The organism is Pseudomonas sp. UBA1879, from assembly GCF_002338065.1.
In the GTDB taxonomy this organism is placed as follows: Bacteria; Pseudomonadota; Gammaproteobacteria; order Pseudomonadales; family Pseudomonadaceae; genus Aquipseudomonas.
On record NZ_DDHJ01000015.1, the window covers coordinates 229,538 to 342,119 of the forward strand.

105 protein-coding genes, 4 tRNA genes and 2 pseudogenes (2 of these 111 cut by a window edge) are annotated in these 112,582 nt (G+C 61.0%); 56 read left to right on the top strand and 55 right to left on the bottom strand.

Annotated elements, in window-relative coordinates; genetic code table 11:
* The 3 genes from B3N48_RS16130 to B3N48_RS16145 form a co-directional block, all read right to left on the bottom strand.
* Nucleotides 1-1,044 carry the 5' portion of an MFS transporter gene (locus B3N48_RS16130; RefSeq protein ID WP_296185386.1) on the bottom strand. 171 nt of this gene lie to the left of the window's left edge, so 1,044 of the gene's 1,215 nt are visible here — the first part of the coding sequence; the start codon lies at nucleotides 1,042-1,044; its stop codon lies off the left edge, out of view.
* A 469-nt stretch (nucleotides 1,045-1,513) separates the two neighbouring features.
* The gene (locus B3N48_RS16135; protein ID WP_296185388.1) at nucleotides 1,514-3,100 is read right to left on the bottom strand and encodes an ABC-F family ATPase; all 1,587 of its coding nucleotides are present in this window, start codon (nucleotides 3,098-3,100) and stop codon (nucleotides 1,514-1,516) included.
* 293 nt (nucleotides 3,101-3,393) lie between these two features.
* Entirely contained in the window at nucleotides 3,394-4,131 is a 738-nt protein-coding gene (locus B3N48_RS16145) for an SOS response-associated peptidase (RefSeq protein WP_296185390.1), read from the bottom strand.
* A gap of 97 nt (nucleotides 4,132-4,228) precedes the next feature.
* On the opposite strand from B3N48_RS16145, the gene B3N48_RS16150 reads away from it, so the two are divergent.
* The 5 genes from B3N48_RS16150 to B3N48_RS16170 all read left to right on the top strand — a co-directional run bounded on the left by B3N48_RS16150 (nucleotide 4,229) and on the right by B3N48_RS16170 (nucleotide 7,313).
* Nucleotides 4,229-4,660, top strand: a complete 432-nt coding sequence (locus tag B3N48_RS16150; RefSeq protein WP_296185391.1) for a LexA family protein — start codon at nucleotides 4,229-4,231, stop codon at nucleotides 4,658-4,660.
* A complete protein-coding gene (gene umuC / locus B3N48_RS16155) occupies nucleotides 4,647-5,933 on the top strand; it encodes a translesion error-prone DNA polymerase V subunit UmuC (RefSeq protein ID WP_296185392.1) in 1,287 nt (428 codons plus the stop codon). Before B3N48_RS16150 ends, umuC begins: the two co-directional genes overlap by 14 nt.
* 54 nt (nucleotides 5,934-5,987) lie before the next feature.
* Nucleotides 5,988-6,239, top strand: coding sequence for a hypothetical protein (locus tag B3N48_RS16160; RefSeq protein WP_296185393.1), 252 nt, complete (start codon nucleotides 5,988-5,990; stop codon nucleotides 6,237-6,239).
* Between the two features lie 119 nt (nucleotides 6,240-6,358).
* Nucleotides 6,359-7,075 carry a tRNA (adenine(22)-N(1))-methyltransferase gene (locus B3N48_RS16165; RefSeq protein ID WP_296185397.1) on the top strand — a complete coding sequence of 239 codons (717 nt, stop codon included), beginning with the start codon at nucleotides 6,359-6,361 and terminating at the stop codon, nucleotides 7,073-7,075.
* A 162-nt stretch (nucleotides 7,076-7,237) separates the two neighbouring features.
* Nucleotides 7,238-7,313 (top strand) — tRNA-Asn (locus tag B3N48_RS16170).
* A gap of 172 nt (nucleotides 7,314-7,485) precedes the next feature.
* On the opposite strand, the gene B3N48_RS16175 is transcribed toward B3N48_RS16170, so the two are convergent.
* Entirely contained in the window at nucleotides 7,486-7,854 is a 369-nt protein-coding gene (locus B3N48_RS16175) for an NUDIX hydrolase (RefSeq protein ID WP_296185400.1), read from the bottom strand.
* Nucleotides 7,855-8,370: 516 nt separating this feature from the next.
* Between B3N48_RS16175 and B3N48_RS16180 the strand changes: the two genes are divergently transcribed.
* The 8 genes from B3N48_RS16180 (at nucleotide 8,371) to B3N48_RS16215 (ending at nucleotide 15,029) form a co-directional block, all read left to right on the top strand.
* Nucleotides 8,371-9,219: a transporter substrate-binding domain-containing protein gene (locus tag B3N48_RS16180; RefSeq protein WP_296185401.1), complete on the top strand. Its 849-nt coding sequence runs from the start codon at nucleotides 8,371-8,373 to the stop codon at nucleotides 9,217-9,219.
* A gap of 64 nt (nucleotides 9,220-9,283) precedes the next feature.
* The gene (locus B3N48_RS16185) at nucleotides 9,284-9,946 is read left to right on the top strand and encodes an amino acid ABC transporter permease (protein WP_296185403.1); all 663 of its coding nucleotides are present in this window, start codon (nucleotides 9,284-9,286) and stop codon (nucleotides 9,944-9,946) included.
* A gap of 9 nt (nucleotides 9,947-9,955) precedes the next feature.
* Entirely contained in the window at nucleotides 9,956-10,618 is a 663-nt protein-coding gene (locus tag B3N48_RS16190; protein WP_296185405.1) for an amino acid ABC transporter permease, read from the top strand.
* A complete protein-coding gene (locus B3N48_RS16195) occupies nucleotides 10,615-11,406 on the top strand; it encodes an amino acid ABC transporter ATP-binding protein (protein WP_296185407.1) in 792 nt (263 codons plus the stop codon). Before B3N48_RS16190 ends, B3N48_RS16195 begins: the two co-directional genes overlap by 4 nt.
* A gap of 24 nt (nucleotides 11,407-11,430) precedes the next feature.
* Nucleotides 11,431-11,820 (top strand): RidA family protein, encoded by a 390-nt coding sequence (locus tag B3N48_RS16200; protein ID WP_296185408.1) that lies wholly within the window; start codon nucleotides 11,431-11,433, stop codon nucleotides 11,818-11,820.
* Between the two features lie 242 nt (nucleotides 11,821-12,062).
* Nucleotides 12,063-12,827: an IclR family transcriptional regulator gene (locus B3N48_RS16205; protein ID WP_296185409.1), complete on the top strand. Its 765-nt coding sequence runs from the start codon at nucleotides 12,063-12,065 to the stop codon at nucleotides 12,825-12,827.
* A 42-nt stretch (nucleotides 12,828-12,869) separates the two neighbouring features.
* Nucleotides 12,870-14,075, top strand: coding sequence for an amino acid deaminase (locus tag B3N48_RS16210; protein ID WP_296185411.1), 1,206 nt, complete (start codon nucleotides 12,870-12,872; stop codon nucleotides 14,073-14,075).
* Nucleotides 14,076-14,087: 12 nt separating this feature from the next.
* The gene (locus tag B3N48_RS16215; protein WP_296185414.1) at nucleotides 14,088-15,029 is read left to right on the top strand and encodes a sugar kinase; all 942 of its coding nucleotides are present in this window, start codon (nucleotides 14,088-14,090) and stop codon (nucleotides 15,027-15,029) included.
* Between the two features lie 129 nt (nucleotides 15,030-15,158).
* On the opposite strand, the gene B3N48_RS16220 is transcribed toward B3N48_RS16215, so the two are convergent.
* Nucleotides 15,159-15,434, bottom strand: coding sequence for a peptidylprolyl isomerase (locus tag B3N48_RS16220; RefSeq protein WP_081568400.1), 276 nt, complete (start codon nucleotides 15,432-15,434; stop codon nucleotides 15,159-15,161).
* Between the two features lie 183 nt (nucleotides 15,435-15,617).
* Between B3N48_RS16220 and B3N48_RS16225 the strand changes: the two genes are divergently transcribed.
* The gene (locus tag B3N48_RS16225) at nucleotides 15,618-16,790 is read left to right on the top strand and encodes a PilT/PilU family type 4a pilus ATPase (RefSeq protein ID WP_296185419.1); all 1,173 of its coding nucleotides are present in this window, start codon (nucleotides 15,618-15,620) and stop codon (nucleotides 16,788-16,790) included.
* Between the two features lie 113 nt (nucleotides 16,791-16,903).
* Here B3N48_RS16225 and B3N48_RS16230 read toward each other — a convergent pair whose 3' ends face one another.
* The 9 genes from B3N48_RS16230 to B3N48_RS16270 form a co-directional block, all read right to left on the bottom strand.
* Nucleotides 16,904-17,674, bottom strand: a complete 771-nt coding sequence (locus B3N48_RS16230) for a 3-hydroxybutyrate dehydrogenase (RefSeq protein WP_296185420.1) — start codon at nucleotides 17,672-17,674, stop codon at nucleotides 16,904-16,906.
* A gap of 10 nt (nucleotides 17,675-17,684) precedes the next feature.
* The gene (locus tag B3N48_RS16235; protein WP_296185421.1) at nucleotides 17,685-19,076 is read right to left on the bottom strand and encodes a GntP family permease; all 1,392 of its coding nucleotides are present in this window, start codon (nucleotides 19,074-19,076) and stop codon (nucleotides 17,685-17,687) included.
* A 230-nt stretch (nucleotides 19,077-19,306) separates the two neighbouring features.
* The gene (locus B3N48_RS16240) at nucleotides 19,307-20,725 is read right to left on the bottom strand and encodes a sigma-54 interaction domain-containing protein (protein WP_296185423.1); all 1,419 of its coding nucleotides are present in this window, start codon (nucleotides 20,723-20,725) and stop codon (nucleotides 19,307-19,309) included.
* A gap of 56 nt (nucleotides 20,726-20,781) precedes the next feature.
* Complete coding sequence (locus tag B3N48_RS16245; protein WP_296185425.1) at nucleotides 20,782-22,365, bottom strand: ABC transporter ATP-binding protein; 1,584 nt, start codon at nucleotides 22,363-22,365, stop codon at nucleotides 20,782-20,784.
* A 1-nt stretch (nucleotide 22,366) separates the two neighbouring features.
* Nucleotides 22,367-23,389, bottom strand: coding sequence for an ABC transporter permease (locus B3N48_RS16250; protein WP_296185427.1), 1,023 nt, complete (start codon nucleotides 23,387-23,389; stop codon nucleotides 22,367-22,369).
* Nucleotides 23,389-24,453, bottom strand: coding sequence for a microcin C ABC transporter permease YejB (locus B3N48_RS16255; protein ID WP_296185428.1), 1,065 nt, complete (start codon nucleotides 24,451-24,453; stop codon nucleotides 23,389-23,391). The genes B3N48_RS16250 and B3N48_RS16255 overlap by 1 nt, the downstream gene beginning before the upstream one ends.
* The gene (locus tag B3N48_RS16260) at nucleotides 24,453-26,321 is read right to left on the bottom strand and encodes an extracellular solute-binding protein (protein WP_296185429.1); all 1,869 of its coding nucleotides are present in this window, start codon (nucleotides 26,319-26,321) and stop codon (nucleotides 24,453-24,455) included. Before B3N48_RS16260 ends, B3N48_RS16255 begins: the two co-directional genes overlap by 1 nt.
* 326 nt (nucleotides 26,322-26,647) lie before the next feature.
* Nucleotides 26,648-26,929 carry a peptidylprolyl isomerase gene (locus tag B3N48_RS16265; protein ID WP_166594734.1) on the bottom strand — a complete coding sequence of 94 codons (282 nt, stop codon included), beginning with the start codon at nucleotides 26,927-26,929 and terminating at the stop codon, nucleotides 26,648-26,650.
* Nucleotides 26,930-27,033: 104 nt separating this feature from the next.
* On the bottom strand, nucleotides 27,034-27,918 hold the full coding sequence (locus tag B3N48_RS16270; RefSeq protein WP_296185432.1) for a triacylglycerol lipase: 885 nt from the start codon (nucleotides 27,916-27,918) through the stop codon (nucleotides 27,034-27,036).
* Between the two features lie 178 nt (nucleotides 27,919-28,096).
* Between B3N48_RS16270 and B3N48_RS16275 the strand changes: the two genes are divergently transcribed.
* The gene (locus B3N48_RS16275) at nucleotides 28,097-28,225 is read left to right on the top strand and encodes a hypothetical protein (protein WP_296185433.1); all 129 of its coding nucleotides are present in this window, start codon (nucleotides 28,097-28,099) and stop codon (nucleotides 28,223-28,225) included.
* Here the strand turns inward: B3N48_RS16275 and B3N48_RS16280 are convergent.
* The gene (locus B3N48_RS16280; protein WP_296185435.1) at nucleotides 28,216-29,301 is read right to left on the bottom strand and encodes a 3-deoxy-7-phosphoheptulonate synthase; all 1,086 of its coding nucleotides are present in this window, start codon (nucleotides 29,299-29,301) and stop codon (nucleotides 28,216-28,218) included. The genes B3N48_RS16275 and B3N48_RS16280 overlap by 10 nt on opposite strands.
* Before the next feature lie 327 nt (nucleotides 29,302-29,628).
* Nucleotides 29,629-29,772 carry a hypothetical protein gene (locus tag B3N48_RS16285; protein WP_296185436.1) on the bottom strand — a complete coding sequence of 48 codons (144 nt, stop codon included), beginning with the start codon at nucleotides 29,770-29,772 and terminating at the stop codon, nucleotides 29,629-29,631.
* Nucleotides 29,773-29,955: 183 nt separating this feature from the next.
* On the opposite strand from B3N48_RS16285, the gene B3N48_RS16290 reads away from it, so the two are divergent.
* Nucleotides 29,956-30,729, top strand: coding sequence for a carbon-nitrogen hydrolase family protein (locus B3N48_RS16290; RefSeq protein WP_296185437.1), 774 nt, complete (start codon nucleotides 29,956-29,958; stop codon nucleotides 30,727-30,729).
* The gene (locus B3N48_RS16295) at nucleotides 30,730-31,191 is read left to right on the top strand and encodes a GNAT family N-acetyltransferase (RefSeq protein ID WP_296185439.1); all 462 of its coding nucleotides are present in this window, start codon (nucleotides 30,730-30,732) and stop codon (nucleotides 31,189-31,191) included. It abuts the gene before it with no gap.
* An 18-nt stretch (nucleotides 31,192-31,209) separates the two neighbouring features.
* On the opposite strand, the gene B3N48_RS16300 is transcribed toward B3N48_RS16295, so the two are convergent.
* On the bottom strand, nucleotides 31,210-31,476 hold the full coding sequence (locus B3N48_RS16300; protein WP_296185441.1) for a DNA-binding protein: 267 nt from the start codon (nucleotides 31,474-31,476) through the stop codon (nucleotides 31,210-31,212).
* 81 nt (nucleotides 31,477-31,557) lie between these two features.
* On the opposite strand from B3N48_RS16300, the gene B3N48_RS16305 reads away from it, so the two are divergent.
* The 6 genes from B3N48_RS16305 to B3N48_RS16330 all read left to right on the top strand — a co-directional run bounded on the left by B3N48_RS16305 (nucleotide 31,558) and on the right by B3N48_RS16330 (nucleotide 35,432).
* Nucleotides 31,558-31,923, top strand: coding sequence for a helix-turn-helix domain-containing protein (locus B3N48_RS16305; protein WP_296185443.1), 366 nt, complete (start codon nucleotides 31,558-31,560; stop codon nucleotides 31,921-31,923).
* Nucleotides 31,924-32,113: 190 nt separating this feature from the next.
* Nucleotides 32,114-32,758, top strand: a complete 645-nt coding sequence (uvrY, locus tag B3N48_RS16310; protein ID WP_296185444.1) for a response regulator transcription factor GacA — start codon at nucleotides 32,114-32,116, stop codon at nucleotides 32,756-32,758.
* A 1-nt stretch (nucleotide 32,759) separates the two neighbouring features.
* Nucleotides 32,760-34,583, top strand: a complete 1,824-nt coding sequence (gene uvrC, locus B3N48_RS16315; RefSeq protein ID WP_296186167.1) for an excinuclease ABC subunit UvrC — start codon at nucleotides 32,760-32,762, stop codon at nucleotides 34,581-34,583.
* A gap of 32 nt (nucleotides 34,584-34,615) precedes the next feature.
* Nucleotides 34,616-35,176, top strand: a complete 561-nt coding sequence (gene pgsA, locus B3N48_RS16320; RefSeq protein ID WP_296185445.1) for a CDP-diacylglycerol--glycerol-3-phosphate 3-phosphatidyltransferase — start codon at nucleotides 34,616-34,618, stop codon at nucleotides 35,174-35,176.
* Nucleotides 35,177-35,237: 61 nt separating this feature from the next.
* Nucleotides 35,238-35,313 (top strand) — tRNA-Gly (locus B3N48_RS16325).
* A gap of 45 nt (nucleotides 35,314-35,358) precedes the next feature.
* Nucleotides 35,359-35,432 (top strand) — tRNA-Cys (locus tag B3N48_RS16330).
* Here the strand turns inward: B3N48_RS16330 and B3N48_RS16335 are convergent.
* The gene (locus B3N48_RS16335) at nucleotides 35,401-35,550 is read right to left on the bottom strand and encodes a hypothetical protein (protein WP_296185446.1); all 150 of its coding nucleotides are present in this window, start codon (nucleotides 35,548-35,550) and stop codon (nucleotides 35,401-35,403) included. The two genes, B3N48_RS16330 and B3N48_RS16335, sit on opposite strands and share 32 nt — an antisense overlap.
* Nucleotides 35,551-35,808: 258 nt before the next feature.
* Here B3N48_RS16335 and B3N48_RS16340 point away from each other — a divergent pair.
* Nucleotides 35,809-35,895 (top strand) — tRNA-Leu (locus B3N48_RS16340).
* A 176-nt stretch (nucleotides 35,896-36,071) separates the two neighbouring features.
* Here B3N48_RS16340 and B3N48_RS16345 read toward each other — a convergent pair.
* From B3N48_RS16345 to modA, 7 genes are all read right to left on the bottom strand, one after another.
* Nucleotides 36,072-36,389: a hypothetical protein gene (locus tag B3N48_RS16345; RefSeq protein ID WP_296185447.1), complete on the bottom strand. Its 318-nt coding sequence runs from the start codon at nucleotides 36,387-36,389 to the stop codon at nucleotides 36,072-36,074.
* A gap of 158 nt (nucleotides 36,390-36,547) precedes the next feature.
* Nucleotides 36,548-39,241, bottom strand: coding sequence for an excinuclease ABC subunit UvrA (locus B3N48_RS16350; protein WP_296185448.1), 2,694 nt, complete (start codon nucleotides 39,239-39,241; stop codon nucleotides 36,548-36,550).
* Between the two features lie 42 nt (nucleotides 39,242-39,283).
* On the bottom strand, nucleotides 39,284-39,457 hold the full coding sequence (locus B3N48_RS16355; RefSeq protein ID WP_296185449.1) for a hypothetical protein: 174 nt from the start codon (nucleotides 39,455-39,457) through the stop codon (nucleotides 39,284-39,286).
* Nucleotides 39,454-40,512, bottom strand: coding sequence for a DNA topoisomerase IB (locus tag B3N48_RS16360; RefSeq protein WP_296185452.1), 1,059 nt, complete (start codon nucleotides 40,510-40,512; stop codon nucleotides 39,454-39,456). The genes B3N48_RS16355 and B3N48_RS16360 overlap by 4 nt, the downstream gene beginning before the upstream one ends.
* 86 nt (nucleotides 40,513-40,598) lie before the next feature.
* On the bottom strand, nucleotides 40,599-41,687 hold the full coding sequence (gene modC / locus B3N48_RS16365) for a molybdenum ABC transporter ATP-binding protein (protein WP_296185454.1): 1,089 nt from the start codon (nucleotides 41,685-41,687) through the stop codon (nucleotides 40,599-40,601).
* A gap of 6 nt (nucleotides 41,688-41,693) precedes the next feature.
* Nucleotides 41,694-42,374 (bottom strand): molybdate ABC transporter permease subunit, encoded by a 681-nt coding sequence (gene modB / locus B3N48_RS16370; RefSeq protein ID WP_296185455.1) that lies wholly within the window; start codon nucleotides 42,372-42,374, stop codon nucleotides 41,694-41,696.
* Nucleotides 42,375-43,142 (bottom strand): molybdate ABC transporter substrate-binding protein, encoded by a 768-nt coding sequence (gene modA, locus B3N48_RS16375; protein ID WP_296185456.1) that lies wholly within the window; start codon nucleotides 43,140-43,142, stop codon nucleotides 42,375-42,377.
* 143 nt (nucleotides 43,143-43,285) lie between these two features.
* Here modA and B3N48_RS16380 point away from each other — a divergent pair, with 143 nt between their 5' ends.
* Nucleotides 43,286-43,924 carry a TetR/AcrR family transcriptional regulator gene (locus tag B3N48_RS16380; protein WP_296185458.1) on the top strand — a complete coding sequence of 213 codons (639 nt, stop codon included), beginning with the start codon at nucleotides 43,286-43,288 and terminating at the stop codon, nucleotides 43,922-43,924.
* A gap of 46 nt (nucleotides 43,925-43,970) precedes the next feature.
* Nucleotides 43,971-44,954 (top strand): MDR family oxidoreductase, encoded by a 984-nt coding sequence (locus B3N48_RS16385; protein WP_296185460.1) that lies wholly within the window; start codon nucleotides 43,971-43,973, stop codon nucleotides 44,952-44,954.
* Here the strand turns inward: B3N48_RS16385 and B3N48_RS16390 are convergent.
* The 6 genes from B3N48_RS16390 to B3N48_RS16415 form a co-directional block, all read right to left on the bottom strand.
* On the bottom strand, nucleotides 44,951-45,418 hold the full coding sequence (locus B3N48_RS16390; protein ID WP_296185461.1) for an RES family NAD+ phosphorylase: 468 nt from the start codon (nucleotides 45,416-45,418) through the stop codon (nucleotides 44,951-44,953). The genes B3N48_RS16385 and B3N48_RS16390 overlap by 4 nt on opposite strands.
* Nucleotides 45,418-45,867: a type II toxin-antitoxin system Xre/ParS family antitoxin gene (parS, locus tag B3N48_RS16395; RefSeq protein WP_296185463.1), complete on the bottom strand. Its 450-nt coding sequence runs from the start codon at nucleotides 45,865-45,867 to the stop codon at nucleotides 45,418-45,420. The genes B3N48_RS16390 and parS overlap by 1 nt, the downstream gene beginning before the upstream one ends.
* Nucleotides 45,868-45,914: 47 nt before the next feature.
* The gene (gene ada, locus B3N48_RS16400) at nucleotides 45,915-47,024 is read right to left on the bottom strand and encodes a bifunctional DNA-binding transcriptional regulator/O6-methylguanine-DNA methyltransferase Ada (protein WP_296185464.1); all 1,110 of its coding nucleotides are present in this window, start codon (nucleotides 47,022-47,024) and stop codon (nucleotides 45,915-45,917) included.
* Nucleotides 47,025-47,106: 82 nt separating this feature from the next.
* Nucleotides 47,107-47,973: a copper homeostasis membrane protein CopD gene (gene copD / locus B3N48_RS16405; protein WP_296185465.1), complete on the bottom strand. Its 867-nt coding sequence runs from the start codon at nucleotides 47,971-47,973 to the stop codon at nucleotides 47,107-47,109.
* A gap of 4 nt (nucleotides 47,974-47,977) precedes the next feature.
* Nucleotides 47,978-48,364 (bottom strand): copper homeostasis periplasmic binding protein CopC, encoded by a 387-nt coding sequence (gene copC / locus B3N48_RS16410; RefSeq protein ID WP_296185467.1) that lies wholly within the window; start codon nucleotides 48,362-48,364, stop codon nucleotides 47,978-47,980.
* Nucleotides 48,365-48,553: 189 nt separating this feature from the next.
* Complete coding sequence (locus B3N48_RS16415) at nucleotides 48,554-50,191, bottom strand: methyl-accepting chemotaxis protein (protein ID WP_296185468.1); 1,638 nt, start codon at nucleotides 50,189-50,191, stop codon at nucleotides 48,554-48,556.
* Between the two features lie 757 nt (nucleotides 50,192-50,948).
* On the opposite strand from B3N48_RS16415, the gene B3N48_RS16420 reads away from it, so the two are divergent.
* Nucleotides 50,949-52,277 carry an OprD family porin gene (locus B3N48_RS16420; protein WP_296185471.1) on the top strand — a complete coding sequence of 443 codons (1,329 nt, stop codon included), beginning with the start codon at nucleotides 50,949-50,951 and terminating at the stop codon, nucleotides 52,275-52,277.
* Between the two features lie 280 nt (nucleotides 52,278-52,557).
* Here the strand turns inward: B3N48_RS16420 and B3N48_RS16425 are convergent, their stop codons facing one another.
* From B3N48_RS16425 to gcl, 3 genes are all read right to left on the bottom strand, one after another.
* On the bottom strand, nucleotides 52,558-53,460 hold the full coding sequence (locus tag B3N48_RS16425; RefSeq protein WP_296185473.1) for a 2-hydroxy-3-oxopropionate reductase: 903 nt from the start codon (nucleotides 53,458-53,460) through the stop codon (nucleotides 52,558-52,560).
* Between the two features lie 188 nt (nucleotides 53,461-53,648).
* Nucleotides 53,649-54,431 (bottom strand): hydroxypyruvate isomerase, encoded by a 783-nt coding sequence (gene hyi, locus B3N48_RS16430; protein ID WP_296185475.1) that lies wholly within the window; start codon nucleotides 54,429-54,431, stop codon nucleotides 53,649-53,651.
* A 51-nt stretch (nucleotides 54,432-54,482) separates the two neighbouring features.
* Nucleotides 54,483-56,258 (bottom strand): glyoxylate carboligase, encoded by a 1,776-nt coding sequence (gcl, locus tag B3N48_RS16435; protein WP_296185477.1) that lies wholly within the window; start codon nucleotides 56,256-56,258, stop codon nucleotides 54,483-54,485.
* A 108-nt stretch (nucleotides 56,259-56,366) separates the two neighbouring features.
* Here gcl and B3N48_RS16440 point away from each other — a divergent pair, with 108 nt between their 5' ends.
* Together B3N48_RS16440 and B3N48_RS16445 are read left to right on the top strand one after the other, a co-directional pair.
* Entirely contained in the window at nucleotides 56,367-57,278 is a 912-nt protein-coding gene (locus B3N48_RS16440; RefSeq protein WP_296185479.1) for a LysR family transcriptional regulator, read from the top strand.
* A gap of 82 nt (nucleotides 57,279-57,360) precedes the next feature.
* On the top strand, nucleotides 57,361-58,422 hold the full coding sequence (locus tag B3N48_RS16445) for a hypothetical protein (RefSeq protein ID WP_296185480.1): 1,062 nt from the start codon (nucleotides 57,361-57,363) through the stop codon (nucleotides 58,420-58,422).
* 43 nt (nucleotides 58,423-58,465) lie between these two features.
* Here B3N48_RS16445 and B3N48_RS16450 read toward each other — a convergent pair whose 3' ends face one another.
* The gene (locus B3N48_RS16450; RefSeq protein ID WP_296185481.1) at nucleotides 58,466-59,233 is read right to left on the bottom strand and encodes a 2-keto-4-pentenoate hydratase; all 768 of its coding nucleotides are present in this window, start codon (nucleotides 59,231-59,233) and stop codon (nucleotides 58,466-58,468) included.
* A 116-nt stretch (nucleotides 59,234-59,349) separates the two neighbouring features.
* Nucleotides 59,350-59,622: a DUF2790 domain-containing protein gene (locus B3N48_RS16455; protein ID WP_296185482.1), complete on the bottom strand. Its 273-nt coding sequence runs from the start codon at nucleotides 59,620-59,622 to the stop codon at nucleotides 59,350-59,352.
* A gap of 273 nt (nucleotides 59,623-59,895) precedes the next feature.
* Between B3N48_RS16455 and B3N48_RS16460 the strand changes: the two genes are divergently transcribed.
* The 4 genes from B3N48_RS16460 to B3N48_RS16475 all read left to right on the top strand — a co-directional run bounded on the left by B3N48_RS16460 (nucleotide 59,896) and on the right by B3N48_RS16475 (nucleotide 65,503).
* Nucleotides 59,896-60,672, top strand: coding sequence for an alpha/beta fold hydrolase (locus B3N48_RS16460; RefSeq protein WP_296185483.1), 777 nt, complete (start codon nucleotides 59,896-59,898; stop codon nucleotides 60,670-60,672).
* A 477-nt stretch (nucleotides 60,673-61,149) separates the two neighbouring features.
* Entirely contained in the window at nucleotides 61,150-62,364 is a 1,215-nt protein-coding gene (locus B3N48_RS16465) for an MFS transporter (protein WP_296185485.1), read from the top strand.
* Nucleotides 62,365-62,489: 125 nt separating this feature from the next.
* Entirely contained in the window at nucleotides 62,490-63,827 is a 1,338-nt protein-coding gene (locus tag B3N48_RS16470) for a sensor histidine kinase (protein ID WP_296185488.1), read from the top strand.
* A gap of 140 nt (nucleotides 63,828-63,967) precedes the next feature.
* Nucleotides 63,968-65,503: an ArnT family glycosyltransferase gene (locus B3N48_RS16475; RefSeq protein WP_296186170.1), complete on the top strand. Its 1,536-nt coding sequence runs from the start codon at nucleotides 63,968-63,970 to the stop codon at nucleotides 65,501-65,503.
* 34 nt (nucleotides 65,504-65,537) lie between these two features.
* Here B3N48_RS16475 and B3N48_RS16480 read toward each other — a convergent pair.
* The 9 genes and pseudogenes from B3N48_RS16480 to B3N48_RS16520 form a co-directional block, all read right to left on the bottom strand.
* Nucleotides 65,538-65,637 (bottom strand): annotated as a pseudogene (locus B3N48_RS16480) (hypothetical protein); the annotation flags it as partial.
* 234 nt (nucleotides 65,638-65,871) lie between these two features.
* Nucleotides 65,872-66,282 (bottom strand): RidA family protein, encoded by a 411-nt coding sequence (locus B3N48_RS16485; RefSeq protein WP_296185490.1) that lies wholly within the window; start codon nucleotides 66,280-66,282, stop codon nucleotides 65,872-65,874.
* 63 nt (nucleotides 66,283-66,345) lie between these two features.
* Nucleotides 66,346-67,311: an agmatinase gene (locus B3N48_RS16490; RefSeq protein WP_296185492.1), complete on the bottom strand. Its 966-nt coding sequence runs from the start codon at nucleotides 67,309-67,311 to the stop codon at nucleotides 66,346-66,348.
* Between the two features lie 71 nt (nucleotides 67,312-67,382).
* Nucleotides 67,383-68,150, bottom strand: coding sequence for an amino acid ABC transporter ATP-binding protein (locus tag B3N48_RS16495; protein ID WP_296185494.1), 768 nt, complete (start codon nucleotides 68,148-68,150; stop codon nucleotides 67,383-67,385).
* Nucleotides 68,147-68,806 (bottom strand): amino acid ABC transporter permease, encoded by a 660-nt coding sequence (locus tag B3N48_RS16500; protein ID WP_296185496.1) that lies wholly within the window; start codon nucleotides 68,804-68,806, stop codon nucleotides 68,147-68,149. The genes B3N48_RS16495 and B3N48_RS16500 overlap by 4 nt, the downstream gene beginning before the upstream one ends.
* An 8-nt stretch (nucleotides 68,807-68,814) precedes the next feature.
* Nucleotides 68,815-69,471, bottom strand: a complete 657-nt coding sequence (locus tag B3N48_RS16505) for an amino acid ABC transporter permease (RefSeq protein WP_296185497.1) — start codon at nucleotides 69,469-69,471, stop codon at nucleotides 68,815-68,817.
* The gene (locus tag B3N48_RS16510) at nucleotides 69,468-70,856 is read right to left on the bottom strand and encodes an MmgE/PrpD family protein (RefSeq protein WP_296185499.1); all 1,389 of its coding nucleotides are present in this window, start codon (nucleotides 70,854-70,856) and stop codon (nucleotides 69,468-69,470) included. The genes B3N48_RS16505 and B3N48_RS16510 overlap by 4 nt, the downstream gene beginning before the upstream one ends.
* Nucleotides 70,857-70,858: 2 nt before the next feature.
* Entirely contained in the window at nucleotides 70,859-71,659 is an 801-nt protein-coding gene (locus B3N48_RS16515; RefSeq protein WP_296185501.1) for a transporter substrate-binding domain-containing protein, read from the bottom strand.
* Between the two features lie 63 nt (nucleotides 71,660-71,722).
* The gene (locus B3N48_RS16520) at nucleotides 71,723-72,598 is read right to left on the bottom strand and encodes a MurR/RpiR family transcriptional regulator (RefSeq protein ID WP_296185503.1); all 876 of its coding nucleotides are present in this window, start codon (nucleotides 72,596-72,598) and stop codon (nucleotides 71,723-71,725) included.
* Between the two features lie 382 nt (nucleotides 72,599-72,980).
* Here B3N48_RS16520 and B3N48_RS16525 point away from each other — a divergent pair, with 382 nt between their 5' ends.
* From B3N48_RS16525 to B3N48_RS16545, 5 genes are all read left to right on the top strand, one after another.
* Nucleotides 72,981-74,231 (top strand): 2-aminoadipate transaminase, encoded by a 1,251-nt coding sequence (locus tag B3N48_RS16525; protein WP_296185504.1) that lies wholly within the window; start codon nucleotides 72,981-72,983, stop codon nucleotides 74,229-74,231.
* Between the two features lie 508 nt (nucleotides 74,232-74,739).
* The gene (locus B3N48_RS16530; RefSeq protein WP_296185507.1) at nucleotides 74,740-74,916 is read left to right on the top strand and encodes a hypothetical protein; all 177 of its coding nucleotides are present in this window, start codon (nucleotides 74,740-74,742) and stop codon (nucleotides 74,914-74,916) included.
* 139 nt (nucleotides 74,917-75,055) lie between these two features.
* Nucleotides 75,056-76,477 carry an ATPase domain-containing protein gene (locus tag B3N48_RS16535; RefSeq protein ID WP_296185510.1) on the top strand — a complete coding sequence of 474 codons (1,422 nt, stop codon included), beginning with the start codon at nucleotides 75,056-75,058 and terminating at the stop codon, nucleotides 76,475-76,477.
* A gap of 57 nt (nucleotides 76,478-76,534) precedes the next feature.
* Nucleotides 76,535-76,903, top strand: coding sequence for a response regulator (locus B3N48_RS16540; RefSeq protein WP_296185511.1), 369 nt, complete (start codon nucleotides 76,535-76,537; stop codon nucleotides 76,901-76,903).
* A gap of 38 nt (nucleotides 76,904-76,941) precedes the next feature.
* The gene (locus tag B3N48_RS16545; protein WP_296185514.1) at nucleotides 76,942-77,232 is read left to right on the top strand and encodes a hypothetical protein; all 291 of its coding nucleotides are present in this window, start codon (nucleotides 76,942-76,944) and stop codon (nucleotides 77,230-77,232) included.
* 22 nt (nucleotides 77,233-77,254) lie between these two features.
* Here the strand turns inward: B3N48_RS16545 and B3N48_RS16550 are convergent, their stop codons facing one another.
* Complete coding sequence (locus tag B3N48_RS16550) at nucleotides 77,255-77,827, bottom strand: LuxR C-terminal-related transcriptional regulator (RefSeq protein WP_296185516.1); 573 nt, start codon at nucleotides 77,825-77,827, stop codon at nucleotides 77,255-77,257.
* A gap of 147 nt (nucleotides 77,828-77,974) precedes the next feature.
* Here B3N48_RS16550 and B3N48_RS16555 point away from each other — a divergent pair, with 147 nt between their 5' ends.
* The 5 genes and pseudogenes from B3N48_RS16555 to B3N48_RS16575 all read left to right on the top strand — a co-directional run bounded on the left by B3N48_RS16555 (nucleotide 77,975) and on the right by B3N48_RS16575 (nucleotide 82,683).
* The gene (locus tag B3N48_RS16555) at nucleotides 77,975-79,150 is read left to right on the top strand and encodes an acetyl-CoA acetyltransferase (RefSeq protein ID WP_296185517.1); all 1,176 of its coding nucleotides are present in this window, start codon (nucleotides 77,975-77,977) and stop codon (nucleotides 79,148-79,150) included.
* A 2-nt stretch (nucleotides 79,151-79,152) separates the two neighbouring features.
* Nucleotides 79,153-80,688 carry a class I adenylate-forming enzyme family protein gene (locus tag B3N48_RS16560; RefSeq protein ID WP_296185518.1) on the top strand — a complete coding sequence of 512 codons (1,536 nt, stop codon included), beginning with the start codon at nucleotides 79,153-79,155 and terminating at the stop codon, nucleotides 80,686-80,688.
* Between the two features lie 59 nt (nucleotides 80,689-80,747).
* Entirely contained in the window at nucleotides 80,748-82,121 is a 1,374-nt protein-coding gene (locus B3N48_RS16565; RefSeq protein WP_296185520.1) for an MFS transporter, read from the top strand.
* Nucleotides 82,122-82,250: 129 nt separating this feature from the next.
* A pseudogene (locus tag B3N48_RS16570) lies at nucleotides 82,251-82,412 on the top strand (RND transporter); the annotation flags it as partial.
* 109 nt (nucleotides 82,413-82,521) lie between these two features.
* On the top strand, nucleotides 82,522-82,683 hold the full coding sequence (locus B3N48_RS16575) for a hypothetical protein (RefSeq protein WP_296186190.1): 162 nt from the start codon (nucleotides 82,522-82,524) through the stop codon (nucleotides 82,681-82,683).
* Nucleotides 82,684-82,747: 64 nt separating this feature from the next.
* On the opposite strand, the gene B3N48_RS16580 is transcribed toward B3N48_RS16575, so the two are convergent.
* Complete coding sequence (locus B3N48_RS16580) at nucleotides 82,748-83,629, bottom strand: NmrA family NAD(P)-binding protein (protein WP_296185521.1); 882 nt, start codon at nucleotides 83,627-83,629, stop codon at nucleotides 82,748-82,750.
* Between the two features lie 131 nt (nucleotides 83,630-83,760).
* Between B3N48_RS16580 and B3N48_RS16585 the strand changes: the two genes are divergently transcribed.
* On the top strand, nucleotides 83,761-84,366 hold the full coding sequence (locus B3N48_RS16585) for a TetR/AcrR family transcriptional regulator (protein WP_296185522.1): 606 nt from the start codon (nucleotides 83,761-83,763) through the stop codon (nucleotides 84,364-84,366).
* Nucleotides 84,367-84,384: 18 nt separating this feature from the next.
* On the opposite strand, the gene B3N48_RS16590 is transcribed toward B3N48_RS16585, so the two are convergent.
* On the bottom strand, nucleotides 84,385-84,624 hold the full coding sequence (locus B3N48_RS16590; protein ID WP_296185526.1) for a hypothetical protein: 240 nt from the start codon (nucleotides 84,622-84,624) through the stop codon (nucleotides 84,385-84,387).
* Between the two features lie 263 nt (nucleotides 84,625-84,887).
* Nucleotides 84,888-85,664 (bottom strand): FadR/GntR family transcriptional regulator, encoded by a 777-nt coding sequence (locus B3N48_RS16595; RefSeq protein ID WP_296185528.1) that lies wholly within the window; start codon nucleotides 85,662-85,664, stop codon nucleotides 84,888-84,890.
* Between the two features lie 162 nt (nucleotides 85,665-85,826).
* On the opposite strand from B3N48_RS16595, the gene B3N48_RS16600 reads away from it, so the two are divergent.
* The 3 genes from B3N48_RS16600 (at nucleotide 85,827) to B3N48_RS16610 (ending at nucleotide 88,835) form a co-directional block, all read left to right on the top strand.
* The gene (locus B3N48_RS16600) at nucleotides 85,827-87,140 is read left to right on the top strand and encodes an MFS transporter (protein ID WP_296185529.1); all 1,314 of its coding nucleotides are present in this window, start codon (nucleotides 85,827-85,829) and stop codon (nucleotides 87,138-87,140) included.
* A gap of 16 nt (nucleotides 87,141-87,156) precedes the next feature.
* Entirely contained in the window at nucleotides 87,157-88,137 is a 981-nt protein-coding gene (denD, locus tag B3N48_RS16605; RefSeq protein ID WP_296185530.1) for a D-erythronate dehydrogenase, read from the top strand.
* A 149-nt stretch (nucleotides 88,138-88,286) separates the two neighbouring features.
* Nucleotides 88,287-88,835, top strand: coding sequence for a cupin domain-containing protein (locus tag B3N48_RS16610; RefSeq protein ID WP_296185531.1), 549 nt, complete (start codon nucleotides 88,287-88,289; stop codon nucleotides 88,833-88,835).
* A 714-nt stretch (nucleotides 88,836-89,549) separates the two neighbouring features.
* Here B3N48_RS16610 and B3N48_RS16615 read toward each other — a convergent pair.
* The 3 genes from B3N48_RS16615 to B3N48_RS16625 form a co-directional block, all read right to left on the bottom strand.
* Nucleotides 89,550-90,449 carry a hydroxymethylglutaryl-CoA lyase gene (locus B3N48_RS16615; protein ID WP_296185532.1) on the bottom strand — a complete coding sequence of 300 codons (900 nt, stop codon included), beginning with the start codon at nucleotides 90,447-90,449 and terminating at the stop codon, nucleotides 89,550-89,552.
* Between the two features lie 46 nt (nucleotides 90,450-90,495).
* The gene (locus B3N48_RS16620; RefSeq protein WP_296185533.1) at nucleotides 90,496-90,882 is read right to left on the bottom strand and encodes a MerR family transcriptional regulator; all 387 of its coding nucleotides are present in this window, start codon (nucleotides 90,880-90,882) and stop codon (nucleotides 90,496-90,498) included.
* 342 nt (nucleotides 90,883-91,224) lie between these two features.
* Nucleotides 91,225-92,172, bottom strand: a complete 948-nt coding sequence (locus tag B3N48_RS16625) for a LysR family transcriptional regulator (RefSeq protein ID WP_296185535.1) — start codon at nucleotides 92,170-92,172, stop codon at nucleotides 91,225-91,227.
* Nucleotides 92,173-92,341: 169 nt separating this feature from the next.
* Between B3N48_RS16625 and B3N48_RS16630 the strand changes: the two genes are divergently transcribed.
* Entirely contained in the window at nucleotides 92,342-93,574 is a 1,233-nt protein-coding gene (locus tag B3N48_RS16630; RefSeq protein WP_296185536.1) for an acyl-CoA dehydrogenase, read from the top strand.
* 260 nt (nucleotides 93,575-93,834) lie between these two features.
* Here the strand turns inward: B3N48_RS16630 and B3N48_RS16635 are convergent, their stop codons facing one another.
* Both B3N48_RS16635 and xthA read right to left on the bottom strand, forming a co-directional pair.
* Entirely contained in the window at nucleotides 93,835-95,190 is a 1,356-nt protein-coding gene (locus tag B3N48_RS16635; protein ID WP_296185537.1) for a phosphate ABC transporter substrate-binding/OmpA family protein, read from the bottom strand.
* A 152-nt stretch (nucleotides 95,191-95,342) separates the two neighbouring features.
* Nucleotides 95,343-96,155, bottom strand: coding sequence for an exodeoxyribonuclease III (xthA, locus tag B3N48_RS16640; RefSeq protein ID WP_296185539.1), 813 nt, complete (start codon nucleotides 96,153-96,155; stop codon nucleotides 95,343-95,345).
* Between the two features lie 230 nt (nucleotides 96,156-96,385).
* On the opposite strand from xthA, the gene B3N48_RS16645 reads away from it, so the two are divergent.
* The 3 genes from B3N48_RS16645 (at nucleotide 96,386) to B3N48_RS16655 (ending at nucleotide 102,523) form a co-directional block, all read left to right on the top strand.
* Entirely contained in the window at nucleotides 96,386-97,036 is a 651-nt protein-coding gene (locus B3N48_RS16645) for a GNAT family N-acetyltransferase (protein ID WP_296185540.1), read from the top strand.
* A gap of 67 nt (nucleotides 97,037-97,103) precedes the next feature.
* Nucleotides 97,104-98,834: an autotransporter assembly complex protein TamA gene (locus B3N48_RS16650; protein ID WP_296185542.1), complete on the top strand. Its 1,731-nt coding sequence runs from the start codon at nucleotides 97,104-97,106 to the stop codon at nucleotides 98,832-98,834.
* An 11-nt stretch (nucleotides 98,835-98,845) separates the two neighbouring features.
* A complete protein-coding gene (locus tag B3N48_RS16655; RefSeq protein ID WP_296185544.1) occupies nucleotides 98,846-102,523 on the top strand; it encodes a translocation/assembly module TamB domain-containing protein in 3,678 nt (1,225 codons plus the stop codon).
* A gap of 116 nt (nucleotides 102,524-102,639) precedes the next feature.
* Here the strand turns inward: B3N48_RS16655 and B3N48_RS16660 are convergent, their stop codons facing one another.
* A complete protein-coding gene (locus tag B3N48_RS16660) occupies nucleotides 102,640-103,635 on the bottom strand; it encodes an aldo/keto reductase (RefSeq protein ID WP_296185545.1) in 996 nt (331 codons plus the stop codon).
* Nucleotides 103,636-103,765: 130 nt separating this feature from the next.
* Here B3N48_RS16660 and B3N48_RS16665 point away from each other — a divergent pair, with 130 nt between their 5' ends.
* The 5 genes from B3N48_RS16665 to B3N48_RS16685 form a co-directional block, all read left to right on the top strand.
* The gene (locus B3N48_RS16665) at nucleotides 103,766-104,683 is read left to right on the top strand and encodes a LysR family transcriptional regulator (protein ID WP_296185548.1); all 918 of its coding nucleotides are present in this window, start codon (nucleotides 103,766-103,768) and stop codon (nucleotides 104,681-104,683) included.
* 113 nt (nucleotides 104,684-104,796) lie between these two features.
* Complete coding sequence (gene tpx / locus B3N48_RS16670; RefSeq protein WP_296185550.1) at nucleotides 104,797-105,297, top strand: thiol peroxidase; 501 nt, start codon at nucleotides 104,797-104,799, stop codon at nucleotides 105,295-105,297.
* Between the two features lie 181 nt (nucleotides 105,298-105,478).
* Nucleotides 105,479-106,819: an MdtA/MuxA family multidrug efflux RND transporter periplasmic adaptor subunit gene (locus B3N48_RS16675; RefSeq protein WP_296185552.1), complete on the top strand. Its 1,341-nt coding sequence runs from the start codon at nucleotides 105,479-105,481 to the stop codon at nucleotides 106,817-106,819.
* Nucleotides 106,816-109,911: an MdtB/MuxB family multidrug efflux RND transporter permease subunit gene (locus tag B3N48_RS16680; protein WP_296185553.1), complete on the top strand. Its 3,096-nt coding sequence runs from the start codon at nucleotides 106,816-106,818 to the stop codon at nucleotides 109,909-109,911. The genes B3N48_RS16675 and B3N48_RS16680 overlap by 4 nt, the downstream gene beginning before the upstream one ends.
* Nucleotides 109,912-110,092: 181 nt before the next feature.
* Nucleotides 110,093-112,582: the 5' portion of an efflux RND transporter permease subunit gene (locus B3N48_RS16685; protein WP_296185555.1), read on the top strand. It continues 618 nt past the right edge of the window; only the first 2,490 of its 3,108 coding nucleotides appear in the window; it begins with the start codon at nucleotides 110,093-110,095; its stop codon lies beyond the right edge, outside the window.

Here is a 112,582-nt window from a genome sequence, read left to right on the forward strand (position 1 = left end):
AGCGCCCAATCCGGCGCCCCGGCTGCTGTTAGGCACCTGTTTGATGGCCTCGACCCCAATGGCCGGGTACACCAGCGACAGTCCGAATCCTGTCAGCCCCGCGCCGATCAAGGCCACCTCGGTATTGGGCGAGAGCCACAGCAACACCAGGCCCAGGGTTTCCACCGACATGCAGACGATGGCCGAGCGAAAACCACCGAAGCGGGTGATGGCATTGATGAAAAACAGTCGCGCCACGATGAAGCAGACACCGAATACTGTCAGGCACCAGGCTGCGCCTTCCCAGCCGCGGCTTACGTAATACAGGGTGATGAACGTTGTCAGCGTGCCGTAGCCGATGGAGGAGAGGGTCAGGCCAAGCCCGTACGGTGCGACCCGACCGAACACCGACCAAAACGCCATACGCTCGCCGCGCACCACCGGCACTGGCGGTTTATTGCGAATCAGCAGCAGCGCACCGGCCGCCAACACTGCCAGCACCAGGCCCAGACTGATGAAACCCAGCGCATTGACCATCACCACACCCAGCGGCGCACCAATGGCAATCGCGCCGTAGGAAGCAATGCCGTTCCAGGAAATCGAGCGCGCCATGTGTTCCGGCCCGACCTGGCCAATGCACCAACTGATCGTGCCGACCCCGATCAGTCCTTGCGACACCCCAAGGATCACCCGGGCAATCACCAGCATGACCAGACTTGCCTCCGCCAGGCTTTCCAGTAACACCGCCAGCACCGTCAGCACGCCGCTCGCCACGATCCCCGCCAGGCCATACACGATGGCGCGTTTGGTCCCGATGGTGTCGCAGATCCTGCCCGCCACGGGTCGACTGAACAATGTCGCCAGGTACTGCGAGCCAATCACCAGACCCGCCACCACGGCGCTGAAACCCAGTTGGTTGTGGACATACCCGGGCATGACCGCAATCGGCAGCCCGATGCACAAAAACGCAATGAAGGTGTAGAGGACGATGGAGACGATTTGCAGCGTGATCGCCATTGAGTTCGTGTGCTGAGGCGAGGTATCGGGCGGCAGGGCGGCGGACATGGGGGCTCTTCGCAGGCGCGGTGGGAGTGCGCCATCATCGCCCGGGGGCAACGGAAATGAAAGCAGGCTAACGATTTAATCACGACGCCTGCAGCGGCATCCGAATCCGGCCCGGATTGACACCTCGCGCAACCGACCCACCCCGCAAAACCTGTAGGAGCCGCCGGGAACGACGGCAGCGAAGCGGTGTATCAGGCCACTCATCTGCAACTGACCCACCGCCATCGCTGCCGTCATGCCTCCGGCAGCGCCTACCGATTTTGCGCTGGCCGCAGCTTGTTGGGTCGACGCATGTCCAGCGATTCAGGGCCGATCAACGATCCCGAACCTCAACACATAACCCGTAGGAGCCGCCGGAGGAACGACGGCCGCGAAGAGGCCCTGACTCACACACCGCACAAACCGACACACCCCGCGCCCATAAAAAAGCCCCGTCACCAGGACAGGGCTTTCATTGGCGCATCATGAATCAGAACACCACGCCCTGGCTGCGCAGGTAGTCGTCGTAGGTGCCGCTGAAGTCGGTCACGCCATTCGCGCTCAACTCGATGATGCGGGTGGCCAGCGACGACACGAACTCACGGTCGTGGCTGACAAAGATCAACGTGCCCGGATAGTTCTCCAGCGCCAGGTTGAGCGCTTCGATGGATTCCATGTCCAGGTGGTTGGTCGGTTCGTCCATCACCAGCACGTTCGGCTTTTGCAGGATCAGCTTGCCGAACAGCATGCGGCCTTGCTCGCCCCCGGAAATGACCTTGACCGACTTGAGAATCTCGTCGTTCGAGAACAGCATCCGGCCCAAAGTACCGCGGATGATCTGCTCGCCCTGGGTCCACTGGCCCATCCAGTCGAACAGGCTGACGTCGTCTTCAAAATCATGGGCGTGATCCTGGGCGTAGTAGCCCAGTTCCGCACTTTCGGTCCACTTCACCGAGCCCGAATCCGGGGTCAGTTCACCCATCAGCGTGCGCAGCAGGGTGGTCTTGCCGATACCGTTCGGGCCGATGATCGCCACGCGCTCGCCGGCTTCGACGGTGAAGCTGAAGTTCTTGAACAACGTCTTGCCGTCGAAACCTTTGGACATCTGCTCGATGGTCACGGCCTGGCGGTGCAACTTTTTAGTCTGCTCGAAACGAATGAACGGGCTGACGCGGCTAGACGGCTTGACCTCGGCCAACTGGATCTTGTCGATCTGCTTGGCGCGGGACGTGGCCTGCTTGGCTTTCGAGGCATTGGCCGAGAAGCGGCTGACGAACGTCTGCAATTCGGCGATCTGGGCTTTCTTCTTGGCGTTGTCCGACAGCAATTGCTCGCGGGACTGCGTCGCCGCAGTCATGTACTCGTCGTAGTTGCCGGGGAACAGACGCAGTTCGCCGTAATCCAGGTCGGCCATGTGGGTGCAGACGCTGTTCAGGAAGTGACGGTCGTGGGAAATGATGATCATGGTGCTGTTACGCGCCGTCAGAATCGTTTCCAGCCAGCGAATGGTGTTGATGTCCAGGTGGTTGGTCGGTTCGTCGAGCAACAGCACTTCCGGATCGGAAAACAGGGCCTGCGCCAGCAGCACGCGGAGTTTCCAGCCCGGAGCGACTTCGGTCATCGGCCCGAAATGCTGCTCCAGCGGAATGCCCAGACCCAGCAACAGCTCGCCGGCACGGGATTCGGCGGTGTAACCGTCCATCTCGGCGAATTCGGTTTCCAGCTCGGCCACGGCCATGCCGTCGTCTTCGCTCATTTCCGGCAGCGAGTAGATGCGGTCGCGCTCGGCCTTGACCTTCCACAGCTCCTCATGGCCCATGATCACAGTGTCGATGACTGTGAATTCTTCGTAGGCGAACTGATCCTGACGCAATTTACCCAAGCGTACGTTCGGCTCGAGCATCACCTGACCGCCCGACGGCTCCAGATCGCCGCCGAGGATCTTCATGAAGGTGGATTTGCCACAGCCGTTGGCGCCAATGAGGCCATAGCGATTGCCGTTGTTGAATTTGACCGAAACGTTCTCGAACAGCGGCTTGGCGCCGAACTGCATCGTGATGTTAGCTGTGGAAATCAAAGCGTTTACCTATCAATAACTTGGCTGTTGCTGGAATTCTCTGATACCGATTTGAGACCGATTCCGAGTTTTTCCAGTTCGCTCCAGTCGGAGCTTGAGTTGATCCATCGGGCATACGTCGAACAGCAGCATCTGCGCATGTAGGCTGAGCTGCTGAGGCATAAAAGCGGGGGTTCAAACTGGAATTGGCGCGCATTGTCGCACAAGTCGGGCGACAGTTGTATGGCGGTCTGGCCCGAGGCTGCGGCGTGTTGGCTCAGTGGCCGGTGACAACCAGCGCCGGGTGCGCACCCTCATCCGTAGTCTTCGTCGTTCGCAAACAGATCGCGAGGCGGGGCAGGCATTTTTTCAAGCGGCCTGATCAGTTGCGGGCCCTGGGCGTCGGCGCGTCCGACGTCCTTGCCCACAGCGTCCCATGTCAGATCGTCGGTGGAGCGGCAGCCTTCTCGGGCGAGCTGTTCGGCGCGTGCGTTCGAGGTCGTCGGGTCGAGCCATTCTCGGGCGTGGGCGGGCGTCAGCACGACGGGGCGTCGGTCATGCAGGGCGAGCATGCCCGTGTCGCTGGCGGTGGTCATGATCACGAAGCCATCGCGCTCGTCGGCCGGACCTTCATGGACGTCCGCCAGACCGGCGAAGAATAAAGGCGCCGAATCTCTCAGGCGAATGAAAAAGGGCTTTTTGACTGTGGGGTTGTGCGCATCCTTCACCCATTCGAACCAGCCGTTGGCCGGCGCCAGCACGCGACGTTTCGGCCACAGGCTGTTGAAGAACGTGCCGTCCATTACCGTTTCGACCCGGGCGTTGAACGGATCGGGCCGCTTGCCTTTGGCCCATGCGGGCGACCAGCCCCAGCGCACCTTGTCCACTTTCAACCCCGCATCGGTGGCGCGAATGATTTCCACGCGGGTGGTCGGCGCCACGTTGTAGCGCTCGATGGGCCACAGGTCGTAGCCGTTGATCACCAGCTGGGTCGGCGCCAGTTCTTTAAGGTAGTGATCCATCGACTCATAAATCGAATACCGCCCGCACATGTGTCACCCGTCGAAATGTGTTGTCGTGAGATTGACCAAAAGCCCGGTCACGGCGTTAACTGTATATGCATACAGTTATTCAAACAAGGCACACATCATGAGTCTTACCGTTCTGGGTCCGTTGAAGGCTGGCGGCGAACGCTTGCCCTATTTTTCCTCCCACGCCGCTGCCGGGTTCCCGTCTCCGGCCGCCGATCACATCGAAAAGCACCTCTCGCTGGACGAGCTGTTCGACATCCGCGCACCCCACGTTTACCTGGTCAGAATCGAAGGCGACAGCATGCAGGGTGCCGGCATCTTCTGTGGCGATCTGGTCATCGTCGACCGAAGCCTTTACGCCGAGCACGGTGACATCGTGGTCGCGTCGCTCAACACGGAGGCGGTGTGCAAACGGCTGCACATGCGCGGGGCGGACGTCATGTTGAAATCCGAAAACCCGGCCTACGCGCCGCGCCGTGTGCTGGAAAGCGACGACCTGATGATCTGGGGTGTCGTCAAGCACAGCATCCGTGCCCATGGCAAAGCGTGAGCCGGTCTTCGCGCTGATCGACTGCAACAGCTTTTACGCGAGCTGCGAGCGGGTGTTCCGCACCGATTTGGCGAAAACCCCGATCGTGGTGCTGTCGAACAACGACGGCTGTGTGATTGCCCGCAGCTACGACGCCAAACCGTTTGTGCAGATGGCCGCGCCCTATTTCAAGATCAAGGATGAGCTGCGGCGCCATGGCGTGGTGGCGTTCAGCAGCAATTACGCGCTGTACGGCGACATGAGCGAGCGGGTCATGACCATCATCGAGTCGCGGGTGCCGTCGCTCGAGGTGTACAGCATTGACGAGGCATTTGCCGATTTGACGGGCATCCCCGGCGATCTGACCGGTTTCGGCCGTGACATTCGCGAAACGATTCTCAAGCACACCAGCCTGCCGGTTGGCGTGGGCATCGCGCGGACCAAGACCCTGGCCAAGCTGGCCAATCATATTGCCAAGCAACTGCCTGACGAAGATCAGGGTGTTTTCAACATGTGCGATCCCGCCGTGCGCGACGAGGTGCTGCGCAGCAGCGATGTCAGTGACGTGTGGGGTATTGGCAAGCGGATGAAAACGCATTTGAACGCCATGGGCATCGAAACCGCCATGGACCTAGCGCGCGCCGATCGCTGGATGCTGCGGCAGAAATTCAGCGTGGTGATCGAAAAGACCTCGCGAGAGCTCGCCGGAACCCCGTGCCTGACCCTCGAAGAAGCGCAAGCACCCCGGCACGAAATCTGTTGCAGCCGCATGTTCGGTGATCGGGTAATGGACATTGAGTCGCTGCAGCAGGCCGTGGCCACCTACACGCAGCGCGCCGCGGAAAAGCTCCGTGCGCAACACTCGCTGTGCAAGAAAATCAGGGTCAGCATCCGCACGGGCATGTTCAACCCGGATGAAGCGCGGTACGCCAACGCCGCTCTGGTGGAGCTGCCGTACCCCACCAACGACGTGCGATTGATGAGCAAGGCGGCGACTGAAGCAGTCAATCGCCTGTTCCGCCCCGGCTATCGGTACAGCAAGGCCGAGGTGTTGCTGATGGACCTGCGCCAACCCGGCGAATTTACCGATGATCTGTTTGCATCCGCGCAACCGGCGACAGCGACCAAGGTAATGGAGGTGCTGGACGCGATAAACGGCAAATGGGGCAGGGGAACGCTTAGATGCGCCAGCGTCCCGTATGAGCCCGGTTGGGCGATGCGGCGGGAGTTGATGAGTCGGAGCTACACGACCAAGCTCGACGAATTGTGGGTAGTGGGCAAAAAGCTGAACTAAAAGCTGACCTGCCAGTCAGGATATTCGCTGACTTTTCTCTAATAAGGACTGACCATGCACACCTATGACGTCGAATACGCCTTCAACGGCGAAGCCCGGGCCCATTGCTTTGAACTTAAACAACCGAGTTTGCCGGTGCACGAAGCGGCCATGCATCTGCTGCAGCTGCATTTCGGCGATGCAGAGAACAGCTTGATCATGCCCAATGGCGACGCAACGCCGGATGAGATCATTGAGCAGGCCGCGCGGGTCGGGCTGAACGAAATTCGTGTGGTAGACAGCAGCGTGGAGGGCGACGCCCATTGAGGGATGCCGCGCCTGCGCGGCTGTGCTGAGCATCTGCGTTTGAAATGCGCCGTTGCACCCGACACAATCGCGCCCCGATCCGGCACCTGCGCCGGATGTAGAGACGGAGCGCGTGAACGTTGAACGAGCAATCCTTGTCCAGGCGCCTTGCGCGCGTCGCCGCCCACGTACCATTGGGCGCCAGGCTGGCCGATATCGGTTCGGATCACGCGTACCTGCCCGTGGCGTTGATGCGTCGTGGTCTGATCGACGCGGCCGTGGCCGGTGAAGTGGCCTTGACGCCGTTTCAGGCCGCAACGCGAACGGTGCGCGAGAACGGCTTCGCCCAACGGATCATCGTGCGTCGGGCCAATGGCCTGGACGCGATCGAAGCCGAAGACCGGATTACCGCGATCAGCCTGTGCGGCATGGGCGGGGAAACGATTCGGGATATCCTCGACAACGGCAAGGCACGTTTGGACGATGACGCACGGCTGATCTTGCAACCCAATGGCGGCGAACAGCCGCTGCGGCGGTGGCTGATGGAAAACGGCTACCGGATCGTGGTCGAGGAGGTGCTGCGGGAAAACCGTTTCGATTACGAAATCATCGTCGCCGACCGCAGCGGCCCGGTGACGTACGGCGAGGAAGAGCTGTTCTTCGGCCCGTTGCAGATGCACATCCGCAGTGCTGCTTTTTTGCTCAAGTGGCAGCGTCTGCTGCGCCTGAAACAGCGCACGCTGCAGGGCTTTGACCGCGCGCGGCAGGTCGTGCCTGAAGAGAAGGTGCAAACGATGGAGCGCCAGGTGGCATGGATCGAGGCGCTGCTGGCGGATTCGCTCGACGCGAGTAGGTGAGGAGATTGTCACTTGCCAGCCGTTCATTGGCTGGCGCAGGAAAGACGTCGCTTCCTTCGCCATTGGCGCGTGGAAGGGGAGGCTCAAGTCCGGTTCGGCGGACAGAAGATTTTTTATCCTGTTGCTTGACTTCTCTTTTTCAATCAGTAAGATAGCTCGCATTCCGCGATAGCTCAGTTGGTAGAGCAAGTGACTGTTAATCACTGGGTCCCTGGTTCGAGTCCAGGTCGTGGAGCCAGACGAAACACCGAAAAGGCCAGCGCATAGCTGGCCTTTTTTTGTCCAATGAAAAATCAGGGTATTGGCTTGCCGTCAGTTGACGACGGCAGAGATCTTTTCTCGGGCCGGTCAGGTGGGCATCGCTTCTATCTAAGGAAAGCGGTTACAGGGATGTACTCGACAGCTGGCGACTAGGAAATCGCGTCAACCAGAAACGCTTTGACGATCGACTTCACCGAAGGGTTGACCTTGAGCGAGTTGAGCTCTTTGGCGGTGAACCACTTGCAGTCGGCAATTTCGTTTTTTGGGGTCGGTGTCGCCATGAAGGTGACGGACACCTCAAACACGTGGTGCAGCACGCTCCCGCCCTCAAAGCGTGTGATGTACGACAAATCCTGCAGAATCAAACCCGTCTCTTCGCGCAATTCGCGCGCCGCCGCTTGAGCCGGAGACTCATTGGCCTCGACCTTGCCACCCGGCAGCGTCCAGCGCGCCTTGGGCTTGCGCACATACAAGATCTGGTCGTCTCGACGGCAAATGACTGTGGCTCGTTCTTTCATTGGATATTCCTCCACCGTACAACCGTTGTGATGCGCACCGTATTGGCCAGGTCACAAGGTTGTCATAAAAGCTTCATACAAGACTTCGAAGCACGTACGGTGCCAATGTTCCCGCTGATTTGAATCTGGGTGGCAAGCGGTCCGTTTTTGATAGCTTCAGCGTAGCGAACTGCATCCTTCGAGGGGCTGCAATCCGATGGCGAGTTGATAGACCTTCGTCCTTTCAGTCCGTGCGCTCTTGGTTGCGACCTCACTCATCCTGCACACGCCCAATTGCGGCGCGCCACGCACAACGGTGGGGCCGCGAAACACAGGCGCGTGGTGATTGGTAGCGCACGTGAGCGCCGTAAATCGTTCCCCTTTTTATGCGACCGCGTCTACGCCATTGAAATCTCAAGGGTTTGCCTTAATGGGATTTCACGCGCGATCTGTGGCACACTTCCTGCTGTCCATTCCGTTGTTACATACTCGTTTCCGTTATAACGGAATTAACATTTTCTCGGCGGAGTTCATCACATGCATCGCGGACCTTCTTTTCTGAAAGCTTGTGCATTCGTCCTGGCAACGACAGCCACACTGGCGGCCACTGCCCACGCAGCCGACAGCAAGCTCGACAGCGTGCTGCAGCGCGGCCATCTGGTCGTGGGGACGGGCAGCACCAACGCGCCGTGGCACTTCCAGGGCGCCGACGGCAAGTTGCAGGGTTTTGATATCGACATCTCGCGCATTGTCGCCAAAGGCCTGTTCAATGACCCGAGCAAAGTCGAGTTCGTGGTGCAGTCGTCCGATCCACGAATTCCCAACCTGTTGACCGACAAAGTCGACATGAGCTGCCAGTTCATCACCGTCACCGCCAGTCGAGCGCAGCAGGTGGCGTTCACGCTGCCGTATTACCGTGAAGGCGTGGCGCTGCTGCTACCGGCTAACAGTAAGTACAAAGAAATTGACGATCTGAAAGCCGCTGGCGATGGCGTGACCGTTGCGGTGTTGCAGAACGTTTACGCCGAAGAGCTGGTGCATCAGGCGCTGCCGAAGGCCAAGGTCGATCAGTACGACAGCGTTGACTTGATGTACCAGGCCATCAACTCCGGGCGTGCCGACACCGCTGCCACCGACCAGTCTTCGGTCAAATACCTGATGGTGCAGAACCCTGGCCGCTACCGTTCGCCAGCCTTCGCCTGGAGTCCGCAGACCTACGCCTGCGCCGTCAAACGCGGCGATCAGGACTGGCTGAACTTCGTCAATACCGCGCTGCATGAAGCCATGACCGGCGTGGAATTCCCGGCCTACGCGGAATCCTTCAAGAAATGGTTCGGCGTTGAGTTGCCGAGCCCGGCGATCGGTTTTCCGGTTGAGTACAAGTAACGCGACCCGTAATTGACGGGGCAGGGAAGGCCGTTGTGTCTTCCCGTCCCAGGTACTCCTGACCATGAATTATCAGTTGAATTTTGCGGCAGTCTGGCGGGATTTTCCCAGTCTGCTGGCGGGACTGGGGCTTGGCCTCGAGCTGGCGCTGATTTCCATTGCCATTGGTTGCGTCATCGGCCTGATGGCGGCGTTTGCGATGTTGTCGAAATACCGCGCGCTGCGGGGGGTGTCGTCGGTGTACGTCACAGTGATCCGCAACACGCCGATTCTGGTGCTGATCCTGCTGATCTACTTCGCCTTGCCAAGTCTGGGTATCCGCCTGGACAAGGTTCCTTCGTTCATCGTCACCCTGTCGCTGTATGCCGGGGCGTATCTGACCGAAGTGTTCCGCGCGGGCCTGTTGAGCATTCACAAGGGTCAGCGTGAAGCGGGACTGGCGATCGGTCTCGGCGAATGGCAGGTGCGTGCTTACATCCTGGTGCCGGTGATGCTGCGCAACGTGCTGCCTGCACTGTCGAACAACTTCATTTCGCTGTTCAAGGACACCTCGCTGGCGGCCGCCATCGCTGTGCCGGAACTGACTTATTACGCGCGCAAGATCAACGTCGAGAGCTACCGGGTGATCGAAACCTGGCTGGTGACCACAGCGTTGTACGTGGCTGCCTGTTACCTCATCGCCATGCTCTTGCGCTACCTCGAACAGCGCTTGGCGATTCGCCGCTAGGAGGCCGACATGTACGAACAACCGACCTGGCTGCATGAACTGTGGACGGCTCGCGAGGCGCTGTGGAACGGCTTTCTGACCAGCGTGCAATGCGCGGGCCTGGCGATCATCTGCGGCACCGTGATCGGCGTGTTTGCCGGTCTGATCCTGACCTACGGCAAGTGGTGGGCGCGCCTGCCATTTCGCGCCTACGTCGACCTGATTCGCGGCACGCCAGTCTTCGTCCTGGTGCTGGCCTGCTTTTATATGGCACCGGCGCTGGGCTGGCAGATTTCGGCGTTCAATGCGGGCGCATTGGGGTTGACGCTGTTCTGCGGCTCCCACGTCGCGGAAATCGTGCGCGGGGCGTTACAGGCCATTCCCCGGGGGCAACTGGAAGCCGGTAAGGCGATCGGCCTGACGTTCAGCCAGTCGCTGAGCTACGTGCTGCTGCCTCAGGCCCTGCGCCAGATCCTGCCGACCTGGGTCAATTCGTCCACCGAAATCGTCAAGGCGTCGACCCTGCTGTCGGTGATTGGCGTGGCTGAACTGCTGCTCAGCACGCAACAGGTGATCGCGCGTAATTTCATGACCCTTGAGTTTTACCTGTTCGCCGGATTCCTTTTCTTCGTCATCAACTACGCCATCGAACTCCTCGGGCGGCAAATCGAAAAACGGGTGGCCTTGCCATGACACAGACTCAAACCGCGAGCGCCGCACCGGCGTTGTTGAGCATCGAAGGGCTGCACAAATCCTATGGCCCTGTGGAAGTGCTCAAGGGCGTCGACCTGCACATGAACAAGGGCAACGTGGTGACCCTGATCGGCTCCAGTGGCTCGGGCAAGACCACGCTGCTGCGTTGCGTCAACCTGCTGGAGGAATTTCAGGGAGGGCACATTCGCCTGGAAGGGCAAGACATCGGCTACAGCGAGGTGAACGGCAAACGCGTGCGCCACCCCGAAAAAGTCATCGCCCGGCACCGCGCCATGACTGGCATGGCGTTCCAGCAATTCAATCTGTTCCCGCACCTGACCGCGCTGCAAAACGTCACCTTGGGTTTGCTGAAAGTGAAAAAGCTGCCCAAGGATCAGGCCGTTGCATTGGCTGAAAAATGGCTGGAGCGGGTCGGCCTGCTGGAGCGCCGCAATCACTATCCAGGCCAGCTGTCCGGCGGTCAGCAGCAGCGGGTGGCCATCGCCCGCGCCATCGCTATGAACCCAAGCCTGATGCTGTTCGACGAAGTGACTTCAGCGCTGGACCCGGAGCTGGTCGGCGAAGTGCTCAGCGTGATCAAGGGCCTGGCGGAAGAGGGCATGACCATGCTGCTGGTGACCCACGAGATGCGCTTCGCTTACGAAGTGTCGGACCAGATCGTGTTCATGAATCAGGGCCGCATCGAGGAACAAGGCCCACCCAAAACCCTGTTCGAGCAGCCGAAATCGGCGCGCCTGACAGAATTCCTCAAGAACATCCGGTTTTAAACGCTCGATCAAAGGAGATATTTCATGAGCATTACACGTTACGGCGCCGGCAGCACGGCAGGTGGCGGTCAGCCACGTCCTTTTGCCCGCGCTGTAGAGGCCGATGGCTGGCTGCACGTGTCCGGCCAGGTGCCCGCCGAGAATGGCGAAATCATCAATGGCGGCATCGTCGAGCAGACCCACAAGACGATGCAGAACTTGGTGGCGATTCTGGAAGAAGCCGGTTACGGCCTGGAAGATGTGGTGCGCGTCGGCGTGTGGCTGGAAGACCCGCGGGATTTCTGGAGCTTCAACAAAGTGTTCGGCGAGTACTTCAAACCCGAACACGCCCCGGCCCGCGCCTGCGTCCAGGCCAGCATGATGGTCGATTGCAAGGTCGAAATCGACTGCATTGCATACAAGAAGAAGGCCTGAGCTGACGCATAACCCCCTGTAGGAGCGTGGCTTGTCCCGCGAACGGCGACGAAGTCGTCGTAAAAACGGTATATGCGGTCTGTCTGAGCCACCGCGTCCGCCGATTTTACTACTGCTGCGCAGCAGCTCGCGGGACAAGCCGCGCTCCTACAGGGGATCGCGCTGGATTCCGAAGCCATGCCGGCCTCGGTACACTGCCTGCCTTCTTTAAAGAGACCCCCAGCTCAATGGAAAGCACGACCATGACCGAAGACACCATCAAGCGCCGGGCCCGGGGTCTGGACCGGGCGTTCGATATTCTCGATTTCCTCAAGGAAACGGGCACGCCCCTGCGCCCGAATGAAATTGCCAGCGGCATCGGCAGCCCGAAATCGACGGTCTACGAACTGGTGGCGTCCCTGCTGGAGCGGCGCATTCTGGAAAACGTGGGCAAGGACGGCCATGTCTATCTGGGGCGCCAGCTGTATTTTCTCGGGCAGGCACACTTGCGGCACTTCGACTTCACCCGTGAGGCCGAAATCAGCCTGGGCGAGATCGTCGAGCAGACCCGCGAAACCGCGCAGATGTGCCTGCTCAACGGCCGCAAATACACCGTCGCCCTGATGAAAGAAGGCGCCCGGCACTTCCGCATTTCCTCGGACATCGGCGAGGACGCACCGATCCCGTGGACCGCCTCCGGGCGCCTGCTGCTGGGGCACCTGAGCGATCAGGCGATCATCGACCTGATCGACCCCGAGGATTTCATCCTGCCGGACGGCACGCGGCTGCCGCTGGACACCTTCCTCGCCGAGATCCGCAAGGCCCATGCAGAGGGCTTCTTTTCGTTCAACAGCATCGCCGACACCTTCACCCATTGCTTCGCCGCACCGGTCAGGGACAAGCAGGGGCTGTGCATCGCCACCCTGTGCATCGTCGCGCCCCGGGCCGACGCCACCGCGCATTACAACGACTACCGACGGGTGTTGATCGACAGCGCAAACAGCCTGGCTCGCCGGGTCAATGAGTGAAGCGTAGTCACCGCACACCTATAAGCATTTCGGAGAACAGACATGAGCACTGCCACAGTGGAAAAGGGCGCCGCCAAACCGGGCGAGCAACTGGTACGTGACGTCAGCCTGCCTGCGCTGGTCATCCACGACAACGCCCTGGAACACAACCTGCGCTGGATGCAGAAATTCGTCACGGACAGCGGCGCCGAGCTCGCGCCTCACGGCAAAACCAGCATGGTGCCTGCGCTGTTCCAGCGTCAGTTGCAGCACGGCGCCTGGGGCATGACCCTGGCGACCGCCACTCAGACCCGTGCCGCTTACGCCCATGGCGTGCGCCGCGTGCTGATGGCCAACCAACTGGTGGGCGCGCCAAACATGGCAATCATTGCCGACATGCTCAGTGACTCGATGTTCGACTTCCATTGCATGGTCGATCACCCCGACAACGTCCGGGCCTTGGGCGAATTCTTCGCCGCGAAGGGCCTGCACCTCAACGTGATGATCGAATACGGCGTGGTCGGCGGCCGCTGCGGGTGTCGCAGCGAAGCCGAGGTCATGGCCCTGGCCGAGGCTATCGCTGCGCAGCCGGCCCTCAAACTGACCGGTATCGAAGGTTACGAAGGGGTGATTCACGGCGAGCAGGCCGTTGCCGGTATTCGCGCGTTCGCGGCGTCACTGGTGCGCCTGACCGTGGACTTGCAGGACAAAGGTGCCTTTGCGCTGGATCGTCCGATCGTTACCGCGTCTGGCTCGGCCTGGTACGACCTGATCGCCGAAGAGTTCGACAAGCAGCAGGTGCGCGACCGCTTCCTCGCCGTGTTGCGCCCCGGCAGCTACGTGGTGCATGACCACGGCATCTATAAAGAAGCGCAATGCTGCGTACTCGACCGCCGCCACGATCTGAGCGAAGGCCTGCAGCCGGCCATGGAAGTCTGGGCCCACGTGCAGTCGATGCCGGAACCGGGCTTTGCCGTGATCGCACTGGGCAAGCGTGACGTGGCGTTCGACGCCGGCATGCCGAACCCGATCAAGCGTTACAAAGCGGGTGTCGTGCCCGCACAAGGCGATGACGTCAGTGCGTGCAAGGTGACCGCCGTGATGGACCAGCATGCGTTCATGACGGTCGCGCCCGGCGTCGACCTGAAGATCGGCGACATCATCTCCTTCGGCACCTCGCACCCTTGCCTGACCTTCGACAAGTGGCGAACGGGCTGTCTGGTGGGTGACGATCTGAGTGTCATCGAAACCTTCGAAACCTTTTTCTGACGGGAGCCTGTGATGAGCGAACTGGTCAGTCACAGTCACCCTCGTGTCGCCCTGATCGGCGAATGCATGATCGAGTTGCAGCAGCACGCCGACGGCGCCCTCAAGCAAAGTTTCGGCGGCGACACGCTGAACACGGCGGTCTATCTGTCACGGCTGTTGGGGGCGTCTGCGCAAGTGGATTACGTCACGGCGCTGGGCGACGACAGCTTCAGCGACGCCATGTGCAACATCTGGGCAGACGAGGGCATCGGTCTGAGCCGAGTGCAGCGTTTGCCGGGGCGGCTGCCGGGGCTGTATTGCATCCAGACCGATGCCAACGGCGAGCGGCGTTTCCTCTACTGGCGCAACGAGGCGGCCGTGCGCGAATGCTTTACCACCCCCTCGGCTGACCCGATTCTGGCGGCGTTGCCGGACTACGACGTGCTGTATCTGAGCGGTATAACGCTGGCGGTGCTTGGGGAAGTGGGGCGCGCACGCTTGCTGTCGAGCCTGGGCGACGCCCGTGATCGCGGCGCGCGGGTGGTGTTCGACAACAATTATCGGCCGCGGCTGTGGCGCAGCGTCGATAAGGCGCAGCAAGCCTATCGGGCGGTCATGCACGAAGTGGACGTGGCGCTGCTCACTGAAGATGACGAGCAGGCGCTGTTCGGCTACAGCGACAGCGAGCAGATCATGGACGCCTATCGCGGGCTGGGCGTGGCCGAAGTGGTGCTCAAGCGTGGCGCGCAAAGCTGTCTGGTGCGCGCAGGCGAGGGACGGTATGACGTGCCGGCACACCCGGTGCGCAAGGTTGTCGACACCACGGCAGCGGGGGATTCGTTCAGCGCCGCGTACCTCGCCAAACGCCTGCGCGGCGGCAGCCCGGAAGAAGCAGCCGATGCTGGGCATCGCTTGGCCGGGCTGGTGATTCAGCACCCGGGGGCGGTCATCCCGCGGAGCGTGATGCCGGTCTGAATCACGTACTGGACTCCCAGTAGGAGCGCGCTTGCCCGCGGTAGCGTTTGACCAGACATATCTGCGGTATTTGCCATGGTGCAATCGCGAGCACGCTCACTCCTGCAGATTCATGGCGTGAACGTAATTTCAATCCCGATAAAACACCTGCACCAGGTGATAGCCGAATTTGCTCTTCACCGGCCCGTGCACGGTACGCAGGGGTTTTTTGAAGATGATCTGGTCGATGGCGCCGACCATCTGACCGGGCCGAACTTCGCCCAGATCACCCCCGCGCTTGCCGGAGGGGCAGGTGGAATATTTCTTGGCCAGCACATCGAAGGCTTCACCCTTGGCAATGCGCTGCTTGAGCTGTTCGGCCTCTTCGGCGGTTTTGACCAGAATATGCCGGGCTTGCGCCTTCATGCTGAATGAACCCCTCGATAAAAAGCCGCGCATTATGCCTTTGTCATGTGAATTCAGGTAATTTCCTTCACCTTGGTCGGACGAACGCGACGCTGTGACGAACGTTGCCATGGGTCGAGGGTCGCAGCTACAGGCAGGGCGCGGCCCATCCGTCTTCTTAAACCTTTATGTGCGGTGCGATTTATGGATTTTCCGGCGTTGTTGAAGGTGTTGGCCACCCAGGATGGATCGGATCTGTACCTGTCTACCGGGGCGCCGCCCTGTGCGAAATTCAATGGCGTCCTCAAGCCCTTGGGCACTGAAGCCTTCAAGCCTGGTGACGTCGCGCTGATTGCCGACGGGATCATGGACGTCGAACAGCGCCAGGATTTCGAGCGTGAACTGGAAATGAACCTGGCGTTCTCTCTGTCCGGGGTGGGTCGGTTCCGGATCAACATCTTCAAGCAGCGCAACGAAGTGTCCATCGTGGCGCGCAACATCAAGCTCGACATCCCGAAGTTCGAAGACTTGCACTTGCCGCCGATCCTGCTCGACGTGGTCATGGAAAAGCACGGGCTGGTGTTGTTCGTCGGGGCCACCGGCTCGGGCAAGTCCACCTCGCTGGCGGCGCTGATCGATCACCGCAACCGCCACGCCAGCGGGCACATCATCACCATCGAAGATCCGGTGGAATTCATCCACAAACACAAGCGCTCGATCATCAACCAGCGGGAAGTCGGGGTTGATACCCGCAGCTTTCATGCCGCGTTGAAGAACACCTTGCGCCAGGCGCCGGATGTGATTCTGATCGGCGAGATTCGCGACCGGGAAACCATGGAACACGCCCTGGCCTTCGCCGACACCGGGCACCTGGCGATTTCCACATTGCACGCCAACAACGCCAACCAGGCGCTAGACCGCATCATCAATTTCTTCCCGGAAGAACGCCGCCCGCAGTTGCTGCATGACTTGGGCAACAACCTCAAGGCCTTTGTCTCGCAGCGACTGGTCAAGACCACGGACGGTAAACGCCGTGCGGCGGTGGAGGTGATGCTTGGGACGTCGACCATTCGCGACCTGATCCACCGCAACGAGCTGACCGAGCTCAAAGGCATCATGGAGAAATCGGTGAACCTGGGCATGCAGACGTTCGACAACGCGCTGTATGACCTGGCCGTGGAAGGCGTGATCAGCGAAGACGAAGCGTTGAAGAATGCGGACTCGACCAACAACGTACGCCTGCGCCTGAAACTGCACGCCGAGGGTGACGCCAACACGATCTCCACGCCGCCACCCCCTCCGCAGCCAGCCGCGCAGGTGAGCGTGAAAGATTGGGGATTGGTGGATGAGCGGGATGAGCCGGGCTCATTGGGATGATGATTACCTTGTAGGAGTGAGCTTGCTCGCGATTGCGTTCGAACCGCCACAGCTGTATCAACTGGCACGACGCGATCGCGAGCAAGCTCACTCCTACAGGACTTGCGGAACCTTCAGCGCGCCAACCAGCCGCCATCGATATTCCACGCCGCGCCACGCACCTGCGCACCCGCTTCGCTGCACAGAAACAGCGTCAACTCGCCCAATTGTGAGGGCGTGACGAACTCCAGGGACGGCTGCTTTTCCGCCAACAGGTCGTGCTTGGCCTGTTCGATGTCACCGGTTTCGGCGCCACGATCGTCGATCTGCTTCTGCACCAAGGGGGTCAACACCCAGCCAGGACAGAGGGCATTGCACGTCACATTCGTGGTCGCGGTTTCCAGGCCCACCACTTTTGTCAGCCCGATCACACCGTGCTTGGCGGCGACGTACGCGGCTTTGCCAGTCGAACCCACCAAACCGTGCACCGAGGCGATGTTGACGATCCGCCCCCAGCCTTTGGCGCGCATGCCCGGCAGGCACAGACGTGTACTGTGGAACACCGATGACAGGTTAATTGCGATGATCTTGTCCCAGCTCTCGACCGGGAAATTTTCCACCGCATCGACGTGCTGAATCCCGGCGTTGTTCACCAGAATGTCCACGCCGCCAAACTGACGCTCGGCGTAGGCAATCATGTCGGTGATCTGCCCCACGTCGCTGACGTCCGCCGGATGATGGCCGACCTTGCCGCCGAACTGTTTGACCTGCTCGATTACGGCCGAGGCGTCACCGAAGCCGTTCAGCACCAGATTGGCGCCCGCTTTCGCCAGGGTCAGGGCGATGCCGAGGCCGATGCCGCTGGTGGAGCCGGTGACCAATGCGGTTTTGCCTTGCAGACTCATGTTGGATTCCTCATACGATGCCGGTTGCATAGAACGTCGCGATGACCACGAACACCGCGAGGGTCTTGATGATCGTGATGCTGAAAATGTCTTTGTACGCTTCGCGGTGGGTCAGGCCGGTGACTGCCAGTAACGTGATCACGGCGCCGTTGTGGGGCAGGGTGTCCATGCCGCCGCTGGCCATTGCCGCGACCCGATGCAGCACTTCCAGGGGAATGTTGGCGGCATGAGCGGCAGCGATGAAGCTGTCAGACATCGCTGCCAGCGCAATGCTCATCCCGCCCGATGCCGACCCGGTGATGCCCGCCAACAGGGTAACGGTGATCGCCTCGTTGACCAGCGGATTGGGAATCGACTTGAGCCCGTCCGCCAACACCAGAAACCCCGGCAGGGAAGCGATCACCGCACCGAAGCCATATTCCGAAGCGGTGTTCATCGCCGCCAACAACGCACCGCTGACCGCGCCCTTGGTGCCTTCCGCGAGTTTCACTTTCACGGTTTTGAACGCAAACAGCAACACGAATACGATGCCCACCAGCAGCGCGGCTTCCACCGCCCAAATGGCGGTGATCTTGGCGATGTCGGTCTGCACCGGCGTCGCCATGCCTGGCAGCGCGAGGGTGTGGGTCTTGCCGTACCACTGTGGAATCCACTGGGTGAACAGCAGGTTCATGATCCCGACCAACAACAGCGGCGCCAGGGCGATCCAGGGGTTAGGCAATTGGATGTCAGCCGGCGTTTCCGGCTCGTTGCGCAGTTCGGTGCCATAGCCTTCACCCGCCCGTTGCGCCTTGTTGCGCTGGCGCTGCAAGAACAGCATGCCCGCGCAAAACACGAACACCGTGCCGATCAGCCCCAGCCATGGCGCCGCCCAGGCGGTGGTGTTGAAGAATGTCGAGGGGATGATGTTCTGAATCTGCGGGGTGCCGGGCAGGGCGTCCATGGTGAACGAGAATGCCCCCAAGGCAATGGTGGCCGGGATCAGGCGTTTCGGGATGTTGCTCTGGCGGAACATCTCGGCGGCGAACGGGTACACCGCGAACACCACCACGAACAGCGAAACGCCGCCGTAAGTCAGCAGCGCGCAGACCAGCACGATCACCAGCATCGCTTGTCGCGTCCCCAGCAGCCTGATGGCCGCCGCGACGATGGAGCGGGAAAAGCCGGACAGCTCGATCAACTTGCCGAACACGGCGCCGAGTAGAAACACCGGAAAGTAAAGTTTGACGAACCCCACCATCTTGTCCATGAACACCCCGGTAAATGCGGGCGCCACGGCGGACGGATCGGTCAGCAAGACGGCACCGAGGGCGGCGATAGGGGCAAAAAGAATGACGCTGTAGCCACGGTATGCAGCGAGCATTAACAGCGCGAGGGCTGCCAAGGCGATGATCACACTCATCGAGTGTCTCCTGTTGTTTTTGTTATCGATGCGGTCGAGCCGCTCGACAGGAGACTTAGCGACAATCGTGCCATGTGTCTAACTGAATGATTTATATGGATTAATTTCTGAACGGCAGAATGCAGAGGTTGCGACGTCTCTTTTTGGAGACTTTCTCGACCAAGGTTTCCGACACGGCACTGTGCAAACCCTGAACCTGGATGCGTCTCTGTTTCGGGACCTGAGTCTCGTTATTGAGACTCTGCAATCCCTAGCGCCGCCATCTTCTTGTACAGGGTTGAACGCCCCAGCCCCAACTCTCGCGCCGCCAGAATCACATTCCCTCGGCACTGCGCCAATTTGGCCTGGATCAGTTCCCGGTCGAAGCGTAGCCGCGCGTCATTGTAGGTTTCATTGACGGCCGGTTCCGCTCGTCGTTGTGAACTAGCGCCCGAATAGGGCACCAGTGTCCCGATCGCCACCCGGATATCCTTTGCCGTCAGCTGTGCGTCGTCGCTGAGCAGCGCCGCCCGTTCCAGCACGTTGCGCAATTCGCGGATATTCCCTGGCCAGGCGTGTTGACCCAGCATCGCCATCGCCCCCGGTTCCAGCTCATGCTGGCTGTGCAGCGACTCCAGAATCGCTTCGCTCAGCGCAGGCAGGTCATCCAGACGCTCGCGCAGCGGCGGAACCGCGATCGGCAGCACGCTCAGGCGGTAATACAGGTCGGCACGGAACGCTCCACGCTTGATCGCCGCCTCAAGGTCGATGGAGGTGGCCGCTATCAAGCGGATGTCACTTTTGATCAGCTCGTTGGAGCCGACGGGTTCGTACTCCTTCTCCTGTAATACGCGCAGCAGTTTGCTCTGCAACGGCAGGGGCATGTCACCGATCTCGTCGAGGAACAGCGTACCGCCCTCGGCCAGGTGCAGTTTGCCCTGTCGCCCGCGCCGGTCCGCGCCGGTGAAAGCCCCCGGCGCCGTGCCGAAGAATTCCGCTTCCAGTAACGCTTCAGGAATGGCGGCGCTGTTGACGCTGACAAAAGGCTTGTGGGCGCGGGGTGAGGTGTTGTGAATGGCATGGGCCAGCAGTTCTTTGCCGGTGCCGGTTTCGCCCATCAGCAAGACCGGAGACTCGGTACTCGCGCTGCGTCGCGCGCGGCGTTTGACTTCCAGGCTGGCCGGGCTGGTGCCGATGAACTGGGCAAAGCTGTACTTGGCCTGTCGCGCGCGCAACAGCGAACGGGTCGAAGCCAGTTCCTGCTGCATGCTCTGGTAACGTTTGAGCAGCGGGGAAAGGGCCTGCAGCTCATCGAACAGGGCGAAGCCGATGGCGCCGATCACGCCCCCTGCATCGTCGTGGATCGGCAGGCGCATCACCACCAGCGGGTCTTTGGCGGTGTCCATCATGTCCAGCAGAATCGGCTGGCCGTTGCTTGCCACCTGACGCAGCAAACTGCCCGGAATCACCTTCTCGCACGGCTGGCCCACGGCCCGGCTGGCATCTTCCAGGCCGAAGCGACGAGCATAGCGTTCATTGATCCAGACAATCCGCGCGTCCTTATCGACAATCACAGTCCCTTCACTGGACTGCTCGATGATTTCAAACAACGAGCGGATCGCCAGACGCCGAACGCGTCGGTAATCCTTGAGGGATTCGCTGTCTTTCATGCGTTGTTCCGTCGTATCCGTTCCCGGCATCTGGCCGCTCAGACTGCTGGTGCGCATCAGTTGTAACCCGGATGCGCCGCCGCCAGCAGCTCCCGGGTGTAAGGGTGTTGCGGTGCGTCGAAGACGTCGTGGCTGGCGCCACGCTCGACCACCTGGCCGTCCTTGACCACGATCAGGTCATGGGCCAGGGCCCTGACCACCGCCAGGTCGTGACTGATGAACAGGTAGGTCAATCCGTGTTTCTCCTGGAGCTGGCGCAACAACGCCACCACCTGTTTCTGCACGGTACGGTCCAGCGCCGACGTCGGTTCATCGAGCAAAATCAAGGCAGGTTTGAGCACAAGGGCACGGGCGATGGCGATACGTTGCCGTTGCCCGCCGGAAAACTCGTGGGGGTAGCGATGTCGGCTCAGCGGATCGATGCCGACTTCCTCCAACGCGCGAATCACTTCGGCATCGCAGCGCACCTTGTCCAGTTCGCTGTGCACTTCCAGCCCCTCGCTGATGATCTGCGCCACCGACATGCGTGGGCTAAGGCTGCCGTAAGGGTCCTGAAACACCACTTGCATCTGCTTGCGCCACGGCCGCATCTGCTTCTGATTCAGACCGTCCAGCGCGTGACCCTTGAAGCGGATACTGCCACGGGATTCCAGCAAGCGCAGAATGGCCTGACCAAGTGTCGATTTCCCTGAACCGGATTCACCAACGATCCCCAGCGTCTTGCCGCGCTCGATGCTCAAGCTGATGTCATCGACCGCTTTGAGGTATTCGTGATGACGGTTGAATATCCCGCTACCCAGCGAGAACCAGACCCGCAGGTTCTCGACCTCAAGAACTTTTTCGCGGGTGTCGCGGGGCAGGGGTTCGCCCGCAGGCTCGGCGTCCAGTAACAGTCGGCTGTAAGGGTGTTGCGGGTGCTTGAACAAGGTATGGCAATTGGATTGCTCGACGATCTCGCCGGCGCGCATCACGCACACCTTCTGGGCAATGCTGTGCACCAGATTCAAGTCGTGGCTGATCAATAGCAGCGACATGTTGAGACGCTGCTGCAGTTGCTTGAGCAGCAGCAGAATCTTGCGCTGCACCGTGACGTCAAGGGCCGTTGTGGGTTCGTCGGCAATCAACAGTTCCGGCTCACACGCCAGGGCCATGGCGATCATCACCCGCTGGCGTTGTCCCCCCGACAATTCGTGGGGGTAGGCTTTCAGGCGTTTTTTCGGGTGCTGAATGCCCACCAGTTCCAGCAATTCGAGAATCCGCGCCTGCGCCGCCTTGCCACTCAGGCCTTTGTGCAGCAACAGCGTTTCGCCAATTTGCCTCGACACTGTATGCAGCGGGTTTAGCGAGGTCATCGGCTCCTGAAAGATCATGGCAATCTGATTGCCGCGGATTTGCCGCAGGGTCTTGCCGTCGGCGCCCAGCAGCTCTTGCCCGCGATAGCGGATGCTGCCCGTGCTGACCGTGCCCGCCTGCGGCAACAGTTGCAGGATCGAGTGCGCCGTCACCGATTTGCCCGAACCGGATTCGCCGACCAAGGCCAGGCATTCCCCGGCCGGGATGTCGAGACTCAGGTGCTTGACCACGGTGGTGCCGCCGAACGACACCGACAAGTCGCGGATTTCAATCAGATGTTCAGACACGTCAGGACCTCGGGTCGAAGGCGTCACGCAACGCCTCGCCAATGAACACCAGCAACGAGAGAATAAGTGCCAGCGTAAAAAAAGCCGTGAAGCCAAGCCACGGGGCTTGCAGGTTTTGCTTGCCCTGACCGATCAGCTCACCCAGCGAAGCGCTGCCCGCGGGCATGCCAAACCCCAGGAAATCCAGGGCCGTGAGGGTCGAAATCGCTCCCGTCAGAATGAATGGCAGGTAACTCAGGGTCGCGTTCATCGCGTTGGGCAAGATGTGGCGCAGGATCACTTTGCGGTCATCCAGTCCCAAGGCACGGGCCGCTTTGACGTACTCCAGATTGCGCCCGCGGAGGAATTCGGCGCGCACCACGTCCACCAGCGCCAGCCAGGAAAACAACGCCATGATGCCCAGCAGCCACCAGAAGTTCGGCTCAACGAAACCCGAGAGAATGATCAGCAGGTACAACACCGGCAGCCCCGACCACACTTCCAGCAAACGCTGCCCGATCAGGTCCACCCAGCCGCCGTAATAGCCTTGGAGTGCACCGGCGGCGATGCCGATCAGCGCGCTGATGACGGTCAAGACCAGGGCAAACAGAATCGACACCCGCGCGCCGAAGATTACCCGAGCCAGCACGTCCCGCGCCTGATCGTCCGTGCCCAGCCAATTGGTGGCCGAGGGCGGGCTGGGCGCCGGTTTGTTCAGGTCGTAGTTGGGCGTGTCGTCGCTGAAGGGAATGGGCGGAAACAGCATCCAGCCATCACCCTTGCTGATGAGCTGGCGCACGTAGTCGCTGCGGTAGTCCGGCTGGAAGGGCAGTTGACCGCCGAACTCTTGCTCGGTGTAGCGTTTGAAGGCAGGGAAGTACAACGCGTGTTGATAACTGAGCACCAAGGGTTTGTCGTTGGCGATCAATTCACCGCACAAACTGAGGACGAACAGTCCACAAAACAGCCACAGGGACCACCAGCCGCGGCGGTTGTTACGAAAACGCTCGAAACGTCGACGAGCCACCGGAGACAGTCTGCGCATCAGGCGTTCCTCGCACTGAAGTCGATTCGCGGGTCCACCAGGGTGTAGCAGATATCCCCGACCAATTTGATCAGCAGCCCGAACAGGGTAAAGATGAACAGCGAACCAAAGACCACCGGGTAATCCCGCGACACGGCCGCCTCGTAACTCATGCGCCCGAGGCCGTCGAGTGAGAAAATCACCTCGATCATCAGCGAACCGGCGAAGAACACGCTGATGAACGCCTGGGGAATACCAGCCACCACCAGCAACATGGCGTTGCGAAACACATGCCCGTACAGCACGCGGCGCTCGCTCAGCCCTTTGGCGCGAGCCGTCACCACGTATTGACGAGTGACCTCGTTGAGAAACGAGTTCTTGGTGAGAATAGTCAGCGTCGCAAAGCCGCCGATCACCAGCGATGCGACAGGTAGCACCAAGTGCCAGAAATAGTCGGCGATTTTGCCTAGCGTGGTCATCTGATCGAAGTTTTCCGAGACCAGGCCGCGAATCGGGAACCAGTTCAGGTAGGTGCCTCCGGCAAACAGCACCACCAACAGCATGGCGAACAGAAACGCAGGCATCGCGTAGCCGACGATGATCGCCGTGCTGCTCCAGATGTCGAAATGGCTGCCGTGTTTGACCGCTTTGCGAATGCCCAACGGGATCGACACTAGGTAGGTGATCAGCGTGGCCCACAGGCCGAGTGAGATGGAGACTGGCATTTTTTGCAGGATCAGGTCGGTGACCTTGGCGCCGCGAAAGAAACTGTTACCGAAGTCCAGGCGCGCATAGTTCGACAACATCAGCCACAAACGCTCATGCAGCGGCTTGTCGAAGCCGTACTGGTGTTCGATTTCCTTGATCAGCTTGGGGTCCAGACCGCGACTCGCCCGTGACTGGCCGACGTTCATGGTTTCGGTATGCCCCGCGCCGATGGTGCCGCCCGCGACGCCCTGCAGCTTGGCGATGGCTTGTTCCACCGGGCCGCCGGGCGCGGCCTGCACGATAAAGAAATTCACCAGCAAGATGCACAGCAGTGTCGGCAGGATCAACAGCAGACGCCGGGTCAGATAGCCGAGCATTACTTCACCTCCGAAGGAATGGCCGAGGCGCCCCGTTGCCGGGCGAATTGCTCATTGTTCAGGGCCTGCGGGCTGATTTCCCACCAGGTCTCGATAGCCTCGCTGTTACTCGCCTGCACCTTGGGAATGCCAAAACGGTTCCACCACACGGTGGAGGAGCCCGGCGGATAATAGTTGGGTATCCAGTAAAAGCCCCATTGCAGCACACGGTCCAGCGCATGGGCGTAGTCGATCATCGCCGGTTTGGTGTCTGCTTTGGCCAGGCCGTTGATCAACGTGTCCACGGCTGGATCGCGCAACACCATGTAGTTGCTGGAGCCGGCATCCCGGGCGACGCTGGAGCCAAAGTTGTTGTAGAGCTCCAGGCCAGGAGAGGTCGAGACGCCATAACCGGTCACGATCATGTCGTAGTCGCGCGCCATGACCCGGTTCAGGTACTGCGCGGAATCGATGCGGCGAATCTCGAAGTCGACGCCAATCTGCGCCAGATTGCGCTTGTACGGCAGAAGGATTTTCTCGAAACCGCTTTGGCCGTTGAGGAAGGTGAAGCTCAGCGGCTCACCGGCGGCGTTGACGAGTTTGTCGCCCTTGGGCATCCAGCCCGCTTCTTCGAGCAAGCCAAGGGCTTGCAATTGTTTGTCGCGAATGAACCCGCTGCCATCGGTCTTAGGGGTCTGAAACACCGTGGTGAACACTTCCGGCGGTACCTGACCGCGCAACGGTTCGAGAATCTTCAGCTCCGACTCGGTCGGTAACTGGGTCGCGGCCAGGTCACTGTTGGAGAAATAGCTGTTCTGACGAACGTAGACATTGCGCATCATCTGCTTATTGGTCCATTCGAAATCCCACAGCATCGCCAGCGCCTGGCGAACGCGGCGATCCTGGAATTTCGGCCGGTCCAGATTGAACACGAAGCCCTGAGAACTCTGCACGGCGCCCCTGGCAAGGTGCGCACGCTGAAGGCGCCCTTCGGTCAAGGCAGGACTGTCATAAAGGATGGAGTAGCCCGTGGCGGAGTATTCCCGGTTGTAGTCGTAACCGCCGCCGCGCAAGACCTGCCGGGCGACGTCAATGTCGCCGAAATACTCGACGCTGAAGTGATCGAAGTTGTACATGCCTCGGTTCACCGGTAAATCCTTGGCCCACCAGTCCGGATTGCGCTCGAAGACAATGCTGCGACCCGGATCGACTTTGCCGATGCGATAGGGGCCACTGCCAACCGGCGCCTCGAACCCGCCGCCGTTGCTGAAGTCCCTGTCTTTCCAGTAATGCTCGGGAAACACCGGCAGTGAGGCCAGGTCCAGCGGCAGCGTGCGACTTTCGTTGCTTTTGAAGTCAAAGCGAATCTGGCTGGGCGATTCCACTTCCACGTCTTTTACGTCAGCGAACTCAGTGCGGTAGGACAAGCTGCCCTGGGTCATCAGCAGGTTGTAGGTGAAGCGCACGTCATCGGCCGTGATGGCCGTGCCGTCGGAAAAGCGCGCTTTCGGATCAAGGAAAAAGCGCAGCGACATACCATCCGCCGCTCGCTCCATTTTTTCCGCGATCAGGCCGTAGACCGTGTAGGGCTCGTCCAGCGACCTGACAGCCAGTGGCGAGTAGAGCAAACCATTGACCTGAGACACGCCGGTGCCTTTGTCCAGGTACGGCATGATGTGGTCGTATTGACCGATTTCCTGCGCGGACCGGCGCATGCTGCCGCCTTTTGGGGCATCCGGGTTTACATAGTCGAAATGCTGGAAATCGGCAGGGTAACGGGGGGCTTCACCGTAAACCGTCAGGGCGTATTGAGGTGCGGCGGACAGGGACTGAAAACCTGAGACAAGGACCATGGATGCAACGATCAGCGATGAAAAAACAAAACGCATTACACGAATCCTGACTGACATTGATGGGCAACGTCAGGGTTGAAGGTCATGGACGGGAACGTCTTCTCTGTCCTTTGGTATTTATTCGTTACCTCCGGTGGCAAGGTACCGCAACGCTGTGATCTTTGTAACCGCACGATTCCTGTGGTTGATGACCTTTTTACAATGCGGCGTAGCGGCGTAAGCGCTCAAGTGCCCGCTGGGCAGCGAATCGGACAAAACAAAGCAATTTCTTTGCCGGACCCGGCCCCTCAGGTCAGTGAAGGGTGTGTCATGAAAACGGCCCGCTTTTAAGGGCGGGCCGTTTGAGCACACAACGGTCAAGATCAGTCCTGACGGCTGGTGACTTCCAGCAAGTGGTAACCGAACTGGGTTTTCACAGGGCCTTGTACGACGTTGACGGGCGCGCTGAACACCACGGTGTCGAATTCTTTGACCATCTGGCCTGGACCGAAAGACCCCAAATCACCGCCTTGGCGGCTGGAAGGGCAGCTGGAGTTGGCTTTTGCGACTTCGGCAAAGTCAGCGCCGTTTTCGATTTCCGCCTTGAGTTCGTTGCATTTAGCTTCGCTGGAAACAAGGATGTGGCGGGCTGTGGCTTTAGCCATTTACAAGTACTCCTGTCAAAAAAAGAAAGAGCCTACCGGATTAAGGAACGCTTTTCCCGAGAAAGTTCCGACTCGCGGACTGAGCGGCTGAGTCGGCGCGGGAACTACAAGCCTTTGCAAAACAACAAGCGCGCATGATCGACATACAGCTGTATTGGATCGATATCCCGACGCACCCAGCCTGCCGCCTGATTGATCGTGTCTACGTGATCGAGCGGGTAGTCGGACCGAATGACCTTACCCAAGTGCGAACTGAAACGTCCGACCAGGCCGTCGTTTTCCATGGCTTCCCGCTCGAACAGCAAGGCCTGACTGCGCAGTGCCAAGTGTAGTGGGTCAAACGCGTTTTGACCTTCGTCCAGTAGCGACCCTTGAATGCAGCCGCTCCACGAATAATAGTGAACGCCGTTCACGCGTTCCGCGCCTTCACCGCCCCAATCGTTCGGCAGCCCTTGGGGGTACAGTTCATTGAACCGCGCCACGCCCTCGGTGGTCAGGGCGTCCAGCGCCCGAATCGGGTCTTGCGGTAATTCCGGATTGCCACTGAGCAGCGAGAGAAAGTGGCTGAACCCTGCCACCAGTCGCGCCGCCTGCTTTTCTGGCATGGCACCGGCCGTGAAGGCGCGGCGGATTCGGTCTGCGACCTCGGAGCCGTGATTCGGGCCGCTCACTGAGGTCACCGAAGCTACGCGGTCGGGACGGATCGCGGCCACGTAACGGGCCGTGAGTGCGCCCTGACTGTGTCCGATCAGGTTGGCCTTTAGATAACCCGTACGTTTCATGAAGCGTTCAATCTGATCAAGAAGCTGTTCGCCCCGGGTTTCGTTGTCATGCACCCCGGACAGCACGGGGACATGGACCCGGCAACCCGCACGCTCCAACGCTGGAACGATGCCGTGAAACATGTCAAAAGAGCCGATGCGGTCAAAGCCGAACAGCCCGTGGACCAGCAGAATGGGGTATTTCGTCGTGACGCCTGTGTCGTTCATGGGGTGCGCTCCCTCGCTTGGTGGATGGCCAGCGAGGTTAGCGAGTCAAATGAGGCTGTGAACGATGCCAGTTGCGGGATTCAGCGCGGGTTCGGCGCGGCGGAAAATCCTGCATGAGCGAAGAGGCGCGTATAGCAAGGGCGTGCCGCGTAGGCGGGACACTTCGAGGACAGGTCCGATGGGTTTCACCTGCACGTCCTACGAGATCCATCAAGAGATCGACAGCGGCGTGCTGTCCGCGATGACACGTCAGTGGGAAACCGGCCTCAGCATTTGGGTCGGCTTCCCACATCCGGTTTATCTGTAGCGCAGTTGATTCACGGCGCTGCGCACCAGCGCCTCGGTGCCGTCCCAGCCCAGGCACCCGTCCGTGACCGATACACCGTAGCGCAGGGAGTCGCTCAGCGGCTGACACCCTTCGAACAGATGGCTCTCAAGCATCATGCCGATGAGGCTGCGGTCGCCGGCCAGGCGCTGTTGCAACACATCATTGAAAACATGGGGCTGGCGCAGCGGGTCTTTACCACTGTTAGCGTGGCTGCAATCGACCAAGATCCGCGCAGCGATACGGTTTTTGTCGAGACTGGCGTTGACGGTGGCCACGCTTGCCTGATCGAAGTTAGGCCCTGCATGGCCGCCGCGCAGCACGATATGCGTGTCCGGGTTGCCTTGGGTTTCGATGATCGCAGGATGCCCCTGGCGATCGATGCCGAAGTGGCGATGCGCATGGGCGGCCGACCGAATCGCGTCGCAGGCTACAGCGATGCCGCCGTCGGTGCCGTTCTTGAAGCCCACCGGCATCTCAAGGCCACTGGCCATTTCCCGATGAATCTGAGATTCCGTGGTGCGCGCGCCGATCGCCACCCAGCTCAGCAGGTCGTCGAAATACCCTGCCGCCATCGGTTGCAGCAACTCGGTCGCAATCGGCAGGCCGAGGCCGATCATCTCGCGCATCAGTTGACGGGACAGTGTCAGGCCCGCCGCCATGTCATCGCTGCCATCCAGATGCGGATCGTAGGCGAGGCCTTTCCAGCCTACGGTGGTACGGGGTTTTTCCACGTACGCGCGCATCACCAGCAGCATCTGGTCGCTGACGTCGGTGGCCAGGTTGGCGAGGCGCTCAGCGTATTCCAGTGCGGATTTCGGATCGTGAATCGAGCAGGGACCGACCACCACCAGCAATCGGCTGTCTTCGCCATTGAGGATGGCGCGGACCGATTGACGATGGGCAGCGACTTGGCCAATGAGTGCAGCGCTGAGCGGCAACTGATTTTTCAGCGCGAGAGGGCTGGGCAGGCGTTGTGGGGCAGGGTGGCTGTCGATCAAGGTCAGAGGACTGGACGGCAGGTCGGACAGGTGGGTAGCAGCGACGGACGAATTCATGGGTTCAGGCTTCCTGGTCGGCGGGCATCTTCCCGCGCGAACCTACTGGGGTGTTCGACAAAGGGCCGTACTGGCCGGAGGTGTTGCTGTGCCACCTGTCAGTGACCGATCGGAGGCGGCAGGCTGTCCCGAACGGAGGCTGCTAAATCGCCAGGCGAAGTCGATGTCGTTGCAGTAATAAGTGCTGTAGCTCATGTCGTTTTCCTCGATTCGAAGCGTTAGTCGGTTTTCACAGGCCTGAAAAAACGAAACCCCCGGTCGGGAAGCCGACCGGGGGTAGAGTTATCTCTGGTGGGCGTCCCGTGATTCGTGGGCGCCGTGTGGGTATCAGGCGCGCCAGTGGCTAAACCAATACCCATAAAAATAAGCAGCCGGAGAGGCGATCGTCTGTGCATCCCACACGGCCATGCTCGCCACCAGACGCGAAGCGTCGGCAGTGGACTGAAGCGATGTCGTGATGGATGGCAACATGATGTGTCTCCGTGGAATGCCGCCGAGCTTACTTCAGCCTTGCGCGACTATTCAATTGGAAATTTCAATCCCGGCGATTTCACACGGCGTTTGACGACGGTCGTTATCGAGTGCATGCAGCGCATCACGTAGAATGCCGCGGCGACTTTCTCGCTGGAGAGGGGATACTCATGAGGAACGGCGATGCACAGTAACGAATCGCTTGGCAGCGTCGTGCTGGCCGCGGCTCAGTCGCACTCGGTGGCAGGCGATATCGCCGCGAATATGGCGCGACATCTCGCGTTCATGGCGCAAGCGGCCGAGAAGGGCGTGGATGTTTTAATGTTTCCTGAGCTGTCGCTGACCGGCTACGAACCTGCCTTGGCACGAAGACTGGCGCTCACAGTGCAAGATCCGTGTTTGAATCCGCTACGCGATAAGGCCCGCGAACTGGGGATCACCACCATTGTGGGGGCACCGATTCGTTCGACGATCAATGACGACGTGTTGATCGGCGCACTGATTTTTCACAGCAGTGGGCAGATAACGGTGTATGAGAAGGAGCACTTGCACAGCGGTGAGGAAGCCGTATTCGGCGCGGGAACGGGCGGTGCCCCGATCGATCTTGGCCATGAACGCTTGGGTTTGGCGATTTGTGCCGACTTCGCGCAGACCATTCACCCCCGTAAGGCCGCAGATGCCGGCGCGACGGTGTACGCCGCCAGCGTGCTCATTTCTGAAAGTGGCTACGCCCATGATGCGGATCTGCTCAGCGGTCACGCGCGAAGGCACCGAGTGGCGGTGATGATCGCCAATCATGCAGGCATGACAGGGGGCTGGATGTCGGGTGGCCGTAGCGCGCTCTGGGATGAAGACGGCGAACGAGTCGCCGAACTGCCCGATGCGGAAGAAGGCTTGCTGATTGCGCAACGTGCCGGCAAAGGCTGGATAGCGCATGCGCAGAAGGTTTCGCTGTAGATGCCGATTGTCGCGCGCCTTGCAAGTAAGCAGCTTGAGCTGCGAGTCGCCACTGACGAGCATCTTACCTTCGCCCGTGAACTGACGCGCAGCAACATGCAGAGCTATTACAGACAGTACGACCTGACGTGGCAGCCGGCAGCGTTCGACGCGGAATGGCAGGTGCGCGACAGCTACGTGGTGGAACAGGCCGGTAAGACGATTGGGTTCCTTGGGCTGACCCGGGGAAGCGACTACCTTTATTTACGTGACATCCAGCTGATCGAAGCCTATCGGAGTGACGGCGTAGGTGAATGGGTCATCACGTGGGTCGAAAAACAGGCAAGGGAGCGAGGCTGTCGCAGTGTTCGCCTGAAGGTATTCAAGCGTAATCCGGCAATGGGGCTGTATCTCCGACTCGGTTACCGGCATGTCGGCGAAGAGCCGGCCCTGTTCTGGATGGAGCGCGTGCTGACGCTCTGACAGTGCGTTGGAGGTCGATCAAGCCTCGGGGTCTGAAGGCAGCACAATCTGGGTGGCACCTTCCGAACTCGTGGGCGGGTTGGCGGAGGCCGGAATCACGCCAACTTTCATGCCCAGTAGTACGGCAACTTTATGGGATTCTCCGCGTCGGCCTTTTTTTCGCCCGGACAACACCTGATACGTCGTGGCCGGGTCGACGCTGTTTTCCCTGGCAAACTCTTGAACGGATTTCCCTTGTTCTTCAAGCCAGGCCTTGGCTTGTGCTGCGGTGCGTATCCCGGGCATAGTTCAAAACCGTTCAAGTTTGTACAAATTATCTGGATTCTACCATTCGTAAGGATGGGGTCAACAAGGTTACGCATTCAAATGAGTGGAATTGGTGCCCGGCTTAGGGAAGAACGCGAGCGCTTGGGGCTGTCGCAGCGAGCGTTCGGTGAAATTGGTGGCGTCGAGCCCAATGCGCAAGGAAAGTACGAAAACGGTGACCGCACGCCGAAAGCCGATTATCTGGCAGCAGTGGCCGCCAAAGGTGTTGATGTGTTGTATGTGCTGACCGGATCGCACACCCCTGCGCCTATTGAAAACCTCAGTCAGGTCGAGGAGTGGGTGTTGGGCAGCTACAGGACGCTGATCAAGGAAGACCAGGACGCCATCCTGCGCATGACCACCGCGCTGGCTGAGTACAAGACCGGCTATGCCGTTGAAAAGAGATCCGCTTCGCAGGAAGATTGACTCCTCTTCGCACGCGTGAATGTGCGTTCCAAGATTTTTATGCCAGTTCCAGCGCCGATGATGATAGCGTGTCGGTCTATTTATCGGATCCTCGTCATGACCGGTCGAGCGCTGCTCACCCTAGGTCCCGGGCTTTCTTTTTTGTTAAAGTGGCGAACCTTCGCCATGAATCGTTTTGTGAGGTGTCTGCTTGATTAGGGTGCTGGTTGTCGATGACCATGATCTGGTTCGGACAGGTATCACACGCATGCTCGCCGACATCGACGGTCTGCAAGTGGTCGGCCAGGCTGACTCCGGCGAAGAGTCGTTGAAAAAGGCCCGGGAACTCAAGCCCGACGTGGTGCTGATGGACGTCAAGATGCCGGGCATCGGCGGTCTGGAAGCCACGCGTAAACTGTTGCGCAGTCACCCTGACATCAAGGTCGTCGCGGTGACGGTCTGTGAAGAAGATCCGTTTCCAACCCGTCTGTTGCAAGCGGGTGCGGCGGGTTATATGACCAAAGGCGCGGGGCTGACCGAAATGGTCCAGGCGATCCGTCTGGTGTTCGCCGGGCAGCGCTACATCAGCCCGCAGATTGCTCAGCAATTGGCGCTGAAGTCGTTCCAACCACAGACCAGCCAGTCGCCATTCGATCTGCTGTCCGAACGGGAAATCCAGATCGCGTTGATGATCGTCGGATGTCAGAAGGTGCAGACCATTTCCGACAAGCTCTGTCTGTCGCCCAAAACCGTCAATACCTACCGTTATCGCATCTTCGAGAAGCTTTCGATTGGCAGCGACGTCGAACTGGCTTTGCTGGCCGTTCGCCACGGCATGGTCGATGCCAGCGCCTGAAATGACTCAATCGTTCGATCCAAGCGCGTTTCTTGCCACCTGCAGTGGCCGTCCCGGTGTCTATCGCATGTTCGATATCGACGGGCGGCTGCTCTATGTGGGCAAAGCCAAAAACCTGAAAAAGCGCCTCGCCAGCTATTTCCGCAAAACCGGCCATGCGCCGAAAACCAGCGCGCTGGTAGGGCGTATCGCTCAAGTCGAAACCACTATCACCGCCAATGAAACCGAGGCCCTGCTGCTCGAGCAGACGCTCATCAAGGAATCGCGGCCGCCCTACAATATTCTGCTGCGGGACGATAAGTCCTATCCCTACGTGCACCTGTCCGACGGTGAGTTTCCGCGGTTGAGCATTCATCGCGGGGCAAAAAAGGCGAAAGGCCGATACTTCGGGCCTTATCCGAGCGCCGGGGCGATTCGTGAAAGCCTCAGCATTCTGCAAAAGACCTTTCATGTGCGTCAGTGCGAAGACAGCTTTTACAAAAACCGCACTCGTCCGTGCCTGCAATACCAGATCAAGCGCTGCAAGGCCCCGTGCGTGAATTTAGTCGAGCCCGAGGTGTACGCCGAAGACGTTCGCCACTCGGTGATGTTCCTGGAAGGGCGCAGCAATGCGTTGACTGATGAGCTGAACATGCTGATGGAAAAGGCGGCGATGTCGCTCAATTTCGAGCAGGCTGCCGAGTTGCGCGACCAGATCGGCCTGCTGCGCCGGGTTCAGGACCAGCAGAGCATGGAAGGCGGCAGTGGCGACGTCGATGTCGTGGCCGCTTTCGTCAACCCCGGCGGCGCTTGCGTGCATTTGATCAGCGTGCGGTCCGGTCGTGTGCTGGGCAGCAAGAATTTCTTTCCGCAAGTCGGGATCGAGGAGGAGGTTGGGGAGGTCATGTCGGCCTTCCTGGCCCAGTATTTCCTCGGCGGTGGTGAACGCGAATTGCCGAGTGAAGTGATCGTGAACGTTGTCAACGAAGATTTTCCGGCGTTGATCGAAGCCATTGACGCCTCTCGCGGCAAGGAAATCACGATCAGCCACCGGGTGCGCGGCACGCGGGCGCGCTGGCAGCAGTTGGCCGTGACCAACGCCGAGCAAGCCTTGGCGGCAAGATTGGCGAATCGCCAGCACGTGGCCGCACGCTTCGAGGCGCTGGCGCACGTGCTCAAACTGGACGAACCGCCGCAACGGCTCGAGTGCTACGACATCAGCCATTCCAGCGGCGAAGCGACTGTCGCGTCGTGTGTGGTGTTCGGCCCTGAAGGTCCGATCAAATCCGATTACCGTCGTTACAACATTGAAGGCGTGACCGCCGGTGACGACTATGCCGCCATGCACCAGGCGTTGACCCGCCGCTTCAGCAAGATCAACGACGGTGCCGGTAAGCTTCCGGATATTCTTCTGGTGGACGGCGGGAAAGGCCAGCTGAACATGGCCCGCGATGTGCTCAATGAGCTCGCCGTGCCGGATCTCATCCTGCTGGGTGTCGCGAAAGGCACGACCCGCAAGGCCGGTTTCGAAACCCTGTACCTGAATGATGTCGCCCACGAGTTCACGCTGAAGGGCGATTCGCCTGCATTGCACCTGATCCAGCAGATCCGTGATGAGGCTCACCGCTTCGCAATCACTGGCCACCGCGCGCGCCGTGGCAAGACCCGGCGCACTTCAACCCTTGAAGGTGTCGCGGGCGTGGGGCCAACGCGGCGTCGTGACTTGCTCAAGCACTTCGGGGGGCTGCAGGAATTGTCCCGCGCCAGCATCGAAGAAATCGCCAAGGCACCCGGAATCAGCAAAAAGCTCGCAGAGTCGATTTATGCCAGCCTGCACAGCGAGTAGAATGCCCGCTCACCTCGTAGCCAGTTGTGCCGATGAATATCCCTAATCTGATCACCGTATTACGTGTCCTGCTGATTCCGATCTTCATTCTGTTGTTCTATCTGCCTTATCACTGGAGCTATATGGCTGCCAGTTCGGTTTTTGCCCTGGCGGCGGCCACTGATTGGCTGGACGGCTACCTTGCCCGACGTCTGGAGCAGAGCACGCCGTTCGGCGCGTTTCTCGACCCCGTGGCCGACAAGCTGATGGTGGCCGTGGCGCTGGTGTTGCTGGTGCAGGCTCACGCGAATTTCTGGCTCACGCTGCCCGCCGCCGTGATCATCGGTCGCGAAATCGTGATTTCGGCGTTGCGCGAATGGATGGCTGAACTCGGCGCGCGAGCTCAAGTGGCGGTGTCCAACCTCGGCAAATGGAAAACGGCGGCCCAGATGCTGGCGCTGGTGATCCTGTTGGCGAATCCGCCCGCCTTCACGTTTTGGGTGGTGTTGGGTTATGTCCTGCTCATGGTCGCGGCGGGGCTGACGTTATGGTCGATGGTGCAGTACCTGAGAGCGGCCTGGCCGCATCTGCGCACCACCACAGAGCAAAAATAAGTATTTTTAAATCAAGGGGTTGACGGGGTCATTTGAATCTATAGAATGGCGCCCACACAAAGCGGGAATAGCTCAGTTGGTAGAGCACGACCTTGCCAAGGTCGGGGTCGCGAGTTCGAGTCTCGTTTCCCGCTCCAGTTTGTACGCGTTCAGGGTCAGTTATTGAGGCGTTGGACGTTTGGGGCCGAGTAGCAAAATGGTTATGCCGCGGATTGCAAATCCGCTTACGCCGGTTCGATTCCGACCTCGGCCTCCACATTTAAAACCCGTGAGATTAATGTCTTGCGGGTTTTTTTGTGGCCGTCGATAAAGTGGCCCATCCTGTTCGACTGCACCAATTCCGCTTCCTGTTGTGATTCTGCCTGGTCGTCCATTTCGCCGACCTGCGACGATCCCCAACGGTCGCTGGCGGCCTTGGTGCATTGCCAGCGCCGATGTCAGGGCAAACCTGGCATTGCTTATCCGCTAGCGTAGGTGACTGATTCGTCAAGCATTTTCTTCGGCCCCTACGTTACATTTTCAGCTCGATATCTCATGTCTGGCGCTTGCTTCGGAGGGTGGGGATGTATATATTCCCAGCTCTTGTCGTCCAGCCCGCTTCAAGGCGGCTGCCAGACGAGCGTTGAAATACTGCCCTGATGGTGAAATTGGTAGACACACCGGACTTAAAATCCGTCGTCCGAAAGGATGTGCCGGTTCGACTCCGGCTCGGGGCACCAAACACATCGCGAGTGGCGATCCTGCTGCATCCAGGATCGCGCAGAGCGTCAACAAAACCGGCCAGTGGCCGGTTTTTTTGCGTCTGGGTATTTCACCGCTCCCGCTTTATGGCATCGGTCAGCGCTAACGCGTGCTGGCAGTCAATCCGATCAAGCAGGCACACTTTCGCCCGAGATCAATCTTTGATCACCTTGAGCAGTTGCTCGCTCGCGTGTGCGGCCACCGCGCCGGCTTGCATGTCTGACCAATCCGCGAAGTCGGTATTGGCGGCAACGAATGCGTCCCATTGCTTGTCTGCGACTGATTCGAAATCTTCGATGGTGTTGATGTCGTAGCCGGCTGACTCACACAAGCTAATAAAGTCCGGGCTGTTTGAATGTTTGGAAATGAAGGCGGGATTCAGCATATCGAGCAATAGCGAGCGTTTCGTCTCCGCGAGACGTTTCGCGGCTTCGGTCAAGCTTTCTAAGTGAACGGCTTCCTTTGTATCCATGATGAACTCCTACTCAGTCGCAAAGGTGCCGCTGCTGCGGCGTTTGATGGCGTCGTCGCAGTTGTGATCCAGGGCGGGTTTGGTTGGTTCACGATTTGCCGACAAGCTGCCGCTTGCGATTAGCAGCGGGCAGCATGGGGTGCATGCCAGGCGTTTCGTTACTGCGCGGTATTGGCCGAGGGTTCCAATACTCTCCGCAAAAACGGCGCCGTACGGCTGGCCTTTGTTTTGGCGACAGTCTCGGGCGTTCCGCTGGCCACGATGTTGCCGCCTCGGTCACCGGCACCGGGCCCGATGTCGATGACCCAGTCGCTTTGCGCCACGACGCGCATTTCGTGTTCGACGACGATGACCGTGTGGCCGTTGTCGACGAGGGCGTTGAGTTGCACGAGCAGGCGGTCGACGTCGCTGGGGTGCAGGCCAGTGGTGGGTTCATCCAGCACGTAGAGGGTGGCGCCGCGGGCGTTGCGTTGCAGTTCAGTGGCCAATTTGATGCGCTGCGCTTCGCCGCCCGACAGTTCGGTGGCCGGTTGGCCCAGTCGCAGGTAGCCGAGGCCGATATCCCTTAGCACGACCAGCGAGCGCAGCACGGTGGGCTGCTCCGCGAACACCTCAACCGCTTGGTCGACAGTCATTTGCAGCACTTCAGCGATATTGAGGTGTTGCCACGTGATGGCCAGCGTTTGTGGGTTGTAGCGGGCGCCGTGGCAGGTCGGGCAGGGCGCATACACACTGGGCATGAACAGCAATTCGACGCTGACAAAGCCTTCGCCCTCACACACCTCGCATCGGCCTTTGGCAACGTTGAAGGAAAACTGCCCTGCATCGTAGCCCGCTTTTTTTGCCTCGTCGGTGGCTGCGAAGAGTTTTCGCACGCTGTCGAACAGGCCGGTGTAGGTCGCCAGGTTAGAACGTGGGGTGCGGCCAATGGGTTTCTGGTCCACTTGCACCAGACGTTTGATCGCCTCTAGCCCGCCCGCGATGCGCCCGCCGGTGACCTGTGGGGCGTCGTCTTCCAGGCTCGGTTCTTCCTGATCATTGGCAATCGCGGCCGGGCGCCCGAGTTCAGCGCTGACCAATTCCAGCAGGGCTTGACTGACCAGGCTCGATTTGCCAGAGCCGGACACCCCGGTCACCGCTGTGAAGCATCCCAACGGAAATTCTGCCGTCAGGTCGTCAAGATTGTTGCGGGTGATGCCTTCGAGCCGTAACCAATCTTTAGGCTCGCGTCGTTCGGCGCGCAGGTCGTTGTGCTCGGCGAACAGGTGCAGGCGCGTCTGCGACGCTTCAATCTGTGCCAGTCCTTCCGGTGGTCCGCTATACAGGATGTGTCCGCCGTGTTCACCTGCCGCCGGACCCACGTCGATCAGCCAGTCCGCGCGACGCATGGTCTCCAAATCATGCTCGACCACGAATAACGAGTTGCCGGAGGCTTTGAGCTGTTGCAGTGCAGCGAACAGCGCTTCGCTGTCTGCCGGATGCAGCCCCGCAGAAGGCTCGTCCAGTACGTAAATCACGCCGAACAGTTGCGAACCCAGTTGGGTCGCCAGACGCAGGCGTTGCAGCTCGCCTGACGACAGCGTCGGCGTGCTGCGGTCCAGTGCAAGGTAGCCGAGGCCGAGGTCAGTGAGCGTCGTCACCCGTGCCAGCAGGTCCTGGGCGATGCGCTGAGCGGCCAGGCGTTTTTCGATGGATAGATTCGGTGTCGCTCGCACATCGGGGGCCGCGTCGTGCGCTAAGCCGCCTGATTTCAGCCGCTTTTCCCTCGCCTTGCCGATTGCCTGGCGGTCAAGCGCAGTGTCCTCGGCAACCGCGCCGAAGGTGCCTTCTGCCACCGGTTTCAACACTTCGGCAAGACGCAGCAGCGGCATTTGCGACAGCTCGCCGATGTCCAGCCCGGCAAACGTCACCGACAGGGCTTCACGCTTGAGGCGTTTGCCATCGCAGAGCGGGCAAGGGCTGCCGCGCATGAACTGTGACACGCGCTTCTTCATTAACGCGCTTTGCGAATGGGTGAAGGTGTGCAGCACGTAACGCCGGGCGCCGATGAAGGTGCCCTGGTAGCTGGGTTCGAGCTTGCGTTTGAGTGCGACGCGGGTCTGTTCCGGGGTCAGGCCGGCGTAGACCGGCGCCGTGGGTTGCTCCTCGGTGAACAGAATCCAGTCACGCTGTTTTTTCGGCAGTTCGCGCCACGGAATATCCACGTCGTACCCCAGGGTGACGAGGATGTCGCGCTGATTTTGTCCCTGCCAGGCGGGTGGCCAGGACGCAATGGCGCGCTGCCGGATGGTCAGGGAGTCGTCCGGCACCATCAGTTCCTCCGGCACCTCGTAGACCCGACCCAAGCCGTGGCATTCGGGGCAGGCGCCCTGCGGCAGGTTGGGGGAAAAGTCTTCGGCGTACAGCATGGGCTGGCCTGGCGGGTAGTTGCCTGCTCGCGAATAGAGCATGCGAATCAGGCTCGACAGGGTGGTGACGCTGCCGACCGACGAGCGCGTGCTGGGCGTACCACGTTGCTGTTGCAGCGCCACGGCAGGCGGCAAGCCCTCGATTGAGTCGACGTTGGGGACGCCGACTTGGTCAATCAGGCGGCGGGCATATGGTGCCACCGACTCGAAGTACCGTCGTTGCGCCTCGGCATACAGCGTGGAAAAGGCCAGCGACGACTTGCCCGACCCTGAGACCCCGGTGAATACCACCAGTGCGTCCCGGGGAATGTCCACATCAACGTCTTTGAGGTTGTGTTCACGGGCGCCGCGCACCCTCACGAAACCGGCCTGATCCGGGGCGACCGTGAAGGAAGCGGCGGCGGGGGGAGTGGTGTCTTCGGGCGGGCGGGACGCTGTGGTCATGGGAGGGCCTTGATGTGAATCGAATCGGGCGAGGCGCCCAGCTTACCGGGCATCGGGGACTTTAGGGGTATGGCCGGCGTTGTCGTGTTCGCCGCCGGTCAAGGGTTCCTCCTCGCGTGTCTCTTGGGTGCGATCGCGATCATCGGCGACGTCGGCAGGTTTAGCGTCCGGGTCGTTGATCTTTTCACCTGGGGTGCGGGTTGAAGAGGTGGTCATGCGGTTTCTCCTGTTGCTTCACGCAGGGCTTCGGCAGCCTGCAAGCCCTGCAGGAAACCGGCCAGTGCCGCTTCCTCCAGTCGTAGTCCCTTGCGCTGTCGCGAGCGGGGCAGTTTGGCCAATTCGCCGACCAGGAATGCTTCCAGCACTGCCGGGTGGATGTAGCATTTGCGGCAGACAGCCGGGGTGTTGCCAAGCAGCCGGGAGACTTCCTTGACCATCGCCACGATGTGTTTTTTCGCGTCGGCTTCGGGTTCCCAGTCCAGCTTGCGCAAGGTCGTCAGGGCCATCGCGCTGCCAGCCCAGGTCCGATAATCCTTGGCCGTGAAATCGGCCCCGGTCAGCGTGTGCAGGTACTGATTGATGTCCGAAGAGGTGACAGTGTGGCGGTGGCCGTCGGCGTCCAGGTACTGAAAGAGGTTTTGCCCCGGCAGTTCCATGCAGCGTTTGATGATGTTCGCCAAGCGCTTGTCCGTGACGCTGATTTCATGCTCGACGCCACTCTTGCCGCGGAACTGAAACAGGATCTTGCTGCCGTGAACGTCGACATGTTTGTTGCGCAGGGTCGTCAGGCCGTAGGACTTGTTGTCCCGGGCATACTGGCTGTTACCGATGCGGATCAGCGTTTGATCGAGCAACGACACCACCGCAGCCATCACTTTTTCGCGACCCATGCCAGGGGCTGCCAGTTGGGCTTCCAATTGCTTGCGCACTTTGGGCAACGCCATGCCGAAGGCGATCATGCGGGAATATTTGTTTTCATCGCGGATCTCCCGCCAGCGGGGATGATAGCGGTACTGCTTGCGACCGCGGGCATCTCGGCCGGTGGCCTGCAGATGGCCTCGGGGGTCGGCGCAGATCCACACGTCGGTATAGGCGGGCGGGATGACCAGCGCGTTGATGCGCTTGATCTCGGCTTCGTCGCGAATCCGCTGGCCGTCGGTATCGAAATAGGCGAATTTGCCGCGCAGCACTTTGCGCGTGAACCCCGGTTGGCTGTCGTCCACGTAATGGAGGTCTTTTGGCAGGTCTTCTGGGGTGAGAACGTCGGACATAAAGGGCAATCCTGAGTGCTGGTCTTTGCATTGACCGTTGCACCGCGCAGACGTGCCGATTTTTTGAGTGGCATTGCGCAGTCACCTCAGGCGAGGAGTGCCACCGATTTGATCTGTGCCCATACCGACTGACCCGGATGCAGCTGCAGCTGATCCCGCGAATAGCGAGTGATGCGCGCCAGCAGCGGCGTGCCCGCAGCATCCAGACGGACCAGCACATGGGCGGCATTGTCCGCCGGCACTTCGCTGACGACCGTGACCGGCAGGCGGTTGAGGATACTGGTCCGATCATCGGCCCGCAGCGTCAGGCTCACGTCCCGGGCTTGTACCTTGAGGCGTAGGGGTTTGCTCATTTCCAGTGCGGAATGGGCGACGCGGATCGTGAGGTCACTTCGTGGGAGGCGCACAGTGACCAGGTGGTAAGCGGCATCGTAGGCAACGGGAGCCCCTTCGATGACGACACCGGCGTCATCGCCCATCGCCAGCGGCAGGTCGAGTCGCGCCAGGGTTTCTGCGATCGGCCCACTGGCCAGTGCCTGACCGCCGCTGAGCAACACCAGATGGTCCGCGAGTCGCGCCACTTCATCCTGGGCGTGGCTCACGTAGAGCATCGGGATATGAAGTTCGTCGTGCAGGCGTTCCAGATAGGGCAGGATCTCGGCCTTGCGCTGTGAATCCAGTGCCGCCAGCGGCTCATCGAGCAGCAACAGGCGAGGGCTGGTCAACAAGGCGCGGGCGATGCCGACCCGTTGGCGTTCGCCGCCAGACAAGTTGTCGGGTTGGCGGGTCAGCAGGTGGTCGATGCCGAGCAGGGTGCTGGCCTGTTGCAGATTCACATGGCGCTCCCTGACGGGAATGCGCTTGAGGCCGAATTCCAGGTTGCCCTTTACGGTCAAGTGCGGGAACAGGCTCGCTTCTTGAAACACATAGCCCAGCGAACGTTTGTGTGGCGGGACGAAAACCCCGTGGGCGCTGTCCTGCCACACGTCGCCGTTGACCGAGATGAAAGCGGCCGACGCCTTCTCGAGCCCCGCAATGCAGCGCAGGCAGGTGGTCTTGCCCGAACCGGAATGGCCATACAGGGCTGTGACACCACGCCCCGGCAGGGACAGATCGATGTTCAGGTTGAAGTCGGGAAAGTCCACGCTCAGGCGGACGTCGAGGGTCGATGTCATGGCGGATCAGCTCCAGGCCGCTTTGGTCGTGCCGCGTGAATAGAGCGCCAACAGAACCAGGAATGAGAACACCAGCATGAACCCGGCCAGCCAATGGGCCTGCACGTACTCCATGGATTCGACATGGTTGTAGATCTGGGTCGACACCACACGGGTTTTTTCAGGGATGTTGCCACCGATCATCAGCACCACGCCGAACTCGCCGACGGTGTGCGCAAAGCCGAGAATCGCGCCGGTGACGAAGCCCGGTCGCGCCAGCGGCAGGACCACCGAGAAGAACGTATCCCGTGGACTTGCACGCAGGGTGGCGGCCACCTCAAGCGGGCGCGGGCCAATCGCCACGAAGGCATTCTGCAGCGGCTGGACCACGAACGGCATCGAATACAGCACAGACCCGATGACCAGGCCAGTGAAGCTGAAGGTCAGCGTCCCCAGGCCGAGACGTTCTGTGATCTGCCCCAGCGCGCCGTTCGGCCCCAGAAACAGCAGCAGGTAGAAGCCGATGACCGTGGGCGGCAACACCAATGGCAACGCCACTACCGCGCCCACCGGCCCTTTGAGCCAGGATCGAGTGCGGGCCAGCCACCACGCGATGGGGGTGCCAACGATGAGCAGGATGACGGTCGTCAGTGACGCCAGTTTCAGCGTCAGCCAAATCGCCGCCAGGTCGGCACTGTCTAGCGGCATTTACAGCTGATACCCGTAGGATTTGATCACGGCAGCGGCCTTCGGACCTTTGAGGTAGTCCATCAGCGCCTTGGCGGCCGCGTTATCTTTGCCTTTGTTGAGAATGACCGCGTCTTGCTTGATCGGCTCGTGCAGGTTGGCCGGGACGATCCACGCTGAGCCGCTGGTCAATTTGCCGTCTTTGTACACCTGCGACAGGGCGACGAAACCCAATTCGGCATTGCCAGTCTGCACGAACTGATACGCCTGGGCGATGCTCTGGCCTTCGACGATTTTTGCCTGGGTGGCTTCGGTCAGGTGTTGCTTTTCCAGCACCTGAGTCGCGGCCAGACCGTAAGGTGCGGCTTTCGGATTGGCGATGGACAGATGCTGATAGTGATTGTTTTTCAGCACCTCGCCCTTGTCATCGACATAGCCCTCTTTTGCCGACCACAGCGCCAAAGTGCCGACGGCATAGGTGAAGCGTGAGCCGTTGACGGTTTCACCCTCGCTTTCCAACTTGGCCGGAGTGGTGTCATCGGCAGCGAGGAAGACCTCGAACGGCGCGCCGTTCTTGATCTGCGTGTAAAACTGGCCGGTGGCGCCGAATGACGCCACCAGCGTATGGCCGGTGTCTTTTTCGAAATCCTTGGCAATGGCCTGAATCGGGGCAGTGAAGTTGGCCGCGACGGCGACCTGCACTTCGTCGGCGAATACGCTGCTCGCGGACAGGGCAGCGAAGGCAATGGCGAGGAGTTTCACCGTGACGCGGGGAGACGTTGTGCGCATGTAGCAGCTCCGAGTGGACAGTCAGGAAGAGGGGTCAATCGTTATGCAGCGAAATATATAGCGATGATGCGCGTCTAGGAAGCAGGAGGACGACCGGACCCCAAGCGTTGACGTTTTAGACGATCGGTCTAATATACCCAGCCATGACCGACATGATCACAAAACCCAGACGTCCCGGACGTCCACCCAAGGTGGCGCGCGCCGATGATTTCGACACCCGAGAGGCACTGATTCGCTGCGGCGTGGAAGTGCTGACGGAGCAAGGCTTCATGGCCACTGGCATCGATGGCATCCTCAAGCGCGTAGGCGTACCGAAAGGGTCGTTCTATCACTACTTCAGCAGCAAGGAGGCGTTTGGCCTTGCCGTATTGGAGAGCTACGCCGGGTATTTCGCCAGGCGGCTCGACCGCTGGCTGCTGGATGCGTCACTGTCGCCCCTCGAACGGCTGGCGGGTTTCGTCCAGCACTCAAAGGCGAGTATGGCCCGCCACCATTACCGACGCGGGTGTCTGGTGGGCAACATGGGCCAGGAAGTCAGCGTGCTGCCCGAAGGCTTTCGCGAGGTGTTGGAAACGGTCTTTGTGGATTGGCAACGACGGTTAAGTGCCTGTTTCGAGGCGGCCAAACAGGCGGGTGAGCTGCCCGCCCAGGCCGATTGCGACCAGCTGGCGGCCTATTTCTGGATTGGCTGGGAAGGCGCCGTATTGCGCGCACGGCTGGTTCAGAGCGACACACCCCTGAATATATTCATTGCCGGATTTCTTCGTGGTCTGCCGCGATGATTCTCCGGCTTAATTTCTAGACGACCGGTCTATATCGGAGGCAAGCATGTTCGATGGCATTTTGATCGACAAAGATGACAGCGGATACCACGTCAGATTGGCTTCGCTGGATGCGGCACAGTTGCCCGCAGGCGATGTCACGGTGCGGGTTTCCCACAGCACGCTGAATTACAAAGACGCGTTGGCCATCACCGGCAAAGGGCCGATCGTGCGCAAGTTTCCAATGGTGCCGGGTGTCGATCTGGCGGGCATCGTGGAGCACAGCAGCGACCCGGATTTCAAGCCGGGTGATGCCGTGGTGCTCAACGGCTGGGGCGTCGGCGAAGGACATTGGGGTGGGCTGGCGCAATTGGCGCGTGTCGAAGGCAAGTGGCTGATCCCGCTGAACGAGGCTTTCAGCGCCGCGCAGGCCATGGCCATCGGCACAGCGGGGTACACGGCGATGCTGGCGGTGATGGCGCTGGAGAAGAACGGCGTCACCCCCGACAAAGGCGACGTGCTGGTGACCGGCGCCAACGGCGGCGTCGGCAGCTTTTCGATAGCGCTGCTGGCCAAGCTCGGTTACCGCGTCGTGGCGTCCACCGGGCGCGCCGCCGAAGCCGATTATCTGAAGCAGTTGGGCGCCTCGGAGATCATTGATCGCGCCACCTTGTCCGAACCCGGCCGACCGTTGGCCAAGGAGCGTTGGGCGGGGGCCATCGATTCGGTGGGTAGTCATACCCTGGCCAACGTCTGTGCCGGCATGCGCTATTGGGGCACCGTCGCCGCGTGCGGTCTCGCGCAGGGCATGGATTTTCAGGCCTCGGTGGCGCCGTTCATCTTGCGAGGTGTGACATTGGCGGGTATCGACAGCGTGATGCGCCCGCGCCAGGACCGCATCGACGCCTGGGCCAGGCTGGCGACTGATCTGGCGCCGACGGCGTTGGCACTGATCAGCCATGAGATCGGCTTGAGTGAGGTGATCGACACTGCCCATCGGCTGATGGATGGGCAGGTGCGGGGCCGCGTGGTAGTTGATACTCGGCGCTAGGCGGCGCGCCGGGTGCCCGGTTTTCCGTAGATGAAGTCGGTGATCTGCAACACCTTGATCTGGGCGCAGGCCGGGTGCCTCGGGTTGATGAGAACCAGCCGGGTCTCGTCCATGGCGGCGGACGGCAAAATCAGCCCCAGTTGATCGTTGCGTTCGAGCCACTCGCCGCCGAAGTCCATGCTGGGCCGGTCCGCCGGGAAGGTGTCCCAGCCCAGTGGCAGTCGATCAAGGGCGGGCTCTTCATACAGTTCGGGGTTCGGCGGCAGTTCGAGGTGCATGATCTTGAACTGCAACTGAGGTACGTGCCCGGCGAGGATCACCGGGTCCAGGGCGCAACCGCAAGGGCTCAGCCCCAGGTACAGCGCAGGTGTGTCAGGCGGGTTCCAGCGACCGCCGTACAGTGCAGCGCCCGCGCCGGAGAGGTCGGTGATAGTGTCGGCCTTGCCGATTCGCCAGGCCTGCATCAAACCACCCCGCCATGTTGCAACGCCGCCAATGTGCGACGGACCTGGCCGGCGCCGATTTCGGTTTCGCACAGGGCCAGAGGCGTCTGGTCGTTGAGGGCGCGATTGGGGGTCATCATCCAGCGCCGCGCGGTGTCCTGATCTTCGAACACTTCGGCGGCCCGCATGGCCAGCGAAGCGACCCGGTCCAACCGCTCCGAACCCACCAGATCCAGAGGTCGCCGTTGCCGCTGCCGACGCTCCAGCGTTGAGATCGACGCGTTGAGCAAGGCTTCCAGCTGGCTGTTGCTCAGTTGAAACGCGTTGCGCACGGCCTTGACCCACCCCGGTGGAAAACCGGTGCGGATATAAGCCAGTCGTTCGGCTTCGTTGCGGGTGTTGAGCTGATCGGCGATCAGCCAGAAAGCGGGCGAAGCCGCGTGAGTCGACGCTTGAAAAATGGCAGGCACGTCCATGCTCCTTGATCAGATGTCCGGGGCAGGACGTTACGCCCCTGTCAGCGTTTCTCAAGCGCCAAGCTGTTACACGGGTTTGCCTTTGCTTCGAGGTCAAGTAGCTGGCGTTTGCGCTCTGCGCCCCAGCGATACCCCGAGAGTGCGCCATCACTGCGTACCACTCGATGACACGGAATGGCCACCGCCAGCGGGTTAGCCCCGCAGGCCTGCGCGACGGCGCGAAAGGCGCGGGGCGCGCCGATGCGCTGGGCGATATCGGCGTAGCTGGCGGTGGTGCCGGGTGGAATCTGTCTCAGCGCGTGCCAGACCCGCTGTTGAAACCCGGTTCCTTGCAAATCCAGCGGCAGGTCCAGTCCCAGCCCCGGCGCCTCGACGAAGCCCACGACCTGCGCTACCAGCCCCTCGAAATGGCTGTCGCCGCCGATCAGCGTGGCATTGTGAAACTGATCCTGCAGGTCGCGAACCAGCTGGTCGGGATCGTCCCCCAGCAAGATCGCGCACACGCCGCGCTGGCTTTGCGCGACGAGAATCGAACCGAGAACACATTCGCCCACGGCGAAATGGATGTCGGCGTTGATGCCGCCCTTGCGGTAGTCCGAAGGGGTCATGCCGAGCAGGGTTTCACTGGCCTCATAAAAGCGGCTGTTGGAGTTGAACCCGGCGTCATACATCGCTTGCGTGATGGTCTCAGTGGCGCTCAGCCGATGGCGTACCCGCTCGGCGCGGTGAGCGCTGGCCCAGGCTTTAGGGGTGACGCCCGTTACGGCCTTGAACACGCGGTGAAAATGCCACGGGCTCATACCCGATGAGGCGGCCAAGTCATTGAGGCCAGGCGGCTGTTCGGCCTCGGCTATCTGACGGCAGGCCTTGGCGACAATCTCGGCGTGTTGCTCGGCCAGGCGGGTCTGATCAGAGGCGGCTCGTTTGCTGGGGCGATAGCCTGCCGTTTCTGCCTGAGCGGCGCTGTCAAAGAAGACCACGTTTTCCGGTCGGGGCAGACGCGAGAGGCTGCTAGGTCGGCAGTAAATGCCCGTGGTGCGCACGGCGTAGACGAAGTGCGCATCGGCAGATGGGTCGCGGGCCACCACGGCCGCCCAGCGGGGATCGTTTTCGATAGGGTGTGCAGACCGCTGCGACTTACCCTGGCCCATGATCGGTGACCTCTGAAATGACTGTTGAGCCCAAGACTACCGCCCGCAAGGAGATTGGGCTTCCCGAGTCTTGCGGTCAAATTCAGCCTGGCATGGGCGGCAAGGTGCCCAGCAACGACACCGCGGCCAGGGCCGCGCCGCCAAACAGGCATTCGAGCACAACACTCGATCGCAGTGCCAGCACCGGCAATACGCGGGCGCGGGCGAGACAGCGGTTCAGCAACGCCAGCGCCAGCATGCACAGCACCAGCGCCACTTTTACCCCCAGTACGGCACCGAATCCGGAAAATGCAGGCTCGGGCCACAGTCCGCCACTCAATGCGCGCACGTTGACCCAACCCGTCACGATGATCAACGCCACCATTGCATAACCGAGTCCGCTGAAACGCAGCAGCACGGCGCGCACGTCGATCAAAGAGGGGGAGTTCAGCAGTACGGCCAGCATCAGCAAACCGCCGAGCCAAGTGGCAACGCCGATCAGATGCAGCATCTGATTGAGGATCAACAGCTGGCCGCGCAGGCCGTCGAACATTGCTCCATGCCCCACGGGCGCCAGTGTCAGCAGCAGTAAGCCTTGGATCAACAGGTGGCCGCGTGCAGACGCGTCCTTGCTCGACGCCAGGATCAACGCCAGCAGATTAAGCCCGAGATGAGCGACCCAGACGTGGCCATAAAAGGTGTTGCCCAGTACCAGCCCGAGGGTGGAAAGGTCGAACCCGGCGCGCCAGTCATCGGCCATGCTGGCTGCGGTCAGCATCAGCCAGCACAGCGCGCTGACCAGGGCCACAGCGGTCAGCCGTTGCAGGTAGCGGTCGAGTCGCCCGCGTTTCTGGCTCGCTTCGAAAGCGCGCAGGCTTCGGGCAAACAGCACGCGAAACAGCCCCGCACCCACAAGCAGCAGCACCGCACCGAAGTGCACGAATCGGCACAGGATCAACCCTTCTTGCATGACGTTATGGGGTCACCTGAAAGCGATAGACGCCTTCGCTTTTGTGCGTGTCGACGGACACCGCGTGCCACTCGACTTTGTAGTGGCCGGGCGCCAGGGGCACGGCCGGGATCACGATCAGGACCTTCTTGTCGGACGGGTCGGTGGCAACGCTTTGCGTCTGTATGATCTCGGTGCTGTCCCCCGGACCATCGAGACTGAGCATGACTTTGGTGAATTTTTCCTCGACGCCTTCGGAGAAATTCAGGCGCAGTTCCTTGGGCGTCGTCACTTGACTGTCAGCGGCGGGGAGTTGGCTTTCCAGGTGGGCGTGGGCAAAGGCCGGGGAGGCGGTCAGCGAGGCGAGCAGCGGAAGGCAAGCAAGGGCAAGTTTCAGGCGATGGGCAGGCATCGAGTCACCTTTCAAATGTGCGGCAGTGTGGCAGCAACGTTCATGTCGGGAACCAACGGTCGTCGATTCCAATAAATGCGTGCGCTACTAGACCAGAAAGCGCTGCCCGACTCCAGTCAATAACCCTCGTCCAGCGAATTGGGCGAGGGGCGCCGGAGCCTCCAAGCCTTGCCCGGCGCGCTGCACCGATCAGACTTTGAAAAAGCTCACGCGCTCGGTGAGCTGGTCCGCCAATTGCGACAGTTCGCGGCTCGACAATGCCACCTGACTGGAGCCGACCGCAGCCTCCCGCGCCGAATCGTGAATGCGATTGATGTTGTGACTGACGTCTTCAGCAACCGCACCTTGCTGGGCGGCGGCACTGGCGATTTGCGCGTTCATGTCATTCAGCGCGCCGACCTCGTGGCGTATTTTTACCAATGCGGTCTGGGCTTCCTGTGTCTGCTCGACCGTGCGCTGGGCCATTTCCCGGCTTTCGCGCATCAGCCCAGCGGTGACGCCTGCACCGACTTGCAACTGGCCGACCATATTGCGGATTTCCTGGGTGGATTCCTGGGTCCGGGTGGCCAGCGAACGAACTTCGTCGGCGACGACTGCGAAGCCGCGGCCCGCTTCACCCGCGCGGGCGGCTTCAATGGCAGCGTTCAACGCCAGCAGATTGGTGCGTTCGGCGATGGAGTTGATCACTGCGACGATGGTCTCGATGGACTGACTGTCTTCAGAGACTTTTCCGACGGAGTCAGCCGCGCTCTCCAGCTTGTGCGCCAAATCGTGCATGGCCTTGGCGGTGCCTTCGACCATGAGTTTGCCGTGCTCGACTTCCTGATCCGCCGTTTCGGTGGCATTGGCGGCCTTGGCGGCATACCCGGCGACTTCCTTGACCGTCCCCGCCATTTGATTAATGGCCGTGGCCATGTGTTCCGTCTCGCTGGCCTGCAGGCGCATCTGTTCGCTGTTGCTGTCGGAGGTGGACCGCAGTTGCGAAGAGGAGCCCATCAGGTCCATGGCCGCGGCGCGGACCTGATGGATGGTGGCCGACAGGTGGGCGCTGGTCACTTTCAAGGCGCCCATCACGCTGTCGGGATACGGCGTCTCGATGGCGTGGGTCAATTCGCCCGAGGCCAGACGGCGAATGGCCGCTGCCACTTCGTGAGGCTCGGCGCCGAGGGTCGACTTGATGCTGCGGATGATCAGCAGCGACGCGATGATGCCCAGGGCGACGGCAATCGCGGTGGCAATCAACATCAGGATCGCGAAATTCGCGGCCGTGACGCGGACCGTGCCAATGTGGCCAGCGATCGAGGCTTCCTCCAGATCGATCAGCGCGTTGATGCGGTTCAGCCATTCCTTGTAGGCCCCCGACACATCGGCCATCAGCGCAGTCTGCGCTTGATCGATCTCACCTTGCTGGCGCAGCCGCAGCACCTTGTCGGTCGCGCTCAGGGCAACCCGTTCGGCTGCTTTGATGCTGGCCAGCAACTCTTGCTCGCGCGGCGTAGCGCCTTTGTTCTGGTAGATCTGGTCCATTGGGCTGGCCGACGCCTGATACAGCGCGTTCAGGCGGTCGATGTCACGCAGGTGACTGGCCAAGCCTTGGTCGTCGCGGACGAGTACGGCGTCACGCACGGCAATGGCGCGATCGTGCACGCTGCCGCGGAAGTTGATTGCATAACGCTGTTTGATAGTGGCGTCTTCGCTGACGTCAGTGAGTGTCGTTTCGATGATGCCTACCCGATGCACGCCGATCAGCGTGATGAGGATCATTAAGGCCAGCACCAGTCCAAAGTCGAGGCCAAGGCGTTTGCCAATCGTAAGTTGTTTAAACATGTGCGTGCTGGCCCTGAATTACGTTGATGTTATATGGCTACTACTGGCGGACCTTATACGCCATCGGCCAGCGTTTTGCAGTAGCTTTTTGCTATCACATAAATAGAAAGTGTGCTGTGTGGCATGTCAGGGCAGCAAGTGATCGAGGGTCGATCATAATGGGGAGCGAAGTTGGGCAGGAGGGTGGAAAACAGGGTGCAATCCGACTGTTTGGCGTATGAAGAAGTTCAACGAATGTCCGAGTTAATTCCACTCAAGATTAACCGGATGAATAGGCCATGACGAATATGCAATAAAAAAAGCCACCGCACGGGCGTGGGGTGGCTAAAAAGTCTTACCAAAGGAATGATGAAGTGGAGCAAGATTCGATAACTTGATGCTGCGGATTCACCGAGTCGTTGATTCATGTGCTTCATCGCCGACAAAGGTAACACCGCCTTCCAAGATCGGACTATTACTAAGATCGATAGTGATTATCACGACCTATTCATGAACCGTCTGGCGGAAAAGTGCTAAAAGTTTTTCCGCTCTGGGAGCACACTTGGCACATGATGAGGCCAGCTGTACCTCATCATTACAATAAAGAGCTGGGCCTTACGCCTGGGCATTTGCCGCGCGTATCATTTGCGGAACTGATGTAGTTTAGCCATCTGCCGTAGCCTACATTCCACCGTTTCATCTTTCGCCTGGCCTCAGGGGAATGCCCTGTCTGTCAGGGTCTGCGGAACGTTGGGCCTTATTGAGACAGGGGATAATAATGACATTTGTGAAACGGAACCTCGTGACACTCGCAGTTTCACTCGGTGTGAGCCAACTGGCGTGCGCAGGTGTCGTCAGTGACCAGTCCGACGCCAAGGGTTTTGTGGAAGACAGCAGCCTGACGGTTCATCTCAAGAACTATTACTTCAATCGTGATGGCAAGAACGGCGGCGGCGACCGCAAAGACTGGACTCAGGGCGTCATCGGCAACTTCAGCTCCGGGTTCACCCAGGGCACCGTGGGTTTCGGCGTAGACGCTTACGGGGAATGGGGCATCAAGCTGGACGGCGGTGCAGGCACGGCCGGCACCGGTAACCTGCCCGTGGACCGTCATGGCGACCCGGAAGATGAATACGGCACCGCAGGCGGCGCCATCAAAATGCGTATTTCCAAAACCGAATTGCGGTATGGCGACTTGATGCCGACCGCGCCGGTATTTGCCGCAGGGGGCTCGCGCCTGTTCAGCCAGACCGCCACCGGCTTCAACCTGTTGAGCAGCGATATCGCCGGTCTCGAACTGGACGGCGGTCACTTCACCGGCGGCAACGGTCCGGTCACCACCAACCACGACCATGATATTTATGCGTCTTATGCGGGTGTCACGGCATCGAGCATTGACTATGCCGGCGGCAAGTACACCTTCAACGACAACCTGACCGCGAGCCTGTACGGCTCGAATCTCAAGGATGTCTGGGATCAGTACTACGGCAACCTCAATTACACCCAGGGCATTACCGACAATCAGTCGGTCAACTTCGACTTCAATATCTACCGCACCAATGACGCCGGGTCTGCCAAAGCAGGCGATATCAGCAACACCACCTGGTCGCTGGCGGCAGCTTATTCCTTTCTTACGGCGCATACGCTGACGCTGGCGTATCAGAAAGTCCACGGTGATACCCCCTTCGACTATGTGGCCTTTGGTATTAACGGTCCTGGCGATACGGCGGATTCGATCTTCGTCGCCAACTCCGTTCAATATTCGGACTTCAACGGCCCGGGTGAAAAATCCTGGCAGGCCCGTTATGACCTGAATATGGCCAGCTATGGCGTGCCGGGGCTTAGTTTCATGGCGCGCTATATCACCGGCGACGATATCGACGGTTCGCACATGCCCGCGAACAGCACGTACGTGAACTATGGATATGGTGAGGACGGCAAGCACCACGAGATCAACGTCGAGGCTAAATACGTGGTTCAGTCCGGGCCTGCGAAAGACCTGTCGTTGCGTCTGCGTGAAGCGATTCACCGCGCCAACGCCGATCAGGCCGAGGGCGATGTCAACGAATTGCGTCTGATCGCGGATTATCCGATCAACGTGTTCTGACCGCGGTTTTGTTTGCATGAAAAAAGCCAGGCGAACCTGTGAAGGTGGCCTGGCTTTTTTATGGGGCTCGTGACAACGGCGAAGGGTGTGCCGTGCCACAAAACATCGAAGCATCGTCAACCTGTGGGAGACGCCGGGGGTACGACGGCAGCGATAGCGGTCTGATAGATAACTCATCATTGACTGACCCACCGCTTCGCTGCCGTCCTGACCTCCGGCGTCTCCCACGGGTTCGGTGGTTTATCGGCATGGGGTGGCCGACCGACCTATCGGCGTCTGATCAATCCGGCGTTTGATCCCCGCGAATCGAGAAGTTGGACATGTGCTCCAGCCCTTTGATCAGCCCCGAGTGATCCCAACCGCTGCCGCCCAGTGCCGCACAGGTGCTGAAGACCTGTTGGGCGTTGGCGGTGTTCGGTAGGTTAAGGCCCAGTTCGCGGGCGCCTTCCAACGCGAGGTTCAGGTCCTTCTGGTGCAGAGCGATGCGGAAGCCTGGGTTGAAGGTGCCTTTGATCATGCGCTCGCCGTGCACTTCGAGAATCTTCGACGACGCGAAGCCGCCCATCAGCGCTTCACGCACTTTGGCCGGGTCGGCCCCGTTTTTCGAGGCGAACAGCAAGGCCTCGGCCACGGCCTGTATGTTGAGGGCGACGATGATCTGGTTGGCCACTTTCGCCGTCTGGCCATCGCCATTGCCACCAACGAGGGTGATGTTCTTGCCCATGGTCTGGAACAGGGGCAGGGCGCGGTCGAAGGTGTCCTGATGACCACCGACCATGATGCTCAGGGTCGCGGCCTTGGCGCCCACCTCTCCGCCAGACACGGGGGCATCGAGGTATTGCGCACCGGTGGCGTTGATTTTTTCGGCGAAGGCCTTGGTTGCGGAAGGGGAGATCGAGCTCATGTCGATGACCACTTTGCCGGCACCGGTGCCTTCACTCAGGCCGTTTTCGCCGAACAGCACGTCGTTGACTTGCGGGGTGTCCGGCAGCATGACAATGATGAACTCCGCTTCCTGCGCCACCTCCCGGGGATTGTTCAACACCGTCGCGCCGCCCTCGACCAGCGAGGCGGGTGGGGCGACGAAGTGGTTGGACAGGATGAGTCGATGACCTGCCTTCTGCAGGTTTTCTGCCATGGGCAGGCCCATGATGCCGGTGCCGATGAAGCCGATGTTCGCCATGATGTGTTCCTCTTTTTTGTCTTGTGAGGCGGGCGCCGATCTGGCATCCGCCTCGAGATGCTGTTGAAGCTGTTGATGCTGGCCGCAGGCCGTAGGAGCGCGCTTGCCCGCGATGACAATCACCCTGTGAAGCGTGTGTTCGATGACACACCGCAATCGCGGGCAAGCGCGCTCCTACAGGGTTTGCCTTAAATCAGGTTGTGAGTCTTCAACCAGCCCAATCCGGCGTCTGTGGTGGTCAACGGCTTGTACTCACAGCCGATCCAGCCGCGGTACCCCAGCCTGTCCAGATGCGCGAACAGGAAGCCGTAGTTGATTTCCCCCGTACCGGGTTCGTGCCGGCCCGGGTTGTCGGCCAGTTGCACGTGGCGGATCACCGGCAGGTTCTTTTCAAGGGTTCGGGCCAGATCGCCCTCCATGATCTGCATGTGATAGATGTCGTACTGCAACGACAGATTGCGGCTGCCGACCTTCTCGCGGATTGCGAGAGCCTGTGCCGTGGTGTTGAGATAGAAGTCCGGAATGTCGAGGGTGTTGATCATTTCCATGACCAGGTCGATGCCCTGAGCCTGCAGCTTGTCAGCGGCGTATTTGAGGTTGTCGACGAAGGTTTTCTCGATCAGTGCGTCGTCAAAACCCTGGGGTTTGATCCCCGCCAGGCAGTTGACCTGGGTATTGCCCAACACCTTGGCGTAGGCGATGGCCAGGTCGACCCCGGCGTAGAATTCTTCCACCCGATCCGGGTGGCAGGCAATTCCGCGTTCACCCTTGGCCCAGTCGCCAGCGGGCAGGTTGAACAGCACTTGGGTCAGGCCGTTGGCGTCCAGTTCGGCTTTGATTTGCGCCGAGCTGTAGTCGTACGGGAACAGGTATTCCACCCCGCTGAACCCGGCGCTGGCTGCGGCTTCGAAGCGTTGCAGAAAGTCCAGTTCGGTGAACAGCATGGACAGGTTGGCGCAGAGACGTGGCATGGTTCGCTCCAGTGTTTCTGGTTATTCGGTGGCGTCGATCAGTGCCGCTATTTAGTCGAGCAAACTGATCGCGGTGGGGGCGTCGGCACGGGTCTCGGCCAGCGACTCGAATTCGTTGATCGCGTTGATTTCCGTGCCCATGGCGATGTTGGTCACGCGTTCGAGGATGATCTCGACGACGACCGGCACGCTGTACTGCTGCATCAGACTCGACGCTTCGGCGAACGCGGCCTGGAGGTGCGCCGGATCGCTGACCCGAATCGCCTTGCAGCCCAGCCCTTCAGCCACCGCAACATGGTCCACGCCGTAGCCTTCCAGCTCGGGGGCGTTGATGTTGTCGAACGCCAGTTGCACGCAGTAATCGATGTCGAAGTTGCGCTGCGCCTGACGAATCAGCCCCAGGTACGAGTTGTTCACCACGACGTGGATGTACGGCAGCTTGAACTGCGCGCCCACGGCCAGCTCTTCGATCATGAACTGGAAGTCGTAGTCGCCCGACAGCGCGACAATCTTGCGGCTCGGATCGGCCTTGGCCACGCCCAGCGCTGCCGGAATGGTCCAGCCCAGCGGGCCTGCCTGACCGCAGTTGATCCAGTGACGCGGCTTGTACACGTGCAGGAACTGCGCGCCGGCGATCTGCGACAGGCCGATGGTGCTGATGTAGCAGGTGTCCTTGCCGAAGTACTGGTTCATCTCCTGGTACACGCGCTGCGGCTTGACCGGTACGTTGTCGTAGTGGGTCTTGCGCTGCATCGTGCGCTTGCGTTCCTGACAGCTGGCCAGCCACTGGCTGCGATCTTTCAGCTTGCCAGCGGTGTGCCACTCGCGAGCGACTTCGAGGAACATCGCCAGGGCGGCGCCTGCGTCGGACACGATGCCCAGGTCCGGCGTCAGCACGCGACCAATCTGCGTCGGCTCGATGTCAACGTGGATGAATGTGCGACCCTCGCTGTACACCGACACCGTGCCGGTATGGCGGTTGGCCCAGCGGTTACCGATCCCCAGCACCATGTCCGATTCCAGCATCGTCGCGTTGCCGTACCGATGGGAGGTCTGCAGACCGACCATGCCGGCCATCTGCGGGTGATCGTCCGGAATCGCGCCCCAGCCCATCAGGGTCGGGATGACCGGGATCCCCGTCAGTTCAGCGAACTCCACCAGTGCCTCGGAGGCATCAGCGTTGATGATGCCGCCACCGGCAACGAGCAGCGGACGCTCGGACGCGTTGAGCATCGTCAGGGCTTTTTCGATTTGCTTGCGGCTGGCTTGAGGTTTAACCACCGGCAGAGGCTCGTAGGCGTCGATGTCGAATTCGATTTCCGCCATCTGCACGTCGAACGGCAGGTCGATCAGCACCGGACCGGGGCGTCCGCTGCGCATCAGTTGAAACGCTTTCTGGAACACGTAAGGCACTTGGCCCGGCTCCATGACCGTGGTCGCCCATTTGGCGACCGGCGAGGCAATGCTGGCGATGTCGACCGCTTGGAAATCTTCCTTGTGCATGCGCGCGCGGGGCGCCTGCCCAGTGATGCAGAGGATCGGAATCGAATCGGCGGACGCTGAGTACAGGCCGGTGATCATGTCGGTGCCGGCAGGGCCGGAGGTCCCGATGCACACGCCGATATTGCCCGCGATGGCCCGGGTGTAACCCTCGGCCATGTGCGAGGCGCCTTCGACGTGCCGCGCCAGCACATGATCGATGGCGCCCAGTTTCTTGAATGCGGCGTACAGCGGGTTGATGGCAGCGCCGGGGATACCGAACGCGGTATCGACCCCTTCGCGGCGCATCACCAGAACGGCCGCTTCGATGGCTCTCATGAGGGGCATTTGTTAGTCTCCTGAACTCGATAGTTTTTGTATGTGCTCAGCCTGATTTGAATTGAAGCGTTTGTGAATGACTGCTTTTGGCAGTTCTGTCGGTATCAGGAGTATCGAATGGACCGTTACACAGAGTTGCGTAGCTACGTACTGATCGCCACCCGAGGCAGCTTCGCGGCAGCGGCGTTAGTCGAGGGTGTGACGCCGGTGATCATGGGCCGACGCTTGAGTGCGCTGGAGGATCGGCTGGGAGTGAAGCTGATTCATCGCTCGACCCGTGGCCTGACCCTGACCGATGCTGGCGAGTCGTATCTGGAGAACGCCAAGACCGTGTTGCAGTCGTTCGACGAGCTGGATGCCAGCATCAGCGAGAACGAAAGCAGCGTGCGCGGGCATTTGGTGGTCTCGGCCCCCGCAGGGTTTGGGCGTCAACACGTGGCCCCGCACGCGCCGGAGTTTCAGGCGCGGTTTCCGGATTTGCAGCTGTCGTTCAACCTCACCGACAACGTGGTCGATCTGGTGCGCGAGGGGTACGACATGAGCATCCGCATCGGTGAAGTGCTGGACCCGAACTACGTGGCGATCCGGCTGTACGCCAACAAGCGCGTGGTCTGCGGCTCCCCGGCGTACTTCGCCGCGCATGGGTTTCCGCACTCCCTCGAAGACCTGGCCGCACACAACTGCCTGACGTTCAACCTGCAAGGGGGGCAGCACCGGGGTTGGACCTTTCAGCGCGACGGCAAGCCGGTGGCGATCAAAGTCACCGGCAACCTGTATTGCAACGATGGCGAGCTGCTATATGACTGGGCCAAGCGCGGGCTGGGCCTGTGCTGGCGCTCGACGTGGGAGATTCAGAACGAGGTGGAGAGCGGCGCGCTGATCACGGTACTCGACGATTTCGCATTGCCCAGTTACGACATCCAGGGGGTATACCCGCAGCAGCATTACCTGCCCGCGAAAGTGCGGTTTTTTATCGGGTTCTTGAAAGAGGTGTATAACCGGCCGGGGTATTGGACGAACGGCGGATAGATCCGGGTGGGCAGGGGGAACCGATCCCCGCGCGGGCGCCACTCAGGCGGTAATCAGTCCGCAGGGGAGGTGTCAGATGTCGATGAAAATACTGGGTCCCGCCCAACCAGGGTTTGGCCTGGACAACAGCGATTTTGCCCACCAGGACGCGTTTAAAGGCAGCGCAGGTGGCGGTCAGCAGAACGGATCGATCAGCTTTGGCGGCGCGGCCGGGGCAGGGGGGCAAGTCAATTTCGGGGGCCAACCGGCTGCCTTGAGTGACAGCCGAGTGGCCGGCGCTCAAGCACCTGCGGATGGCAACGACAGCCTGAGCAATCAGGTCCGAGATTTGGTGCAGCAGATCCTCCAGCTGATTGCGCAGATGATGCAGAACAACCAGAACGCGCCGGGCGCCGGAGGCAACCAAGGCTCACCGGGCTCGGCGCAGAAACCGGCGGCGAACGCTGCCGTGCAACCCTCACCTGCAGAACAGCCCGCATCGCCCGTAGAGCAAGCAGTGGCCGCACCGCAGACAGCGTCGCCTGCCGCAAAAAATGCTGAGACCGATTCGCCTACGAGCGCCGCGAGCAGCACGGCCGCGACAGGAGATGGCCCGGTGGCGGGCAGTGGTCCCCGGTCGTTCAACATCACCAATACCCAGGACCATCCGATCAAGATCGGACAGTTCGATCAGCACGACAAACTGACCGCCGAATTGACGTTGCAGCCAAGCCAGAAAGGCACGATGAAGTTCGAGAACGACACCACCGGGCTGTTGAAGCAGGCAGATGCGGATGGACAGTACAAACCCGATGCCAGCCGCCTGGAGTTCTACAACGGCTTCATTAACACCAGTGACATCGACGGGCGGAACGCAGCGATTCATGCCACCGATGGCAAGGGCTTCGAAATTGGCGATACCCGAAGCGTTGCGGACAAAGCCTCGGCGGATATCGTGTCGGCCGATTCGGCGGGCAACAAAACGGTCGCGGGCTACTACGATGGTTCGACGGACGCCATGCGCAAAGGCGGAGAATTTCTGACCCAAACGCTGGGGACGGGCATGACGTACATGCACCCCAACGATGACACCTTGGGCCAGGGCAACAACCCGATGCGCCACACCGACGCGATGTCGCTAGACGTTACTTTCGGCAAGGCGTGAAGCGCTTGATAACGTCGCTGGGTTGAAATGGGGGGCGAAAGGGTCAGATCAATTCCACCGTGATCGGCGGCAAGCCACGAACTTCACCGACCGCCACGCCGGGCCCCTTGGTCAGGAACATGCCGGTGTAGGAGCCGGTGGTGATGACCAGGTCGGGGGTCACCTGCTCACCCATCTGAGTAAGGTGATTGACCAACCACGGCAGCAAACGGCGCGGGTCGCCTGCCGGGTTGGCACCGTCGCCGGGAACGATGTCTTCGTCACCGAAGGTGAAACTGACTGCAGGTTCGACGAAGGGAAAGTTGGGGTCATACGGCACGAAATCGCCCAGGATCAGTGCGCCATGGTTGAGCAGGTCGGCCAGCGCCAGCAGCGGATCGATCTTCGGCCAGGCGCTGAAGCGGCTCGACACCACTTCGATCGTGGTGCCCATCGAACCGATGCTTGCCAGCACGTCTTCGTCGGAATAGGCCTCAGCGCGCGGGGAGAATTCTCGGTTCAGGCGAAAAGCGATTTCAAGTTCGAGGATCGGTTGCGGGTATTCGATGATTTCCAGCTGACTGCCGCTGGCGAAGAGCCCATCGTCAGGCAGCAGCGAGCCGTTGATCGGACCGCCCTGAGTGGCCTTTGATCCCACTTTCCAACCGCCCACCGTGGTGTCGCGCAATCGCAGGATCTCCCGCTGCACGGCGTACGCACTGGGCGCATCGGCAGGGACGCTGCCAGCGGGAATCTCGGTGATCTTCTGACCGTCGCGCATGGCGTTGACAATCAATTGGGCAATGTTCGCTGGGTGAGACGGTTGATTCACGCGGGACTTCCTTCAGTCAATTGAATGGAAAGCGCCCCACGACGGAAACCCGATCGCGGAGCCAGCGCGTCTACTCTAACCCCATTTGTCGACGACGCAGAACCCCGCGTCGACGATCAGCCGTTCTGGCAACCGTCACCCAGACGCATGTACTCCAGTTTATGGCTGACGCCTTTGCTGTCGACGTATTCAATCTGTGCCTTCACCGGACCGCATTGGCTGGCGGCATTGCTGGCGGTGCTGATGCGCACGACTTTGGCGATGTCCAGATCCTGGGTGTAATCGTATTGCCCGTCCTGAACTTCCGCCGTGGCGGCATGGTTGATCGTATCGTCAGCGAAGGTGAACAGGCTGAAGAATGACAGGACGATGAAAAGAAAGGTTTTCATGGCTAGCTCCGGGTTATCGGCGGGGTGCCGGGCTGAGAGAGTGGCTCGGGTATGGCGCCATTTTAGGGAGCTGACGCGCGGCAGCTGAAATGGTGTCTGTTGATACACGGCATCATCGGCGCTGATGGCCATGCCGCTGGAAGGCGGTAAGGGAGTCTTTTGCGAAAAAAGTGTGCGGGCCGTGGAATAAACCGCGGGCGGGTGCGTCTTGCAGGGGTTCACTGACTGAACGCAGCAGCGTTCACACCTTCCCCCGTTCGAGAGGTCTCACCCATGAATATTCGCTCCCTTCGCTCTGCTGTCGCGGTTGCCGCACTTGCCCTGGCCAGCACCGGATTTGCCACCGCTGCCTCAGCGGCGCCTGTGAAAAATATCGTGCTGGTTCACGGCGCGTTCGTGAACGGTGCCGGCTGGAAGCCGGTCTACGACATTCTGGTGAAAGACGGCTACCACGTGTCGGTGGCCGCGCACCCGCTGACATCCTTCGATGATGACGTGACTGCCGTCAAACGCATTCTCGCCATGCAGGATGGCCCGACCATTCTCGTGGGTCACAGCTACGGCGGCGCGATCATTTCCAACGCAGGCGAAGACAACCACGTCGCCGGTCTGGTGTACATCGCCGCTCACGCGCTGGACGTCGGCGAGACCGAAGCGGCCAATGGCAAGCGTTATCCGAACGCGACCAAAGCGGTGAAAAAGACCGACGACGGGTTCCTGTACCTCGACCCGGCGTTCTACCCGGCGGACTTCGCTGCCGACTTGCCCAAGGCCCAGGCTGAATTCGAAGCCAACGCGCAGGCCCTGACGTCCGCTTCGGTGTTTACCACGCCGGCCACCGTCGCCGCCTGGAAGACCAAGCCCAGCTGGTATGCAGTGGCCAAATCCGACCGCATCATCAACCCTGATCTGGAACGTATGTACGCCAAGCGCGCCAACGCCCACACCGTCGAAATTGACGGCGCCAGCCACGCGGTGTACGAATCGCACCCGAAAGAAGTGGCAGCGTTGATCGAACAGGCGGCGCAGCATGCGCAGGATGGCAAGTGAGTTGACGGCGTGCGTCGTCGTCCTGGGGCTGCCTTCGCACTGATGTTCGCTCGAAACCTGTGGTAGACGCTGAAGACACGACGGTGCAACGCGTGATTGGATGAACCGGTGGGTCAGATAACACATCATTAACTGACCCGACGCCATCGCGGCCGTCGTTCCTCCGGCGGCTCCTACAGGGCCTCAGCGTGTCTGAATCGATTTTTTGGCCTTTAAGCCTTTGGCGTTGTGGCAGGCCGATGACCCGGACTCGCCGCGAAACCCGTAGGAGCAGCCGGAGGCACGACGGCCCCGGCCGTCGCACAGCGCCGCTGCTCCTCAAGGTTTGCGCTGTCTTGGGCGCTTGGCACTCTCTACGCGGAGGGTCCAACCCCATCTGCCTATTCCTTATCGGAATCCACCGCATAAAAAACATGAATTTTATTTATGCGGGGCGACCCTCTACCGTGTACGGACATTCCCATGCACGGTGTGACGATGACTGCCCAACCTCCCGCTGCGAGTGTGGAAGAACATTGGAAGCGCAATCTCGCGGTGTGCGTGGCGGGTTCGTTTACCACGATCATCGCCATGACCCTGCTGCTGCCTTTCTTGCCGTTGTACGTCGAACATCTGGGCGTCAGCGACCCGGCCGCCATCGTGCAATGGTCGGGCGTGGCGTTCGGGGCGACGTTCCTTTCGGCTGCGTTCACCGCGCCGTTGTGGGGTCGATTGGGCGATCGCTACGGACGCAAACTGATGCTGATTCGCGCCAGCCTCGGCATGGCGGTCGCGATGTCGCTGATCGGCCTGGCTGAAAACATTTACCAGTTGGTGGGACTGCGGCTACTGGCCGGTTTGCTGGGCGGTTATGCGTCCGGCGCGACGATCCTGGTAGCGACGCAGACCCCCAAGGCGCGGTCGGGTTGGGCGTTGGGCATGCTGTCGTCGGGGATCATGGCCGGCAATCTTACCGGCCCGTTGATCGGCGGCTTTCTGCCGCCACTGATCGGCATCCGCAACACCTTTTTTCTCGCTGGCGGGGCGATCTTCCTGACCTTTCTCGCCACGCTGTTCATCATGAAAGAAGCGCCCAGGCCAACCCGTGCGGCAGGTGAATCCAGGCCGGTGGCGGTGCGCCTATGGGACGTGATCCCGGACAAACGGCCCGTGATCATCCTGTTCGTGGTGGCCGCTCTGGTGATGTTCTCGATCATGTCCATCGAGCCGATCATCACGGTGTACCTGACCCAGTTGCACACTGAAAACGTGACCGTGATGGCCGGTGTCGTGATGTCCGCCACAGCGCTGGCCAGCGTGCTGTCGGCCTCGCGCATCGGCAAGCTGGCGGACCGCATCGGCCATTCCAAAGTGGTAATAGGGTGCCTGGTCGTAGCGGCGGGGCTGTTGATCCCACAGGCCTTCGTGACCCACGAATGGCAACTGGTGGCGTTGCGTTTCTTGATGGGCATCGCCTTGGGCGGGCTGCTGCCCTGTATCACGGCGATCATCCGGCACACGGTTCCAGACCAGGTGGCGGGACGGATGTTGGGCTACTCGACCTCCAGCCAGTACGTCGGGCAAGTGCTCGGGCCTTTGACGGGCGGCTATCTCGGCGGACATTTCGGCATGCCCATCGTGTTCATCGCCACCAGTGTGCTGATGGCCGGGTGCGCGTTGGTGATGTTCGCCATGCGGCCCTCGGCTGACTGACGCCAGGCATCCTGCACAACGAACGTCGCGCCATTGGCGTTTTGACAAAACCATGACATGGCATCCGGATAATCGCTCACGTGGTGAAACGCCGCTGACCCGAGTCTCGCTTTGCACGGAACCCCATGGATATCAAACACAGCCTGAAGCAACGGATTGTGATCGTCTTCGCCTTCATGAGTGCGCTGGTCGCAGGCGTTTTCGCGGTCGGCATCATCGCCACCGTGCATGTCGTGGAAAAGCGCCTCACCGTCATCAACATGAGCGGCAATCTGCACCGTCTGCTGAAGCTGGACAGCGTCGACGACTGGCGTCACCGGCCGGAAAAGGGCGAGCTGTTCTACGCCGATGACGGCGTGGGCGATCTGGCGATGGCCGATGATCTGCGCGAGTTGCCCGCCGGGTTTCAGGAATTCTGGCGGGGCAAGCGGGCGTATTACGCGATGGTCGCCTCGGTGGGCGAACGCCGGTACGTGCTGCTGCGCGACCAGCGATCCTTTGCGAAGCGTGAGCGCATCCTGTTCGGCGTGGTGCTCATCGGGTTCATCCTCAGCGTGCTGCTGGCGGTATTACTCGGACGCTTGTTGGCGTCGCGGGTGATGGCGCCGGTGTCGCGTCTGGCCGGTCAGGTTCGGCATCGCGACCAGTTGCTTGAACTGGCCCCGGTGCTGGCGGACGGTTACGCGAGGGATGAGGTCGGCACACTGGCGCGTTCGTTCGATGAAACCCTGGGGCGTTTGCGGGCCGCGCTGGGCCGCGAGAAGTTGTTCACCAGCGACGTCAGCCACGAACTGCGCACCCCGCTGATGGTGTTGGCGACTTCCTGCGAGCTGCTGCTGGAGTACCCGCGACTGGACGAACGCTCGCGCACCCAGGTGCAACGCATCAGTAAGGCAACGGCGGGCATGAATCAGCTGGTCGAAACCTTCCTCCTGCTGGCCCGCACCGAAGGCAATAACCCCCCGCAAGGCCAGCGCAGCACACTGTCGCAGATGGCGGACGAGCTGCTCGAAACCTGGCGCGCCCCCATCGAAGACAAGGGCCTGAGCTTTCGCTATGAACCCGGTGAGCACGCAACGGAGCAGTACAACGAGCCGCTGCTGCGTGCGGTCATGGGCAACCTGCTGCGCAACGCCTGGCATTACACCGACACCGGTTTCATTCGGTTGACCCTGAACCGCTGCAGTTTTTCGGTCGAGGACAGCGGCATCGGCATCCCGCTCGAGAAACAGCAGGCCATGTTCCAGCCGTTCGTGAGGGGCGACGAACAGCGCGGGGAGGGGCTTGGGTTGGGCCTGTCGCTGGTCCAGCGTATTTGTGCCAGTCAGCACTGGACCGTGACCCTGACCAGCCGCGCGCATGGGGGATGTTGTTTTCGCGTCGATCTTCAACCGGCGCAATCGGGCCATAGCTGCCTGCCCGATCTGCCAGTCGTTGATCGGGCGAGCAGCCGGGAAGGGTGATCGCGGCTACGCTTGGGTCAGTTGTCGATTCGCCGCCAGAGGAGTCAGCATTGACCGCCATCGCTTCCGAGTTTTTATCCGGTGTTACCCCGGCCCGGGCCAGACGCCAGGCCTGGTGGGCGGGGGGACTGGCGTTTCTGATGTTCGTCGCCGCCAACGGGCACCTGAGCATCATCGGATTCGATTCGCGCTTCGTGCTGTTCGCTCAGGAAATGCTGCGCCACGGCCCAGGCTTTTTCCCCACCATCTACGGCGAGCCCTACCCGGATTATTCAGCGTTCACCCCTTGGCTGATCTACCTCTGTTCGCTGCCATTCGGCCAGGTCACCAGCTTCAGCGCCTGGCTGCCGACGAGCATTGCCTCGGCGGTGACGGTGGGCTTGATGTACCGGCTGCTGTCACCGTACTCGCGACGCTGGGCGTGGCTCAGCATCGCGCTGCTGCTGTTGAGCAATACCTTCATCACCGAAACCCGCGCTGTGTCACCGGACCAGATGCTCGCCACCGTTTCTTTTGCGGTGTTCTACCTCGCCTACGCAGCCGATCATTTCGCATCGGCCCGGCGCCTGGGGGCGGTATTCGCGCTGCTGGTACTAGGGTTCGCGATTTGCGGGCCGATCGGTTTGCTGGTGCCCGCGGCCATCCTGTGCAGCTATTACCTGTTGAACCGGCAATGGCGTCGACTGTGGACCGTAGGGCTGGCGTCGCTGCTGCTGTTGGCGGGCTGTGTGCTGATACTGTTGCTGCTGGCTCGAATCAGCGGTGGCCAGGCGTTGATGGCAGAGGTGGTGCGCACGCAGTTCACTTCGCGGCTGGACGGCGCTGATGGTCGCAGCTCGGTGTTGTGGTATTTCTCCAGCGCGCTGGGCAATTACGCGTTGGCGTATCCACTGGCGTTGGCGGTGCTGGCAAACGTGGCGGTGGTGGCGCGAAAGCCGCGAAGCGAGGCGCTGACGTTGATGTCCCTGTGCGCATTTGCCGGGTTGACGGTCATGCTCGGGATGTCGGTCTTCGAGGTCAAAAAGGCCCGCTACGTGCTGCCGATGCTGCCCATGGCCGCGATCGTTGCGGCGTACCCGTTTCAGGTGCGCACAGGCCGTAGCTTCGGATGGCTGCGGGGCGTGATCCTGGCCCTGTGTTGCTTCATTCCCGGTGTGCTGATGGCCGGTTTGCTGGCTGTGCGCCCGCGTTTCCCCGAGGTCCTGAGTGACATCGGCCCGGTGTTGGCGGTGCTGGGTATCCTGCAGTTGGTCGCCTTGCCATTGCTGATGCGTCCACGCTTGCGGCTGTACGGGCTGCCTGCCTGCGCCGTGTTGGCGGTGTGGATCAGTTACATCGGGGTGTTCGAACCCACCGAACGCACCCTGTACGACACCCGGCATTTCTCCCACGCCGTGCGCGACGCGACCCGTTCGGACAACGCTCCGTTGGTGCTGCATGGCATGGGCAAGGACGCCAAGGCGATCAAGTTCATGGTCAACCTGGACGAAGACCTGCTGCCGCTGTTCACCGAGACGCCGGCACAATTGCTTGCCCTGCAAGGGCCTGCGAACGTCGTCATGAGCAATACGGATTTTCAGGCATTGCAGGGCTCGCGGCTGAGCGATCTGCCGGTGCTGCTCAATGGCCGGTTCGACAAGGAGGATTACATCTTGTTGAGGGTGCCGGGTCCGTAGGCGTGCCCCAGCTCGCGCATCACCGGGAATATGTCCGGATCAATGTCCATGCACACCACGTCGTGACCCACTTCGGCCAACACTGTCGCCTGCACTCGACCCACATAACCGCTATCGAACACGCTGATTTTCATTGGGAGAATTCCTCGCCGTGCGCGCTGTCGGTCGAAGCACAGCCGACAGAGTGCCCGGCGGCTGTTGCGGTCTGTGCCGATTCGGGCTATCGCTCGGCGGCGTCTGGCAGGGAGCGGGGGAAGGTGCGGGCAGGCATGAGCAGCCTTGAGGGGGGCAGTCAGCGACATTGAAGAACGTTCAATGCCGCCGCTGTGATGTCGTGAAGTAGAGGTGCGAGCGGTGGCCGTACAGGCTCAATCGGGAATGACGGCGATCACATCGATTTCCATCAACCACTGCGGCTGCCCCAGCGCAGACACCACCAGCCCCGTGGAGATCGGGAACACCCCCTTCAGCCATTTGCCGACTTCGCGGTAGACCTCTTCTCGGTAGCGCGGGTCGATGAGGTAGATGGTGATTTTGACGACATCTTGCAGCTGACTGCCTGCTTCTTCCAGCAGCTGTTTGACGTTTTTCATGGCCTGTTCGGCCTGCGCACGGGCATCGCCGAGGCCGATGAGGTTGCCGTCGAAATCGGTGCCCAACTGGCCGCGCACGTACACGGTGTTGCCCGCGCGGACGGCCTGGCAGAGGTCATTGTCGAGGGACTGGTTGGGGTAGGTGTCTTTGGTGTTGAACATGCGGATGCGGGTATGGGTGGGCATGGTGGCTTGACCTGAGTGTCGGGAAAGGTCGCCGTCCGTGGCGATGAGTCCTGGGCGTACGGCTTACAGCGGCGGCGCGTCGAAATAATCAGCGCGCACGGCAGCGCCAATCAGGTTGACGATCAGGCGGCCGGCGGTGATGCAACTGATGTGGTTGACGTCGATGGCCGGGGTGATCTCGACGATGTCCATGCCCACCACCTTGCCCTTTTTCACCAGCCCGTGAATCAGCTGCCGAATCTGCACGTAGGTGATGCCGCCCAGCGCCGGGCCTGCGACGCCGGGCATGATCGACGGGTCGAGACCGTCGGCGTCGATGGTCAGATAAAACTGGCCGCCGTCGGGAATCCGATCAAGCACCGATTGCATGCCGTGGTCGTGAACGTCATAGGCGCTGATCAGGTGCGCGCCATAATCCACTGCCGCCTGATAATCCGCCGGGCGACCGCTGCCTTGGGCGCGCAGGCCGATCTGGAAGATCTCGCCGACATGTTCCATTTCCGAGGCACGGCGGATCGGACTGGACAGGCCGTCGCGGACGCCATTGATTTCATCGCGCCAATCCAGGTGCGCGTCGATGTGGATCAGAGTGATCGGACCGCGTCCTTCGTAGGCGCGCAGCACCGGAATCGGGATGCTGTGATCGCCACCGAGAATGATCGGCATCGCCCCGGCGTCGAGGATCTTGCGCACGGCTTGTTCGGATCGCAGGCCGTGGCTGTTGAGGTCGGTGGGGTCGGCGGGGACGTTGCCGCAGTCCACCACCTTCAATGCACGGTTGTCATAGATCGGACCGCCGACGTCGAAGTCGTAGTGGTGCAGGGCGCGGCAGATCCGGTCGCTCATGGCGCGAATGGCATCCGGCGCCTTGCTCTGATCGTTGCTGATGTGCTCGGCGACGTAGGCCTTGCCGAACGGAATGCCGAGAATCGCGACATGCGCGTCGAGCTGGTCGAGGTCAGTGCAGATGGGCGACCACAGGAAGCTCTGATGTTTTTTCGAGGGCGGAACGGTCAGTGGAAAATCCATGGGTGTCTCCTTGGGGGATGCCGGGCAATCGCGCCGGCTAGATGGGGGGCAACAAGCGCCGCGCTCAGCGGTCAAGGCTCCAGAGATAGAAAGCGCCGCAGTTCGACGGTCTGCGGGTTATCGAAGAGGTCGCGGGGCGGTCCGGCTTCATGGACCCGCCCCTGATGCATGAAAATCACCCGGTCGCTGACCCGCCGTGCAAAAGCCATTTCATGGGTGACCATGATCAACGTCATGCCCTCGGCGGCCAGGCCCTCGACCACGTGCAGCACTTCGCCGACCAGTTCCGGATCGAGGGCTGAGGTGATTTCATCGCACAGCAGCACCAGCGGATTCATCGCCAACGAGCGGGCAATCGCCACGCGCTGCTGCTGACCGCCGGAGAGTTGATCAGGGTAATAGTCGAAGCGCTCGCTCAAACCCACCCGTTCGAGCAGCTTGCGCGCCTGGCGCTCGGCGTCTGCACCCGGGGTCTTCTGCACCAGGCGCGGCGCGAGCATCACGTTCTGGCCTGCCGTGAGGTGGGGGAACAGGTTGAAGCCCTGGAAGATCATCCCGACGTTCTGACGCAGCGCGCGCATTGCCGCGCGGTCGTCCGGCTGAATCGGCTGACCGTCAACGGTCACCGCGCCTTCCTGAAAACGTTCCAGGCCATTCAGGCAGCGCAGCAGGGTGCTTTTGCCCGAGCCGCTTTTGCCGATGATGCAGACCACTTCCTTGCGGGCGATTTGCAGGTCCACGCCTTTGAGCACTTCGTTGTCACCGAAGCGTTTGCGCAGGCCGCGAATGTCCACCAGAGCGAAGGCCGCCCCGGCGTCGGTGTGAGGAGACGCAGTCATGAAAGAGGTCCTTGTCGGCGAAGTTGGTGTTCGAGTCGGCGGCTGTACAGCGACAGCGGAAAACACAGAGCGAAATACAGCAGCGCCACCGAGCCGTAGACGAGGAACGGCTGGAACGTCGCATTGGTGATGATCTGCCCGGCGCGGGTCATTTCGACGAAGCCGATGACCGAGGTCAGCGCGGTGGCCTTGACCACTTGCACCATGAAACCCACGGTCGGGGCGATCCCGGCGCGCAGGGCCTGGGGCAGGATCACGTGGCGCAATTGCTCGCCAAAGCTGAGGGCCAGGCTGCTGGCCGCTTCCCATTGACCTGCGTCGATCGATTCGACACTGCCGCGCCAGATCTCGCTGAGGTAGGCGCTGGCGTACAGCGTCAGGCAGATCGAGGCGGCCATCAGCGCGGTGGTTTCGAGGCCGAACATCGACAGGCCGAAATACACCAGAAACAGCTGCAACAGCAGCGGGGTGCCTTGAAACAGTTGCACGTAGAGCATGATCAGACGGCGCACCATGCGCGTGCCCGTGAGGCGTAGCACCACCAGCATCCCGCCCACCAGACCGCCGCCGATGAAGGCAATCAGTGACAAGCCGACCGTCCAGCGTGCCGCCAGTAGCAGGTTGCGCGCGATGTCCCATAGCGTGAATTCGTACATGGCTGACCTCAACGACCGAAGATGAAGCGCGGGCCGGCCCAGTTCAGCAGGCGGCGCAATGCGATGGATAGCAGCAGATAGAGCGCTGCGACGACGATGTACGTCTCGAAGTTGCGAAATGAACTGCTGGCGATCTGGTTGGCGGCGTACGACAGCTCTTGCGCCGAAATCTGACTGCACACCGCCGAACCGAGCATGATGATCACCATCTGCCCCACGAGGGCGGGCCAGACCCGCTTCAATGCTGGGGGCAAGATCACCCGGGTGAAGACCTGCCAGCGGTCGAGCGCCAGGCTTTCGGCGGCTTCGATCTGGCCGCTGGGGGTGGCTTCGATGCCCGACCGGGCGATCTCGCTGACGTAGGCGCCGAGGTTGATGACATTGGCCAGGATCGCCGCCGTCAGTGCGGTCATCGTCAACCCCAGTCCCGGCAGGCCGAAAAAGATGAAGAACAACTGGATGATGAACGGCGTGTTGCGGATCAGCTCGACGTAGGCGCCCACCAGCCAGCGGGCCCATAGCGGACCTTTGCTGCGGATCACCCCGCAGGCAATGCCCAGCAGCGTGCCGAACACCGCAGCGATCAGGGTCAGGCCAACCGTCAGGGCCAGGCCGTCGAGCAGCGAAGGCCATTGCGTGAGTACCACAGAAAAATCGAGGGTCATGATTCAGTCGTTTCCACAGTGAACGCGCCGTCGTTGAGCAGGCCCCGCACGTCAGCCAGCTGGTCCAGGCGCGTCAGGTCATCGAACAGGCGTTGAGCGCGGGGAACGGTCCAGACGGCGGTCGCGCAGTGCATGAACTTGCGATGCAGTTGGGGGCCTGAAAGGGGCCGTGACGCCGATCCCACGGGCATCGCGCAAAAACCTTCGACGCAGCGGCCGTCGCGGCCCACGAGCTTGACCCATGCACCTTCGGGCGCAGCGTCGAGCAAGGCGGGGTCCCAGCGCGGGCTGCTCTGCATGTGTACGCGCTTCATCAGCTGTTGCAGGTCAGCCCGTGCCAGCACCGCCGCGTCCAGTGACGCAAGGGTGATGTCGCCGAACAGTGCCGTGCAGGCGAGGGCGAAGGGCATGCTGAACTGAGCCTGCTGGCGCGTGACCGGGGCGTCATGGACCAGGTTCTGGCGCACGATAGGCGGCACGTCGCAGAGGATCGCGTCAATGTCCTCGACCCGGAGTTCGCCCTCGTCAAGCAATGCCCGCAGGGCATCGATCGCGGCATGGGACGACAGGCACACCGGCACCCGTTTGATGTCCACGCCGGGGTCGGTCAGGCGCCAGGAATTGCCCAAGTCGGGCAGGGGATCGAGCAAGCCGCCGTTGAACATCGCTGCCAGGCCCCTCTCATGTTCGATGACGTCGAGCGGACCGCTGCTGCCAGTGCCGGCCAACAGTGCGGCGATGACGCCGGCTTCGCTACTGCGCCCTGCCAGAAGCATTTTGGCGTCGCTGCCGAACCCGGCTTTCATTCCGCCGGTGCCTGTTACCGCAAGTGCGAGTGCCGCGGCGGTCTGTTCTGCGTTCAGCCCCAGTGCGTGGCTGGCGGCCGCGCTCGCACCGACCACGCCGAGCACCCCGGTGGTCCACCAGCCCCGGTCGTAAATCTGCCGGGTCAGCGCCTTGGCCAGCGCGTATTCGCATTCGGCCCCGGCGACAAACGCCGCGAGCAGTTGCGCGCCACTCAGGTCGCGCATCTGTGCCACAGCCAGCGCAGCCGGCAGGATCACCGCCGAACCGTGGACGAAACCGGGGTAGCTGTTGTCATCGAAATCCAGCGCGTGAGCGGCCGTGGCGTTGGCAAACGCCGCTGCCGGGGCCGCCACCGTGTGCGATTGACCGAGCACCGTCGCGTCGCCTGCACCCGCCGTGACTGCAATCACCGCGCGAGCCTGAGCGGCGACCGTGCTGCGACTGCCGCCCAGCGCCACGCCGAGGGTGTCGATCAGGCAACGTTTGGCGGCGTCCTGCACTGCAGGCGGGACGTCCGCCAAGTGCAGGCCCGAACTCCAGCGCGCCAGGGTGACCAGGGAGGGGGTGAAATCGCTCATGGTTATTCCGGCAGGTCGCCCGCCGGGGCGCCGAGCCATTTCTGCGAGATGGCATCCAGCGTGCCGTCCGCCTTGGCCTGACGAATGATCTCGTTGACCTTGTTGCGCAGTTCCGGCTCGTCCTTGTTCATGCCGATGTAGTTGGGTGCGTTGGACAGCACCACCTTGAGCGCAATGTCCATGTTCGGGTTCTTCTGCTTGAGCGCGGCTGCCACGGTGGTACCGATGGCGACCATTTGTGTTTGCCCGGACAGGAACGCCGAGATGCTGCTGTTGTTGTCTTCGAAGCGCTTGGTGATCGCGTCCGGGGCCATGTCGGTCAGCTCTTTGTCCTGCATCGAGCCACGGGTCACGGAAACGGTCTTGCCCGCCATGTCGCCCATGGACTTCACGGGCAGCTCGGCCTTGCCGAACACCGCATCGAAGAACGGTGAGTAGGCGATGCTGTAATCGATGACCTTCTCGCGCTCAGCGGTCTTGCCCAGGGAGGAGATGGTGAAATCCGCCTTGCCGGACTGGATGTAAGCCACACGGTTCGGCGCGGTCACCGGCACCAGTTGCAGCTTCACCCCCAGCTTGTTCGCCATCAGGTTGGCGACGTCGATGTCCAGGCCCTGGGGCACCATGTCCGGGCCGACATAGCCGTAGGGCGGGTAGTCAACGGGCACGGCGACGCGCAGTTCCTTGGCCTTGAGGATGTGCTCCAGCGCGTCCCCCGCCTGGGCGAAGGGCGAGCAGAGCAGGGCGCTGAGCGCGGCGATGACGAGGGTGTTGCTGAAGGGCTTGCACGGTCTGGCTTTCATCAGGACGCTCCGGTAGATGAAGGGGTCGAATCGGATAAAAAACGGCAGAAATCGAAAGCGGGCTTAGCCCAAGTCCCACCACTCGCCGAGGCTGAGCAGCTTTTCTTCGGTGTGGGTGACCGAGGCTTCTACGTCCTGGGTCGAGGCGGCCGACATCAACGCCACCAGCATCTCGCTGACCAACATGGCCGGGACGATGGTGTCGTAGAACGACGGGGTCTGGTTCTTCACGATGATGGTCTCTGCCGCCAGTCGGGCCGTGGGCGAGGTCAGGCTGTCGGTGATGGTGATGATGCGCACGCCCTGTTGGTGCAGGTAATTGGTCAGGGTGATCAGGCGCCGGGAATAACGCGGCAGGCTGCACACCAGCGCCACATCCTTGGGGCTGGTCTGGTGGATGATCGACATGACGCCGCTTTCGCCCGCGCCTTCCACCAGCCGCACGTTTTTCGCGAAATACGAGGCCACGTGGGAAAACTGAAACGCCACGCCGAACGACGAGCGCATGCCGAGGCAGTAGACCTGGCGCGCCCCGGCCAGCAGCGCGACGGCGCGGGAAATCGCCCGCAGGTTGTCGTGGCTGCACATCGACTGAATCTGTTCGATGGCGTTGTTGGCCATGTCCTGAATCACACGCTGTTCGCCGACGCGCTGTTTGAGTTCGACCAGATCGTGGGCGCGAGAACCGTAAGCGCTGTTCTGACCGCGTAACGCGTCGATGAACAGTTCACGCAAGGCGTCGTAGCCGGACAGTCCCATCCGCTTGGCCAGGCGGGTCATGGTCGACGGGGGCACGTTGGCCAGTCGAGCGATGTCTCGCATCGACATCACCGCAATCTCGTGGGGGTTGTCCAGGATGAAACTGGCCGCCGCGCGCTCTTGCCGAGGAAAATCCTCGAACTGTTGTTGAAGCTGGCTGCAGAGCTGTTCGCGGTCCATCGGGTGCGTCACCTGACGAGGAAGTTACAGGTGAAATTGCAACGCCTGTGCCAGAAATTTTCAGAATGATTCAAGTGATTCATTTTTGCGAGAGGGCGCATTCGTCACCCTCGACCCGGGCAGCAACGGGGCGCTTCGATTTCGATTGGGTTGATTCAAAAATCGTTGGGGATGATCCAGCTGCCGCAGGGGCGACCGCTTCCAGCGGCAGTCGGCGGCATGGAAACTCGACGTGTGCCCGTGCATTGCGGTGGTGCGGCGCACCGCGTCAGTGCGGGTTCAGTCCGTGATGGAATGACCCGTTGCTTTTATTTCGCTTGTGAGCGGGCGGGCTTCATCGCTTAGATAGGCGCCATTCCCACAGTCCCCAGGACGTCTGAGCATGGCTTTCCCCTCCGTCAGCAATTCCATTTCCTTCGTTCATCCCCTCTCCTTGACCCATGGCAAAAACGCTGAGGTCTGGGACGTTGACGGCAAGCGCTACATTGATTTCGTGGGCGGCATCGGGGTGCTGAATCTGGGGCATTGCCATCCGCACATCGTTGCGGCGATTTGCGAGCAGGCGCAGCGCATGACCCATTACGCCTTCAACGCCGCGCCCCATGTGCCGTATCAACACTTCATCGAGCGCCTCGCGGCGTTCATTCCGGTGAGCTACCCGGTGAGCGGCATGCTCACCAACAGCGGCGCCGAGGCGGCGGAAAATGCCTTGAAAGTGGTTCGCGCCTTTACCGGTAAAACCGCGGTGGTGGCGTTCGATGGGGCCTTTCATGGTCGCACGCTGGCGACGCTGAACCTCAACGGCAAGGTCGCGCCATATAAGCAGAAGGTGGGCGTACTGCCGGGGCCGGTGTTTCATGTGCCATACCCGAGCGTGGACAACGGGGTGTCGGCAGAAGAGGCATTGAAGGCGCTGGATCGCTTGTTCAGTGTGGAGATCGACATCGACGAAGTGGCGTGTTTCATCATCGAACCGGTGCAGGGCGAGGGTGGCTTTCTGGCGCTTGACCCGCTGTTTGCGAAAGCGCTGCGCAGGATCTGTGACGACAAGGGAATCGTGTTGATCATCGACGAAATTCAATCGGGCTTTGGGCGGACGGGCGAGCGGTTTGCGTTCAGCCGCTTGGGCATTGAGCCGGATGTGTTGCTGCTCGGCAAAAGCATTGCCGGTGGGGTGCCGCTGGGCGCGATGGTCGGGCGTCGGTCACTGATGGACGCGCTGCCCAAGGGTGGCTTGGGCGGGACCTATTCCGGCAACCCGATTGCTTGCGCGGCAGGGCTGGCGACGCTGGACGTGATGACCGACGCTCATCTGTCGGCATGGGGCGAGCAGTATGCTTCGACCGTGCAGCGTCGTTATGAGCGCTGGCAGGCCGAGACAGTCTCACCGTATCTGGGCCGCCTGACCGGGGTGGGGGCCATGCGTGGTATCGAGCTCATCACCCCTGAAGGCCGACCGGCCAGCGCTCAGATGACGCAGCTGCTGGAGATTGCCCGGGAGCGCGGCCTGCTGCTGATGCCGAGTGGTAAATCCCGCCACATCGTGCGATTGCTCGCGCCTTTGACCATCGAGCCTGAGGTGTTGAACGAGGGGCTGGACATCCTCGAAGCGTGCCTGGCGGCGCTCGACTGAGGTCCATTTGCAACGCGGGATGAACCGGGGACCTTGCTGCAGGCGATACACCGCATGCACAGGTTTTACTGCCGCTGCGCGCCAGATCGCTGCCGTCGTGCCTCCGGCGTCTCCTACGGGGGTAGCGTCGAACGAGCTTTGTGCGGGCGACGCAGACAGCGTCGTTCGTGAATGCCGACACACCGCTATCGCTGCCGTCGTGCCTCCGGCGTCTCCTACAGGGTTGTGTCGAACGAGCTTTGTGCGGGCGACGCAGACAGCGTCGTGCCTGAATGCCGGCACGCCGCAATCCTGTAGGCGCTGCCGGAGGAACGACGGCCGCGAAGCGTTGGGTCAGTGGACACTGAGCTGACTGACCCACTGCTTTCACCGCCGTCGCACGATCCGCTGGCTCCCATGGCCCGGCGCAGGCCGAAAGATCACGACCGGAACCCCCTGGCGATATAAAACGCACGTCTCGCATCGCGCGCACTCCAACCCCTGCATTCCCCAAAAAGAGGCAGCGGCCATGGGTTCTCATCTTCCCGAACACGATCCCGTCGATCCAGCCGACGACACCCCCGAATACCCCCTGTCAGCACCGATCAAACCCAATGATCCGGAGCGGCGCAGCGAACAGTCCAGAGCGGAAACCGCCGGTTGCGTGGAGGAGCGAGCGGATGAGAAACGACCGCCTCAGCCATGAGGTCGCGTCATGGGGCGGGCCCCTCGTATTCGCCACGAATGATGATTGCGCTTGGAAACCGGCGCCAAACGCGAAAGAATGCGCCTTTCGTCGTGCGCAGGGTTCGCACCGCGAACGATCATTGGCGGAGGGAGCACATTTGAACCAGCTAAGACGCCTCAAGAGCGGAATTCAGGGGCTGGATGAGTTATTGAAGGGAGGCTTCGTCGCGGGGTCTTCCTACATCATTCAAGGCCGCCCCGGTTCAGGCAAAACCATTCTGGCCAACCAGATCGGCTTCAACCATGCCCGCGACGGCGGTCGCGTGCTGTTCGCAACGCTTCTGGCCGAGCCCCACGAACGGCTGTTCCAGTTTCTGTCCACCCTGAGCTTCTTCGACAAAGACAAGATCGGCGATCAGATCCAGTTCGTCAGCGCTTTCGACACCATGGAGAACGACGGGCTGGATGAAGTAGTCAAGCTGCTGCGTCGGGAGATCGTGCGGCAGAAATCCACTGTGATGATCCTCGACGGCCTGCTCAACGCCCGCTCTCGCGCGGATTCGCCGCTCAACACCAAGCGTTTCATCTCCGAACTGCAGGGTCACGCGGCCTTTGCCGGCTGCACCGTGTTCTTTCTCACCAGCTCGCAACTGGACGATGGCAGCCCTGAACACACCATGGTTGACGGCGTGCTGGAGCTGGGGGAAGAACTGGTGGGCACCAAGTCCATCCGGCGTATCAAGATGCGCAAGACCCGTGGCAGCAGCGCCATTCCCGGCGCCCATGAATGCGAAATCACCGACGACGGCCTGGTGGTGTACCCGCGCCTGGAAAGCACGGTGACCCATTCCGCGATGCGTGACAGTGATCATCTCACGGTCATTTCCAGTGGCATCGCTGGCCTGGACCGGCTGATCGGCGGCGGTGTGATGGCCTCGTCGGTCACATTGCTGATGGGGCCTTCGGGGGCCGGCAAGACCTCGTTAGGACTGAGTTTTCTCGGCCAGTCGACGGTGGAAGCGCCAGGCCTGCATCTCGGGTTCTATGAGTCACCTCAGCGGCTGCGCATGAAAGCCGCGTCCCTGGGCGTCGATTTCCACGCCCTCGAAGCCTCCGGTGCGCTGACGATCCTCTGGAAATCCATCAGTACCGAATTGATCGACAAGCTGGCGCTGGATCTGCTGCGCGTCGTCGAAGAGAAATCCATCAAACGGGTCTTCATCGACAGTCTCGGCGGCATGACCCGAGTGGCCGCGGACAAGTCGCGCATTCTCGACCTCTACACGGCGCTGATGGGCGAATTGCGTGCTCGCAACGTGACGGTGGTCGCCTCGTGGGAAGTCATCAGCCTGCTGGGAGGCGAAATCGACGCCCCTGCGCCCGACCTGTCGTGCATCGTCGACAATTTGCTGGTGCTGCGCTTCGTACAGGAACAGGCTGAACTTAAACGTCAGCTGTCCATTCTTAAAATAAGGGACAACCCCTACGATCCGGCATTACTGGAGGTGCTCTTCAGCGATCAGGGTCTCGACGTCAAAAAGGTTCATTTCCATGCCGCTGGCGAAAACCATCACGCGTAACGGTCGTGACCGCGGCCGCGATCTCGCTTCGGGCTGGTCAAGCGGATCGAGGCCGTCATGACCACGATATTGATCGTCGATGACGAGTACCTGATCGCCGACGTGCTGAGTTTTGCCCTGGAAGACGAAGGCTATCTGACGGTGACCGCAGGCAGCGGTCACCGGGCGTTGGCCATTCTGGAGCGGGAACGTCCGCAGCTGATCATTACCGATTACATGATGCCGGGCATGAATGGCATCGAACTGGCGGAGGCGGTGAGGGCGCACAAAACGTTGCATGAGATTCCGATCATGTTGATGAGCGGCGCTCAGGCGCATCTCGGCATCGCGCGTCGGGACCTGTTCCTTGAGGTGTTCGACAAGCCATTCGACATTCATGCCATGGTCGCGAGAGTCAAATCCCTGCTGACGCCCGATGGAGCTTGAACGACGACAATCGGCCCCCGTCACCACCCGTGGCGCCCATGCTCGAAGACCTGGGGCACCGAGTGCAGATCGCCAGTCACGGCGACGAATCGCCGGCCTTGACTCGCGAACACACTGATTTCGATCTGACGATCGCGGATCACCGCGCGCCGACGCTGTCTGGTGCCGAACTCGCCGAGCATGTTTCCCGCTTGCGCCCGGCCCTGGCGATCATCACGCCCTTGGGCTTCACAGACACCCTGTCGCCGCTGGCCCAGCGTCTACCTCGCTTGCCCAAGCCCTTCAAACAGTCGGAGCTGGCACGCGCCATTGCTTCGATCGGAACCTGAGGGTTTTGCCCCTCCACGCGCATTAGCGCAGCACGATGATTTTCGACACCAGATCGGCGCTGTTTCTGGCTTGCAGTTTCTTCATCAGTCGGGCGCGGTGGACTTCAACGGTGCGGTGGGAGATCGACAGCTTGCGCGCGACTTCCTTGCACGTCAGCCCGTTGACGATGTGCGCAGAGATCTCACGCTCCCGCGGCGTCAAGTTCACGGTGGGGCGAAAGGCCCGGTCCATGCGTTCGAAATGCCAGACCATCAGTTGAAACGGCTCATCAGGCGTGAGGGTGTAGCCGTTGGCGCGCGCCCAAAACACTTCGCCGCTCTGGTGCTGCATGAAGCGCTCGTCGGAATAGGCGCCATTGCGGGCGTTGCGCAACCAACTCAGGCTGCGTTCGCCGATGGCCTGGTAATCGGCCTGTGAAGGATAGAGTTTCAGAATCAGCTGATCGGCCAAATCTTCACGCTGATACCCGAACAGCGCCAGAAAGGCGGCGTTGAAATCCAGCATGCGACGATTGCCGGTGATCACTTGCGGCGCAGGCGAGACTTGAAACGCCAGACGCTCCAGGTCCTGCAGGTGGTCGGACTCATCGTTCATCGCGCGGCCTCGCTGTTTCCTGTCGTCTTCCTGACCAGTATCGGTCCCTGAACTACTCATCCCTATACGTAGTTGTACGAACTGGCGAGGGGGCTTCGTGGTGGGCATTGTAAAGAACGCCTGCTCATTGCGAAGGAGAAAATAACAATGGTCAATGACACCGTATCCATCGTCGCCGCCGGTCACACCCGGTTCGGGCGGCTGGACGACACCCTTGAGGACCTGATCGTGCAGGTCACCCGCCAGGCGCTGGACGATGCCGCGATCGAAGCCTCGGACATCGACGCCGTCTTCCTCGGCCACTTCAACTCCGGTCTGGTCCCGGACGGCTTTCCGGCCTCGTTGGTGCTGCAAGCCGACCCCGCCCTGCGCTTCAAACCCGCCACCCGCTGTGAAAATGCCTGTGCGTCGGGTTCGGCCGCGATTCAGGCCGGGATCAACGCAATCCGCTCCGGTGCCGCTGAACTGGTGTTGGTGGTCGGCGCCGAGAAGATGACCGCCAACACTACCGCCCAAGTGACCCGAGCGTTGGGGGGTGCGGGGTATCAGAACGATCCTGAGGAAGCCGGCCTGAGTTTTCCTCAGCTGTTCGGGATTGCCGCGAACCAGTATCGCGACCGCTACCAGAGCCCGATGGCGGCGATGGCGGCCATTGCCGCCAAGAACCACGCCAACGCCATGGCCAATCCGCTGGCCCAGATGCACAAGGCGATGACGTTCGAACACTGCAACACGGTGTCGGAGAGCAATCCGCTGATCGCTTCGCCCTTGCGCCTGAGTGACTGCTCGCTGATCACCGATGGCGCGGCGGCGATCATCCTCGCTTCGCCGCAACGGGCTCGCGCCTTCCGTCGCGAGGTACTGATCCGTGGCAGCAGCCAGGTCAACGACGTGCTGCCCATCGCGCAGCGCGACATTCTGGCGTTCGAAGGGCCTCAGCGGGCGATCCACGCGGCGTTGCGTCAGGCCGGAGTCACGCTGATCGACCTCAATTTTGCCGAGGTGCATGACTGTTTCACCATCGCCGAGTTGCTGATCTATGAGGCCATGGGGCTGGCGCCGAAAGGTGAGGGTCATCGAGCGCTGGACGACGGCATCGTACAGGCCGGAGGGCGTTTGCCGGTCAATCTGTCCGGCGGCCTGAAAGCCAAGGGGCACCCTGTCGGGGCGACCGGCGTGTCGATGCATGCCATGGCCTTTCATCAACTGACCGGCAATCCCATCGGCCTCGCCGCACCTGATGCCGAATTCGGGCTGCTGTTCAACATGGGCGGCATGGCGGTCGCCAATTACGCCACCGTGCTGCAAGCGCGGAGGGCCTGAGCATGAATATCGCCCATTGGTTGAACGACGCGGCCCGCCGTTGGCCTGAGCGTCCGGCGCTGTTTCACGGCAGCGTACAGGTGGCGGACTACGCCGAATTTGCCCGTCGCGTCCGGGTGCGGGCGGCTTATCTGCGTGCAGCACACGGTGTCGAATCGGGGGATCGCGTGGCGCTGTTCATGAAGAACTGCTGCGAATACCTCGAGCTGTTTTACGCGATCTGGTGGATCGGCGCGGTGGCGGTGCCGATCAACTGCAAGCTGCACGTTGCCGAAGCGGGCTGGATTGCCGAGAACGCCGAGGCTCGGCTGATGCTGACCGACGACGGCAACCAGTTCGTTGCCAACGAATTGCCTGCCCACTGCGCGGAGCTCCCGGTTCAGGCCTCCTTGGCGAGGGTCGACAGTGGGGACGTTGCCCTCGACGTGCCCGTTTCCCGCACCGCCGGTGACCTTGCCTGGTTGTTTTACACCTCGGGCACCACCGGCCGCTCCAAGGGGGTGATGCTGTCCCACGGCAACCTGATGGCGATGTCGCTGTGTTACCCGCTGGATGTGGATCAGGTGTCTGCCGACGATGCCGTGGTGTACGCCGCGCCGATGTCCCATGGCGCGGGGCTGTACAACTTCATTCACGTGCGTTGCGGCGCCCGGCACGTTGTGCCCGCCTCTCGCGGGTTCAAGGCGGCGGAGCTGTTCGATCTGGCGCGGGGCCTGGAGCAGGTGTCGCTGTTCGCGGCGCCGACCATGGTCAAGCGCATGGTGGAAGAGGCGCGTCGTCAGGGCTATTCCGGCGAAGGCCTGAAGAGTGTGATCTACGGTGGTGCGCCCATGTACGTGGCCGATCTGCGGGAGGCGGTGGACGTGTTCGGTCCGCGTCTGATTCAGATCTACGGCCAGGGTGAAAGTCCGATGACCGTCACTGCCCTGGGTCGTGAGGCCATCGCCGACCGCGCCCACCCGCACTGGGAGCGCTGGGCCGCGTCGGTGGGCATGGCGCAGTCCTGCGTCGAGATCAAAATCGTGGACGCCCAGCGGCAGGTCGTTCCCAGCGGGCAAGCCGGAGAAATCGCCGTGCGAGGCGCGACCGTGATGCAAGGCTATTGGCGCAATGAGGCAGCGACTCGCGAAACCCTGGTAGAGGGCTGGTTATTTACAGGCGATATCGGCTACCTGGACCCCGACGGCTGCTTGACCCTGACCGACCGCTCGAAAGACGTGATCATCTCCGGCGGCAGTAACGTGTACCCCCGGGAAGTCGAGGAAGTGCTGGCGACGCACCCCGGCGTGTTCGAGGTGTGCGTGGTGGGGGAAGCGGACGCCGAGTGGGGCGAATCCGTGGTGGCATTCGTCGTGGCGCGCGAAGCCCAGTCGGTCGACCCGCACGGGCTGAATGAGTGGTTCGTGTCGCGCATGGCCTCGTTCAAGAAACCTAAGAAATACGTGTTCTGCGACGAACTGCCGAAGAACAGCTACGGCAAGGTGCTCAAGACCGATTTACGCCTGTGGCTGAAGGAGCGCAGCGCGGCGGCGGTGTGAGCGCGACGTTTGACCCTGATGTTTTTCCTTGAATAACAACAAAAGACAGGAATACAACCATGGCAATTCAACAGCAAAACCCTGGACGGCAGCGGCGTCGCGCCTTTGTCGGCGCCATCTCCGGGCACCTCATCGAATGGTATGACTACGGCGTCTATGGCTTTCTGGCGGTGTACATCGGCGGGGCGTTTTTCGTCTCGGACAATCCGACGACCAGCCTTTTGAGCAGCTTTGCCGCGTTTGCGCTGAGCTTCTTCATCCGGCCACTGGGCGGGCTGTTCTTTGGCCCGCTGGCCGACAAGATCGGTCGCCGCAAAACCCTTATTACGGTGCTGGTGATGATGGCGGGGTCGACCTGCCTGCTCGGGCTGCTGCCGACGTATGCGTCGATAGGGCTGGCGGCGCCGGTGCTGCTGATCCTCATCCGATGCCTGCAAGGCTTTTCGGCCGGCGGCGAAATCGGCACCATCACCAGTTTCATTTCCGAGTATGCGGGGCCGGGACGTCGAGGCTTTTCCACCTGCTGGCTGATGGTCACGGCGGTCTTGGGGCTGCTGCTCGGCGGCGCTGTTGCCAACGGCATGACGTGGGCACTGGGGGCGGAAACCATGCAGGCCTGGGGCTGGCGCGTGCCGTTTCTGATCGCAGGCCCCATGGGCCTGATCTCGATGTACATCCGCCTGAAGCTCGAAGACAGCCCGGAATTCCTCGCCCTGCAAAAAGCCGGGGAGACGTCCAAGGCGCCGCTGCGTGAGGTCTGGCAGTGGAAGCGGGCGATTGCGCTGGTGTTCTTCATCATCACCCTGCACAGCTCGATCTTTTATCTGGTGCTGACCTTCGCCTCGACCTACATGTCGCGCATCCTCAAGTTCGACAGTGGCACCACGTTGTTCTATGTCTTCATCGCCAGCCTGGCCGCGGCGTTCGTCATGCCGCTGGGTGGGGCGTTCACCGACCGTTATGGACGCAAGCCCTTTCTGATGGTGGTCGGGGTGCTGGCGACCCTGGCGATGTACTGGTTCTTCAAGGCGGCCCCGACGGCGACCCCCGGGACGTTTATCTGGCCCTTGATGGCGGTGGCGATTCTGTTCGGTCTCTACGCGTCTTCGACCTACGCCACCATGAGCGAGCTGCTGCCGACGCGGATTCGCTCGACAGGCATCGCGGTGGCGTACAACATTCCGGTCGCGGTGTTCGGCGGCAGTGCGCCGTTGATTTCCACCTGGCTGATTCAGCAGACCGGTGACATCAGCTCGCCGTGGTATTTCTACATCGGTACCGGGGTCGTGTCGCTGATTGCGTTGAGCATGCTGCGGCAGGAGGACTTCGTCGCCTGCAGCCATGCCCTTCAACCGGTGGCGCCGGACCGCATCGCCGCGTCAGTTCCCACAGCGTCGCCTTCTACCAAAGCCAGCCACAGCCCCGCAGCTTGATCCCGCTTGCCTGCGCCGTACCGTTCGAGCGGTGTGCGGCGCAGGCCATTCCCTTCGATACAGGCTGTCTCCCTCGCGGACCTGGCGTCTGCGCAACTGAGCCTGCAGGCACAATTGGCGGACAGCTATGTGCGGCTGCGCGGGCTGGATCAGCAGACCCGCTTGCTGGAGCAGACGACCCAGGCGTTCAGTCGCGCGGTGGATTTGACCCAGGGCCTGCACGAAGGCGGCATCGTCTCCGGCCTCGACGTGGCACGGGCGACCTCGCAATTGTCGTCGGCCAAATCGCAGCTTAGGCAGAACGCTGTGCAACGGGCCGTGCTGGAACATGCCATTGCCGCATTGACCGGGGCCTCAGCCTCGCGGTTCAGACAAACAGGGCGCAATCGGCTACCCGGAAGTGGTCGTCGCGCAAACCGCATCATTACAGGCGCAACGCAGCGTGCTGGATCTGCAGACCCAACAACTGGCCGCCAGCGTCGGGCTGGTCAAAGCGTTGGGGGGAGGATGGAACGTGTCGGAACTGGCGGTCAACGACACGCTTGGTACGCCGCTTCAATGAGCCCTTGCGTAAAAAAGCCCCGCTGAATACGCGGTTCAGCGGGGCTTGCCTGTCACAGCGTCGATCAACGCTGATAAGCGGCCTTGTGCAAATTCACGAACGCCTGAACGGTCATCGGCGCCTGGCCCGTGACTTCCGCAATGATGGTGTCTTCACCTTCGAACACGCCGTGCTGATAGTCCTGCGCCACTTCGATCAGGTGCTGACGAAGGAATGGGCCCAGTCCCGATTCGGTCATTTCTTTATCGTATTGCTCAAGGCTGATGGGGACGTAGGTGATAGGGCGTCCCAGCACTTCACCCACGGCGTCGGCGACGCCTTGCTGACTCAACTCGATCGGGCCGTTGAGGTTGTAGGTCTTGCCAGCATGGGGCTGCGGGTTTTGCAAAAGGGCCGCAATGAAACGCGCCTGATCTTCAGCCGCGATGGGGGCGTGTCGACCGTCGCCGAACGGCAGGCGGATTTCGCCACGCTCAACGATGTGTTTGCGCCAATGCGGGTACAGCAACCACTGAGCGAAATAGGTCGGGCGCAGGTGGGTGGTCGCGAGCCCCGACCAGTCGAACACGCGCTCTGCCGTGTAGTGGTTCAGGGCCGCATTGCTTTTGGCAACCCGGCGTGCGGAGATCTGCGACATGTTGACCACCGAGCTCACGCCGGCTTCTTTCGCCGCCAGTGCGAAACGCGCGCTGGCGTCAATAATGCCGGGATGGATGGGGTAAACGAAATAGGCCGATTCAATGCCTTCGAGGGCTGCACGCAGCGAATTCAGGTCGTCAAAATTGCCAATCGCGACCTCGGCACCCCGTTCACGCAATTCAGCAGCGCGGTGGTCGTCGGTGCGTACCAGGGCCCGGACGGGAATGTGTTGTTCGCGCAGGATTTCGACAGTTCTACGGCCAGTGAAGCCTGTGGCGCCAGTGACGAGCAACGTGGGTTGAGACATGATCGTTCCTTAATGTCTGAAACCGCTTGCGCGGCGAGGTGAGTTATATGAAGCTTGTAATCCAAATTAGATGGTGATCGGAATCTAATGTCAACCGCATTTCTGATCATCGGTCAGAAAAGAGGCGTTCGATGCGCAAGAGCAAAGTGGAAACGGCCGCAACCCGGCAGAAAATCATCGAGGTGAGCCGGACAGAGTTTCGTCGTCACGGCATCGATGGCAGTGGGTTGACGGCGCTGATGGCAGCGGCGGGGATGACGCAGGGTGGGTTTTACAAACACTTTTCGTCGAAGGCGCAACTGGTGGCGGAAGCGACGAAAGCCTCCGTTGACGACCAGCTGGCGAAGTTGGGAGCGTTGGGCGCGTCAGGCGATCCGGGGGAGGCCTTCAACGCCTCAGTCGCCACCTACCTGAGCGTGCAGCACCGGGATGAAGAGAGCGGCTGCCCTTATGCAGCCTTGGGCAGCGAGCTGGCCAGGGCTGAAGAACCGGTGAAGAGTGTGGCCGTTGAAGGGTTCGAGCGCACCCTGGCGTTGCTGACTGAGCAGTTGGAGGCGGCACAACCTGCTGCGCTGATGGGCCCGGCTAGCCGTGATCAGGCCATGCTGAGCTTGTGCGCGATGATGGGGGCGATGACGGTTGCCCGGATGACCGAAGGTGATGCGCTGTCAGAGGAGGTATTGGCGGCGGTCCGTCGTCAATTGATCGTCGAACCACCGTCAAAATCGAGCGATTAGAACTTTTGTCCAGAGTCATCAGTTGCCGTCAGCGACCTTGCGTTCGATTTCGGCAGTCTTGCGTTTCAGTTCTTCCGCCTCTTGCTCTTTGGTGCGGATGGAGGTCGGCGTGATGACTTCGTCTACAGCGCGGGTATCGTCATCGCGGTCTGCGAGATCCCGTTCGACCACATTGACCGGTTGGCCGGAGGCATCGGTGGGCGGCGCGTTGGCGGGACGATTAGCGGCGTCGGGGTGGCTGCGGTGGTCGTTACTCATGTTGGTATCCTCTGGGGGTTTGACTGTTGGAGGATGCACATCGAGACGAGTTCGAGAAATATTGCCGAGCGGCTCTGCAGCGTCAGGCGCCAAATCGCAGGCAGAAAAAAGCCCGCTGGGGAAGACGGGCTTAAAAGGATCAAAAGGAGTAAGTGCAGATTGAACCGTCGGACGTGAACATTTCGTGAAAACGGTTTTATGACTGATTCCTATTTAACAATTGGCGACGAACGGTCATGCCTTGCACGCTGATGCCGTGCCAATCAGAGGTTTATGTGCACCGGATTCTGCCAGAACGCCGGGTCCGCGCTCTTCAGCCGCTCGACCGCGTTGTTGATGTGGGTGAGGGCGGCCTGGCGCGCGGCTTCAGGGGCGCGGGCAGCGATCGCGTTGTAGATTGCGACATGTTCGATGCGCACGGTGCTGGCCATTTCCTGACGGCGCTCTTCGTTGGACCGGGTGATGCGAATCGCTTCCTTGACGAACTGGGCGATGAATTCGTGCAGGGAAGGGTAGAGCGGATTACCCGTGGCGTGGGAAATCGACAAATGAAACGCCAGGTCCTCCTCGACGCCGTCATGGCCCTCGTGTTCAGCGGCGTCGATGGCCTTCAACGCGCGTTCGATGGTCGCCAGTTGCTGCGCTGTGTGGCGTTGGGCGGCGAGGGCCGCGGCTTCGCCTTCGATGCCTCGGCGCAATTCGGTGACGCGTAATACCGCTTCGATGGAACCGGTCACGTCCACGTCAATGGTGAAGGCCTTGATGTGCGCCCCTTCACACACCACCGTGCCGCTGCCTTGACGCACTTCCACCAGCCCCGCCGACTTGAGCCGGGAAATCGCTTCGCGCACCACGGTCCGACTGACGCCATAGCGCTCGCACAGCTCGGGTTCGGTCGGCAAGCGCGTGCCCGGCAATGCTTCGCCACTGGCAATGTGGGCCTTGAGCGCGGCCGTGACCTGATCGGCCAGGGTGCCTTTGGAGGCGTCTTTCAGGCTGGCGGGGACCGAGGGGCGTGAAGAACGATCGGAAGCAGGCATGGAAATCTCATGGTTCAAATGAGCGAACGTTACTGCATTTCTGTCGGCGCGTCCTGTGGCCGAGCGGCGGTTGAATTCGTATGACGTATTATGTTACTTGTTACGTCGCACGGTGTTCTGCCCCAACGATTGCCCACTACAACAACAACGGGATGGGAAGAAATGAGTGAATCCTTGACGCAAGGCGCCATCGGCACGCCCGCCGCCGATGCCTCTGAAGACGCGGCGTATCGCAAAGCGGCATGGCGCATCCTGCCACTGCTGTTGCTGTGTTACCTGGTGGCCTATCTAGACCGGGTCAACGTCGGCTTCGCCAAACTGCAAATGTCCGATGACCTGCATTTCTCTGAAGCGGTGTATGGCCTCGGCGCTGGCATTTTCTTCATCGCCTACTTTCTTGTGGAAATTCCCAGCAACCTCATCCTGCATCGCGTGGGTGCGCGGTTGTGGATCGCCCGAATCATGATCAGTTGGGGCGTGATCTCGTCCTGCATGGCCTTCGTCACCACGCCGATGTCGTTCTACATCATGCGGTTCCTGCTGGGTCTGGCCGAAGCCGGTTTCTACCCGGGGGTCATCCTGTACCTTTCGTACTGGTTCCCGACCCACCGTCGCGGCAAGATGTTCGCGCTGTTCGCCAGCGCGGTGCCGCTGTCAGGGTTGGTCGGCGCGCCGCTGTCCGGCTGGATCATGGCGGTGTTCGATGGTGCCCACGGCTGGGCTGGCTGGAAATGGCTGTTCTTCATCGAGGGCCTGCCGTCGGTGGCGATCGGCATTCTGGTGATCTTCTGCTTGAGCGACCGCATCTCACATGCCGGCTGGTTGACCCAAGAACAGAAAACCCTGCTGCAATCGCGCATCGATGCCGAAAGCCACACCCATGAAGCCCACAGCGTGCGCGATGTGTTCCGCCAGCCGCGCATCTGGCTGCTGACTGCGATCTATTTCTGCATGATCGCGGGCTTTTATACGGTCGGGTTCTGGCTACCGACCCTGGTCCGTCAGGCCGGTGTCACCGACGTGCTGCACATCGGCCTGTTGACCGCGATTCCTTACGGTGCAGCCGTTGCCACCATGCTGCTGGTGTCCCGTCACGCCGACAAAGTCCGCGAGCGTCGCTGGCATCTCGCACTGACGGCCATTGTCGGCGCGATCGGTTTGATCATCTCCGCAACGTGGAGCAGCAGCTTTACGATGTCGATGATAGGTCTGACCTTGGCTGCGATGGGCGCGCTGAGCACGTTGCCGCTGTTCTGGAGCTTGCCGACGGCCTTTCTCGGTGGCACGGCGGCAGCAGCGGGGATTGCGCTGATCAACTCGTGCGGCAACCTCGCCGGATTCGTGTCGCCGTACCTGATCGGCTTCCTCAAGGACATGACCCAAAGCACCACCATCGGCCTCTACGTGATGGCGGGTGCGCTGATCCTCGGGTCGGTGCTGATCTTCCGGATTCCCGCCAAACTCGTTAATCGCTGAGCATCAGGAGTGACCCATGAATATTCTCGTGACCGGCGCAGCTGGTTTTCTCGGCCGCCGCCTGATCGAAGCCCTTTTGCTGCGCGGCGCGTTGACCGACCGACAGGGGGCCACTCAGTCCATTTCGAAGATTGTGGCCTTCGACGTGGTGCCCCTGAACGGCCTGGACGACCCACGGGTCGAGGTGGTCTGCGGTGACATCGCCGACCCGCAGGTACTGGAAACGTTGGTGACCGCCGACGTCGACAGTATTTTCCACCTCGCTGCAGTGGTGTCGAGCCAGGCCGAACAGGACTTCGAGCTGGGCATGCGCATCAACTTCATCGCGACGCAACAGTTGCTGGAGCGGATCCGCAAAATCGGCAGCTGTCCGAAATGGGTGATGACCAGCTCCGTCGCTGTTTTCGGCGGGCAGCTTCCAGCCCAAGTCGAGGACCACCACGTCTGGGCGCCGCAAAGCTCCTACGGCACGCAAAAGGCCATGAATGATTTGCTGCTGGCCGATTACAGCCGCCGGGGTTTCGTCGATGGCCGCAGCTTGCGCATGCCAACCATCGTGGTCCGTCCCGGCAAGCCGAATCTCGCTGCGTCGAGCTTCGCCAGCGGGATCATCCGTGAGCCGCTCAACGGGCAGGAAAGCGTGTGTCCGGTGCCGCTGGACACACGTCTGTGGTTGATGTCGCCGGCGCAGGCCATCGTCAACCTGATTCATGGCCATGAGCTGTCGGCCGCGCAGTTGGCTCAGGGACGGGTGATCAACATGCCGGGGCTGTCGATCACCGTCGAGCAGATGATCGATGCATTGCGGCGCACGGCGGGGGACGAAGTGGCCAATCGGATTCGTCTGGAACCCAACCCTGCCATCGAGCGTATCGTCGGCTCATGGCCGGGATCGTTCACAGCGGCGTATGCGCAGCAATTGGGTTTCACCGCTGACCACGATTTCACCGACGTCATAGGCCAATTCATCGCCGAATACCCGCCGCAGGGGCGCTGAAAGCGTCGCTTTACCCTGTCGTGTGGTCGTCTAGGTCGGGACGCTTAATCGTGTTCTAATCTGCCCCACTCAAACCGGGGAACGGCCCACGCCTGGCCTGTGAAAACAGGCACTTCCCCCGATACCCTCAGAATCGACCAAGGGCTGTCATGGATACGGGGTCACGACTGAAGTTAGTGCGGGAAAGCTACAAAATGTCCCAGCGTGAGCTGGCCAGACGCAGCGGTGTCGCCAACGGCACCATCTCCTTGATTGAATTGAATCGCGTCAGTCCCTCGGTCAGTTCGCTGAAAAAGCTGCTGGAGGGGTTTCCCATGACCCTGGCGGATTTTTTTTCGTTCGACCAACCGCCCCAGGAACAACGCTATGTCTTCCGCGGCGGGGAACAACCGGATCTCGGTCGGGATGGCTTGCGCCTGCTGCTGATCGGCGCGTCGGTGCCCAGCCGCCAGATGCGCATGCTCCGCGAGCAATACGCCCCCGGCGCCGGATCGGGTGACGAGCCCATCGTCCACGCCCAGGGCGAGGAGTGCGGCCTGGTGACACGCGGCACCATCGAACTCACGGTCGATGGGCAGATCAGCACGCTCAATGCCGGCGATGGCTACTATTTTCCGACCACACTGCCACACAGCTTTCGCAACATCGGGCAGGATGAGGCGGAAATCATCAGCGCGAACACGCCAGCAAATTTCTAGAGAGCCAGTGATTCCGGTCGAAGACCTGATGCCTGCCCGATCGGCTTCTGGCCTTAGGCGCTGGCGAGGTGGAACGCCACCCCGGCACTCCCACGCCTTCGGCAGAAGCTTGATCGCGTTGAGCCAGCAATCGTGGGTGGCGCTGATCATTTCCAGACGCGAGACAGCACGAAGGGGAGCCGAGGCTCCCCTTCAAGGTGTTTCAGATGCATGCTCTTTTTTGTTCTTAGGTGGCCTGTTGTTGTTTTTGGCAGCCATACCTCTTTTGGTTTTTGAGCCGACCCCCATCCAGGGTCAAGAGCAAACGTATTTTTTTGAGCGCTGATACAGCTTCGATCTTGCGATTCAATCCGTGCGGTCGCTACCTGAAGGTAGTTTTATTCTTCTCTGCCGGATCAAGAGACTTGAGCCTCACAAAGCAATCCACTCCAAAAAAATCAGTTAGCTGCGTCTCTTCCGTCTTGTTCTTGTTATGTCAGAGCCGATACGTCTTGTTTTTATTGGGTTACTGCGATTTTTTATTTTTGTTGTACCAGAGACATAGCAGAAGCCGTGCCAGGTTTGGTTGATTCCGTGAGAGGCCCGTAAACCGCGGCCTTCAGAAAAACATCAGGAAGTGATCGAACGGGGAGATGACCTCAGGTGTTTCCGTGTTACCCGTTTCCAGCGCTTCAATGCCGAACAGGGTAACACTCTGTGACAAGTTGTCGCACCTCAGGCCGACAAACGTGCCTTCGCCACCCGCGAGCCGTTGGGCCTGCCCAGCACCTCACTGATGCGTTGGCCCGCAGCGATCAGCGCATCCAGATCAATGCCAGTCTCGATGCCCATACCGTCAAGCATGTACACCACATCTTCCGTCGCGACATTGCCCGTGGCGCCCTTGGCGTACGGACATCCGCCAAGGCCCGCCACCGAGCTGTCGAACACCTGAACGCCTTCCAGCAAGCTGGCATAGATATTCACCAGCGCCTGTCCGTAGGTGTCGTGAAAATGGCCCGCCAGCTTGCCGCGCGGAATGTTGGCGGCCACGGTATCGATCAGCGTCCGCGTCGCGCCCGGCGTGCCGGTGCCGATGGTGTCGCCCAGTGACACTTCGTAACACCCCATGCTGAACAGCTCGTTGGCCACCGACGCCACTTGTTTCGGCGCCACCTCGCCTTCGTATGGGCAGCCCAGCACACACGACACGTAACCCCGTACCCGAATGCCATGCAGACGCGCCGCCTCCATGATCGGCAGAAACCGGTCAAGGCTTTCGCTGATCGAGCAGTTGATGTTGCGTTGCGAGAAGGCTTCTGATGCGGCCGCGAACACCGCAACTTCCTTGACCCCTGCCAAGAGCGCGTCCTCGAAACCACGGAAATTGGGGGCGAGGGCGGCATAGGTCACGCCATCCTTACGCTGGATCCCCGCGAACACCTCGGCCGAACCTGCCATTTGCGGCACCCACTTGGGCGAGACGAAACTGCCGACTTCTATGTAGCCAAGCCCGGCGTTGGACAGGTCGTCAACCAGCCGAATCTTGTCGGCGACGTCGATAGGGCGCGCTTCATTTTGCAGCCCATCACGGGGCCCGACTTCGACCAAACGTACACGTTGCGGCAGCGACATGGCAGAAAATTCCTCAGTCTTGGCTTCAGGTTAAGGGGTTATCTCACTATTGATGCGGGGTAGTTTTCAGCGCTTCCTTGCAACGTTCTTCGGCAGTGTCCAGCTCCAGCTGCATCTGCTGAATATCCAACAGCTGCTGGTCCAGCTGTGCACGGCGCTCCGCGATCTTCTTGAGCATCGTGGTGAGCTGCCGTCGGTTATCGCCGCTGGGGTCGTAAAGGCCGATCAGATCCCGACATTCCGCCAGAGAAAAACCGATGCGTTTACCCCGCAGAATCAGCTTCAACTTGACCTTGTCCCGAGCCGAATAAACCCGCTCCAGCCCACGCCGTTCGGGGCTGAGCATGCCTTGTTCTTCGTAGAAGCGGATCGTGCGCGTGGTGATGTCCAGTTCGCGTGCAAGGTCGGAGATGCTGTAGGTCGGGTGATTCATGGCGGGGCTCGAACGAGAATAGCGTCCGGCTAACGTACGGGCAGCTTGACGTAAACGTCAAGCGGTCAAACGCGCTGCATCGGACCTGCTGGAGATTCTAGGTTGGCTGGCAAACCGCATGCGTCCCATCACAGCCCGCAGCAAGGTGGCTCCGGCAAGGTCATGCATCGGTCATCAAATCTGCGACCGACGTCGTACCCTGTAGGAGCCGGCTTGCTGGCGAAGACGGTGGTTCGGCCACTGATGGGCTGTCCGGAATGACCCTTCCGCCAGCAAGCCGTCTCCCACCGTTATAGATCTCTATTTAGCCTGAAAAAAATGTAGTAACTCACTGATGCTCGGTCATTTAACTGCCACTTCAAGTTCTTTCTCAAGTTTGCGCTCCTGAGCAATGACCAATTGGCACAGCTCAATGATCTGCTCGCGCATCCAGCGGTTCGCCGGGTCCTGATCGGTGCTTTCGTGCCAGTAGAGGTGCGTTTCCACGCTGGGCACATCGTTCACGGGCAGGTGCACAAAATGCAGGTCGTTACGCCGAGCGAAGCGTTCGGGTACGGTCATGACCATGTCGGTCTGCTGCAGCACCTGAGACGCCATCAAATAATGCTGCGAGCGCAGGGCAATCTTGCGCTGGATGCCCATTTTCCCCAGTGCCAAGTCAACGTAACCCAGCCCGCTGCGGCGACTGGAGATGTGGATATGGGCCACTGAGAGGTAATCATCCAGTGCGATAGCGCCTTTGTTCGCTAACGGGTGTCCTTTGCGCATAGCACAGACGTAGCTGTCTTCCATCAGCTTGACGTGACGCACCTGAGGGTCAGTGTTCAGCGGCGCGTCTACGGCGAAGTCCAGTCGACCGGCCGCCAGTTCTTTGGTGGTTTCCCGGCGTTTGGACAGAAAGCTTTCGATGGTCACGGCCGGGGCCAGACGGCGCAGGCGTTGAAACAGGGCAGGCAGAATGATCGCTTCGGTCAGGTCCGTCATGCTGATGCGGTAGTTCTTGTTCGCCTGCTGTGGGTTGAAAATCCGGCTCTCTTGCACGGACACCCGCAGCAGCGCTAACGCGTTGCGTACCGGACCGATGATGTTCTGAGCCATCGGCGTCGGCACCATGCCTTGGGCGGTCCGGACGAACAGCGGGTCGTTGAAGGTTTCCCGCAGGCGGGCCAGCGCGTTGGACACAGCAGGTTGAGTGATGCCGACGATCTGGCCGGCGCGGGTCAGGTTGGCCTCGGTGTAGATAGCGTCAAAGACAATAAAGAGGTTGAGATCGACCTTGGTCAAATTCATTGCGACGCGCCTCACGCTGCTTTTGGAGTTGGGACTTTCGTGCAGAAACGCGCCGATCATATATCAGTGATGAATGTTTATACACGCCGAGAATAGGTTAGATAAATGAAGAGCCGTGATCTAGCATCGCATTCATGTCTTGTAACACCTCTTCAGAAGGTAGCTGCCCATGGATTTCGCTTACTCCTCCAAAGTCCAGGAACTGCGCGAGCGCGTCACGGCGTTCATGGACGCCCACGTGTATCCCGCTGAGCCGGTGTTCGAGCGCCAAGTGGCGGAAGGGGATCGCTGGCAGCCCACGGCGATCATGGAGGTGCTGAAAAACAAGGCCAAAGCCGAAGGACTGTGGAACCTGTTCCTGCCTGAATCGGAACTGGGTGCCGGCCTGACCAATCTGGAATACGCGCCACTGGCGGAAATCATGGGCCGTTCGCTGCTGGGCCCCGAGCCGTTCAACTGTTCAGCGCCGGACACCGGCAACATGGAGGTGTTGGTGCGTTACGCCAATGAAGCCCAAAAGCAGCAGTGGCTCGAACCGCTGCTGCGTGGCGAAATCCGCTCGGCATTCGCCATGACCGAACCTGACGTTGCCTCTTCGGACGCCACCAACATGGCCGCCCGTGCGGTCCGCGACGGCGACGAGTGGGTCATCAATGGCCGCAAATGGTGGACCTCCGGCGCCTGCGATCCGCGTTGCAAAATCATGATCTTCATGGGACTGAGCAATCCCGACGGGCCGCGGCACCAGCAGCACTCGATGATTCTGGTGCCCACCGACGCCCCGGGGGTGAAGATCGTCCGCCCGCTGCCGGTGTTCGGCTACGACGACGCCCCCCATGGTCACGCCGAAGTGCTGTTTGAAAACGTGCGTGTGCCGTACGAAAACGTTCTGCTGGGCGAAGGACGCGGCTTCGAAATCGCCCAAGGCCGGCTGGGTCCGGGCCGGATTCACCACTGCATGCGCTCGATCGGTATGGCCGAGCGCGCCCTGGAGCTGATGTGCAAGCGCTCGGTGCAGCGCACGGCGTTCGGGCGTCCGCTGGCCCGGCTGGGTGGCAACATCGACAAGATCGCTGACTCGCGCATGGAAATTGACATGGCGCGGCTGCTGACCCTCAAGGCCGCGTACATGATGGACACCGTCGGCAACAAAGTGGCGAAGAGTGAAATCGCGCAGATCAAGGTCGTGGCGCCAAATGTTGCGTTGCGGGTCATCGACCGCGCGATCCAGATTCACGGCGGAGCAGGGGTGTCCGGTGATTTCCCGCTGGCCTACATGTACGCGATGCAACGCACCTTGCGTCTGGCGGACGGCCCGGATGAGGTGCATCGAGCGGCCATCGGGAAGTTTGAAATCGGCAAATATGTGCCGAAGGACATGATGCGCAGCGAGCATCGTTGATTCGCCGCCGCGCAGGGACAGTGTCATCAAACGGTCCTGAGCTAACGCGCGCCCAGTTGAGGTAGGGAGCTTGCTCACGAAGGCGTCGTGTCGGGCGATTGCGATGGGGCTGAACGGCCCCCGCCGTGAGCAGGCTTGTTCTTACAGGCGCGCCGAGTCGCCGCGAATTATCCGGCCTGGAGCGCAATCCCCGCTGGACGCGAGTTCATTCGCGAATCGGTGGTACCGGCAGCGGCGTTCCAGCCGTCCACAGCGTTCCGCTACTGCACCCATACCTCGACCCTGCGGTTCTTGATGCGACCTTCGTCAGCATCGTTGGCCGCCACGGGCAGTTCATCGCCGAAACCCTGCACATCGCGCAGGATGACGTCGTGCTTCAGCAGCTCCCTGCGCACCGCCATCGCCCGCAATCGGGACAATAACTGCGCCCGTGCCGGGTCGCTTTTCGCATCGCCAAACCCCACCAGTGTCACGCGCTGATTCAGCTTGTCCTGGGTTTTCAGGTAATCCACCACGCGCCTGATGTCTTGACGGGCCTTGGCATCCAGCGTGGCGCTGCCCTGGGTGAAGCGAAAATTCACCGATAGCCGCTCGGCTTCCCGGGTCAGGTTCTGGTATGTCGCTGGCATTTCCGAGGTGGCCCGGACTTTCACAGCCTGTATGGTCTGCGCCACGAAACCGTTCTGCGCCACGACGGACTGGCCCTGAGGGCTCTGAGCGAAGCGCACCAGCGCCTTGGCCCAGCGCTGATTCGAGCCGGGAGGGAGATAAAAGTACAGCCTCCGGGACAGGGGGTAGTCCTCGGTGGCAATCAAGCTGGAGGTGGGCAGCATCGGTCGGGACTCGCCGTCGATGATTGCCACTGCGCGACTGTGACGCACATACGGCAGACCGATAAACCCGATGCCCTGGCGATCCTGGCTGACCTCATCAGACAGCGCTTCGCTGGACTCGAACCGTTTCGCGTTCGGTGCCAGCGACCGGGCCCATTTGCCCAGCACCAGCTCGTTGAAGGTGTCGAACGTGCCGGATTGCTGATCGCGTGCGTAAAGATGAATGGCGCCGCCGGTGCCGCCCAGCGCCTCCCAATCGTGAATTTCCCCGGAAAACACCTTGGCCAGTTGGGTGATGCTCAGCTCGCGGAGGGGATTGGCCGGATGCAGGATCACCGCCACGCCATCGATGGCGATGACCTGTTCGGCGTTGTGATTCCGCAGATCGCCCAAGGCGGCCAAATCGCTGACCTCGGCGTTCTTGATGGCGCGGGAAGAGGCCGCAAGGTCGGCTTGGCCGTTTTTCAAAGCGGCGAAGCCGGTGCTCGATCCATGAGCCGCAACGTCGATGCTCACGCTCTGACCTGACGGCAGCTGCCCGACGATGCGCACTTCATTGCTCTGTGCACCGGGGAGTTGTTGAATCTGCTGGGCGCCCTGTTGGGCCAGCAACCCTGCCACCAACGCCGGGCCTAGCTGCGCCCCAATGGTGTTTGAGCCTTGAATGCGTAGCACAGGCGCCCCGTTTTCCGGCAGAGGCAATTGCGCAGAGCGGGTGGAAAGAGGGGCCAGTGACGTCAGAAAGGTGAGAAAGAGAGGCAGGAAACGTCGGGCGCGCTGCATGTGCGGCATCTTCTTATGGCCAGGAGTGGCCGGAGAATAAGACAGCCGCATTACCGCAATGTGACAAGTGTTTCACGGGGGGCGTGGCTGATGGCCGAGCATCTGACGCTGCTCAGCCGCTCAGCCACAACCCACCGGGAGGGGGTTCGCCATCAGCTCAATTCAAGCCAGATCGGCGCATGATCCGACGGTTTTTCCATCGCACGCAGGTCGTAATCCACGCCTGCTGCCAGGATGCGCGGCTGCAGTCCATGGGACGCGAGAATCAGATCGATGCGCAGCCCGCGCTTGGGCTCGTCCTCGAAACCGCGGCTGCGGTAGTCGAACCAGCTGAACTGATCGACCACTTCCGGATAGAGATGACGGAAGCTGTCCACCAGGCCCCAGTTTTTCAGCTTGGCCATCCACTCGCGTTCTTCTGGCAGGAAGCTGCACTTGCCAGTCTTCAGCCAGCGCTTGGCATTGTCCGGGCCAATGCCGATGTCGCTGTCTTCCGGGGAAATGTTCACGTCGCCCATGACCACCAATGGCTGGTCGTTGCTGAAACGGGTTTCCAGCAAATGCTGCAGGTCGGCATAAAACTTGGTCTTGGCCGGGAATTTGGTCGGATGATCGCGGCTCTCGCCCTGTGGGAAATAGCCGTTCATGACCGTCACCGGCTGGCCATTGCGGTCTGCGAACGTGCCCCAGATGAACCGGCGTTGAGCCTCTTCGTCATCGGTTTCGAAGCCTTTATGGATCAACAGTGGCGGCTGGCGTGAGAGCAGGGCGACACCGTAGTGACCTTTCTGCCCGTGGAAATGCACGTGATACCCCAGCGCTTCGATTTCCGCCTGGGGGAACTGATCATCCGAGACCTTGGTTTCCTGCAGGCCGATGACGTCGGGCTGATGCTTTTCAATCAATGCCGCCAGTTGATGCGGGCGGGCCCGCAGGCCGTTGATGTTGAAAGACACAATTTTCATAGACGGCAGTCCTGGCAAAAATCAAACAGCGATGCTAGCCGACCTGTTCGGCGACGGCCAGCGCCCGCGCAGAATCTCGCGTCTGAAGTGGACTGCTACGCTGTGGGAAAGCCCTGAAGAATTCGCCGGAACTGTCGTCTGCGGCCAAGACTCGAAATCCCGACAGTACGAAGCTGACACCTCGAACCTGGCCACACGCGTCAGGTCGCCATCGAAAGGGACACGATCACATGCCTGAATCTGCGAACGCACAGCCTGACATCCGCCAACTGGACAGCGGCTATTCAAGGGAGTCTCGCTCGCTGCTGTATCAGGCCTATCGCCATGAGCCGAGTTTTGCTTACCTCTTCGAGTCCGGACGCTCCGGTTACGAACAACGCGTGCGCGCAACCATTCGCGAGTTGGTGAAGCAGCATTTTCTGCAGGACATGCCGGCGTTGGGGCTGTTCGTCGACGATCGTTTGGTGGGCGTGGCGCTGATCGCGCCACCCCAACGCCGCCTGGGCATTACCGAAAGCTGGGCGTGGCGGCTGCGCATGGTGATGAGCACCGGTTTGCGCTGCACCCAGCGCTATCTTGAGTATTACCAGGCCGTGTTGGCGTGCTTGCCTTCGGATGCCGTGCATGTGCTGCCGCTGTTCGCCGTCCACCCGGATTTCCAGGGTCAGCACTACGGCGAACAGCTGTTACAAGCCCTGCATGACTGGTGCGCGGTGGATGAACATTCCCAGGGCATCGTCCTCGACACCGGAAACGGCCACTATTTGGAGTTCTATAAAAGACAGGGCTACGAGGAAATCGGCGAAGTTGCTGTAGGACCTGTTCGCGAGCATGTATTTTTTCATCCAAACCCTCAGGTTTCATTGGGTTCCATGGCGTGAAGGCCGACGTTTTCTCCCATTTCGCGGGTTTCAGCAGCACCCGCCGCTCGTGCTAGCATCCGCGCCTATGAAGTGTTCCGTTCGATTCACCAGTGGTTTTCTCCTGATGTTGTCCAGCTGTGCGGCGCTTGCCGACGCCCAGTTGGAGGTTCGAGTCAAACCCGCAAATTCTGAGCTCAAGGCCAATATTGAAGGGTACGTGGGCAGCCTCGGCGAGCGCGACGAGCAGGCCCTCGAGCGTTTCAGCGTGGGCGCCATCGAACAGGCCCGCAAAGCGGCGCAAGCGCTGGGCTACTACCAGGCGCAGATCGATAGCGAGGTCAAACACGCCGACAAGGACCTGCACCTGGTCTTGAACGTGCAGCCCGGTGAGCCGGTGCACCTGCGTAACGTGACGGTACGCATCGAAGGTCCGGCCAGCCAACTCAAGGCGTTCAAGGTGCCCAAGAGCGATGCCTTGAAATCCGGGGCCGTGCTCAACCACGGTCACTACGAAGACGCGAAGAAGCTGATCCAGAATCAAGCCGCGCGTTATGGCTTTTTCAACGGTCGGTTCGTCACCCAGCGGTTATCGGTCGACCCGCGTGCCGGGGTGGCTGATATCGATCTGGTCTACGACAGCGGGCCTCGCTTCATGCTGGGCAAGGTGACGTTCAGCGGCGACGCGCCCTTTGATGAGGACCTCTTGCGACGCATGGTGCCGTTCAAGGAAGACACGCCGTACGACTCCGAACTGATCGCCGACCTCAATCAAGCCATGCAGTCCAGCGGCTATTTCGAAGGCGTGCGCGTGGATGCATCGCCCACCGCCGCCCAATCGCAGATCATTCCGGTCGACGTGCAACTGCAAACCCGTAAACCCCGCACCATGGGCCTCGGTGTTGGCTATTCCACCGACGTCGGCCCACGGGTGAAGGCCAACTGGACCCGGCACTGGGTCAATCCTCAAGGCCACAGCTATGGCATTGAATCGGAACTCTCGGCTCCTCGACAGAACGTCGGGCTGTTCTATGACATTCCCTTGGACCCGCCGCTCACGGACAAACTGCGCTTCGCGGGGGGCTATCAGTACGAAGAGATCGCCGACACCGACAGTTTGAGCAAGTTGCTTACTGTCGGCCCCGAATGGCACAGCAAGTTGCCCAGCGGTTGGGAACGGGTCATCTCGCTCAAATGGCAGCGCGAAGAGTATCGGCTGGGCAATGACGAAGGGTTGAGTACCTTGCTGATGCCGGGCATCAGCTATTCCTACCTGCGCAGCGACAACCGCATCGACCCGCACAATGGCTATCGTCTTCAATTCGAGACCGAGGTGGCGAAAGAGGGGCTCGGGTCGGACGCCAATGTGCTGCACGGCACCGCACTGGTGAAAGGCTTGACCACGGTCGCGCAGAACCACCGCTTTCTCGGCCGTTTACAGGTAGGCGGCACGGCCACCAATGGCTACAAATCGATTCCGCCTTCGCTGCGTTTTTTCGCCGGTGGCGATCAGAGCGTACGCGGCTACGACTATCAGTCCCTGTCGCCGGAAAACGACGAAGGCGACAAGATCGGCGGGCGCTACATGATCGCCGGCAGCGCCGAATACCAGTATTCGATCGCCGAGAAATGGCGCGTGGCGGCATTCGTCGATCAGGGCAATTCCTTCAACTCTCTGGATCTTCCCAGCCTGAAGACCGGGGTCGGCGTCGGCATCCGCTGGGTCTCGCCGGTAGGGCCGCTGCGCCTTGATCTCGCACATGCACTGGATGACGAGGGCGGCATTCGTCTGCACTTCTCGATGGGACCTGAACTGTGACGAAAGCGGTATTGTTCAAACGGATCGCGCTTTACGGCGCGGCGGGTGTATTGGGCATCGTGCTGCTGGTCGGCGTGGCGGTGAGTGTCATTCTCGGCACCGAATCCGGAAGCCGGTGGGCGCTGGGGCAGGTGCCCGGTTTGCAAGTGCAGCAGTTCTCCGGTCGCCTCGGCGGCCACTGGCAGGCGGATTCGCTGGTCTGGCAACAGGGCGAGAGCAAAGTCGAAGTGGATGCACCGATGTTCGCTTGGTCGCCATCGTGCCTGACCCGCATGACCCTGTGCATCGACACCTTGCAAACCGGGGACGTCCGCTTGCATTTCGCCCCGTCCGAAGAGGCGCCGAGCGAAGGCCCTGTCACGTTGCCCGACTTGAAATTGCCCTTGGCGCTCGAATTGGGGCGGGTGCAGATCGGCAGCGTACACCTAGACGGTCTGGAGCAGGTCAGGGACGTGCAACTGGTCGCGCATTGGACAGCGGAGGGCCTGAAGATCGATTCGGTCCATGCCCGGCGTGACGACATCGTCCTCGACTTGAGCGGGTTGCTCACCCCCAGCGCTGACTGGCCATTGACCGCCGAGGGGCAGGTCAAGCTGCCGGACGTCAGCGGGCAGCCGCTTGCTCTGACGTTGAATGTAAGCGGCGATTTGCTCAAGACCCTGAACCTCAACGCCCAGACCCACGGCTACATCGACGCCAAGTTGGTGGGCCAATTGCAGCCGCTGGTGGAACACCTGCCCGCCGAGGTGGCGATTACTAGTGACGCCTTCAAGCCCAGCGCTGACCTGCCTGACACGCTGCAACTCAACGGGCTGACCCTGACGGCGAAAGGTGACCTGGCGCAAGGCTACGCCATTATAGGCAACGCCACCCTCCCGGCGGAACAAGGGCCGGTGTCGCTGGCGTTGCAGGGACGGGTGGATGCCAAAGGCGCAGACATCGCCGCTCTGGATCTGAGCGCCAGCCCCACCCAACGCCTCAAAGCCAGCGGCAAGCTGGACTGGCAGAAGGGGCTGAGCGCCGATGCAAAAATCGACTGGCTGGATTTTCCCTGGCACCGCTTGTACCCGATCATCGACGAGCCGCAGGTCAGCATTCATACCTTTACCGGTGAAGTGTCTTACACCGATGGCAAATACCTCGGCAACTTCGCGGGGGCTTTCAAAGGTCCGGCCGGGCCGTTCAGCCTGACCAGCCCGTTCAGCGGTGATCTGCAACAGATCTTTCTGCCCCAAGTGGCGCTGGTCGCGGGACAAGGCAAAGCCAGTGGGCATGTGAATGTCGGTTTTGCGGAAGGGGTGTCATGGGACACCGCGCTTGACCTTTCGGCGCTGGACCCGTCGTTCTGGGTGGGCGAGCTTCCGGGTTCGCTGGCTGGCCCGTTGCGCAGCAAGGGCGCCTTCAACAACGGACGAGTGGATTTGAATGCCGACCTGGACCTGAAAGGACGCCTGCGCGGCCAACCTGCCGTTCTGCAAGTCAAGGCTGACGGTGCTGGCGACAGGTGGAACGTCAGCGCGCTGGACATTCGCCTGGGTGACAACCGCATTCAGGGCGCGGGCAGCTTCCAGCAGAAGCTGACTGCGCAACTGGATCTGAACCTGCCGCGTCTCGGCCAACTGTGGCCACGCCTGCAAGGCCAGGCCAAGGGACGTGTGGAGATGGCCGGTACGTTACAAGCGCCACAGGGCCAGTTCGGACTGCAAGGGAACCAGATCGCGTATGACACCCATAAGCTGCAAAGCCTGAACCTGAACGCCACACTCGACAGCGCGCAGCGTGCCACTGTCGACCTGAAGACCACGGGCATTCAGACCGGCGACACCTCGTTAGGCACGCTGACCCTGAACGGGCAGGGCGACATCAAGCGTCAGCAACTCAAGCTCGACCTGCAGGGGCCGTTGCTGAAACTGGCGCTGGCCCTCGATGGAACGCTGGACAAAGGCAATTGGCGCGGTCGCCTGGCCAGCGGCGACATCCAGACCGGCGGCCAGGACTGGAGGCTGCAACAACCGGCGAAGCTGGAGCGCCTGGCAGACGGCAGGGTCAATTTCGGCGCCCACTGTTGGCTGTCCGGGCCGGCAAGTCTGTGTGGCGAGGATCAACGCCTCATGCCAGACCCGCGCCTGCGTTATCACCTCAAGCAATTTCCGCTCGAAAGCCTGGCGCAGTGGCTGCCCAAGGATTTTGCCTGGAAGGGCTCGCTCAATGCCGACGTGCAATTGGACGTTCCGGCTTCCGGGCCGAACGGTCAGATCACGATCGACGCTAGCGGCGGCACCTTGCGGGTGAAGGATAAAAACCAGTGGCTGGACTTCCCCTATCAGGCCCTCAAGCTCACCAGCAGCCTGACCCCGAAAAAGGTCGACACTCGCCTCGACTTCCGCGGCGGCAAGCTTGGCGAGTTGCTGGCCAGCCTGAGCATCGACCCGTTGGGCAAGAACAAACCGGTGAGTGGCGACTTCAGTCTGACAGGGCTGGACGTCTCAGTGGCCCGGCCCTTCGTGCCGATGATTGAAAAGCTCAACGGCAAGCTCAATGGCAATGGGCGCATCACCGGCAACCTGCTCGCGCCTCAGGTCAACGGCAACGTGACCTTGAGCGACGGCGAGGTGTCCGGACCGGAACTCCCGGTCAGCCTGGAAAAACTCAACGTGCAGGCGCTGATTGCCGGTGAAAACGTACAGCTCAAAGGTCAGTGGAGCAGCGGGCCGAGCGGGCGGGGCAGCATCGGCGGACACATTGGCTGGGCGGAGGCGCTGGACGTCAATGTCAGCCTGCAAGGTACGCAGCTGCCGATCACGGTCGAGCCCTACGCGAAGCTTGAAGCGGCGCCTGATCTGAACATCACGCTGCAAGGGGAGCGGTTGGCGGTGTCCGGCAAGGTGTTGATCCCCAAAGGGACGATCACGGTGCGTCAATTGCCGCCGTCCACGGTGAAGGTGTCGGACGATACGGTGATCGTCGGCGCGCAGACCAAAGAGGGCAAACCGCCGATGGCCATTGCCATGGACATCAACGTCGAGGTGGGGCAAGAGAAGCTCAGCTTCACCGGTTTCGGGCTCACGGCCAACCTTGCCGGGCATGTCCACATCGGTGACAACCTGGACACCCGCGGCGAACTCAACCTGAACGACGGTCGCTATCGGGCCTACGGCCAGCGCCTGACCATCCGTAAAGCGCGGCTGCTGTTCGCAGGCCCTGTGGACCAGCCGTACCTGGATATCGAAGCGATCCGGCAGACCGACGATGTGATCGCCGGGATTCGCCTGACCGGCAGCGCTGAGCAACCAACGACCACGGTATTTTCGGAACCGGCGATGAGTCAGGAGCAGGCGTTGTCGTATCTGGTCCTCGGGCGGCCTCTGAGCACCAACGGCGAAGACAGCAACATGATGGCCCAGGCAGCGTTGGCGCTAGGGCTGGCAGGCGGGTCGTCCACGGCGGGAAAACTGGCGTCGGGGCTTGGTATCAAGGACTTCGACCTGGACACTTCCGGCAGCGGCGACAAGACCGCCGTCGTGGCCAGTGGCAAGATTACCGACAAGCTGAGCCTGCGATATGGGGTAGGGGTGTTCGAGCCGACGAATACCATCGCCTTGCGGTATCTGCTGAGCAAGAAGGTGTACGTCGAAGCCGCCAGCGGCATTGCCAGCTCATTGGACATCTTTTACAAGCGGGATTTTTGACGCTCAGCGAGCCTGGGAGAGGTGGGCCTGCTCGCGATCGAAGGGTGTCAGACACCCCTGAGGGTGCCTGATACACCGCCAATTGCGAGCAAGCTCACGCCGATAGGCATTCGCGACTAGCCATTCACCAGCTTCATCGCCGCCTCGGGATACCGTCCACCGGCCACGGCCTCAACCGGGAACAGGTCTTTCAGTGCCTGCAACTCGCTGGCAGTGAGCGTCACGTCCAGCGCCGCGGTGTTCTCTTCCAGGTACCTGCGTTGCTTGGTCCCGGGAATCGGGATGACGTCGTTGCCTTGGGCCAGCACCCATGCCAACGCCAGTTGCCCGGCGCTGATGCCTTTAGCTGCGGCCAGTTGCTGAACCTTTTCCACTAGCTGAAGGTTTTTGCTGAAATTCTCACCCTGAAAGCGTGGGCTGTTTCGGCGATAGTCATCGGCAGCGAAGTCATTGGGGCTTTTCAAAGTGCCAGTGAGGAAACCTCGGCCCAGCGGACTGTAGGGCACGAACGCGATGCCGAGCTTGCGGCAAGTCTCCAGCACGCCGTTCTCCTCAGGTTCACGACTCCACAACGAGTACTCGGTTTGCAGGGCTGCAATAGGGTGGACCTTGTGTGCACGTTCCAGCGTACTGGCCGACGCCTCGCTCAGGCCCAGATAACGCACCTTGCCCGCCTTGACCAGCTCGGCCATGGCGCCTACCGATTCTTCGATGGCGATCTTCGGGTCGATCCGGTGCTGGTAGTACAGATCCAGCGTGTCGATCTTGAGGCGCTTCAACGTACCGTCAATGGCATTGCGAATGTATTCCGGACTGCCGTTGACGCCACGGGCTGCGGCATCGCCCGGTGTGCGCACGATGCCGAACTTGCTGGCAATGAACGCTTGATCCCGTTTGCCGCTCAACGCTTTGCCCAGCAACTCTTCGTTGGTGTGGGGGCCATACATGTCGGCGGTGTCGAACAGCGTGACGCCCAATTCCAGCGCGCGGTGGATCGTTGCAATGGCTTCCTGCGTATCGCCGCCGGTGGTGTAGAAGTCAGTCATACCCATGCATCCCAGGCCGACAGCCGACACATGAGGTCCATTCTTGCCAAGTTGACGCGTTTGCATGATGCCGTCCTTTTTGAAGTAGGAGGTTTGAAGACATCACCATCATGCCCATCGACAGATTTGGGATAAACCGGCTAAAAATGCTTTCACTATTGGATTTTTCTAAACAATCCCGATTTCCGGAGCCACGATGGACCGATTCAACGCCATGCGCGCCTTCACCCGGATCGTCGACCTGGGCGGCTTCAGCAAAGCTGCCGACAGCCTGCACCTGCCGCGCGCGTCGGTGACGATCCTGATCAAACAGCTGGAGGCCCATCTGGGCGTACAACTGCTGCTGCGCACCACCCGACATGTCACGCCGACGGCTGACGGGCAGGCGTATTACGAGCGCTGCGTCAGCCTGCTCAGTGACCTGGACGACGCCGAGTCGATCTTTTCCTCTAACGCCAAGGCCCCGGAAGGCGTTTTGCGCGTGGACATGCCGTCAGGGGTGGGGCGGCTGATTCTCATGCCCGCGCTGCCTGCGTTCACCGGCCGTTATCCGGGTCTGGACATGGAAGTGGGCATGACCGATCGCCCCGTCGATCTGATCCGCGACGGCGTCGACTGCGTCATCCGTGGCGGTCAGGCGCTGGACCATTCGCTGGTGGCGCGTCCGCTGGCGCACATGCGGCAAGTGATCTGCGCCAGCCCGGCGTATCTGGACCGGCATGGCATACCGCTGACGCTCGATGATCTGCGCCAGCACAAGGTCATCGAGTATTTTTCGGCCACGTCGAATAAACGCTACGGACTGGAGTTCGTCATCGATGGCAAGGACCAGGCATTCAGCCTGCCAAAGTCGCTGGCGACCAACAGTGCCGACGGTTATCTGGCGGCTTGCGCGGCGGGTTATGGACTGGTCCAGACCCCGTGGTACCACGCCGCCGAAGCGCTGCGGCGAGGTGAAGTGGTGGAAGTGCTGGCTGACCATCCTCAGCCTCGGCTGGCGTTGACCGCGCTCTACCCGGCCCATCGGCAGATGTCGCGACGGGTGCGGGTATTCATCGACTGGATGGTGGAGCTGTGTGCCACACCAGGCCTGTTGGACAAGCCGGGTGTCTGATGCTTCATCCGGCAACAAATTCGCGGATAGCGGTAGGTCGCTCACCGGTTTCGTGGTTAACTTCCGGTCGTGTCGTAAACCGAACCTGCCACCTCAAAATAAGGACTCCGCCCATGGCTCAAGTGACTCGTAGAGGCTCCCCGGTACAGATCAGCGGCGAACTGCCCGCCGTCGGCAGCAAGGCCCCGGCCTTCAAACTGGTCGGTGCCGACCTGTCTGACGTGACCCTGGAAAGCTTCGCCGGCAAGCGCAAAGTGCTGAACATCTTTCCGAGCGTCGACACTCCGACCTGCGCCACGTCCGTGCGCAAGTTCAACGCGCAGGCCAATGACCTGAACAACGCTGTCGTGCTGTGCATCTCCGCCGACCTGCCGTTCGCCCAAGCCCGTTTCTGCGGTGCGGAAGGCCTGGAAAACGTGAAAAACCTGTCGACCATGCGCGGTGCCGAGTTCATGGAGAACTACGGCGTGGCCATCGCAGACGGTCCAATGGTCGGTCTGACCACCCGCGCCGTGGTGGTGCTGGACGAGAACGACACTGTTCTGCACAGCGAACTGGTGCCGGAAATCGGGCAGGAGCCTGACTACGAGGCGGCGCTGGCTGTTCTCAAGTAGTTCAGGGTTGCGGAGTGTCCGGTCTGTTCCGGTAACACTTCGCAAAACAAGGCGGCCTGACTCGATCAGGCCGTTTTTATTTGCAGTTCAGCACGTTACCCCCGTCAGCGTTCGGTAAATTGCCGGTAAAGGCGCTTTGCTTGGCGCGTAACTATGCTTATTGTTCAGCCTCCCGCGCATCTTGGTCTTTTTATTCATGCAATCGTCCGCTCCTCGTCGTTCCCGTCGCTGGCTGATCAGTCTGCTGGTTTTAATCGTGATTGCCGCCGTCTGCTGGCATTTCTGGCCAGGCTCCGCCAGCAAAACCGATGCGAAGGCGCAGAACAGCGCGGCGGCTCAAAAAGGCGCCAGCCGCAGCGGTGGCGCGGGCAAGGCCGCTGGACCACGGCCTGGCTTCGGTGGCTCGACCGTACCTGTACCGGTTCGGGTCGCCCCGGCGAACACCGGCGACTTCCCGATTTATTACAAGGCACTGGGCACCGTGACGGCACTTAACACCATCAACGTGCGCAGCCGGGTAGCGGGCGAGTTGGTGAAGATCAACTTCCAGGAAGGCCAGCAGGTCAAGGCGGGCGACCTGCTGGCGGTCATCGACCCTCGTAGCTATCAGATCGCCTTGCAGCAAGCCGAAGGCACCCTGATGCAAAATCAGGCGCTGCTGAAAAACGCGCAGATAGATGTGCAGCGTTATCGCGATCTCTATAAAGAAGACAGCATCGCCAAGCAGACACTGGATACTGCCGAATCATTGGTGGGCCAGTATCAGGGCACCATCAAGACCAATCAGGCCGCGATTGGCGACGCCAAGCTCAACCTCGATTTCACCCAGATCCGTGCGCCGATTTCCGGTCGCATCGGCCTGCGTCAGCTGGATGTCGGCAATCTGGTGGCGGCCAATGACACCACGGCCCTCGCGGTGATCACCCAGACCAAGCCGATTTCCGTCAACTTTACGCTGCCGGAAAAAGACCTTACCGACGTGATCGGCCACTACCGCACCGGGGAAAAACTGCTGGTCGAAGCATGGGACCGGGGCGATGTGAAATTGCAGGCCAAAGGGTATCTGGCCAGCATCGACAACCAGATCGACATTACTACTGGCACCCTCAAGTTCAAGGCGCGTTTCGATAACGACACCGAAACGCTGTTTCCCAATCAGTTTGTCAACGCACGCCTGCTGGCGACCACCTTGAAAAATGTGGTGCTGGTGCCGTCGGCCGCTGTGCAATTCGGGGTCAACGGCACATTCGTTTACGTGCTGGACGGCGATAAGACGGTCCGCATCCGTGCGCTGAAAACCGGGCCGAGCGATGAAAAAGTCACGGTCATCACTGAAGGGCTGGCGGCGGGGGATCGTGTGGTATTGGAGGGCACCGACCGTTTGAAGGACGGCAGCACGGTGGAAGTGGTCAACGACAGTAAGGACGTGCCGGTGACGCCGGGTGAGAAGCTGCAAGGGCAACCGTCCAAGGAGTCCGGTGAATCGGCCAGCGCCGACACCGCGAAGAAAGGCAACGTATGAACCTGTCACGCCTGTTCATCCTCAGGCCCGTCGCCACGACGCTGAGCATGCTGGCCATCGTGCTGGCGGGGCTGATCGCCTACACCTTGTTGCCGGTGTCGGCGCTGCCACAGGTGGATTACCCGACCATCCGGGTCATGACGTTGTATCCGGGCGCCAGCCCGCAGGTGATGACCAGCGCGGTGACCGCTCCCCTGGAGCGCCAGTTCGGCCAGATGCCGGGCCTGACGCAAATGGCCTCCACCAGCTCAGGCGGCGCGTCGGTGATCACCCTGCGCTTCAGCCTCGACATCAACATGGACGTCGCGGAGCAGGAGGTGCAGGCCGCCATCAACGCCGCCACGAATCTGCTGCCCAATGATTTGCCGGCGCCGCCGACGTACAACAAGGTCAACCCGGCAGACACCCCGGTGCTGACCCTGGCGATCACCTCGAAAACCATGCTGCTGCCCAAGCTCAACGATCTGGTCGACACGCGCATGGCGCAGAAAATCTCGCAGATCAGCGGTGTGGGCATGGTCACCATCGCCGGCGGTCAGCGTCAGGCAGTGCGGATCAAGGTCAATCCGGACGCGCTGGCTGCCAACGGCCTCAACCTCTCGGACGTGCGCACGCTGGTCAGTGCCTCCAACGTCAACACGCCCAAGGGCAACTTCGACGGGCCGACCCGGGTGTCGATGCTCGACGCCAACGATCAGCTCAAATCCCCCGAGGAATATGCCAACCTGATCCTCGCCTACAACAACGGCGGCCCGCTGCGCCTGAAAGACGTGGCGCAGATCGTCGACGGCGCGGAAAACGAACGCCTCGCGGCCTGGGCCAATGAGAATCAGGCGGTATTGCTGAATATCCAGCGTCAGCCGGGGGCCAACGTCATTGAGGTGGTGGACCGGATCAAGGCGCTGCTGCCCAGCATCACCAGCAACCTGCCGGCCGGTCTGGAGGTCGTGGTCCTGACCGACCGCACCCAGACCATTCGCGCCTCGGTGAGCGACGTTCAGCACGAGTTGCTGATTTCCATCGTGCTCGTGGTGCTGGTGACGTTCCTGTTCTTGCGTCGGTTCAGCGCCACGATCATTCCTTCGGTGGCCGTGCCGCTGTCCCTGGTGGGCACCTTCGGCGTGATGTACCTCGCCGGTTTTTCGGTGAACAACCTGACGTTAATGGCCATGACCATCGCCACCGGTTTCGTGGTGGATGACGCGATCGTCATGCTGGAAAACATTTCCCGGCACCTGGAGGAGGGCGAAACCCCGCTGCAAGCTGCGCTCAAGGGGGCCAGGCAGATCGGTTTCACGCTGGTGTCGCTGACGGTCTCGCTGATTGCTGTGCTGATCCCGCTGTTGTTCATGGCCGACGTGGTGGGACGGCTGTTCCGCGAGTTCGCCATTACCCTGGCGGTGGCGATTCTGATCTCCCTGGTGGTCTCGCTGACCCTGACGCCGATGATGTGCGCCCGGCTGCTCAAGCGCGAGCCGAAAGAGGAGGAGCAGGGCCGCTTCTACCGCGCCAGTGGCGTCTGGATCGACTGGCTGATCGAGGCCTATGGGCGCAAATTGCAATGGGTGCTGAAACACCAGCCGATCACGCTGCTGATCGCCATCGCGACACTTGGCGTCACCGTGCTGCTGTACCTGGCGGTGCCCAAGGGCTTCTTTCCGGTACAGGACACCGGGGTGATTCAGGGCATTTCAGAAGCGCCGCAGTCGGTGTCGTTCGCGGCGATGAGTGAGCGTCAGCAGGCGCTGGCGAAGATCATCCTGCAAGACCCGGCGGTCGCCAGCCTGTCGTCGTACATCGGCGTGGACGGCGACAATGCCACGCTGAACAGCGGGCGCATGCTGATTAACCTCAAGCCCCATGCCGAGCGCGACCTGTCGGCCACCGAGGTGATTCAGCGCCTGCAACCGGAAGTCGACCAACTGTCGGACATCCGCCTGTTCATGCAACCGGTGCAGGACCTGACCATCGAAGACCGCGTCAGCCGCACCCAGTACCAGTTCAGCATGTCCTCGCCGGACGCCGAACTGCTCGCCCTGTGGAGCGGCAAGCTGGGGGAGGCGCTGGCTCAGCGCCCGGAACTGACCGACGTCGCCAGTGACCTTCAGGACAAGGGCTTGCAGGTGTACCTGAATATCGACCGCGATGCCGCCAGTCGTCTGGGCGTCACCGTGGCGACCATCACCGACGCGCTGTACGACGCCTTTGGCCAGCGACAGATTTCAACGATTTATACCCAGGCCAGTCAGTACCGCGTGGTGCTGCAAGCGGCGGCCGGCAGTGAGTTGGGCCCGCAGGCGCTGGAGCAGATCCACGTCAAGACCACCGACGGCGGGCAGGTCAAATTGTCCAGCCTGGCGAAGGTCGAGCAGCGTCAGGCGCAGTTGGCCATCGCGCACATCGGCCAGTTCCCGGCGGTGATGATGTCGTTCAATCTGGCCCCCGGCGTGGCCTTGGGCCAGGCGGTAGAGGTGATCGAGCAGGTGCAGAAGGACATCGGCATGCCGATTGGGGTGCAAACCGAATTCCAGGGCGCTGCCGAGGCGTTCCAGGCGTCGCTGTCGAGCACGCTGCTGCTGGTGCTGGCGGCGGTGGTGACGATGTACATCGTGCTGGGCGTGCTGTACGAGAGCTACATTCACCCGATCACCATCCTCTCGACCCTGCCGTCAGCGGCCATCGGTGCGTTGCTGGCGTTGATTCTCAGCGGCAACGACTTGGGGATGATCGCCATCATCGGCATCATCCTGCTCATCGGTATCGTCAAGAAGAACGCGATCATGATGATCGACTTCGCCCTCGACGCCGAGCGCAACCGGGGCGTCGATCCGCAAACCGCGATCTACGAAGCGGCGCTGCTGCGTTTCCGACCGATCCTGATGACAACCCTGGCCGCGCTGTTCGGCGCCATTCCCCTGATGTTTGCCACCGGCTCCGGCGCCGAACTGCGCCAACCGCTGGGTCTGGTCATGGTCGGCGGGTTGCTGGTCAGCCAAGTGCTCACGCTGTTCACCACGCCGGTCATCTACCTGTATTTCGATCGGTTGGGGCGCCGGTTTCGGCGTTCGGGGAAGCATGAGGTGGAAGCGTGAGCTACGAGCCTCAAGCTACAAGCGGCAAGCTGATTGGCGGCGCGGCTTCTGCTTGCCGCTCGTTTCTCGACATTCGTCGCTGCGATAGCGATGGCCGCGAGTTTCAAGCTCCAAGCCTCGAGCTGATCGACGCCAAGGCTTCTGCTTGTAGCTTGCCGCTCAAAACTCGGAGCTGCTTCTAGTGAACCTGTCAGCGCCTTTCATTCGCCGGCCGGTGGCGACGATTCTGTTGAGCCTGGCGATCATGCTGCTGGGAGGCATGAGTTTTAACCTGTTGCCAGTGTCACCGCTGCCGAATATGGATTTCCCGGTGATCGTGGTCACGGCCTCGTTGCCCGGTGCCAGCCCGGAGATCATGGCGTCCAGCGTGGCCACGCCGCTCGAACGTTCACTGGGCACGATTGCCGGGATGAACACCATGAGCAGCCGGTCGAGTCAGGGCACCACGCGGATCATTCTGCAGTTCGACATGGACCGCGACATCAACGGGGCGGCCCGTGAGGTTCAGGCGGCGATCAACGCCTCCCGCAGCCTGCTGCCCAGCGGGATGCGCAGCATGCCGACGTACAAAAAGGTCAACCCGTCTCAGGCGCCGATCATGGTGTTGTCGCTGACCTCCGACGTGCTGGAAAAAGGCGAGCTGTACGACCTGGCCTCGACGATTCTGTCCCAGAGCCTGTCGCAGGTAAACGGCGTGGGCGAGGTGCAGATTGGCGGCAGTTCGCTGCCAGCTGTGCGGGTCGAGCTGGAGCCCAAGCTGCTCGAGCAATACGCCGTGTCGCTGGACGAAGTGCGTACGACCATTGCCAACGCGAACGTACGGCGCCCGAAAGGCTCGGTGGAGAACGCCGAACACAACTGGCAGGTGCAGGCCAACGATCAACTGGAAAAGGCCAAGGACTACGGTCCGCTGGTGATCCGCTATCAGAACGGCGCGGCGCTGCGCCTCAAGGACGTGGCTCGGGTACGGGACTCCGTCGAGGACAGGTACAACAGCGGGTTCTTCAACGACAAATCGGCAGTGCTGCTGGTGATCAACCGGCAGGCTGGGGCGAACATCATCGAAACGGTCGCCGCGATCAAGGCGCAACTGCCTGCGCTTCAGGCCGTCCTCCCCGCCAGCGTCAAGCTGGACCTGGCCATGGATCGCTCGCCGGTGATCAAAGCCACGCTGCACGAAGCGGAAATGACCCTGCTGATCGCCGTGGTGCTGGTGATCATGGTGGTGTTCCTGTTCCTCGGCAATTTCCGCGCCTCGCTGATTCCGACCCTGGCCGTGCCGGTGTCGCTGGTGGGTACGTTCGCGATCATGTACCTGTACGGTTTCTCGCTGAACAACCTGTCGCTGATGGCCTTGATCCTGGCCACGGGGCTGGTGGTGGACGACGCCATCGTAGTGCTGGAGAACATTTCCCGGCACATCGACGAGGGCGTGCCACCGATGCAGGCGGCGTATCGCGGGGCGCAGGAGGTCGGCTTCACATTGCTGTCGATGAACGTGTCGCTGGTGGCGGTGTTCATTTCGATCCTGTTCATGGGCGGATTGGTGGAGAGCCTGTTTCGCGAGTTTTCCATCACGCTGTCGGCGTCGATCATCGTGTCGCTGGTGGTTTCCCTGAGCCTGACGCCGATGCTCTGCGCCCGTTGGCTCAAGCCCCACGTGCCCGGCACGGAAAACCGCTTGCAGCGCTGGAGCCAGCGGGTCAACGACCGCATGGTCGCCGCGTACGACCGCAGCCTGGGCTGGGCCTTGCGTCACCGGCGTCTGACCTTGCTGACGCTGCTGATTACCATTGGCGTCAATATTGCCCTGTACGTGGTGGTGCCGAAGACCTTCTTGCCGCAGCAGGACACTGGCCAGCTCATCGGTTTCGTGCGAGGCGATGACGGCCTGTCGTTCTCGGTCATGCAGCCGAAGCTCGACGTGTTTCGCGCCGCGCTGCTCAAAGACCCTGCCGTGGAGAGCGTGGCCGGGTTCATCGGTGGCAACGGCGGCACGGGCAACGCCTTTATCATCGTGCGCCTCAAGCCGATTTCCGAACGCAAGCTCGGCGCCGAACAAGTGGTGGAGCGGTTGCGCAAGGAAATGCCGCTGGTGCCCGGCGGCCGCCTGTTTTTGCAGCCCGACCAGGACCTGCAACTGGGGGGCGGGCGTGAACAGACCACCTCGCAATACCAGTACATCCTGCAAAGCGGTGACCTCGAAAGCCTGCGCACGTGGTACCCGAAGGTCGCTGCCGCATTCAAGTCGCTCAAGGAGCTGACGGCGATCGACGCCCGCGACGGCGGCGGTACGCAGCAGGTGACCCTGATCGTCGACCGCGACGCCGCGAAGCGTCTGGGTATCGACATGAATACCATCACCACCGTGCTGAACAACGCCTACAGTCAGCGGCAGATTTCCACCATTTACGACCCGCTCAACCAATACCGGGTGGTGATGGAGATCAACCCCAAATACGCGCTGGACCCCATCACGCTGGAGCAGGTGCAAGTGATCACGGCCGATGGCGCCCGCGTGCCGTTGTCGACCCTTGCCCACTACGAGCGCACGTTGGAAGACGACCGGGTCAGCCACGACGGCCAGTTCGCCTCGGAAAGCATTTCCTTCGACCTCGCTGACGGCGTCAGCCTTGACGACGCCAACGCCGCCATTGAGCGCACGGTGGCG

Excerpts from the sequence above, each read along its gene's own strand:
- B3N48_RS16145 (WP_296185390.1), bottom strand. The coding sequence starts at position 4,131 with ATGTGCGGGCGGTATTCGATTTATGAGTCGATGGATCACTACCTTAAA.
- B3N48_RS16150 (WP_296185391.1), top strand. The coding sequence starts at position 4,229 with ATGAGTCTTACCGTTCTGGGTCCGTTGAAGGCTGGCGGCGAACGCTTG.
- umuC (WP_296185392.1), top strand. The coding sequence starts at position 4,647 with ATGGCAAAGCGTGAGCCGGTCTTCGCGCTGATCGACTGCAACAGCTTT.
- B3N48_RS16160 (WP_296185393.1), top strand. The coding sequence starts at position 5,988 with ATGCACACCTATGACGTCGAATACGCCTTCAACGGCGAAGCCCGGGCC.
- B3N48_RS16175 (WP_296185400.1), bottom strand. The coding sequence starts at position 7,854 with ATGAAAGAACGAGCCACAGTCATTTGCCGTCGAGACGACCAGATCTTG.
- B3N48_RS16180 (WP_296185401.1), top strand. The coding sequence starts at position 8,371 with ATGCATCGCGGACCTTCTTTTCTGAAAGCTTGTGCATTCGTCCTGGCA.
- B3N48_RS16185 (WP_296185403.1), top strand. The coding sequence starts at position 9,284 with ATGAATTATCAGTTGAATTTTGCGGCAGTCTGGCGGGATTTTCCCAGT.
- B3N48_RS16190 (WP_296185405.1), top strand. The coding sequence starts at position 9,956 with ATGTACGAACAACCGACCTGGCTGCATGAACTGTGGACGGCTCGCGAG.
- B3N48_RS16195 (WP_296185407.1), top strand. The coding sequence starts at position 10,615 with ATGACACAGACTCAAACCGCGAGCGCCGCACCGGCGTTGTTGAGCATC.
- B3N48_RS16200 (WP_296185408.1), top strand. The coding sequence starts at position 11,431 with ATGAGCATTACACGTTACGGCGCCGGCAGCACGGCAGGTGGCGGTCAG.
- B3N48_RS16205 (WP_296185409.1), top strand. The coding sequence starts at position 12,063 with ATGACCGAAGACACCATCAAGCGCCGGGCCCGGGGTCTGGACCGGGCG.
- B3N48_RS16210 (WP_296185411.1), top strand. The coding sequence starts at position 12,870 with ATGAGCACTGCCACAGTGGAAAAGGGCGCCGCCAAACCGGGCGAGCAA.
- B3N48_RS16215 (WP_296185414.1), top strand. The coding sequence starts at position 14,088 with ATGAGCGAACTGGTCAGTCACAGTCACCCTCGTGTCGCCCTGATCGGC.
- B3N48_RS16220 (WP_081568400.1), bottom strand. The coding sequence starts at position 15,434 with ATGAAGGCGCAAGCCCGGCATATTCTGGTCAAAACCGCCGAAGAGGCC.
- B3N48_RS16225 (WP_296185419.1), top strand. The coding sequence starts at position 15,618 with ATGGATTTTCCGGCGTTGTTGAAGGTGTTGGCCACCCAGGATGGATCG.
- B3N48_RS16230 (WP_296185420.1), bottom strand. The coding sequence starts at position 17,674 with ATGAGTCTGCAAGGCAAAACCGCATTGGTCACCGGCTCCACCAGCGGC.
- B3N48_RS16235 (WP_296185421.1), bottom strand. The coding sequence starts at position 19,076 with ATGAGTGTGATCATCGCCTTGGCAGCCCTCGCGCTGTTAATGCTCGCT.
- B3N48_RS16240 (WP_296185423.1), bottom strand. The coding sequence starts at position 20,725 with ATGAAAGACAGCGAATCCCTCAAGGATTACCGACGCGTTCGGCGTCTG.
- B3N48_RS16250 (WP_296185427.1), bottom strand. The coding sequence starts at position 23,389 with ATGCGCAGACTGTCTCCGGTGGCTCGTCGACGTTTCGAGCGTTTTCGT.
- B3N48_RS16255 (WP_296185428.1), bottom strand. The coding sequence starts at position 24,453 with ATGCTCGGCTATCTGACCCGGCGTCTGCTGTTGATCCTGCCGACACTG.
- B3N48_RS16260 (WP_296185429.1), bottom strand. The coding sequence starts at position 26,321 with ATGCGTTTTGTTTTTTCATCGCTGATCGTTGCATCCATGGTCCTTGTC.
- B3N48_RS16265 (WP_166594734.1), bottom strand. The coding sequence starts at position 26,929 with ATGGCTAAAGCCACAGCCCGCCACATCCTTGTTTCCAGCGAAGCTAAA.
- B3N48_RS16270 (WP_296185432.1), bottom strand. The coding sequence starts at position 27,918 with ATGAACGACACAGGCGTCACGACGAAATACCCCATTCTGCTGGTCCAC.
- B3N48_RS16275 (WP_296185433.1), top strand. The coding sequence starts at position 28,097 with ATGGGTTTCACCTGCACGTCCTACGAGATCCATCAAGAGATCGACAGC.
- B3N48_RS16280 (WP_296185435.1), bottom strand. The coding sequence starts at position 29,301 with ATGAATTCGTCCGTCGCTGCTACCCACCTGTCCGACCTGCCGTCCAGT.
- B3N48_RS16285 (WP_296185436.1), bottom strand. The coding sequence starts at position 29,772 with ATGTTGCCATCCATCACGACATCGCTTCAGTCCACTGCCGACGCTTCG.
- B3N48_RS16290 (WP_296185437.1), top strand. The coding sequence starts at position 29,956 with ATGCACAGTAACGAATCGCTTGGCAGCGTCGTGCTGGCCGCGGCTCAG.
- B3N48_RS16295 (WP_296185439.1), top strand. The coding sequence starts at position 30,730 with ATGCCGATTGTCGCGCGCCTTGCAAGTAAGCAGCTTGAGCTGCGAGTC.
- B3N48_RS16300 (WP_296185441.1), bottom strand. The coding sequence starts at position 31,476 with ATGCCCGGGATACGCACCGCAGCACAAGCCAAGGCCTGGCTTGAAGAA.
- B3N48_RS16305 (WP_296185443.1), top strand. The coding sequence starts at position 31,558 with ATGAGTGGAATTGGTGCCCGGCTTAGGGAAGAACGCGAGCGCTTGGGG.
- uvrC (WP_296186167.1), top strand. The coding sequence starts at position 32,760 with ATGACTCAATCGTTCGATCCAAGCGCGTTTCTTGCCACCTGCAGTGGC.
- pgsA (WP_296185445.1), top strand. The coding sequence starts at position 34,616 with ATGAATATCCCTAATCTGATCACCGTATTACGTGTCCTGCTGATTCCG.
- B3N48_RS16335 (WP_296185446.1), bottom strand. The coding sequence starts at position 35,550 with ATGGACGACCAGGCAGAATCACAACAGGAAGCGGAATTGGTGCAGTCG.
- B3N48_RS16345 (WP_296185447.1), bottom strand. The coding sequence starts at position 36,389 with ATGGATACAAAGGAAGCCGTTCACTTAGAAAGCTTGACCGAAGCCGCG.
- B3N48_RS16350 (WP_296185448.1), bottom strand. The coding sequence starts at position 39,241 with ATGACCACAGCGTCCCGCCCGCCCGAAGACACCACTCCCCCCGCCGCC.
- B3N48_RS16355 (WP_296185449.1), bottom strand. The coding sequence starts at position 39,457 with ATGACCACCTCTTCAACCCGCACCCCAGGTGAAAAGATCAACGACCCG.
- B3N48_RS16360 (WP_296185452.1), bottom strand. The coding sequence starts at position 40,512 with ATGTCCGACGTTCTCACCCCAGAAGACCTGCCAAAAGACCTCCATTAC.
- modC (WP_296185454.1), bottom strand. The coding sequence starts at position 41,687 with ATGACATCGACCCTCGACGTCCGCCTGAGCGTGGACTTTCCCGACTTC.
- modB (WP_296185455.1), bottom strand. The coding sequence starts at position 42,374 with ATGCCGCTAGACAGTGCCGACCTGGCGGCGATTTGGCTGACGCTGAAA.
- modA (WP_296185456.1), bottom strand. The coding sequence starts at position 43,142 with ATGCGCACAACGTCTCCCCGCGTCACGGTGAAACTCCTCGCCATTGCC.
- B3N48_RS16380 (WP_296185458.1), top strand. The coding sequence starts at position 43,286 with ATGACCGACATGATCACAAAACCCAGACGTCCCGGACGTCCACCCAAG.
- B3N48_RS16385 (WP_296185460.1), top strand. The coding sequence starts at position 43,971 with ATGTTCGATGGCATTTTGATCGACAAAGATGACAGCGGATACCACGTC.
- B3N48_RS16390 (WP_296185461.1), bottom strand. The coding sequence starts at position 45,418 with ATGCAGGCCTGGCGAATCGGCAAGGCCGACACTATCACCGACCTCTCC.
- ada (WP_296185464.1), bottom strand. The coding sequence starts at position 47,024 with ATGGGCCAGGGTAAGTCGCAGCGGTCTGCACACCCTATCGAAAACGAT.
- copD (WP_296185465.1), bottom strand. The coding sequence starts at position 47,973 with ATGCAAGAAGGGTTGATCCTGTGCCGATTCGTGCACTTCGGTGCGGTG.
- copC (WP_296185467.1), bottom strand. The coding sequence starts at position 48,364 with ATGCCTGCCCATCGCCTGAAACTTGCCCTTGCTTGCCTTCCGCTGCTC.
- B3N48_RS16415 (WP_296185468.1), bottom strand. The coding sequence starts at position 50,191 with ATGTTTAAACAACTTACGATTGGCAAACGCCTTGGCCTCGACTTTGGA.
- B3N48_RS16420 (WP_296185471.1), top strand. The coding sequence starts at position 50,949 with ATGACATTTGTGAAACGGAACCTCGTGACACTCGCAGTTTCACTCGGT.
- B3N48_RS16425 (WP_296185473.1), bottom strand. The coding sequence starts at position 53,460 with ATGGCGAACATCGGCTTCATCGGCACCGGCATCATGGGCCTGCCCATG.
- hyi (WP_296185475.1), bottom strand. The coding sequence starts at position 54,431 with ATGCCACGTCTCTGCGCCAACCTGTCCATGCTGTTCACCGAACTGGAC.
- gcl (WP_296185477.1), bottom strand. The coding sequence starts at position 56,258 with ATGCCCCTCATGAGAGCCATCGAAGCGGCCGTTCTGGTGATGCGCCGC.
- B3N48_RS16440 (WP_296185479.1), top strand. The coding sequence starts at position 56,367 with ATGGACCGTTACACAGAGTTGCGTAGCTACGTACTGATCGCCACCCGA.
- B3N48_RS16445 (WP_296185480.1), top strand. The coding sequence starts at position 57,361 with ATGAAAATACTGGGTCCCGCCCAACCAGGGTTTGGCCTGGACAACAGC.
- B3N48_RS16455 (WP_296185482.1), bottom strand. The coding sequence starts at position 59,622 with ATGAAAACCTTTCTTTTCATCGTCCTGTCATTCTTCAGCCTGTTCACC.
- B3N48_RS16460 (WP_296185483.1), top strand. The coding sequence starts at position 59,896 with ATGAATATTCGCTCCCTTCGCTCTGCTGTCGCGGTTGCCGCACTTGCC.
- B3N48_RS16465 (WP_296185485.1), top strand. The coding sequence starts at position 61,150 with ATGACTGCCCAACCTCCCGCTGCGAGTGTGGAAGAACATTGGAAGCGC.
- B3N48_RS16470 (WP_296185488.1), top strand. The coding sequence starts at position 62,490 with ATGGATATCAAACACAGCCTGAAGCAACGGATTGTGATCGTCTTCGCC.
- B3N48_RS16475 (WP_296186170.1), top strand. The coding sequence starts at position 63,968 with ATGTTCGTCGCCGCCAACGGGCACCTGAGCATCATCGGATTCGATTCG.
- B3N48_RS16485 (WP_296185490.1), bottom strand. The coding sequence starts at position 66,282 with ATGCCCACCCATACCCGCATCCGCATGTTCAACACCAAAGACACCTAC.
- B3N48_RS16490 (WP_296185492.1), bottom strand. The coding sequence starts at position 67,311 with ATGGATTTTCCACTGACCGTTCCGCCCTCGAAAAAACATCAGAGCTTC.
- B3N48_RS16495 (WP_296185494.1), bottom strand. The coding sequence starts at position 68,150 with ATGACTGCGTCTCCTCACACCGACGCCGGGGCGGCCTTCGCTCTGGTG.
- B3N48_RS16500 (WP_296185496.1), bottom strand. The coding sequence starts at position 68,806 with ATGTACGAATTCACGCTATGGGACATCGCGCGCAACCTGCTACTGGCG.
- B3N48_RS16505 (WP_296185497.1), bottom strand. The coding sequence starts at position 69,471 with ATGACCCTCGATTTTTCTGTGGTACTCACGCAATGGCCTTCGCTGCTC.
- B3N48_RS16510 (WP_296185499.1), bottom strand. The coding sequence starts at position 70,856 with ATGAGCGATTTCACCCCCTCCCTGGTCACCCTGGCGCGCTGGAGTTCG.
- B3N48_RS16515 (WP_296185501.1), bottom strand. The coding sequence starts at position 71,659 with ATGAAAGCCAGACCGTGCAAGCCCTTCAGCAACACCCTCGTCATCGCC.
- B3N48_RS16520 (WP_296185503.1), bottom strand. The coding sequence starts at position 72,598 with ATGGACCGCGAACAGCTCTGCAGCCAGCTTCAACAACAGTTCGAGGAT.
- B3N48_RS16525 (WP_296185504.1), top strand. The coding sequence starts at position 72,981 with ATGGCTTTCCCCTCCGTCAGCAATTCCATTTCCTTCGTTCATCCCCTC.
- B3N48_RS16530 (WP_296185507.1), top strand. The coding sequence starts at position 74,740 with ATGGGTTCTCATCTTCCCGAACACGATCCCGTCGATCCAGCCGACGAC.
- B3N48_RS16540 (WP_296185511.1), top strand. The coding sequence starts at position 76,535 with ATGACCACGATATTGATCGTCGATGACGAGTACCTGATCGCCGACGTG.
- B3N48_RS16545 (WP_296185514.1), top strand. The coding sequence starts at position 76,942 with ATGCTCGAAGACCTGGGGCACCGAGTGCAGATCGCCAGTCACGGCGAC.
- B3N48_RS16550 (WP_296185516.1), bottom strand. The coding sequence starts at position 77,827 with ATGAACGATGAGTCCGACCACCTGCAGGACCTGGAGCGTCTGGCGTTT.
- B3N48_RS16555 (WP_296185517.1), top strand. The coding sequence starts at position 77,975 with ATGGTCAATGACACCGTATCCATCGTCGCCGCCGGTCACACCCGGTTC.
- B3N48_RS16560 (WP_296185518.1), top strand. The coding sequence starts at position 79,153 with ATGAATATCGCCCATTGGTTGAACGACGCGGCCCGCCGTTGGCCTGAG.
- B3N48_RS16565 (WP_296185520.1), top strand. The coding sequence starts at position 80,748 with ATGGCAATTCAACAGCAAAACCCTGGACGGCAGCGGCGTCGCGCCTTT.
- B3N48_RS16580 (WP_296185521.1), bottom strand. The coding sequence starts at position 83,629 with ATGTCTCAACCCACGTTGCTCGTCACTGGCGCCACAGGCTTCACTGGC.
- B3N48_RS16585 (WP_296185522.1), top strand. The coding sequence starts at position 83,761 with ATGCGCAAGAGCAAAGTGGAAACGGCCGCAACCCGGCAGAAAATCATC.
- B3N48_RS16590 (WP_296185526.1), bottom strand. The coding sequence starts at position 84,624 with ATGAGTAACGACCACCGCAGCCACCCCGACGCCGCTAATCGTCCCGCC.
- B3N48_RS16595 (WP_296185528.1), bottom strand. The coding sequence starts at position 85,664 with ATGCCTGCTTCCGATCGTTCTTCACGCCCCTCGGTCCCCGCCAGCCTG.
- B3N48_RS16600 (WP_296185529.1), top strand. The coding sequence starts at position 85,827 with ATGAGTGAATCCTTGACGCAAGGCGCCATCGGCACGCCCGCCGCCGAT.
- denD (WP_296185530.1), top strand. The coding sequence starts at position 87,157 with ATGAATATTCTCGTGACCGGCGCAGCTGGTTTTCTCGGCCGCCGCCTG.
- B3N48_RS16610 (WP_296185531.1), top strand. The coding sequence starts at position 88,287 with ATGGATACGGGGTCACGACTGAAGTTAGTGCGGGAAAGCTACAAAATG.
- B3N48_RS16615 (WP_296185532.1), bottom strand. The coding sequence starts at position 90,449 with ATGTCGCTGCCGCAACGTGTACGTTTGGTCGAAGTCGGGCCCCGTGAT.
- B3N48_RS16620 (WP_296185533.1), bottom strand. The coding sequence starts at position 90,882 with ATGAATCACCCGACCTACAGCATCTCCGACCTTGCACGCGAACTGGAC.
- B3N48_RS16625 (WP_296185535.1), bottom strand. The coding sequence starts at position 92,172 with ATGAATTTGACCAAGGTCGATCTCAACCTCTTTATTGTCTTTGACGCT.
- B3N48_RS16630 (WP_296185536.1), top strand. The coding sequence starts at position 92,342 with ATGGATTTCGCTTACTCCTCCAAAGTCCAGGAACTGCGCGAGCGCGTC.
- B3N48_RS16635 (WP_296185537.1), bottom strand. The coding sequence starts at position 95,190 with ATGCAGCGCGCCCGACGTTTCCTGCCTCTCTTTCTCACCTTTCTGACG.
- xthA (WP_296185539.1), bottom strand. The coding sequence starts at position 96,155 with ATGAAAATTGTGTCTTTCAACATCAACGGCCTGCGGGCCCGCCCGCAT.
- B3N48_RS16645 (WP_296185540.1), top strand. The coding sequence starts at position 96,386 with ATGCCTGAATCTGCGAACGCACAGCCTGACATCCGCCAACTGGACAGC.
- B3N48_RS16650 (WP_296185542.1), top strand. The coding sequence starts at position 97,104 with ATGAAGTGTTCCGTTCGATTCACCAGTGGTTTTCTCCTGATGTTGTCC.
- B3N48_RS16660 (WP_296185545.1), bottom strand. The coding sequence starts at position 103,635 with ATGCAAACGCGTCAACTTGGCAAGAATGGACCTCATGTGTCGGCTGTC.
- B3N48_RS16665 (WP_296185548.1), top strand. The coding sequence starts at position 103,766 with ATGGACCGATTCAACGCCATGCGCGCCTTCACCCGGATCGTCGACCTG.
- tpx (WP_296185550.1), top strand. The coding sequence starts at position 104,797 with ATGGCTCAAGTGACTCGTAGAGGCTCCCCGGTACAGATCAGCGGCGAA.
- B3N48_RS16680 (WP_296185553.1), top strand. The coding sequence starts at position 106,816 with ATGAACCTGTCACGCCTGTTCATCCTCAGGCCCGTCGCCACGACGCTG.